The 96,671-nt window shown below is 45.1% G+C and carries 68 protein-coding genes, 2 pseudogenes and 1 riboswitch (1 of these 71 only partly in view); of the genes and pseudogenes, 14 read left to right on the forward strand and 56 right to left on the reverse strand.

Features of this window, described 5'->3' with window-relative positions:
• The 6 genes from AB4Z45_RS19855 to AB4Z45_RS19880 all read right to left on the reverse strand — a co-directional run.
• A protein-coding gene (locus tag AB4Z45_RS19855; protein ID WP_441911049.1) for a beta-L-arabinofuranosidase domain-containing protein crosses the window boundary here: on the reverse strand, nt 1-1,202 show its 5' portion. Its footprint begins 3,181 nt before the window's first position; 1,202 of the gene's 4,383 nt are visible here — the first part of the coding sequence; its start codon is at nt 1,200-1,202; its stop codon lies off the left edge, out of view.
• Between the two features lie 88 nt (nt 1,203-1,290).
• Nucleotides 1,291-1,887: a TlpA family protein disulfide reductase gene (locus AB4Z45_RS19860; protein ID WP_441911051.1), complete on the reverse strand. Its 597-nt coding sequence runs from the start codon at nt 1,885-1,887 to the stop codon at nt 1,291-1,293.
• Nucleotides 1,884-2,897, reverse strand: a complete 1,014-nt coding sequence (locus AB4Z45_RS19865; protein WP_441911052.1) for an S-layer homology domain-containing protein — start codon at nt 2,895-2,897, stop codon at nt 1,884-1,886. Before AB4Z45_RS19865 ends, AB4Z45_RS19860 begins: the two co-directional genes overlap by 4 nt.
• Before the next feature lie 215 nt (nt 2,898-3,112).
• Nucleotides 3,113-3,385, reverse strand: coding sequence for a DUF6171 family protein (locus AB4Z45_RS19870; protein ID WP_441911054.1), 273 nt, complete (start codon nt 3,383-3,385; stop codon nt 3,113-3,115).
• Nucleotides 3,386-3,399: 14 nt separating this feature from the next.
• Nucleotides 3,400-4,893: an alpha-N-arabinofuranosidase gene (locus tag AB4Z45_RS19875; protein ID WP_441911136.1), complete on the reverse strand. Its 1,494-nt coding sequence runs from the start codon at nt 4,891-4,893 to the stop codon at nt 3,400-3,402.
• 180 nt (nt 4,894-5,073) lie between these two features.
• On the reverse strand, nt 5,074-5,862 hold the full coding sequence (locus tag AB4Z45_RS19880; RefSeq protein ID WP_441911055.1) for an alpha/beta hydrolase: 789 nt from the start codon (nt 5,860-5,862) through the stop codon (nt 5,074-5,076).
• 242 nt (nt 5,863-6,104) lie between these two features.
• Between AB4Z45_RS19880 and AB4Z45_RS19885 the strand changes: the two genes are divergently transcribed.
• Nucleotides 6,105-7,085: an aldo/keto reductase gene (locus AB4Z45_RS19885; protein WP_441911056.1), complete on the forward strand. Its 981-nt coding sequence runs from the start codon at nt 6,105-6,107 to the stop codon at nt 7,083-7,085.
• Nucleotides 7,086-7,250: 165 nt separating this feature from the next.
• Complete coding sequence (locus tag AB4Z45_RS19890; protein ID WP_441911057.1) at nt 7,251-7,736, forward strand: C40 family peptidase; 486 nt, start codon at nt 7,251-7,253, stop codon at nt 7,734-7,736.
• A gap of 148 nt (nt 7,737-7,884) precedes the next feature.
• Here AB4Z45_RS19890 and AB4Z45_RS19895 read toward each other — a convergent pair whose 3' ends face one another.
• From AB4Z45_RS19895 to AB4Z45_RS19905, 3 genes are all read right to left on the reverse strand, one after another.
• Nucleotides 7,885-8,745 (reverse strand): alpha/beta fold hydrolase, encoded by an 861-nt coding sequence (locus AB4Z45_RS19895; protein WP_441911137.1) that lies wholly within the window; start codon nt 8,743-8,745, stop codon nt 7,885-7,887.
• A 149-nt stretch (nt 8,746-8,894) separates the two neighbouring features.
• Nucleotides 8,895-13,520, reverse strand: a complete 4,626-nt coding sequence (locus AB4Z45_RS19900) for a LamG-like jellyroll fold domain-containing protein (protein WP_441911058.1) — start codon at nt 13,518-13,520, stop codon at nt 8,895-8,897.
• Nucleotides 13,521-13,903: 383 nt separating this feature from the next.
• Complete coding sequence (locus tag AB4Z45_RS19905; protein WP_441911060.1) at nt 13,904-14,545, reverse strand: ATP-dependent DNA ligase; 642 nt, start codon at nt 14,543-14,545, stop codon at nt 13,904-13,906.
• Between the two features lie 134 nt (nt 14,546-14,679).
• Here AB4Z45_RS19905 and AB4Z45_RS19910 point away from each other — a divergent pair, with 134 nt between their 5' ends.
• Together AB4Z45_RS19910 and fabV are read left to right on the forward strand one after the other, a co-directional pair.
• Complete coding sequence (locus AB4Z45_RS19910) at nt 14,680-14,889, forward strand: alpha/beta-type small acid-soluble spore protein (RefSeq protein ID WP_076266703.1); 210 nt, start codon at nt 14,680-14,682, stop codon at nt 14,887-14,889.
• Between the two features lie 204 nt (nt 14,890-15,093).
• Nucleotides 15,094-16,284 carry an enoyl-ACP reductase FabV gene (fabV, locus tag AB4Z45_RS19915; protein ID WP_441911062.1) on the forward strand — a complete coding sequence of 397 codons (1,191 nt, stop codon included), beginning with the start codon at nt 15,094-15,096 and terminating at the stop codon, nt 16,282-16,284.
• A 33-nt stretch (nt 16,285-16,317) separates the two neighbouring features.
• Here fabV and AB4Z45_RS19920 read toward each other — a convergent pair.
• Together AB4Z45_RS19920 and AB4Z45_RS19925 are read right to left on the reverse strand one after the other, a co-directional pair.
• Nucleotides 16,318-16,509: pseudogene (locus tag AB4Z45_RS19920) on the reverse strand (hypothetical protein); the annotation flags it as partial.
• A 118-nt stretch (nt 16,510-16,627) separates the two neighbouring features.
• A complete protein-coding gene (locus AB4Z45_RS19925; protein WP_054024035.1) occupies nt 16,628-16,828 on the reverse strand; it encodes a cold-shock protein in 201 nt (66 codons plus the stop codon).
• A 279-nt stretch (nt 16,829-17,107) separates the two neighbouring features.
• Between AB4Z45_RS19925 and AB4Z45_RS19930 the strand changes: the two genes are divergently transcribed.
• Nucleotides 17,108-17,872, forward strand: coding sequence for a CAP domain-containing protein (locus tag AB4Z45_RS19930; protein ID WP_441911064.1), 765 nt, complete (start codon nt 17,108-17,110; stop codon nt 17,870-17,872).
• Between the two features lie 86 nt (nt 17,873-17,958).
• Here AB4Z45_RS19930 and hisC read toward each other — a convergent pair whose 3' ends face one another.
• The 14 genes from hisC to AB4Z45_RS20000 all read right to left on the reverse strand — a co-directional run bounded on the left by hisC (nt 17,959) and on the right by AB4Z45_RS20000 (nt 38,491).
• On the reverse strand, nt 17,959-19,068 hold the full coding sequence (gene hisC, locus AB4Z45_RS19935) for a histidinol-phosphate transaminase (RefSeq protein ID WP_441911065.1): 1,110 nt from the start codon (nt 19,066-19,068) through the stop codon (nt 17,959-17,961).
• Nucleotides 19,069-19,267: 199 nt separating this feature from the next.
• On the reverse strand, nt 19,268-21,817 hold the full coding sequence (locus tag AB4Z45_RS19940) for a beta-mannosidase (RefSeq protein ID WP_441911066.1): 2,550 nt from the start codon (nt 21,815-21,817) through the stop codon (nt 19,268-19,270).
• 37 nt (nt 21,818-21,854) lie between these two features.
• A complete protein-coding gene (locus AB4Z45_RS19945; RefSeq protein ID WP_441911067.1) occupies nt 21,855-23,333 on the reverse strand; it encodes a glycosyl hydrolase in 1,479 nt (492 codons plus the stop codon).
• Nucleotides 23,330-24,430, reverse strand: coding sequence for an SGNH/GDSL hydrolase family protein (locus tag AB4Z45_RS19950; protein WP_441911069.1), 1,101 nt, complete (start codon nt 24,428-24,430; stop codon nt 23,330-23,332). Before AB4Z45_RS19950 ends, AB4Z45_RS19945 begins: the two co-directional genes overlap by 4 nt.
• A gap of 55 nt (nt 24,431-24,485) precedes the next feature.
• Entirely contained in the window at nt 24,486-25,520 is a 1,035-nt protein-coding gene (locus tag AB4Z45_RS19955) for a glycosyl hydrolase (RefSeq protein ID WP_441911071.1), read from the reverse strand.
• 61 nt (nt 25,521-25,581) lie between these two features.
• On the reverse strand, nt 25,582-26,586 hold the full coding sequence (locus tag AB4Z45_RS19960; protein WP_441911072.1) for a carbohydrate ABC transporter permease: 1,005 nt from the start codon (nt 26,584-26,586) through the stop codon (nt 25,582-25,584).
• A gap of 26 nt (nt 26,587-26,612) precedes the next feature.
• Nucleotides 26,613-27,512 carry a carbohydrate ABC transporter permease gene (locus tag AB4Z45_RS19965; RefSeq protein ID WP_076266692.1) on the reverse strand — a complete coding sequence of 300 codons (900 nt, stop codon included), beginning with the start codon at nt 27,510-27,512 and terminating at the stop codon, nt 26,613-26,615.
• Nucleotides 27,512-30,088: a DUF5696 domain-containing protein gene (locus AB4Z45_RS19970; protein WP_441911075.1), complete on the reverse strand. Its 2,577-nt coding sequence runs from the start codon at nt 30,086-30,088 to the stop codon at nt 27,512-27,514. Before AB4Z45_RS19970 ends, AB4Z45_RS19965 begins: the two co-directional genes overlap by 1 nt.
• Before the next feature lie 14 nt (nt 30,089-30,102).
• Nucleotides 30,103-30,723: a Yip1 family protein gene (locus AB4Z45_RS19975; RefSeq protein WP_076266690.1), complete on the reverse strand. Its 621-nt coding sequence runs from the start codon at nt 30,721-30,723 to the stop codon at nt 30,103-30,105.
• Nucleotides 30,720-32,219: an NHL repeat-containing protein gene (locus AB4Z45_RS19980; RefSeq protein ID WP_441911077.1), complete on the reverse strand. Its 1,500-nt coding sequence runs from the start codon at nt 32,217-32,219 to the stop codon at nt 30,720-30,722. Before AB4Z45_RS19980 ends, AB4Z45_RS19975 begins: the two co-directional genes overlap by 4 nt.
• 10 nt (nt 32,220-32,229) lie before the next feature.
• Entirely contained in the window at nt 32,230-33,096 is an 867-nt protein-coding gene (locus AB4Z45_RS19985; RefSeq protein ID WP_076266688.1) for a carbohydrate ABC transporter permease, read from the reverse strand.
• Between the two features lie 4 nt (nt 33,097-33,100).
• Complete coding sequence (locus AB4Z45_RS19990) at nt 33,101-34,024, reverse strand: carbohydrate ABC transporter permease (RefSeq protein WP_076266687.1); 924 nt, start codon at nt 34,022-34,024, stop codon at nt 33,101-33,103.
• Nucleotides 34,024-36,927 (reverse strand): extracellular solute-binding protein, encoded by a 2,904-nt coding sequence (locus AB4Z45_RS19995; protein ID WP_441911138.1) that lies wholly within the window; start codon nt 36,925-36,927, stop codon nt 34,024-34,026. The genes AB4Z45_RS19990 and AB4Z45_RS19995 overlap by 1 nt, the downstream gene beginning before the upstream one ends.
• 202 nt (nt 36,928-37,129) lie before the next feature.
• Nucleotides 37,130-38,491: an ABC transporter substrate-binding protein gene (locus AB4Z45_RS20000; RefSeq protein WP_441911079.1), complete on the reverse strand. Its 1,362-nt coding sequence runs from the start codon at nt 38,489-38,491 to the stop codon at nt 37,130-37,132.
• Between the two features lie 518 nt (nt 38,492-39,009).
• Between AB4Z45_RS20000 and AB4Z45_RS20005 the strand changes: the two genes are divergently transcribed.
• Complete coding sequence (locus AB4Z45_RS20005) at nt 39,010-40,014, forward strand: LacI family DNA-binding transcriptional regulator (protein WP_441911081.1); 1,005 nt, start codon at nt 39,010-39,012, stop codon at nt 40,012-40,014.
• Between the two features lie 50 nt (nt 40,015-40,064).
• On the opposite strand, the gene AB4Z45_RS20010 is transcribed toward AB4Z45_RS20005, so the two are convergent.
• From AB4Z45_RS20010 to AB4Z45_RS20020, 3 genes are all read right to left on the reverse strand, one after another.
• Nucleotides 40,065-42,314 (reverse strand): CBM35 domain-containing protein, encoded by a 2,250-nt coding sequence (locus AB4Z45_RS20010; protein WP_441911083.1) that lies wholly within the window; start codon nt 42,312-42,314, stop codon nt 40,065-40,067.
• Nucleotides 42,315-42,427: 113 nt separating this feature from the next.
• Nucleotides 42,428-43,861: a cellulase family glycosylhydrolase gene (locus AB4Z45_RS20015; RefSeq protein ID WP_441911085.1), complete on the reverse strand. Its 1,434-nt coding sequence runs from the start codon at nt 43,859-43,861 to the stop codon at nt 42,428-42,430.
• A 160-nt stretch (nt 43,862-44,021) separates the two neighbouring features.
• Nucleotides 44,022-47,246: a glycosyl hydrolase gene (locus AB4Z45_RS20020; protein WP_441911087.1), complete on the reverse strand. Its 3,225-nt coding sequence runs from the start codon at nt 47,244-47,246 to the stop codon at nt 44,022-44,024.
• A gap of 480 nt (nt 47,247-47,726) precedes the next feature.
• Here AB4Z45_RS20020 and AB4Z45_RS20025 point away from each other — a divergent pair, with 480 nt between their 5' ends.
• Nucleotides 47,727-49,745, forward strand: coding sequence for a serine hydrolase (locus AB4Z45_RS20025; RefSeq protein WP_441911089.1), 2,019 nt, complete (start codon nt 47,727-47,729; stop codon nt 49,743-49,745).
• Between the two features lie 122 nt (nt 49,746-49,867).
• On the opposite strand, the gene AB4Z45_RS20030 is transcribed toward AB4Z45_RS20025, so the two are convergent.
• The 16 genes and pseudogenes from AB4Z45_RS20030 to AB4Z45_RS20105 form a co-directional block, all read right to left on the reverse strand.
• Nucleotides 49,868-50,512: an HNH endonuclease gene (locus AB4Z45_RS20030; protein ID WP_441911091.1), complete on the reverse strand. Its 645-nt coding sequence runs from the start codon at nt 50,510-50,512 to the stop codon at nt 49,868-49,870.
• A 102-nt stretch (nt 50,513-50,614) separates the two neighbouring features.
• Nucleotides 50,615-51,301 carry an ECF transporter S component gene (locus tag AB4Z45_RS20035; RefSeq protein ID WP_441911093.1) on the reverse strand — a complete coding sequence of 229 codons (687 nt, stop codon included), beginning with the start codon at nt 51,299-51,301 and terminating at the stop codon, nt 50,615-50,617.
• Nucleotides 51,289-52,938, reverse strand: a complete 1,650-nt coding sequence (locus AB4Z45_RS20040) for an ABC transporter ATP-binding protein (protein WP_441911095.1) — start codon at nt 52,936-52,938, stop codon at nt 51,289-51,291. Before AB4Z45_RS20040 ends, AB4Z45_RS20035 begins: the two co-directional genes overlap by 13 nt.
• On the reverse strand, nt 52,929-53,798 hold the full coding sequence (locus AB4Z45_RS20045) for an energy-coupling factor transporter transmembrane component T (RefSeq protein ID WP_441911097.1): 870 nt from the start codon (nt 53,796-53,798) through the stop codon (nt 52,929-52,931). Before AB4Z45_RS20045 ends, AB4Z45_RS20040 begins: the two co-directional genes overlap by 10 nt.
• Entirely contained in the window at nt 53,791-54,558 is a 768-nt protein-coding gene (locus AB4Z45_RS20050; RefSeq protein ID WP_441911099.1) for a DUF4430 domain-containing protein, read from the reverse strand. The genes AB4Z45_RS20045 and AB4Z45_RS20050 overlap by 8 nt, the downstream gene beginning before the upstream one ends.
• 176 nt (nt 54,559-54,734) lie before the next feature.
• Nucleotides 54,735-54,935, reverse strand: a riboswitch (cobalamin riboswitch).
• Between the two features lie 14 nt (nt 54,936-54,949).
• Nucleotides 54,950-55,615, reverse strand: a complete 666-nt coding sequence (locus AB4Z45_RS20055; protein ID WP_441881663.1) for an ABC transporter ATP-binding protein — start codon at nt 55,613-55,615, stop codon at nt 54,950-54,952.
• On the reverse strand, nt 55,612-57,267 hold the full coding sequence (locus AB4Z45_RS20060; RefSeq protein ID WP_441911101.1) for an ABC transporter permease: 1,656 nt from the start codon (nt 57,265-57,267) through the stop codon (nt 55,612-55,614). The genes AB4Z45_RS20055 and AB4Z45_RS20060 overlap by 4 nt, the downstream gene beginning before the upstream one ends.
• Before the next feature lie 2 nt (nt 57,268-57,269).
• On the reverse strand, nt 57,270-58,409 hold the full coding sequence (locus AB4Z45_RS20065; protein ID WP_441911102.1) for a Fe(3+) ABC transporter substrate-binding protein: 1,140 nt from the start codon (nt 58,407-58,409) through the stop codon (nt 57,270-57,272).
• A 127-nt stretch (nt 58,410-58,536) separates the two neighbouring features.
• Nucleotides 58,537-59,952 carry an ATP-binding protein gene (locus AB4Z45_RS20070; protein ID WP_441911104.1) on the reverse strand — a complete coding sequence of 472 codons (1,416 nt, stop codon included), beginning with the start codon at nt 59,950-59,952 and terminating at the stop codon, nt 58,537-58,539.
• Nucleotides 59,949-60,626, reverse strand: a complete 678-nt coding sequence (locus tag AB4Z45_RS20075; protein ID WP_441911105.1) for a response regulator transcription factor — start codon at nt 60,624-60,626, stop codon at nt 59,949-59,951. Before AB4Z45_RS20075 ends, AB4Z45_RS20070 begins: the two co-directional genes overlap by 4 nt.
• Before the next feature lie 144 nt (nt 60,627-60,770).
• On the reverse strand, nt 60,771-62,213 hold the full coding sequence (locus tag AB4Z45_RS20080; protein WP_441911139.1) for a DHA2 family efflux MFS transporter permease subunit: 1,443 nt from the start codon (nt 62,211-62,213) through the stop codon (nt 60,771-60,773).
• Nucleotides 62,214-62,270: 57 nt separating this feature from the next.
• Nucleotides 62,271-62,855 carry a TetR/AcrR family transcriptional regulator gene (locus tag AB4Z45_RS20085; RefSeq protein ID WP_441911107.1) on the reverse strand — a complete coding sequence of 195 codons (585 nt, stop codon included), beginning with the start codon at nt 62,853-62,855 and terminating at the stop codon, nt 62,271-62,273.
• Nucleotides 62,856-63,003: 148 nt separating this feature from the next.
• Nucleotides 63,004-63,630, reverse strand: coding sequence for an FMN-dependent NADH-azoreductase (locus tag AB4Z45_RS20090; protein ID WP_441911109.1), 627 nt, complete (start codon nt 63,628-63,630; stop codon nt 63,004-63,006).
• Nucleotides 63,631-63,789: 159 nt separating this feature from the next.
• Nucleotides 63,790-64,449 carry a response regulator gene (locus AB4Z45_RS20095; RefSeq protein WP_076266668.1) on the reverse strand — a complete coding sequence of 220 codons (660 nt, stop codon included), beginning with the start codon at nt 64,447-64,449 and terminating at the stop codon, nt 63,790-63,792.
• 9 nt (nt 64,450-64,458) lie between these two features.
• Complete coding sequence (locus AB4Z45_RS20100; protein ID WP_441911111.1) at nt 64,459-66,111, reverse strand: GAF domain-containing protein; 1,653 nt, start codon at nt 66,109-66,111, stop codon at nt 64,459-64,461.
• Between the two features lie 337 nt (nt 66,112-66,448).
• Nucleotides 66,449-66,586, reverse strand: a pseudogene (locus AB4Z45_RS20105) (MFS transporter); the annotation flags it as partial.
• Between the two features lie 167 nt (nt 66,587-66,753).
• On the opposite strand from AB4Z45_RS20105, the gene AB4Z45_RS20110 reads away from it, so the two are divergent.
• From AB4Z45_RS20110 to AB4Z45_RS20125, 4 genes are all read left to right on the forward strand, one after another.
• Nucleotides 66,754-67,695 (forward strand): ribose-phosphate diphosphokinase, encoded by a 942-nt coding sequence (locus tag AB4Z45_RS20110; RefSeq protein ID WP_076266664.1) that lies wholly within the window; start codon nt 66,754-66,756, stop codon nt 67,693-67,695.
• 152 nt (nt 67,696-67,847) lie between these two features.
• Complete coding sequence (locus AB4Z45_RS20115) at nt 67,848-69,317, forward strand: spore germination protein (RefSeq protein WP_441911113.1); 1,470 nt, start codon at nt 67,848-67,850, stop codon at nt 69,315-69,317.
• Nucleotides 69,318-69,322: 5 nt separating this feature from the next.
• Nucleotides 69,323-70,423, forward strand: a complete 1,101-nt coding sequence (locus AB4Z45_RS20120) for a GerAB/ArcD/ProY family transporter (RefSeq protein WP_441911115.1) — start codon at nt 69,323-69,325, stop codon at nt 70,421-70,423.
• Nucleotides 70,420-71,544, forward strand: coding sequence for a Ger(x)C family spore germination protein (locus AB4Z45_RS20125; RefSeq protein WP_441911117.1), 1,125 nt, complete (start codon nt 70,420-70,422; stop codon nt 71,542-71,544). Before AB4Z45_RS20120 ends, AB4Z45_RS20125 begins: the two co-directional genes overlap by 4 nt.
• A gap of 77 nt (nt 71,545-71,621) precedes the next feature.
• Here AB4Z45_RS20125 and AB4Z45_RS20130 read toward each other — a convergent pair whose 3' ends face one another.
• The 3 genes from AB4Z45_RS20130 to AB4Z45_RS20140 form a co-directional block, all read right to left on the reverse strand.
• Nucleotides 71,622-72,389, reverse strand: a complete 768-nt coding sequence (locus tag AB4Z45_RS20130) for a DUF3891 family protein (protein ID WP_441911118.1) — start codon at nt 72,387-72,389, stop codon at nt 71,622-71,624.
• A 49-nt stretch (nt 72,390-72,438) separates the two neighbouring features.
• Nucleotides 72,439-72,741, reverse strand: coding sequence for a chorismate mutase (locus tag AB4Z45_RS20135; RefSeq protein ID WP_441881708.1), 303 nt, complete (start codon nt 72,739-72,741; stop codon nt 72,439-72,441).
• Between the two features lie 171 nt (nt 72,742-72,912).
• Entirely contained in the window at nt 72,913-74,220 is a 1,308-nt protein-coding gene (locus AB4Z45_RS20140) for a family 4 glycosyl hydrolase (RefSeq protein WP_441911120.1), read from the reverse strand.
• Between the two features lie 68 nt (nt 74,221-74,288).
• Here AB4Z45_RS20140 and AB4Z45_RS20145 point away from each other — a divergent pair, with 68 nt between their 5' ends.
• A complete protein-coding gene (locus AB4Z45_RS20145; protein ID WP_441911121.1) occupies nt 74,289-75,269 on the forward strand; it encodes a helix-turn-helix domain-containing protein in 981 nt (326 codons plus the stop codon).
• On the opposite strand, the gene AB4Z45_RS20150 is transcribed toward AB4Z45_RS20145, so the two are convergent.
• The 9 genes from AB4Z45_RS20150 to AB4Z45_RS20190 form a co-directional block, all read right to left on the reverse strand.
• Entirely contained in the window at nt 75,256-76,872 is a 1,617-nt protein-coding gene (locus tag AB4Z45_RS20150; RefSeq protein ID WP_441911122.1) for a hypothetical protein, read from the reverse strand. The genes AB4Z45_RS20145 and AB4Z45_RS20150 overlap by 14 nt on opposite strands.
• Before the next feature lie 203 nt (nt 76,873-77,075).
• Nucleotides 77,076-78,167 (reverse strand): LLM class flavin-dependent oxidoreductase, encoded by a 1,092-nt coding sequence (locus AB4Z45_RS20155; RefSeq protein ID WP_441911141.1) that lies wholly within the window; start codon nt 78,165-78,167, stop codon nt 77,076-77,078.
• 199 nt (nt 78,168-78,366) lie between these two features.
• Nucleotides 78,367-80,364, reverse strand: coding sequence for a beta-galactosidase (locus AB4Z45_RS20160; protein WP_441911124.1), 1,998 nt, complete (start codon nt 80,362-80,364; stop codon nt 78,367-78,369).
• Nucleotides 80,361-81,188, reverse strand: coding sequence for a carbohydrate ABC transporter permease (locus AB4Z45_RS20165; RefSeq protein WP_076266656.1), 828 nt, complete (start codon nt 81,186-81,188; stop codon nt 80,361-80,363). Before AB4Z45_RS20165 ends, AB4Z45_RS20160 begins: the two co-directional genes overlap by 4 nt.
• A complete protein-coding gene (locus AB4Z45_RS20170) occupies nt 81,185-82,069 on the reverse strand; it encodes a carbohydrate ABC transporter permease (protein ID WP_339203747.1) in 885 nt (294 codons plus the stop codon). Before AB4Z45_RS20170 ends, AB4Z45_RS20165 begins: the two co-directional genes overlap by 4 nt.
• A 187-nt stretch (nt 82,070-82,256) precedes the next feature.
• On the reverse strand, nt 82,257-83,552 hold the full coding sequence (locus AB4Z45_RS20175; RefSeq protein WP_339203749.1) for an ABC transporter substrate-binding protein: 1,296 nt from the start codon (nt 83,550-83,552) through the stop codon (nt 82,257-82,259).
• A 101-nt stretch (nt 83,553-83,653) separates the two neighbouring features.
• The gene (locus tag AB4Z45_RS20180; RefSeq protein WP_441911126.1) at nt 83,654-84,715 is read right to left on the reverse strand and encodes a response regulator transcription factor; all 1,062 of its coding nucleotides are present in this window, start codon (nt 84,713-84,715) and stop codon (nt 83,654-83,656) included.
• A complete protein-coding gene (locus AB4Z45_RS20185) occupies nt 84,708-86,486 on the reverse strand; it encodes a sensor histidine kinase (RefSeq protein ID WP_441911128.1) in 1,779 nt (592 codons plus the stop codon). Before AB4Z45_RS20185 ends, AB4Z45_RS20180 begins: the two co-directional genes overlap by 8 nt.
• A gap of 89 nt (nt 86,487-86,575) precedes the next feature.
• Nucleotides 86,576-87,919 (reverse strand): glycoside hydrolase family 30 protein, encoded by a 1,344-nt coding sequence (locus tag AB4Z45_RS20190; RefSeq protein WP_441911130.1) that lies wholly within the window; start codon nt 87,917-87,919, stop codon nt 86,576-86,578.
• Nucleotides 87,920-88,134: 215 nt separating this feature from the next.
• Here AB4Z45_RS20190 and AB4Z45_RS20195 point away from each other — a divergent pair, with 215 nt between their 5' ends.
• The gene (locus tag AB4Z45_RS20195; RefSeq protein WP_441911132.1) at nt 88,135-94,842 is read left to right on the forward strand and encodes a DUF7507 domain-containing protein; all 6,708 of its coding nucleotides are present in this window, start codon (nt 88,135-88,137) and stop codon (nt 94,840-94,842) included.
• A gap of 23 nt (nt 94,843-94,865) precedes the next feature.
• A complete protein-coding gene (locus tag AB4Z45_RS20200; protein ID WP_441911134.1) occupies nt 94,866-96,518 on the forward strand; it encodes a hypothetical protein in 1,653 nt (550 codons plus the stop codon).
• Nucleotides 96,519-96,671 lie beyond the last annotated feature (153 nt).

Here is a 96,671-nt window from a genome sequence, read left to right on the forward strand (position 1 = left end):
AACGACTCCGCCGGTACGGCATAATCTGTTGCAATAAAATTGTCAAACAGTGGCTCAGACTCATCCGCCCATACCCCAATGCCGCCTGAAGTAAACTTTTGTTCACTGTCATCGGTGTAATCCAAAATGGAATTATGCATATCGTCCACATATATTTTGATGCCATTTCCATAGGTTACGACCTTCAATTGGTAAAACTTGTTCGCAGTGACCGTATCCAGCGCCTTAACGACTTTCAGATCGGTCCACTTATCCGTTAGCCGGCGAAGAACCAAGTTGCCATCATTTCGCAGTCCTGCAAAATAACCTTGGGGCACCTTTCCCTCACCGCTTTGCTTAGTTCGAAACAAAAGTCCTGCTGTACCCGCAGCTAGCGGCAGCTTAATATCGGTCTCCACTGTAAAATCGGTGAACACCGTATCTTTTACGAGCAAAGCCTGATTTGCGCCAGCGTTTACGGTTATCCCGCCCGATTGCAATTTCCACTCGCCTTGAGCAGCATGCCAACTCGGCAATGTGAGCCCATCCGCTGGGGCATCAAATGAATCCGTAAATGCGAGCTCCCCCTTATCATTTGAAAGTTTGAGATTGTCATAGGTCGGCTGGGATTGGTAAAGCCTTACGCCGACCTGACCTTTCGTATAGGTCGTATCCGATTGTTCCAACACCAGCTTATCATCGACATAAAACTTAATTTGCGATCCGGCTACGCTAACTTTAAAGTGATAAACTACATTAGGATTAATCGCTATCGAAGTTCGCTTCAGCTCAGTCCATTTGTTGTCCATACGGCCTAGAAATACGCTGCCCGTTCCTTGGGCGGAAATGCCTGCGTAATAACCTTTCACATTGTCCGCCCCTGGCGCTGCGCTAACCGTTCGGAAAAGCAATCCCGCATCACCGTTTCGACTGGCAAGGCTTATATCTGCCTCCACGGTGCCATCTTGTATTTCGGTTTGCATAACCAAAGCTTTAGATCCCGATCCGCTTTCTCCCGTCATTTTGCCATTTGCCGTTGACCATATTCCATCGATGACCGTCCAATTTTCATTAATGATGGAACGATTGAAATGATCCTCGAAAAAAACCGGCTCTGCTCCAGTCGCAGCTTCTACATGAACTGCTGGCAGAAAGATGCTTACATACATTGAAAAAATGAGCGGAAAAACAATCATTGATTTCAGCCTTGCACTGAACCGCATCAAGCTTCACTCCTCAATCATAGTTCTTGCAATCGCAAGCTCATGCTCAGCTTGCGTTTCAATTCAGCTGCTAGTAGATGATGCAAGCTCACCTCCCCTCCGTTAACATTTCCAGCTTGCTCTCAAACTCCATCGGATCTATCAAATGAAACGTATCCAGTACCGTGCCGTCCGTGTCGATAATAAATGTGGTTGGCAGCGCATGCAGCTCGTATAAATAAGAGGCACGTTTATTGGCATCCAGTAAATTCGTAAACCGCCATTCATTTTCCTCGATGAACGTTTTAATTGCGCTTGCTTGTTTTTCTTCTGATGATAGATTGACGCCATAGAAATCGACCTTATCTTCATATCTCTCATGCAGCTTTTTTAAGGTGGGAGCTTCAACACTGCATGCCTCACACCAGCTCGCCCAAAACTGCAATACAATCGGTTTATCTTCTGCGCCCGCTACGGTGTGGGTTGTTCCGTTCAGATCCTTGAGCGTAAAGGCAGGCGCCTTCACTCCTGAAGTCGCTTTGCGGTGCAAAGCAGCCTCCTGATTCACACTTAATACGCTCTCCAGCGCGGATGCATCCAGCTTATCCCCTGCATTGCCGCTCATTTGATCCGAATTTAATATGAAAAACAAACCCAAGACCGTAGCTGACAAAAAAACGATAATCACTAGAATCGTTTTTTTCATTGCTTTGTGTCAATCAAAGCAAGCAAGAGAGTAACGGCTTCAGCCCGAGTCGCATTAGCGCTTGGTGCAAACTTATTTTCGCCTCTGCCTTTGATGATGCCCGCTTCAGCAGCCATCGCTACAGAAGGCTCCGCCCAAGCTGGAATTTGGCTCCGATCTGCAAACGACGATTTTTTCGCCTGATCAACCTTCCATTCGAGCGCTCTAACGACCATTACCGCAATCTCCGCGCGATTAATTGGCTTGCTAGGGCGGAACGTATTGTCCTCGTACCCTGTTATAATGCCAGCTTTTACTGCAGTACCAACAAAAGCGGAAGCCCAGCTTGGTATGCTGCCTGCATCTTTAAACGATACATCTGCTGCAAGATCAGCCTTCAAATCTAGTGCTCGGACGAGCATCGCTGCAAATTCCGCGCGGGTAACCTGTGCATTTGGTTTGAAGGTTCCGTCCGTATAACCATTAACAAACCCTAGCTGAACAGCCCGCTCAATGGATGCGATTGCCCAGTGTTCCGCAATATCTTTGAATGACAGCGCTGAATTTCCTAGGTTTGCGGTAAGCTTCACATTAGGCTTCAGCGTACTGGAATCGAGGGTGCTTTTTACAAGCTTCGCATCCGTGAGCAATACCTCGGTATCTCCATTTCCTATTGGCTCGAATAGAAAGCTGGATAATACGCTTTTACCATTCTCGCCTGCTTTGTTCCCTATCTTCGTCGCAGCAAACACAATTTGATTGCCTTCGACGATCGGCGATATCGAGAATCCTGCAATGCTGCTGCTGGCACTCTTAAAACGAAGCTTCTTTGCATCAAATGACAGCTTCACCTCATAAGCGTACATATCGGTTAGCTTATCCGCAGTAACGACGATTCTAATATCTTTATCCGATTTCTCCTGGGTGAGTGCGAACACCGGCGTATCCGCTGCAAACGCAAAGCTTGGGAGTGCCATAGCAAGCAATAAAATGATTAAACCAGCCGACATAAAACGCTTACATTTCTTCAATGAAATCGTCCCTTCCATATACATAGAATAGTAATGAGAGATGTGCATAACCATTTAGCAATCCAATCGATAGTTTTATTGTACAAAGATGAATTTGGAATGTATTTGCAATATCAGGTTAAAAGTTATGAATTTCCGCCGTTCCTTTTTAAAAATAAATAGAGCTGCTCTCTATATAGACAGAGAGCAGCTCTAAGATCCTTATTCATATATTTTTATGCATATTTCGACCAGCGGCTATCCCCAGGATTCGGACAAGCACGTTCTTTATATTTGGCGGCAATACGTACGAAACACCCGCATACGATACATGTTGTACCATATTGAAACTTGGGGCAGTTTCTACATTGCTGTAGTCGCTGCTCGTACACATCATCCGGCACACTAATTTCGGACTGGAACATCGGCGCCGCCAAAATCCGATCGATCTGCTCGTCAGTGACAATGTAATCATCACGACAGCCTTTGCACGCATTTTTGCTGCTCATCGCTGGTGGTATCCCTATTCCGAGATCAGCTCTAGCACTGTTACCGACATTGGCGAGAGCTTCGCGCTAATTTTTGATCCATTAACAGTGAAAGCTTGAAATGCGGTTGGCGCAACAGCTTCCGGATTTTCAAACGTGTTGTGCGCATCCTTAATGGAGGCTGTAAGCTCTGTACCCGAAACCTTAAGCCCTGCGCCTGCTAGGCCGCGAAGATCAATCTCCACATCCGCTTCGGACTGATTGTCCAAATTACACAAGCTTACATGAATGCGGCCACTCGCGTCCTTCGAAGCAGATACGGATACTTGCGGAATCTTCTGGTCATTGTGCGCATAATCCTGACTGTCAATCGACGTGGTAAGAAGCGTTGCATCCTGATGCACCTTATACATATCAAAAACGTGATACGTTGGCGTCAGCACCATTTTCTCACCCTCAGTCAAAATGACCGATTGCAGCACATTGATCACCTGAGCAATGTTAGCCATTTGTACCCGGTCACAATGATCGTGGAAAATATGAAGCGTAATTCCAGCAACCAGCGCATCACGAATCGTGTTTTGCTGATATAGGAACCCTGGATTTGTACCCGGCTCCACATCGTACCACGTACCCCATTCATCAACCATAAGGCCAACTCGCTTCTTCGGATCATAACGATCCATAATAGCCGAATGACGTGTAATCAGCTCGTCCATATAAAAGGTTTTCTTTAATGTACCGTACCATTCATCCTCGGAGAAACCTGTTGCTGGACCTTTTTGTGTCCAAAACTCACCCGGAATGGTGTAATAATGCAGCGATATCGCGTCCATCATCCCATGCGCTTCCCGCATGACAACGTCCATCCAGCGGTAATCATCTACGTTTGGACCACAAGCGATCTTATGAATTTTGTTATCGCCATAATTGCGCACATAGGTTTGATATCTGCGATACAGATCCGCATAATATTCAGGACGCATGTTGCCGCCGCAGCCCCAGTTCTCGTTGCCGACGCCAAAATATTTCACGTTCCACGGCTTTTCCCTGCCGTTTTCTGTACGCAGTTCTGCCATTGGCGATACGCCGTCAAATGTCATGTACTCTACCCACTCCGACATTTCCTGAACGGTGCCGCTGCCCACGTTTCCTGATATGTAAGGCTCGCATTCCAGCATTTCACACAGCATCAAAAACTCATGCGTGCCAAAATGATTGTTCTCAACAACACCGCCCCAGTGGGTGTTGATCATCCGCTTGCGCGACTCGCGCGGTCCAATGCCATCCTTCCAATGATATTCGTCCGCGAAGCAGCCGCCCGGCCAACGAAGAACTGGAATTTTCAGCTGCTTAAGCGCTGCGACTACATCATTGCGAATCCCGTTTGTGTTCGGAATAGGAGAATCCTCGCCTACCCATATCCCTTCATAAATACAACGTCCCAAATGCTCAGAGAAATGTCCATAAATATTGCGATTAATCGTACCTGCAGCCAAATCAGCGTTAATGGTTATACGGTTTGCCAAATGAATCGACCTCGCTTCAATATAATAGAATAAATAGACTTTGATAAAAGTTGAATTAATATATTTATTCATCCTTACACTCATACATTAATCCTAACCAAATCATAATGGTAGCGGATACATTTTGCAACCCTTCGAATAAAAAAAAGCTACCAGCCTCTCGGCATGATAGCTTCCTTCTTATTCGTTTTGTTTTGGCAGCCAATCTAAGAACTGCTGGATATGCGTGTCCCAATAGCTCCATTCATGATTGCCTGGGCCTTCAACATAAGTTAAAGGATAATTCGCCTGCTCGCTCGCATTACGGAAGGCGATATTATCATTGTATAGAAAATCCTCCGTACCACAGCACTGATAGAGCAGAGGCTTAGCCGCCGAATCCAGCTTGGCACTCCCCGCTACAAGATGCAGCAAATCATCATCCGTGCCTTTAATTTCTTTATCACCATATATGAGATGGAACAGACGCTTCAGATCAGTCATTTCGCTCCGTTTCACCATATCCGCCATATCCAGCGCGCCGGATAAGCTGCCAGCTGCGGCAAAACGATCCGAATGCCTTAACGCCCATTTGAATGCTCCATAACCGCCCATCGATAAGCCAGCAACAAAATTATCTTCACGGGCATCAGATAGAGGGAAGAAAGAACGAGCAACGGCCGGAAGCTCTTCGGTTAGAAATGTCCAATATTTATTGCCATATGCCATATCCGTATAAAAGCTTTGATGCACATTCGGCATGACAACCGCAAAACCTTGCTCGGCTACATAACGTTCGATAGAAGTTCTGCGCATCCAAATGGTATCATCATCAGATAAGCCATGCAGTAAATATAACGTTTTATGAAGCTTCTGACTGCTGCGATTATTCATACCGATTTGCGATGTCGTCTGCTGCGGCAAAATAACGGTCATCGATGTACTGAGGCCTAGTGCCTCAGAAAAAAAGTTGCAAGTAATGAGTGCCAAACGCTATTCCTCCTATTAATAAATATGCTTTTTTATCCGCTTACTCAAATGATATGTAATACTAGTAATGTAGCATCTATATGAAGCGCTTGCAATCTATCATATGAAACAGTGATGCTTTCATGCCGTATACGCCCTAAGGTTAGTTAGTGAACTTTTTTTCAGTGCTTATATGTACAGAAATAGAAAGGTATAATAGAAATCGTCACAGAGTGAATATAAATTTTGGAGGTTGATTACGAATGAAAATGATGCCCTTAGAGCGTCGTGGAATATCCGACAGCCGTCTTGTGTTAGGCTGTATGGGTTTTGGCGGAAGCTGGGATCTTGCAGACCCGATTACACCTGATCATATCAAGCAAGCAGAGGAAGCGATAGAAGCCGCGCTATCAATCGGCATTACGATGTATGATCATGCGGACATTTACACAAGAGGCAAAGCAGAATCCGTATTCGGTCAAATTCTTAAAAAGCAGCCCAAGCTTCGCGAGCAGCTCGTTATTCAATCCAAAGTAGGCATTCAGCTATCCGATGGCATTTTACCTGGTCGCTTCAATTTCTCGCAAGAGCATATTTTATCGTCTGTCGATGGCATATTGGAGAGGCTTGGCACAGAATACTTGGATGTTTTGCTGCTTCATCGCCCTGATCCGCTTATGGAGCCGGATGAAATTGCAGAAGCTTTTACGAAGCTGAAATTATCCGGCAAGGTCCGCAACTTTGGCGTATCCAATATGAGCCCGGGACAAATTCGTTTCCTGCAGCGCTCGCTGCCTGATCCTATTGTCGTAAATCAGCTGGAGATGAGTCTACTCCGTCATGATTTCATCGATCAAGGTGTGCATGTCAACCAAAAGGCAGGTTTAAAAGACAACTTTGCTGAAGGTCTTATGGAATTGATGCAAATGGAAAATATACAAATTCAAGCATGGGGGCCACTGGCACAGGGGAAATTTTCTGGAAGAGTATCCGAGAACGCAACGGAGTCAGAATTGAAAACAGCTGCTCTCGTACAACAAATAGCTGAAGAAAATGAAACGACACCGGAAGCCATCGTACTAGCTTGGTTAATGAAGCATCCCGCTCGTATTCAGCCTGTAATCGGCACTGTTAATCCTAAGCGGATAGCAGCCTGCAAGGATGCGGTGAAGCAATCGGAACTTATGACGAGAGAGCAATGGTATACGCTTCTAGTAAGCGCAAGAGGCATAAATATGCCTTAATTCGCGGGAATACGCGGATTATTAATATTTTTTCATTTAATTCTCATAATCGCTCATAATCCTTATTATACCTGCCCTTTTGTTCTCATGAGTGAAAATAGCCCTTTTGCGGATGTGTTATAGTCATAATACATAAAACGAAACGCGGAGGGACAACCTGACAGCATGAGAAAATTACACCTACTGAAATCGATTGCCAAAGCAGGCATTTGCAGCGCTATCGTCATATCGGCATTCACAATCGGAACTTTTGCTCCAAAGGCACATGCAGCTACACCTGAGACAATTAATCTTGTTTCCACAGGAAAAGAATTTATCGGCACTCCATATAAATTCGGTGCACCGGCAGGCGTTACATACGCTTTTGACTGTTCATCTTTTACTCAATTTTTGTTCAAAGGACTTGATGTTTCTCTTCCACGCACATCTGTAGCACAAGCTACAGTTGGCGAGAAGGTTCCTAAGGGTTCACTAAGCATGGGCGATCTTGTTTTCTTTAAAACGAATGGCAAGACGATCAGCCATGTCGCTATTTATGCAGGCAACAACAAAATTATCCACAGCGCTACAAGCACTGGCGTTACCGTATCGGACATGACCTCCAGCTACTGGTCCAAAAGTTATGTTACAGCAAGACGCGTCACAAATTAATTTTATAATATAGAACTTGGCTGTTATCGCCCTTTGCGATAGCAGCTTTTTTTCTGTATATCGTGAATCAATCGCTAGCTTCTATAACATTCTTAACCATATGGAGGGGATATGAAACAATTTACTTAAAACGAAATAGAAAACGAAATCACTTTCTTAGAAATTGCAGCGTTAAAACATTTACTATTTCCGCTTGTTCCATCGTTAGTGAATGACTTGCTCCCTCAATTAAATGAGCTTCAAGACCAGGGATCGCTTTTTTCGCATAGGCTAACGCCTTCAAAGCAGGATAAATGACCTCTTTATCTCCAACAAGAAGCAAAGTAGCAACTTTGAAGTTATGAAACTCCTCTAAAGAAAATACGGAAGGCATTACCTGCAAAAGAGGCTTGGCATGGCGATACCCAGCAATGACTTGAGTGCGAAAGATAGGGGTTAACAGCTCCCCCCTGCCCGAGAACCAACGAAAAGCATTGTCGACCCATTTCTCTGATTGAAACAATAACGCAGGATAAACCTTCGCAAAAAACTTATAGCTTATTTTATGGAAGGTACCCGCAGGGGCATAAAGAATGAGCTTGGAAACGCGGTCAGGGTAAGCGATTGAAAAATTAAGCGCTAAGAAGCCGCCCATAGAATGGCCAGCGATGTCTACCTTGTCGAATAGGAGCCCGTTCAACACTTCAAGAAGCCATTGCTGCGCAGCCTGCTTGTTTTTTATTACAGCTGTTGGTTTACTCTTCCCAAAATCGCCCATTACATCAACTGCATACACACAGCGTTCTTGACTCAGCTGCTTTATATTGGGATACCACATTGTACTGCTCATGGTCATTCCATGCAGAAGCAGCAATGGTTGCTTACTCGAATCGCCGAAGCATAACACATGGGTTTCTCCAAAGGATGTTGGGAGGTACAGTGATTTGTATTCCATTTCAAACATGTCCAAGCTTTTCTCATAACAAAGATAATATTCTTTTTCAACCATTTCATCCTTAAAAATTGACATCAAAATGAAGTCACGTCCTTTTCTGCTTTAATGAACAACCATGCTATCTTACATGTATTCAATAAGATGATCATATTTTCCTTTTATGGATGAGATGAATAAATAAAACAGACATGCAGTGCCTTCATTAGGTCTGCATGTCTATCTCATTATTTTTTAACGGCTGCCAATATCGCAATTTCCTCGCTTGAATGCTCTACATCAAGCGCCACGATGCTGCCGAGTGCAAATTCAGCAGCTATTTGCTCTGCCGTCAGCGCTTTACTATAAATTTTCAACTCATCTACTGCGCCTTTAAACGGAGTATCCCAATAGTTTACCCCCACGCCAAATACACCGCTATTATTAGTAAACACATTTGGGAAGCCGGAGCCTGTAAACTTTTCTTTTCCATTAATATACACCTTGGCTGTGCCGTTATTAACGGTAAATGCAATATGCGTCCATTGTCCAATGTTGATTTTCAGCCCTGTACTCGCATCATACCAAGCAGTGCCAGACCAAAGCATCGTGTTGCTGTTGACTGGGCCTCTTGGCACGAAGCTGATCCAGCTTTCATTCGTTCTTGATCCAAAAAATGCTGTCGCAAAGTTGGTCGCCTCCGCAGGATTAAGCCACATGGATACCGAATAAACATTGCCTTCTATTATACCGTCTGGCAGACGAATGCCTGAAGCGCCGTCTAATACAGCCGCCGACCCCAAAATGCCTGTTCCAAACGTAATGCTGCCTCCCGTATTATCTACTCTATTGCCTGTAATCGTACCCGCAGATACACGCCCTAATGAATCCATTAGATTCGATTCAAAAGCATAATAAGCATTTTCACCATCCGTCACATGTACAATATAGGTCGCTGTTCTATGTCCGGCATCATCAGCTGTTGCAGTGATTGTAGTTGTTCCTAGTCCAACCGCTGTTACTTGCCCTGTATCTGCATTCACAGCAGCGATGTTGGAATCGGCTGAAGACCAAGTAATCGACTTATTAGCTGCATTCACTGGTAAAACATTGACTTCAGGCAAATAAGCTGTGCCAATGGATAACGACTTCTCCGCAGCACCAAGCAGAATTTGTGCAGCTAAAACAGAGGCATCAGGCTCGCCAAAAGCCAACCACCCTATTTTCTCTGCATTTAAAGCCACATCGTAAATACGAACCTCATCGATGAGACCTTTATAAGGTGTGTCCCAATAGTTGACCCCTAGTGCAAACAGACCGTGCTTGTCTGTGAACACGTTTGGCATACCTGTACCGGAATATTTCTTAATCCCGTTGATGAATATTTGTGTCTCGCCGTTTTTCACTGTAAATGCAATATGTGTCCACTCATTCAGCTTGATCTGTATGCCTGTAGATGCATCATACCAAGCTTCACCTGACCACAGCATCGTATTATTTTTCGCAAAATCATGCCCTCGTGGCATAAAGCTGATCCAGCTTTGCGGCGTTTGTGCACCGAAGAAAGCTGGAGCAATGTTTGCTGCCTCGGCAGGGTTCAGCCACATCGATACTGTATATTCATTTGTTGAAATTAAGCCTTCCGGTAAAAGAACACCAGACGCGCCGTCAAAGCTAGCCGCCTTTCCTTTGCCCGCCGTTCCGTCTACAAACGAAATTTCTCCGCCTGTACGATCAATTCGGTCGCCCGTGACAGTTGCTGCCGCCGTTATGCCCGTCATTTCTTCAAGATTGCTCTCAAAATTGTACTGAGCGACTAATCCATCTGCTAACGGACTTTCATTATGCTGTTGAACTATAAGTGTGAACGTTTTGGATGCGGATGCGCTGCCTAACGTTATCGTTGCTGTTAATTGTACCGCTGCATCGCCGGAACCTGCGCTTGGCCTTGTTACAGCTCCACTTGCCGTTACGACTGATGTGTTCGAAGACTCCCATGTAATCGGCCAATGGTTTGCAGCTTTTAAGGGAAGGCTGACATCATTAAATACACGGCTTGTATCGCCTAGCGTTAACCTATTAACTGCATTCGCAGCGAGTTCTTGATCAGTTAACGCTTCCAACTGACTTCCCCAAACAGCAGCACCTTTGCCTGACAAAGCGCTAAAAGCCATGACATAAGCATTCGAAGTAGGGTCCCATTGGCGAATGAACACCCCTTTGTATGTCGTTTGAACAGGAACGTCATTTACAAGCTCATCAACTTTCAGGTTCGCATAATAGTCGCCATCTAGTTCCCAAGTTCCGGACACAGCACCTGTAATTTTACCGTCCTGCTCCAGCTTAATGTAAACAGAAGGTTTAATCTCCTTCGTAATCTCTTTGCCGTGGTTAATATAATGATAAGCGCCAACGACATCGCTTTCGGAAATTTTGCCAATCGTCTCACCCGTGTAACGATGCGGAGCGACCACTGGCCAGCCATCTTCGTTCATAAACATCTGATGTACACGAACCTCATGGCCTTCCCCGCGGTAAGGGAAACGACTGTGAAAGATGTTGAACAGCTTACCATTTGTTTCATCGTAGTAAGTCGAGTTATGGCCTGCAGATACATAACCATAGGTAGGGAAGTTCTCTTGTCCATTTAAGTTGCTGAAAATAAAATTGCCAAAGCTCTTCACTCCATACGGTTCAATAGCCGCATCTTTAAAGAATGAGCCCTCTGGACCGTGAGCCTGAATCATATCCTGACCTTCATAATCCACATAAGGCCCATCCGGATTTAAAGAACGAGATATTCGCATATTGTAGCCGCCAACCGAATCTAATCCACCAAATGTCACAAATAAATAATAGTAGCCGCTATTCGGATGATATTGGATGTAAGGCGCTTCAATACGACTATGATTTTGGCCCATCAATCGTTTGCCATAACCTTGATTATCTAATGGAAAACCGGTTTCAGCATTCATCTCTAGAATAAAAATTCCGCCGGAGTATGAGCCATAGACCATCCATAATCGGCCATCCTTATCAAAAAACGTATCGGGATCAACAACATTCGGATGTTTTGTACCGTCATAAGCCGTACCTTCCGCGCTTAATCCTTTGCCTGATTTCAGGAAGATGCCTTTATTCACATATGGCCCTTCGATATTATCCGCAACTGCAACCCCGAGTGCTGAGAGCGGTTGATCTCCTTTGCATGCATTGTAATACATGTAAAACTTTCCATCTGCAAGCTGAATGACATCAGTAGCCCATAGCGTATCCGTTTCTGCCCAGCCGAGCGCCTCAGCCAATTCCTTTTTCACATTGCTTTCAGCACTCTTGAACAGTTTGTTCGTTTCCGTCACGCCTGAATCAATTAACGACCAGCTCATGAGATCATTCGATTTTGCAGCCGCCAAATGCGAGCCAAATACGTAATACGTTTCGTCAACTTTAATAACAGATGGATCGTGAACCGATACATTTTCAAAAGTAGGCGTCGGCATCGGTGTCGAAGTAGGAGTAGGAGTAGGAGTTGTTGTTGGCGCAGGTGTTTCATTTCCACCACCATTACCACCAGAAGCAGGAAATGTCGCTGCCTCTCGCTCGAGCTTAGCCTCATTCTCACTATTGCTTGTCACTTTGCCTTTGCCTGTAACTTTGAGCTTACTGTCAAACAGAATGATAATCTCTTTAATTTCCGCGGCCTCATTCACATGCAAGGCAGCTTTTTGCTCCACTATCATTTTACTTATGATGCCTTTCAGCAATTTAATAGCAGGAAAAGATAATGCAGAAATCTCAACCTTATCAAAGTTTCCATCCAGCTCAATGGTTGCATCCGCTGCTGTATCCTTGTCAATCATTACATTTTTGAAGCCTTCACCAGTTAAACCGTCAGCCTCTTCAAGCTTAACGCCTGAAATGGTAAACACTTGACCAACGGTTGTTGTTCCTTGGGTTACCATTCGCAGCTTGCCATTCTTTTTATCAACATAAATTTGCGCGATATCCGAATCCTTTATTTTAATGCTGTTTTGGCCTCCTCCAAATACCTTCACTACTCCTTTTACTTTGACATTGTCGAGTATGACATCCCCTTCGGCGATGCCTTCGGTTAAGTATAGATCTCCTTCAATAGTTGTATCTTTTAACGTAATATTCGCTGTATTAATGATTATGTTTTTGCTTGAAACATCCGCATATGTGCCCGCTTGATTCAATATCTCTCCAGAAATATTGTTTATTAGCCGCAGCGCCTCAGCTCTTGTAATCTTGTTATTTGGTTTAAATGTTTGATCTTTATACCCTGTTGCGTATCCTTCCATAACGAGCGCGTTCACGGCTTCCTTACTCCATGAAGGCAATGAGCCTAGATCCGTAAGAGCGCTTTCATATTTGGCCGCACTGCTCAACCGAAATACTCTAAATAATATAACGGCAGCCTCTTGACGAGAAATCGAATCGTTGGGACGGATCGTTCCGTCGCTGTAACCGGAAATATATCCTGCCGCAACCGCCTTCTTCACTTCACTGTAGTAAGAGCTGGATGCAGATACATCAGAGAAAACAATCTCTTCCTCATCAACAAAGCGATAAACCCGATTCATCAGAGTCATAAATTCCACTCGACTTATCGCTTGATCTGGCTTAAAATTCCCATCCCCATAACCCTGGATAAGCTGTTTCTCGTACCACTCTGTAAAATCCTTTTCCGCCCAGTGGCCTTGCACATCGGATTTGATTTTGCTTTGGTTTGCACGATCCAAGGTACTCTGAACGGGTTCTGTATTACCTTCAGCAGCCACAATTAATGGTGCAGGTACAAGTAATAAGCAAACAAGAACCAATGCAATCAGTTTGCTAAAATATTTGAGCATCGCATAACTCCCCTTTCGATTGAAAATCATGTTTCATTCATCATAATGGCATCATCAGTAAATCGAACGATACGCTCCCATTCACCTCACATTTTTTATTCCTGCATAACTTTTGACCAACGAATAACAATTAAACTAATCGATTACTAATTTTGTTAACGTTTACATTGTAACGACAAACGCTGTAAATCGTCAATAGAAAATATATAAACGATGTAAGTGAGTTTCACTCCCACTCCCCACTAGTACGGAAGTATCCATTCCTTCGTTTTAGAAATAAACGCAAAAAAATGCCATCAGCTTTTGCCGACAGCATTCATCTCACTCACTATAAAATCATTTATGCATATTCGTTGTTATTAATAAAAATATTAATAATACCTTTACTCAGCAATTGAGGTTTTTTTCTGATCTGAAGCCATCGATAACGATTTATAATTATCATTTATCACCTTTAGCCAGCTCTCCTGACGACCCTCAGCGTAGGTGCTATCCTTGCGCTTGCAGGCAATGCCCTCCAAATCCGATCTTCTTACAAGATCAAAAATAGCTGCACCCTCTCGCTCCACGTACAGCATCTTTTTGAAATAGGCATTATCCTCCAAAATATATTCCAGCAGCCGCTTTCGCTCAAGCAGCGGTTTTTGCCTTAAATCAAGCCCGTTGTAATAAAGAATATCAAATACAAAAAACTGGACCGGCTTCGTCCTTTTGGCTTCACGGATACTCGGTTCCTTCTTCAGCCTGTAACGTTCCTGCAGCGACTCGAACTCAATCGCTCCTGTAAATGGGTTTACATAGGTTACCTCGCCATCTAACAGAACATCCGCCGGCTCCCTCAGCGGTACATTATGTAATTCGGGATACTGCCGCGTAACTTCATTGAAATGCCGAGTATATAAAGCAGCCTTGCTTCCCATAAAGGAGAGCTGCAGGCGGTGTCCATCCAATAGGGGTTCAAATATAAAATCATCATCATCAAAAGGTTTTTCATATTCCGTTAGTAACATGGGTTCCACAAACATTACGGCGCCCCCCTTTCCGTTTAACCATTTTAGCATGATTTCACTTCAAAAATAGGAGGTAAATTTAGGTGAATGATATGAATAAACTCTCACTCGTATCCACATAATAGGTTCAAGAAGGAGGCTGAGAAAAGATGGCAAATCGTACGAATCAACTTCTTATACCGCAAGCCCGTGCAGCTCTAGAGCAGCTTAAATATGAAGTGGCCCAAGAGCTTGGCATTCAACTTCCGCAAGACGGATATTATGGCAATATGACCACTCGCGATATGGGCTCTATCGGCGGATTAATTACACGCCGGCTCGTTCAAATGGCTGAACAACAGCTGTCAGGACGTCGTTAATTTCTACATAAATAAGCGCCAAGAATGCAGAGATGCTTTCTTGGCGCTTATTTATTTGAGAAAAAATAAGAAATTGTGCAAATAAATGCTTTTGTCACGAATGGAGAACTTCCCTTCTTCAATAAAAATCGGTAAAATGGGAGAGAGTTGTCCCGTTACATAACGCATACAAACAAATTCCATTATGGAAAGGAATATTCTAATATGATTATTCAACCAAAAACTCGTGGCTTTATTTGTACGACAGCACATCCTGAGGGCTGCGCACAACAAGTACAGCGTCAAATCGATTACGTAAACGCTCAACCAAGCATTGAAGGCCCGCGCAACGTGCTCGTCATTGGAGCTTCAACAGGTTATGGTCTTGCTTCACGTATCGTTTCTTCTTTCGCTGCTGGCGCTAATACAATTGGCGTTTATTTTGACAAAGCTGCTGAAGGCGCACGCACAGCATCCGCTGGCTGGTACAATTCCGCTGCTTTCGAGGAAGCTGCTGCAACTGCTGGACGCAAATCTTTCAGCATCGTTGGAGATGCTTTCTCTGATGAAATTAAAGCAAAAACAATCGACTTGATCCGTACGGAACTAGGTCAAATTGATCTCGTTGTCTACAGCGTAGCTTCTCCGCGCCGGACGCATCCAAAAACAGGCGAAACGTTCTCTTCCGTTATCAAGCCGCTTGGCGGCACGTATTCGAACAAAACCGTTAACTTCCATAACGGCGATGTAACGCAAGCTACAATCGAGCCGGCAACAGAAGACGAGCTTCGTCAAACGATTGCTGTTATGGGCGGCGAGGACTGGCAGATGTGGATTGACGAGCTTGAGAAAGCTGGAGCACTTGCTGAAGGCGCAACTACAGTTGCTTACTCTTACATTGGACCTGAAATTACACATGCAGTTTATCGTGAAGGTACAATTGGCGCTGCTAAAAATGATCTGGAAGCTACGGCTCACCGCCTTAATGAACAGCTCAGCACAAATGGCGGTCGCGCATTCGTTTCCGTTAACAAAGCGCTCGTTACGCAATCAAGCTCCGCGATTCCAGTGGTGCCGCTTTATATTTCCGCCCTTTATAAAGTGATGAAAGAAAAAGGCATTCATGAGGGCTGCATTGAGCAAATGTATCGTTTATTCTCAGAACGTCTATACGGTAAAGGTGAAACGCTGGTTGATGAAAAAGGCCTAATCCGCGTTGATGATTGGGAGATGAGACCAGAAATCCAAGCTGAGGTTGCCGATGTTTGGGCTAAGCTCTCTACAGAAAATGTTTATGATCTTTCTGATCTTGAAGGTTATCGTCGTGAATTTTTCCAGCTGTTCGGTTTCGAGACAGATGGCATCGATTATGAAGCAGACGTTAATCCAGAAGTAAACATTCCAAATCTTCGCTAATATTTCCGCTGTAAAACCAATTCGAGCGTTTATTCACTCGAGTTGGTTTTTTTGTGTTTGCTGGTGCAAATACATTACTGGTATAGCCACTGCTATAAGGATCATACCCATAAAAGCAGGTGCGGCATGACCAAATGATACATAGATTTGACCTCCTATGATTGACCCAATCATTCTGGCTAAGGCTTGAATAGATTGGCTGCCTCCTTGGATTCTCCCTTCGTCTACATACCTCTACCTTACCAAAAACAAAAACAGAGTGGTAGTCCTGTCCCACCCCGAAAATTTATAATTTATGCATAAAAAAACCCCTTAACCGAAGTTAAGGGGTTTTGATTTGATACTATAGTTTTACAACGTTTTCTGCTTGTGGTCCACGGTTGCCTTGAGTTACGTTGAACTCAACGCGTTGACCTTCGTCAAGTGATTTGAAACCGTCGCCTTGGATTGCGGAGAAATGTACGAATACGTCATTGCCGCCTTCAACTTCGATAAAACCGAAGCCTTTCTCTGCGTTAAACCATTTTACTGTACCTTGTTCCATAATTGATTACCTCCAAAAGTATATTAACATGTTTTTTCCAGAAAAACTAAAAATCACACATTGAAAAAGATATCATCATACAAATGACAACCTTTTCAATATGTGAATTCAAGGTTAAATTTGTTGTTTGTATTGATAATATACCATAGGCATTTGTAATAAGCAAGTCTTCTTTTAAAAAAAGATTAAATCCCTTTTTTCTCCGGGATAACAACAGCTTGGTCAGGAAATTATATATCGGGTAGCAAGCACACTATTCTAACGTTGAGGAGTATGTACATGCGGAAATTTTTCATTTTAGCTTTACTTATTTTAGCTGTAGGCTGTTCGTCAAATCCAAGGATGTCAACCAATAAGCACTCTGCTCTTGGTTACACATCAACCAAAACACCTATTATTACGTCAACTCCACACACAACCCAGGCCTCTTCAATCTCTACACCGATGATGAAGAATCCTACTGTTTCAATGAAGGGCTCGCAGTACAACAACATTCCAGATTGGCTGTTGGGCGATGGAGCAAATGGACTCGTGAATAAGTATCCTTATCCATCTCCGTCTCAGTACCCTGGTCAATACCCAGCTCAACAACCAACGACACAGAATCCAACAACTCAAAACCCGACCACTCAAAATCCAACGACTCAAAATCCAGCGGAGAAAGCTCCTTCTTCCTCTGGACAATATGAACAGCAGGTCCTTCAACTGGTCAATTCTGAACGATCAAAATCAGGGTTGCCTGCACTTAGTATGGATGGATCTTTATCCAAAATGGCATTGGTTAAAGCACAGGATATGATTAACAACAACTACTTTGATCATAATTCACCAACTTATGGTTCTCCCTTCGACATGATGAAACAATTCAATATTACGTACAGTTCTGCTGGTGAAAATATTGCTAAAGGCCAGCCTACTCCTGATCAAGTAATGAAGGATTGGATGAACAGCCCTGGGCACCGCGCAAATATTTTGAAATCCAGTTTCACTAAAATTGGAGTTGGGTATTACCAAGGGGCATGGGTTCAAGAATTTACTGGTTAATCGCATCGATCAAATAAAGAGCAGCCGACGAATTTTCACTCTTTGGCTGCTCTTACTAACATCGCGGCATAATTATTTGCTAAAGACTAAACCGAACCAAGTATTTCGCTTAATGCGGCAATAAACTGATCATTTTCTTCCGGCATACCTATTGAGATACGCACATGGAGCGGCAAGCCCCACGTTTTGCCGTGGCGAACGATAATCCCTTTAGCCATTAAACGCATGTAGATGGACTCCGATTCCGGCCCAAGCTCAGCAAGTACAAAGTTGGTCATACTTTGCGTATATTTGATCCCAAGCTGGTCAAATGAAGCGTACATGCGTTCACATTCCTTGGCAACCAGTGCTTGCGAACTTAAAACATGCTCTTCATCACCGATCGCTGCTGCTGCCGCTGTCTGGGCAAGTGCATTAACATTAAACGGCTCCTTCACTTGAAGAATGCTCTGAATAATTTGCTGAGGGGCAGCCCCATAGCCTACTCGAATTCCTGCAAGGCCGTAAATTTTCGAAAAGGTTTTTAGCACGATGAGCGGGTAGCCTGCTCTTACAAATGCCATTCCATCCGAATACAGCTCCTCCGAAACGTAGTGGCTGTAAGCTGTATCGAGCATAACCATGATACGTTTTGGGATTGTATCGAGGATATATTTCAAATCTTTTTGAGCTACATAAGTACCTGTTGGATTATTTGGAGAACATAGATATATAATTTTGGTACGATCAGTCACTGCAGCAACAATAGCTTCTGCATCATATTGAAAAGCATCATTGAGCGGGACAACGATTGTTTTAGCTCCCATCAGCTGAGCACCAAACTCATATTCACTAAATGTAGGTCCCGGCACAATAATTTCATCACCCGCATCCAAAAAAGCTTCTGCAACAAGCGTGATGAGCTCATCTCCGCCGTTAGTAACAATGACTTGATCTACATGCAAGTCGTAATAATCGGCAATGGTTTTCTTCAATAATTGAGACTGGTTGTCAGGATAACGATGAAGATCAGTCAAGGCGATTTGAATGGCTTCTATCGCTTTTGGAGAAGGTCCTAATGGATTTTCATTAGAGGCCAGCTTAATTACATGCTGCAGGCCATATTCGCTCTGAACCTCCCAAATCGGTTTACCTGGGGAGTAGGGCTTCATCACTTCCAAAGCCTTTCGTGGTTTAACTTCAATTTTCTCGTTCATACATTTCACCCTTACTAAATAAAGTCAAAACCTTTAATACGATAATACATTAATCCTTTCTCGCAGTAAAGAGTTAATGCGAGATAAGATTGCCAAAAAAATGACTATATTCCCGCTTCAGCAGTATCGTATTGTACATTAAGAAAAGGAGGCACCCTTCATAGGTGCCTCCTTTTTATCTGCTTTGTTTCACTTCGTTTTATTTGCCCTCAGCCAAAAAATCGATCATTGAACGAGCTTGTACCTTGCCCGCTGCAATTGGCTTACTTGCTGCTTCTCCACTTTCGCGCAAGCGGAACTCTACGATTTTAGCTACACCCGGTATCAAATCAAAAAAGTTGTCCGTGAACATGCCCTCGTGCTCTGCGGTAATCCATACCTGCTTAGCAAGCACATCCGTCTCCAGCGCGAACGACGTACCGTTGCTGCCTTCAACCTCTGAAATTCGAATAACCGCTGAAGCAAGCTTCTGTTCTTTCGCTTTCACGAAATAATGTTCCTTGCTGTCTATCAGCTTACCGCCTTGGGTCAGCTCTGCATACAATACAACACGGTTTGCTTCGCAGCCTGTCAGCCATTCCAGCTCGTTTATCGAGCTTACAATTGCTGCACTATTTCCTGCTATGGAAACTTGAGTCGTTTCCTGCTTAATTAACACGCCTGCAAAGTCGTATAGCGTTAATCTGAGCTCGCCGTTCAACGATTCCAGCAAATCCGTTACCGCATGAATATTGATAATGCCGTCATCTGTCTTGTCAAAGGACAGCATTGTGTCGGCGAAGCTTCTTTTCGCATAATACTGCATAGCTTTCCATTTTCCGTAATAATCCATGCCTGCCCAAGAAGCTACTGGCCAGCAATCATTCATTTGCCAGTATAACGTTCCCATGCAATATGGCATGCTGCGACGATGCGCCTCAATCGCCATCTTCATCGCTTCTGCTTGCAGCACCTGACTCATATAAAGAAAAGCAGGAAAGTCCTTAGGCTCGCTCATATAAATATCCATGTATTCTTTAATGAGACGGTTGCCGTCGCCATTTTTCTGATGCGCGCGCATTACCTTAGAATCCAGAGCCAAATCCTGCTCCGTTGCGAATTTCATCACCGTATCATACTCAGGGAATGACTGGAAGCCGTATTCACTCATAAAACGGCCGATTTTCAGGTTGTAGTTCTCAAATGGCTCAACTGCGTGCCATACTCCCCAGTAATGAACATCTCCCTCTGTAGATAGCGGATGCGCATGCTGGTTAATGTCCCCCGACAGCGATATAAGCGGTGAGGATGGCCAATATTGTGTTCCTGGCGCATAGGCTTCTACCGCATCAGGTAAAATGTCATGGAAAACTGCCTCGTAGTCCGCCCAAATGACAGCGCGCTGCTCCGATGTATATTCTTTTTTCCAGCCCCAGCCGCCCTTCTCATCAAATTGCGCCCAAGCCGAATCAATCTCGTTATTGCCGCACCACAGCACGATAGAAGGATGATTGCGCAGCCGCTTCACATTCTCTTCTGCTTCCAAGCGAACATTTTCTAGAAAGGCCTCATCGCCAGGATACATGCTGCATGCGAACATAAAGTCCTGCCACACCAAGATGCCGTACTCATCACAAAGCTCATAGAACACCGATTGCTCATATATACCGCCGCCCCATACACGAAGCATGTTCATATTCGATTCCGCAGCTGAAACTATTTCATGTCTATATCGCTCATCTGTTACTTCTGTAATGAAGCTGTCATTAGGGATATGGTTTGCACCTTTCGCAAACACAGGAACGCCATTAAGCTCAAAATAAAACGAGGCTCCTACCTCATCCTTGTCTCGCACCAATCGAATGGAGCGAAGACCAGTACGAACGGACTTTGCAGCTATCAACTCTTCATCCTTGCAAAGCTCTGCTGTAAATGTATATAAATGAGCATCGCCAAGTCCTCTGCTCCACCAAAGCTTCGGATTCTCGATATCAACAGGCAGTTGAATCACATTGATCCCTTGCTTTAAGTGCGCAGCCTGCTCCCAAGTTTGTCCCCCTGCACTTAACTTCACCAAGCCGTTCCATTCATGCTCCGACTCAATTTCCACATCTACCGTTAAGCTAGCTTTCGAAGCATTTACCTGATCCTGCTTCACATATACATCCGTAATTTTGCTGCCCGACCAGCCTTCTAGTCTAGCTTCACGCCAAATACCGCTCGTAACGAATCGCGGACCCCAGTCCCAGCCATAATGATAAGGCGCTTTTCTTGCAAAAATACTTATCTTCTGAGCACCTAGTCCGCCAAGCTCTGATTGATCATTACTAGCTGGTAGATTATAGCCAAGCTTCTCGATCTTCGGCAAATCCTCTCGCACAGGGGAGCGGAATTTAATCAACAATACATTATCTTTGGCATTCACCATAGACGCTACATTTGCTTTCCATGTTCTGAACATATTGTCTGCTGACAATACATGATTGCCATTTACATAAACGTCTGCATACGTATCTAATCCATCGAATACGAGTTCAATAGTTGAGGCATTTAACAATTGATCATTTACGTCGAAATGAGTCTCGTATTCCCAATCTATTTTGTCAATCCATTGCAAATCATGCTCATTTGTTTTATAGAAAGGATCTTTGATGATGCCATTGCGCAGCAAATCCGTATGAACGCAGCCAGGCACGATGGCTTCCATCCATTCTTGCTCCTGACAAGCTTTGAATTTCCAATTACTTAGCACTAGTTGTGTTTCTCTCATTTTGTCCTCCTAAGAATATGTGTCTTCCTATCGCTTGTCATTCTTCTTTATCTACAGCTTTTTTCATGCCAAACAAGTCTGGAAGTTCATCCAGTGTCGTCACATTTGAATGATTATAGATTTTTTTCAAAATCTCTTGGCTGTTATGTTTGCCATCGTTTAAATAATCGCCTTCCCAGGTGACAAACCAGCTCCAATTCGCACCATACGCCTTCATTAAGTCCGGGTCAGGAATGGAACCATTTTCGGTCATTGCAACAAGTTTTTTATTGCTGACTAGAGCGACGAGATTATCAAAATAATTAATGGCTGGAGAATGATCTCCAGGGGCTGGATAACTATCTACACTAACGATATCCACTACGTCATCTCCTGGATACCATTCGGGCTGGACCGAATTCCAGATCCATATGAGATTGTTTAATTCATGCTTATTGACCAGTCGATCGTATACTAGTCGGTAAAGCTGCTTTGCCGGCTCAGGACCCTTTGCTCCCCACCAGAACCACCCGCCTTCTGCTTCATGAAGCGGTCTAAATAACACGGGCACATGGGCATCCTTTAATCTTTGAAGTTGCACGGCAATCGTATCAATATCAGCTAGCAGCAGCTTGTACTCCTCCGATTCGGTGTCACTCAAAGCTTTCTCCAAATCAAAGGTTACCGAATCAGCATAGAACCCCCGCCACCATTCTTTTCCCGGCTCGTCAATTATGCCGGTGGGAGCGTTCCAATGCCATAAGAAGGTTGTAATGCCGCCTTGCTTATGCCAGCCAATTGCTTTTTCCACTTCATACGAGATAGCTCCGTGCGCTGCTCTTGTTTTGGAATAATCGATTAAATCAAACCCGACCATCGCTGGTTTTTTACCGGTAATCTTCTCAATCCAAGAAACATTATCCAGTCCGGTTTGACCCGACAACATCGACTCGCCATAGTTTTCCACCAAATAATTCATTAGTTTTTTGGCTTCTGCAGAAGCATTCCCATTCACTAATTCACCAGAGACCTGATGTTTCGTTTCAGGCTTCGTCTTTTGCAGCTTAATATAGTCGATATCGTAATAACCCCAGCCTCTAGTCAGGCTAATCGTATTCGTGCCCTCTTGTAAAAGCAGCTTCCCTGCCTTGAGCTCCGTAAATTGATCATTTGGCTGTAAAACCAATTCGCCGTGGGGCTGATTATTCAATGAAATGCCAGCTACTTTATTGCCATTTGGCGCCCGGTAGCTGACCCATACATTGTATAATACTGCCTTTGGAGCAACAACCTCAAACGTTAACTGGTCCTGCTCATCCGTAAAGCCAGTAACGAATCCAGAGCCAGAATAGCCCTCCGCTACTTGAGAAACCATAGTACCTTGAAGCAGCCCGGACTCCGCTTCGTATATCAAAAATGGTTCTTCCTTGTTTGAGCTTGGCAGAACAGCCAATACAACAACTAAAACAGCGCCTAGAAGCGCTAAGCTGACAGCAAGCGCACTAATGACAACTCGCCTGCTCCGAAGGGCGGTCACCTGATAATCCCCACTTTCGCGAGTCGGAAATTAGTGCCTGTGCATTCTTGTCGATTGCCATGAATGACTTCAAGCTCGAAGCGGTGAAGGCCGCTCACCCAATCATCTCCGAAAAAGCTTAAGCGATACCACCCATCATCCTGGACCCATGTTGGCCTCTCCCGCTCCATCACTTGCCACTCCCCATCATCTATTCGGTATCGAAACTCAGCTGAGCTTCTTCCGAAGTCAAAGCCAAGAACAAGTCCTCTTCCCTCGAAGGAGAAGGACAACTCTGCTCCAATGGCCGATGTCTCGAGCACTTGATCGATCCACTCCAGGTGAGGCCATCTCCTTATAGCCCAAGAACCTCTCGTATGAATGTGACGAAAAGATAAGTCGAATACATCATCCCAGCATTGTGTATCCAGCGGCTTTGGTATCAAGTATGAAACCTGATCAGCCTCCACCGCGTGATCCGCATACGATAATTCCTTCTGGAGATATGCAATTACACTTTGCCCATAGCTCAAGCTTCCTCTGCTTGTCGGATGAAGACCATCTGGCAGCCATTCTTCAAATCGCAGCTTGCCTTTCTTGACTTCCTCAAAAGCGTACAAACCCATCCATACCGAGCTTAGCTCATAATGCTCTGCTATCCGCTCAAATTCATTAATCGTGTCCGGTACCAAGCCATGTGCAATGGCGCTGTACATATTTTGCGAATACGTGTATACGATGACGATATCGCGCTGGCCATCAGCGAGCAATTGCCTTATTAATCCTTCGCGCGAACGATTGCGCTTCAAGGTTGGCTCGCCTTCATCATTAACTGCATATTCAATAAAAACCAAATCGCAATTCGTATCGATTAAATCGCGTTTGGCGCGGAAAGCAGCTAAATCGCTGCCCGTTGCTCCGATCGCTGCATTTTCAACCGTGATACGCAGTTCCGGGTATTGCTCCGTGAACCAGGCAATGACTGGCTCCGGCCAGTTATGGCGCGGCCTTGCGTCGGTGATCGAGCCTCCAATAAAGCCCATCGTCAAGCGTCCCTCTTGGATTCCGCGCCGCGTTCGATGCAGATTGCTTCGGTGATTCCAAATCGACAAAGTCATAAATGGCGTGCTCCTTGCACAAGTATTAGTCCTTGCGATGAATGGCATCCACCCGCTATTCTCGCAGCTGATAATTTTTCAAATCAGGCAGCTCATCCTTCGTTAACGAGAACGGGTGATTATAAAATTTGATAAGCTGTTCCCTATCTGTAAACTTCTCGGCATATACTCGGTGTCCATCCACTGTATTGTAGACAAAATTGCCATACCACGTGCAATTCCATGCCCATAGTGCATGATCCTGAAGCATAAGATCAGGATCAGGAATCGGTCCATTTTCAGACAAAGCAATAATTTTGTTCATGCTTGTGTAAGCGAGCGCCTTCTCGAAACGATCAAGCTGCGACTCGTAATTTTGCTCAGGAGGATAAATATCTTCTCCAATAATATCGACGTACTCATCGCCCGGATACCAATCCGCATGCTGTCCATTCCATACCCAAATCAAATGGTTCAACTTATGCACGTTCGTCATTCGGTCATACATCAGCTTCCACAATTGAACGCAGGGCTCAGCACCTTTGCTGCCCCACCAGAACCAGCCTCCCGAAGCCTCGTGCAGCGGTCTCCATAATACCGGCACCCCTGCATCCTGCAGCCGTTTCAGCTCGGAGGAAATCGCATCAATATCTCTGATCAGCAGCTTATAATCCTCTGACTCTTGATCATTCAACGCCTTCTGCACATCAAACGTCGTTGCTTTTGTATAGAAACCGCTGCCCCACGTTCGGTCAGGGGCCAAATCAATTAAATCCTTAGGCGCATTCCAGTGCCAGCAAAAAGTTACGATGCCGCCGCTTTGCCACCAATCAATCGCAATATCCGTATCGGAGCATGTGGCCCCGCGCTCTGTGCGCGAGGGCGAATAATTCATGAAATCAAAGCCATAAACAGCTGGGTATTTCCCAGTCACTTCATGCAATATTTCAAGCTCAGGTGTTGATACTACACCGATTTGCTGACCGGTCAATATGCGAGTTCCATAAATGTCGCATAAATAGGTCATCAGCCTTTTCGCATGATCATCTGCATTCGGGTTTATGAGCTTTGGTTCCACTAGGAAACGGGATTGCTGCTTCACATTCAACATTTATGGTTTCTCTCCTTCTTTGACATTTCTTTTTGCATATCCTCACTTAACCTACTGCCTGCTAACCGATAATTCCACTCCGCTCCACACTTTCTACGAAATAACGCTGAACGACTAAGTACAAAATGATTAGCGGTATGATAGCAAGCAAAATACCCGTATCAATAATCATAGCCACATGGTTCGGATCAGCCTTAACGTTACCGCCTCCGGCAGCTACCCCCAGCAGACCTGGAAGCAGCGCATTCGCTTGTGCTGACAATGTCGAAATCTTAATCGGCATAAGTGCGGATTCACTCATGAAAAGCGAAGTGAAAAAGGTATCGTTGTACTGCCAAACGAAGCAGAACAGTACGACGGTTATGATTGGCGGAACGGCGTTCGGCAGCATGATTTTCAAAAATGTTTTCACTCCGCCAGCGCCATCAATCAATGCCGCTTCCTCTATCTCTTTAGGCATTCCTTTAAAAAACTGGCGGAAAATATAAATGAACAGTCCCGCTTTCAATCCGATTGCCGTCGCAGACGTTATAATAGAAGGCCAATACGTATTGAGCAGATTGACTCCTTCCTTGCCCGTCACTAGATGAATGACTCCGAGTATGTCAAAGCTTCTAAAATGAAGATACATCGGAACCATCAACGTGCTTGTCGGAACTAGAATCGTTAATATGACCAGAGCGAACAGCACATTGCTGCCTGGGAAGTTAAAACGGGCGAAGCCGTACCCAGCAAGCGCGCAAGAAGCTGTCGTTAGCAGCGTAGTCACAATAACAAAGACAAGCGTATTTCCTAGGAGAGGAAAGTAGTTTAAAATATCCATCGCCATTTTGATGTTGTCGAGCGTGAAGTGGACAGGCACCATATAAATCGTCGGATTGTAAATATCGACTTTGTCTTTGAAAGCGACAGAAAACTTCATGAGCAGCGGATAAATGATGATGTACGAGATGCCAATAACAAGCGCGTAACGAAAAATGGCGTACAACGTATCGATCGTCTTATTTTTCATTTTCTGCAGCCGATATTTATTATCCTCGTTGCGAACAGCCTGTGAAGCCTCCATATGCAGCTTCCTCCTTTGTTAATCACTCAGTTGTAATGTACTCTTCTCGATAGCAGCACTCCGATAATGACCAAAACAACGCTTATAATCAACGTGTAAACCCAAGACATCGCTGCGCTGAGCCCAAAATTTTGCGTGGTGAATGCCGTCGAGAAAATCATATCCGTAACCGCGCTGCCCGAGAATGAATCAATAATCGTATAGATGACATTGGTCAAAATGAGCGGGCTAACTAATGGAAATGTAATTTTCCAGAACGATTCATAGGCTGTAGCGCCTTCCATCTTAGCCACCTCATACATGGCACCTGGAACGGACTGCAAAGCAGCTAAAAAAATAAGAATTTGCACGCCGGAGCTTGTAATAATCTCATAGATTCTAGTAATCGCCTGAACGATGTAGTCAACGAACGATAGCGGCAAACCTATGTCGCTAAGTATCATGACCATTGACATAATATTATAGGTGGAAGAAGCTTCACCCATTTCACTTACGACCGATGAATCGCCTACTAGATTAATAAGCCCCGCTGTTTCAGCAGCTGAAATCGCATTGGAAGCGAGTATGACCGGAAGGAAAAATATCGCTCTCGCGAGTATTCTGCCACGAAACTTCTGATTAAGCAGCGTAGCTGAGAAAAGGCTGAAAAATAATATCATCGGTACATTCAAAACCATTTCTGAAACGGATTGGGTCAAAATCCGATTGAAGGTAGCATCCACGAACAACGCTTCTTTAAAATTCGCCCAACCAACCGATTCCAATATAAATCCAGTCGGTTCCACCGTCAGCTTGCTGAAGCTGAATTTAATAGATTGGATAAGCGGCGTCGCAAACATAAATATGAAGCCCAGCAGCCATGGGAAAATAAATGCTACGCCTAGAAGTGAGCGCTTGTGCCGCAAAGCTAACTTATATCCATTCATTAACGCTCACCTCCTACCCAATAGTTTTGAGCTTCAACTTTGTTTCCGTTAATGCTGACTTGCTTATCTGTGTAATTGACAATAATCGATTTTCCATTGCTGTATTGCATCTCTACGACACCGTCTTGATGGCGAATATGCTTCACCATTTGAGCGTTTCTCACACCGGAGAGCACGTCATTTGCTTCCTTATACATCGACAGCGCTTGATCATACCAGTCTTTGTAATGGGTAGAGAACAGCTTGTCAAAATGAGTGAATTTCAGTTTGGACGATGGTTCATAGCTCCATGAAAAATGCGGCGCTGAGCCAAGCTCTACCGAACGAAGCAGCTGCTGCTGAATATCCTGCTCATCCTCTAAGTTAATCGCACCGCCGGCATAATCGACATATCCATGAATAACCATTTGATAAAATGGAACTTCCTCATCCGTTAGCACGAAGCCGCTGGATGACGTTGGCACATTTATAAGATGATCTGCGAATGGCCATACATAAGCATTTCCGCCCGTAAGCATCGTTTGATCGACGTGCCCATCCACCTTGCTCAGCTCATCCTCAACGATTTTTTTAGCCGTTTCGCGTTGAATGACTCTGCTCGTACGAAAGTCCGAGCTCAGCACGCTGCCAAGGTCCCGCAGCGATATTCCCCGCATGCCAAGCGAATCATACTTCTTCATAAACGTATCAACGAAGTAGGGAAGCTTTGCCGGCGACAGCAAATAATACGAGCCTAATAGCATATCCATTCGATTAAGCGCTCGGTTATAAGGATAAAGCTCTGCTTCCTCCCGTGTAACGAACCGCGATGCATCAGAGGATGGAACAAAACCTCCATCATCATGATAAATTTGCTGAAAGGCTACATCTGGGAACAACATCCCGCCGGATTGCTCCAGCTGATTCGCTAGCTTAATAAAGCTGGACTTGCTTCCGAGCTCATTGTCCACTTTCAGCTTTACTGGTGTCTGATGATTGACGCCGTTTCCGAACCAGCCTGTGTAACGCATGAGCAATCGATCAATCCCATCTAACTTCAGTTGTTCAGCCATTTGTGAGGCTTGCTCAAAGGAAGTCATGGAAACGACGGAGCTGTACGGTACACCAAGGAATGATTTCCGCTTGTCGACCGTTCCTAGAATATCCAAATAAAATGGAAGCTTTTCATCATCTTTTAATGGCTGAAGCTTGTTTTCAGCTACAAGCCTGTCACGATAAAGCTCAGCCATTCCTGAATAGCTCGCCTTATCGCCAGAGAGAAAGCTGTACCGAATTTGAATGTCGCCTTTATAAATCTCTTCACTCAACAGCTGGATTTCTTGAATCTTTGAGCCTGTGTAAAGCTCAAGCTCATCCTCTCCGCGCAATGAGTAGCTGCTGTGAATATAATTGTAGGAATTTTTTTTACCGCTGATATCAGCAGCGATGCTGGCAACAGCATCACCTTCTTCAATCACCGCAAACCATGCTGCGCTTCCTGCCTTCATCCCAAATACCGGCATTCTAGCACTCTCGCTTACTTGACCGCGGCGGTAGCTATTATCGTTCGGATCAAGGCCATATACTCTTTGTACGTATTGCTCTTCCTTTACCTTGCCGTTGTTAAGATGGATCAAGCTACCTGTTCCATCCGGCACGAACATGTATCCTTCATTGTCCTTATCTGCAGCGCCAAAGAAATTAAGCATCTCGATGCTGCGGATTTGATAGCCTCCGCTTTCTTTGACCTGATTGACTGGAACGGATGCAACCAGTGAACCGCCATCAATGCGGTATTCCAAAGGAATAACGAAGTTTGGTTTGCTCGATTCGCCGCCACCTGCAACGCCATTTTCCTCATTGTCGAAAGCAAGATCCTCATCGGAATAACCAGCCTTGACGAATGCCGCCGTCATTTTGCTCAATACAAGCGGCTTGGAAACCTGCGCATCTAGTCTCTCTAATACTTCCTTATTGTCCGCTTTCGGATAATAGCGCAGTCCCACATATTTGGCCGTCGGCGCATCCAGCTTGGATAGCACCTTCTCTTCCAATCGCACTTTGCTTATATACCTTGGCAAGGCATCCACGCCGATGGACGTATCGCCAATCGTATAGGTGATACGAATGCCGTTCTCAATGCTCTCAGCTGTAAACTGCTTATTTGCGATACTTTCCGTGAAGTTGGTGAACGTATCCAGCGTACCAATTGCATCCCGGAACAGTACCGTCAACTGAGAAGACAATATTTCCTTCTCGAAGCCCGATGCGATAGCATCCTCACTCCGATTGGGCGGATTGCTGTACCAGATTTGGCCTTGCCGTTTATCCCTCACAGCGACCTCTGTCGTTTCGGCGCTGTAGTATAACGATAATTCGGAATTGTCCGCTACAAGCTGCATGCCTGGCACACCTTTTGAAGAATCAGGCATTGCCTTAATTGCGGCTCCAGCTTCCAGCTCAGTTGTCATTTTCATATAAGCGGCTGCTTTAACGGCTTTAGCTCCACGACTGGTGAATAGCAATACGGAGCAGACCAAGATACAAATTGCTGCGGTACAGGCCAGCACCGCAACCAGCTTTTTACGATTTTTCACGGGTGCGGCCTCCTTTACGTACGGAAAATGATTTCACGATAAATATTGATAATAAAATCGATAATTTGCTGCATCATACTCAGCACAAGCGTCCCAAGAAATACGATAATGCCCATTACGATTACCGTCAGCAGCATCGTAATAATCGTTTTAAACGCCGTATATTGATGAACCGTCATCGTACCGACAAATAGAAGCGCTAGAAACCAAATGGTGGATATAGACATGACTAAATAATAAAAAGCCGTTTCTTCCTGTACCATAAACCGGCTCGCAATGGTCATGGGCACATAAAGAATGACCATAGGAACAAGCGCATAACCCGTCGCCATAACAATTTCTTTGAATTTACCTTCGCCATCCATTAAGGTTGTAATCGCCCAGTTGGATATACACCAAAGAAAGAAAGGAAATACAATCGTAACGAGCTGAGTCAGGCTGTTCAAATGACGTGGATCATTATAGTTCACAAGGAAACCTGCAAACTGATTTTGTAAAATAACAGAAACGATGACAAGCAGCAAAATAGCTAATGCGACCTTTACTTTTCCTTTGCCGTCATACTTCATATCCCAGAAGCCGTCAAAAGGATGAACGATTAAATGCAGCGGAAACTTGATGAAATCCTGCTTCATAGCGGTCTGCCCTCCTTAGCGGTTTGCGATGCAAAGTCCGACATTGCAAGCTTCCTCTTTTTCATTCGAGAGCTTACCAGCTTGAACGCAAGCCATGCTGCTGCTAGGACGATCAGCATTGTTAGAAAGGTTCCTGAATGTTCCTTCATTACTTCCCTGCGGTACCTTTTGTAAGCTACGGAATAACTATCGCGGTCCATGCCCAGCTTGAAATACTCGAGCGCTTCTCCGTTCTTCCGCTCCATCAGCAACGATTTGCCAATGCCTATATACGCAATATCGTAGTTGCTGTTTAACCGAAGCACTTCTTGCCAAATCGGTACCGCCAGCTTATCCTCACCGGTGTAATGCAGCTTCACAGCCTCGTTTACACTGGCACCAAATTTCGTTGGCTCAAATACGACGATATTGCTTTTCCCACGATCAAGCACCAGTTGCTTTTCACCCAAATGCTCGACGGCGACCGGTATTTTAAACGTACCGATCTGATTTCCCTTACCGCCATACACATAGAGCAAATCGCCTTCGTCATTGTAGGTAAATACTTTGCCTTGGTTTCCGTCGAGCACGCTGTACATTCCGTTTTCGAGTACCTTCACATCAATCAGCTTGGAAGGACCCACAGCGCGCCTGAACAAAATATCCCCTAACACATCGAAGTAACCGAAGCGCTTCAGCACATCCTCACCTGATGGATTAAGTCTTTTTACTGGTTCCTTGGAGTCAGGATCGATGTTCGTTGCATATACAAATCCTTTGGCATCGATATCGATATTCGAAAACTCGGTTGGTATAAACAGCACCATTTGCGCTTTCTGTGCTTTGGTTGAAAGCAAGCGCCATATGACTTCCGTATAGTCCCGCTGCACTTTGTTTGTCCCTACATATCCGATAAACTGGCCTTTCTCATCAAACTGCATGATGCCTTCGTAGATGCCTTGCGCTACGACATAAACCCGTTTGGCTTTATCTACCGTTACTTTTAACGGAATAAATTTAAAATCACTTGCCAAAACATCAGATTTGGGCTGCTCGATTGTTCGAAGCAATTCACCGTCGCTCGACAACACGACAACTCGCCCGTTGTCCGTATCCGCAACATAAAGCTGCTCATCCTCATCAACGAATAGTCCCGACGGATTTTTAAAACCGATCTTTTCTCCGTCCTTCTCGTACTCGTTAATGATGTTTTTCACTTTCCACTGATCATCTAAAATAACGATTCGGCCATTGCCGCTGTCCACAATGTATATGAGCCCGCTTGCAGACACGACCATATCCTTTGGCTCTAAAAAGTCACCGATGCCGATATCAGCTCCAGATATGGAGAGTTTGGGTACATAAGCCGCTGGTGCTGGAACTGCTTCTTCCCAATAGTTATAGTTGTAGCTCTCATATGGCGTCGACGCTGCAGACGCAGGTAGAGGCGCTGCGGTAATAAACAATAGGGAAGCCGCCGCGATGACGAGAAACCATTTTTTCGCTGACAAGTGCATTCCCCCCCTTTTAATCTTTCATTCCTGAAGTCGCCATCGTTTCAATAATACGGCTTTGCGAGAAAACGAACAGCGTAATCGGAACGCTCATCAGAATGAGTGCTACCGCTGCCGCCGCTCCTGCACGAGCAATACCGCCTGCCACAACTTGATTAGCTGCAAAATGCAGCGATTTAAGCTGTTCGCTGTAAATGAAGCCATTCCCATCGCTGCCCCAAAGAATTTGGAAAAGCAAAATAATTAGCGTCAGCCATGCCGGTTTTACATTGGGCATTACGATGGTCCAGAAAATTCGATATTCGCTTGCTCCATCAATTTTCGCCGCCTCTAACAGCACATCAGGAATTTGCTCCATAAATTGCTTCATTAGATAGAGACCAAGCGAATAAGCAAAAGCTGGAATGATGACTGCCCAATACGTGTCGATCAAGCCTAACCATGACATGATCATATAGTTTGGAATAGCTGTTACGGCTGGCGTAAACATCAAGGATAAAACGACAATGCTGAACATGAAGCTTTTACCTGGAAACTTATGCTTGGCTAGCGGATAAGCAGCTGCCGACGCTAGCAGTACATGTCCAATGATACCCATGCCGGTAATGAAAACTGTGTTGAAAATATATCTTGAAAAAGGAACCCATGAATTGCCTAACAATGCAAATAAATCGATAAAGTTGTTCATGGTCGGGTTTCGAACAAATAATGTCGGAGGAAACATAAATATTTCATCCAACGGTTTAAAGGCATTATTGATCGCATAGATTAGCGGCACGATCATGAACGCACCAAACGCCGTAAGCAAAACAAAAAGCGAGAAGCTGCCCCAGAACGATCGATTTACCCGTTTCCTCGGGATTCGAAAGGAGAAGTTCATGAACTTATTCACCTACCCTGCGAAGAAGTTTTTGAACGATGAGATTCGATCCCACCATAATCATGAATAACACAGAAGCGATGGCAGAAGCGTAACCCATCTCAAAACGGGTAGTACCGAAATCGATTAAGTGAGTAACTATCGTCTCAGCTGCATAGTTGACGCTTGGGAACCCTGCGAGAGCGATCGAAACATCAGCCACTGCAAATGCCGTCGTAATCTGAATGACTGCCCCGAACATCAGCTGCGGCCGCATCGAAGGCAATGTAATGTACCAAAGCTCCTGCCAGCGATTCTTCACGCCATCGACTGCGCCAGCCTCATATAATGTCCGGTCAACGGTTTGCAAACCTGCAATAAAAGCAAGGAAACCCGTTCCAAGACTAAGCCAAAGCTGAACAAGAATGATGATCGGCAAAATGTATTCCTCTTTTTTCAACCATTGAAGCGGCTCCAAGATGATGCCCAGCTTCAATAAAAAACCGTTGGCAATACCATAACGATCGCCGGAGAAAATCATCAGCCATATAAAATACACATTTCCGGATATGGACGGCGCATAAAATACGAGAGTCATTATCGCTCTCAGCTTTGGAGACAGCTCATTAATAATCCATGCAAAAACAAAACACGCGATATAACTAATTGGTCCCGTTATTACAGCGAACAACAGCGTGTTCTTTACGGCAATGAGGAATACATCATCATCTAGAAATAAACGCGTATAGTTCTGCCAGCCGACAAACTTTGGAAACTCCAGCATATTGAAGTACGTAAAGCTAAGCACCACCGACACCAAAACCGGCAGTACTGTAAACACGGCGAACAAAACCATGTAAGGCGCCAGCAATATGTAGGAGTGTTTGTTTGCCTTCACTTCCCGCAGCTTCAGGTTCCACCAATTTTGCACGCTTGACCCTCCCTCCATTATTGCGGCAACCCGAACTCTTTTCGTTTCGTCGTAATTTCATCCTGCATATATTGGACATAGTCCATAATCGATTCGCGCGCCTGCACTTGACCAACTACCGTCTTATAGAAAGCATTAAACAAATGTCGGCCTGTGAAATATCCGCCTGGCACTTCCGGCACCCCTTGTACCCATTCAAATTGCGCCTTCAAGTTTTCGTAATCGGTAACCGGCCATGGCAAGCTGTCGAGTGCCTTGATATTGGCAGTCGGATAACGGGCTGCTGCGCCCATCAAACCTTCCATTTCACGACCAAACACCGTTTGTGTCGCTTCGCTGGTCCACCATTTCATGAACTCCCATGATGCTTCCTTGTCCTTCGCCTTCTTCATCATTACGACAGCGCTGCCTCCGCTTGGCACCTCACGATTAATGGAGCCATCCTTCTGGATGGTTCCCGGAACAGGAGCGAAGCCCCACATGCCGCGAATTTCTGGCGCAAATACAGACAGCTGGTTATAGGTTGTATAATCTGCAATGCCTATTGGCATCTGCCCCGTACGGAAGCGATTGGAGAAATCATATTCCCGTTCTAATTTATAATCGGTATAAAACTCCGTCCATTGCTTGAATGTTTCGATGCCGATGCGTGAATCCAGATCGGATTCTTTGCCATCATTGCGGTATAGCTGTCCGCCATTCTGAAATAATAGTGCCGCATACATCGAGTTTGGCGGTATGTTTTGCCCTTGAACAGCAGCTTGTGCCACAACTGGCAAACCGAATTGCATATGATTTTTACTTAGAACGGCTAGTAAATTAGAAACTTCATCCCAAGTTTGCGGAATTTCCAGATCCAGCTGATCAAGCACATCCTTACGATAAAAGAGCATGTTGAACGTTTGTGTTTCCGGCAACGCATAAACCCCGCCATCATAGCTGTATGGAACAACTGCGCTTGGACGGAAACGTTCCCTGACCTCTTCGAAATCAGCAAACTGTGTCAAATCAGTTGAAGCGTTACGCATCGCAAAGTTAACAGGCAAATCATTTTCAATCTGCATGGCGATGTCGGGACCTTGGCCCGCCAGCGTTGCAGGCAGCAGTGTTCCCATGTTTACCAGCTTCAAGTTGACATTAATGCCGGTAACGGATGTAAAGGTTTCGTCAATCATCGCCTTCATCGTGTTGGCTTGATCCCGTCCGCTTCCGATCCATACGGTAATCGACCTTTGGTCGGCGTCCTCAGAAATATTTCCGATCTGATTGTAATCGGTAAAGAAAGAAGAAATAAAGGTTGCAGATTGATGCTTAAGATTCGCGGCGAAGCCCATTCCTTTTTTAGGGAATTTCTTATCTGGTGAAGCGACATACAGCGCATCGATCTCAAGCGGCTGCTGCCTTGCTTGCTGAACCCAAGTTCCTAGTCCGCCCGTGTTTGTCTTGTAGGCTCCAAGCCTTCTCGGAATGGTATCCGGCTTCTCAACCATCTCATCCAATTGCAGTGACATCGTCTTTAGAAGAGCCTCTTGGTCACTGGATTGTCCTGATAATTTGACGAGCTGCGCGGCAATGGTTTTAAGACGTTCACTTTCTTCTTCAAAAACGTTAAGTATGTTGGGAACTTTTTTCTCAATCTGATAATCACGGTATTCATCGGGCTTTGTTCCCGTAATCATCAATATTTTGCGATACATTTCATTCAAATTATAAAGACTGCTTTCAACCTCTCGAATGAGCGGGGCAAACTCGCCTAGGCTTACCTCAAGCCTGAGTGTATGCTTTCCTTTTTCCAGGCGGTATAAATAAGGAGACTTTCCACCCATCACATCAAGCCGATAGGAGCTCTTATAACGAAACGCAACCTTTTCCATTTCCTTAAAAGGAATTTCGCCGTCAATGGTTAATGTACGAGTCGAATAAATGCCTCTAACGAAGTTTTGCTGCGTTTTAAAGGCAATTTGGTAAAGCCCCGTTTCAGGGACATCAATTTCCCATTCCATCCATTGACCAGGAAGACGAAAGTTCAAGCCGCCAATCGTATTTATTTTTATTTTTGAAGAGCTGTAAGGATATACTGCAGCACTTGAACGCTCGCTTAGCGGATACAAGGTAGGTGAAGACTTTGCTGTGGAAGCCTCGCCTTCAATCGTAATCAATTGGCCGCTCGTTTCCTTCATACCATCTGCTTCATACTGCTTAAGCAACTGTTCATAGGGTAGTGGAGCAGGCTGTTGAAATAGTTTCAATTGTTTAACGACCATCGGTTCCCGTGTAGATTCAAGCGTAATCGTATGTTTGCCCTGCGAAAAATAAAATAAGAAAGGCTCATTCTCGTAACCATCGGAATCTTGAAATGTTTTCTCGCTCCATCTCGGCTTCTCCACTTGCTTTGGTCTGAGATCATTGCCTTGATTGTCCTGTACAACTTGAGCTGCTTGATTATCCCAAATACGGTCAAATTGCAGGAAAGCAGCTTCTCTGAACGGACGTTTTCCGTCAATGAATAAATCCCGTTCAATCGCTGAGCTTTTTCCTTCAATGGGATAATAGAGCAAAGAAAGATTGTAAAGACCCGCATCAGCCACATCAAATGACCATTCCACTTTGCCCGATTCGCCTGTTAACAAGGAAGATCCGTCCATGCCCTCGTAGTTGTTAAGCTTCTCGAACTCAGCACCCTCTATATGGCTGTAATTGATTGCTTCTAATACGATTTCCCGCTCTGGACGGGCTGCCGCCTCATATTGCGAGACATATTCATGATATTTTTGTTCATTATAAGCCGAGATCTGCGTCGATCCGGATTGAACGGACTCCTCCGTCAGCGCATTATCCGAACTGCCGACTGCATGCACCTTAGGCACTGACGGAAGTACCATTAAAACTGCCAAAACAAAAGGGACTAGCTTCCTTGCCATATTGGTTAGCCGCAAATTGCTTATCACCAGAGGTCCTCCTTACATGCATAAACGGTTTCTCCGTCCATAGGCGGGGAAGCTCACGTTTGATGGTGAAATAAAAGCCCATATATCTTCTAGCATTTATTTTCCTCGTTCTCATACAATCGGGGGAAGTCATGAAAGACGTCCCCCGACCTGTACATTAAACCGCTGCCTTCAATTACTTAGAAAGCTTGGCTATGGACGCTTCTGCTTCCGGCTTATACTTCTCAGCAGTCGCAGTCACTGATTGATTATTTACGATAATATCTGTAACGAACTTCCCAGTAGGGAAATCAGGGAAAGCATCATCCAGCAAGATTTGGCCTGTGTTCGTAATATGATCACGCTGCATAGCTACATCTTCCTCGTGATTGTAGAGCCCTTCCAGCCACTCTTGGCTTGGGAATTCTTCCGTTTGAGTAATATCAAATGTTTCTTCGTAAATTTGGTAAACCAATTGCGCGTCTTTTACGCCTTTTGGAATAAATTTAGCCGCTTGTCCAGGGTTCGCATAAGTAACTTCTGGACTTCCTTGTGGCCCATTCGGAATTGGCACAACACCGATATCGAACGTTAATTCACCAATGTTCCACGCCGGTGCTTGGAACATCGCTACATCGCCGTCTTTAAACGTGTTGAATTCTTCATAATTCATTCTGTCGCCTGTTTTAATTTTCATAACGTTCTCAACGTTGTATAGACGGTTAACAAACTCTGCCGCTTCAATCGTTTTTGGATCGGTTAAGCCTTGAACGCCTGCTCCTTCGTCAACGATTTTGCCGCCATTTGCAGCCGTAAAGTTGCGGAAAATATCAATGGACCAGCCTGAGAAGCCATAAACGTCAATTTTTCCGTCATTGTCTGTATCCTTCGTTGCTAGCTTTGCAATTTCCAAAAACTTGTCCCAGTTCCATTGGCCGCCTGCATAAAGCTCTTGAAGATCCGGAAGGCCAAGTTTTTTGAACAAATCGCGATTGTAGTGCATGGCTGTACCGCCTGAACCTGGATTGTCAAATGCATATTCACCGCCAGCTATAGCAGGCGCTTTGGCCATCAAGTTTGCATCGTTGTTGATGTTATTAGCTGAAGTTGTAAACTCGCTGATCGGAAGCAGCTGGCCTTTCAATACAGCCGGCAATGCTGCTTTGTATTCCATTTGAACGATGTCTGCGAAAGGCTCACCTGTCAGGACAGTAGCCGTAAACTTCGGCATGTACTCTTCAAAAGGAACGTTTACGAATTCGATTTTCACATTATATTTTTTTTCGACTTCTTCAATTTTAGCGAGACGCTCTTTCTCGGAAGCCGTTGCTCCTGCTGGTGTCAAATCCCACCATGCAGCTACTTTAATAACGCGTCCACCCATATCGACAGGTTCTGGTGTTGCTGTGGCTTCCTCAGGTGCTGCAGTCGGATCAGTGACAGCGCTTTCTTTTGGAGCGTTATTCGTTCCTTTATTTCCGCCGTTCCCGCCGCTGCAAGCTGTAAGTATGAGCATGAAACATAACACCAAAATGGACAAACCTTGTATTTTTCTCATGACCGAACCTCCCATTTTTACATTCATCAGTTGGTATAAAGTAAAAATCCCCATTTAAAAGCGCTTTCATTCCTAAACTTTGAAAAACCCAACAGCTAACCTCACCGCCTTTTCGTTATTTGATTTCCGTAATTTGTTATTTCGTTTTGCATAACGCAATATAACACCAAAAACAAAACTGGTCAATTGTTTTTTATTTGTTATCTAAGCGCGCTAGTATTTTTAAAAAAATAAGTTAAATTCCGTTTTATCGCTTGTATACMCTTGAAAAAACAGCTATATTTATCTACATAACAAAATAACAAAAAGACAATAATAAAGCATTGAGGTGAATGAACTTCCTAAATAAAACTCTAAATAAAATAATAATGTTTAATATTTTTTAGCAATTAAAAAACAAGTTTAATTGTTAGTAACAATACGGTAAAATAATGACTAGCATTTCTTCACATATAATAAAGGACTTCTTTACATATAGATGGCTTGGCAAACTAACTAATTAAGGTAGGATGAAATTTATGCGCCGGAAGGTAACGATTCAATCAATTGCCGATTATACAGGATTGTCAAAATTCGCAGTATCACGAGGGTTAGCCGGGAAATCGGGGGTTAGTCCACAAACAAGAGAAGTAATATTAAGAGCTGCAGGACAGCTTGGTTATTTTAAGGACGCTCAGACGCCTCCTGTTTCAAGCGAGCTGATGGATACAGAATCACGAAGCTGGTCCGGAACCATTCTAGTGCTTTTCCCAAATGTTCGTTATCAAAATACTGATTCCTTATATTGGGGTCCAATCTTTAACGGCATATCTACAAGGCTGAACCAAAAGGGCATTAACATCCTTACATTAACCGAGCCTACTAACGACTCCATGTTCTCACTTTTAAACCCAGAAGCCATTATGGGCATTATTACTGTAGGCTCTATTTCTACCTCTGTGCTGCTTGATATTAAACGGCTCGGCATTCCTGTCGTGATGGTCGATCATTACGATCCAAACTTTCACTGCGACTCGATTTTTACAGACAACTTGTCCAGCATGAGAGAAATAATGAACGCCGTCATTACAAAAGGGTACAAAAACTATCAATTTTTAGGAAATATTAGAGATGCGCAAAGCTTCTATGAGCGTTTCCTTGGTTTCCGTTCAGCTCTCGAGGACAATGATATTGAACTAAAGCAAATTCCTTCTCTTATGGGACCAGAAATTGAAAACTTTCACGATACATTCAAAGCTGCTATTGAGGAGTATGGTTTACCTGAAGTATTTGTTTGCGCCAATGATATATTTGCCTCTTTTGCGTTAGATACATTAAAAAATATCGGCATGTATATTCCAGAAACGCTCGTTTTTACCGGCTTCGACAATACCCATCCTCAGATTCCTTTTTTGGCTACTGTTAATGTAGATAAGGAGCTGCTGGGCAAACGTGCTGTTGACCAGATGCTATGGAGAATACTCAATGCAACAACGAGCTACGAAAAGACGCTAATTCAAGCTGAGATTATTTTCCGAAATTAAACATGAAAGGAGGATGGCCCTAGCGGTCATCCTCCTTTTGCAGTGTTTTTTTAAGAATCCGTTCGAAATGGCGATGCGGGAAGTCCTGCTTTATTATACAAATTAATCGTCGGTGAATCGCTCCAGCCATATCTTACCGATACTGGTTCAGCAACCTTATCCGATGATACAATGACCGAGTTGCCATCAATTTGGGCATTAGCAGCATAATATCTCTTGTCTTCCCCCGCAATTGCAAAACCAATCAGCTTGCCTGATTTCTCCTCCTGTACAGGTTCAAGTCCAGCCTTTATTCCTGCCATTAAGCCTGAATCAGCATGCTCGAAAAAAAGACGAATGGCCGCTCCTTCCTTCGCCATCGACGTATATATGGGTCCTGAATATTCAATCGTATGGTTGTCAAATTTGCCTAAAGCACACAATGCAGATCGCCAGCCGACATCCTGCTTATTCGTTGGATGGATATCAGCGCTATCTCCTACATCTGTTGTGACAACAAGACATGCGTGGTTATCATCCTGCACCGTTTTGAGCTGAGCTTCGCGTATTTCCGGCAGTCCTTCATTTTTTTGCGCCGGATTAGCTTCGCTTTGAACGGTGCCAAATGCTGAAATTTGAATGATTATAAACGGCAGACGTTCATCCGAAAAAGCTAAGCGCCAATCCTTCATCAGATCAGGCAGCAGCTTGTTATAGCGACGCTCTCCCCAATTGCTTTCACCTTGATACCAGAGCACACCTTTTAATTTGTAAGGCGTAAGGGGCGCAATCATCCCATTAAAAAGAGCGATCGGTGATTTAGCTGTCTCAATCATCACTGCGCCTGTTTTAATCTCATCAGCTGCTGCTGTAAAATCTGGATTGCTTTGCAACATAGGGTAGCTTGTCCATGATTCTGCTTTTGTACCGCCAACAGCTGAGAAGAGAATGCCGATAGGTACATTGGTTTCCTTGTTTATTTTACGGGCAAAAAAATAAGCTACGGCGCTGAAATCCACAGCTGAATCGGATGTCACCTTCTGCCATTTGGTTCCCTTGTCTACCATGGATAGCGGAACAGGACTTGTTGCTTGCGGTATTTTCATAAATCGAATATTGGGATGATTTGCTTGTTTCATTTCCTCTGCCGCATTCATTACAGCGGGCAGCTTAAACTCCATATTGGATTGCCCCGAGCTGAGCCATACATCACCAAACAAAACATCAACGAGCTCAATCCTCTCTGTGCTGCTGCTAACCGTTATTTGATGAGGTCCTCCTGCTGAAAAAACACCCAATTCTATTTTCCAATAGCCATCGGCATCTGTTAACCCAGAAATTGCATGATCATTCATTTGGACGGTTATTTTCGTATTCGGCTCTGCCCAGCCCCATATGGCTGCCTGCTTATCCCTTTGAAGAACCATGTGATCACCGAACATCGGATTCAATAAGGGCTTGCCTATATAGGCAGGTAATGCCTTATAGGATATAACTGCTTCTGCTTCCATTTCTGCTCTGGCATTTAATCCGCGCGCCAGTACCTTGAGCTCATAATCGCCTGCTGCAGGGGGAAGAAAGGTATATTGATGATGTCTGCTAAACTCGTTTAACGGCATCCAATCTCCTTTTTTTTCACGAGCAAAAAAACGATATTCCGCAGAATGGTCAGCACGAGCCGCGACCGTAACCGCAGCATCAGACGGACCTGTGCTTTCACTTTCTAAATGGAGCGCAACACGCGTAACATTGCCGTCAGAACCTCCAATTAATTGAATATAGTCAATGGCAATCCAGCCCCAGCTATTTGAAATATCAAACGTATGCTTTCCTGCGTTCAAATCATATTGTCCGATCACAGCATCCTTCCATACAGCCGTATCCTTAAATGTATATTCAGCAAGCCGTTCTCCATCCAAGGCTATAAAATTCGGCTTATCTCCTCCTGCCGTTTTGTACCGAATTAAAATCATATATGTGCCCTCAGCTTCTATATCCATAAGAAATCTCAAATTATCGCCGCTCGTATCAAAGCCCTCCACGAATTTACCGCCTGATGCACCATCATCCTCTGAGATAGTTAATCCAGTCAGTTCTCCATCCTCTGCCTCTAACGTTAGTGTCGTTCCCAATATCCGATGTTCCTCCCCGGATGCAGCCAATGTCTCCTGTGGCAATACGGTTGGAACAATCCATTCATTTTTAGTTGTTTCTGTATCTGCTTGCTTCATCACAATCACTCCAATTAAAAAAACGATAATAATACCAAATAATATGAGCCACTTCATGTTACGGCTTCGTATAGCCTGCTTATTATGCATCTTCCATCCAACCTTCTACTTATTTACTCTGCATGCTGCAAATAATCATTTCAGACAAGGAAAAGGGCTGGAATCCAGCCCTTTCCCTATCCTTTGAGTACCTATCCATTTCGTTATTGCAGCACAACACTGTCTACATAAACCGAAGTTGATCCACTTGAGTTAGTAGGTGAAATGAACTGAACGCCCACTTCACGCACATCACCCAAATTGGCTACTCCAGATAAGCTGAGTGAAATCGTAGTTGCACCCGATGAATTGATGTTTACCGATCCTGAATCATACCAAGTGTAAGCGGAGCCCGTCTTAATAAACAGCTTCGCCTGCAGGCCGCTGCCAAAGGTTCCCCACGCAGCATGCTTCACTTTAACAGAAACAGAAGATTTGCCGCTGAAATTATTAGCACCCGCATATTGCAAATAATATTGACCGCCGCCTAACGTAACGTCTGCTTTGAGCGAGCTGCTGCCGCTTGCCGCCCATTCCGTTACAGACCAAGGCCCGCCAGCAACGTTTGATGCCGTCCAGCCTTGTGCATTTCCGCCTTCAAAATCGTACAACGTAGAGCTGCTGCTGCTATTAAACACGGAAGCTTTTGTAGAAGTAGCCCAAATGCCATTTGTTCCGTTAATGACAAGATTGCCCCATGTAGTAAGCGTCTGCCAATCACTTGTCGTCATATCCAGCCACGAATTCGCCGAATCATTTCCTGTCCACGACCATGCCATATAACCGATGCCTTTCGCCTGACTTTGGTTCATGACCTCTTGTGCATTAACTTGACTTCCCAAGTTGTTATTGCCGTTGTTGTAGTTATAGCCAAACTCTCCAACCATAACAGCCAACCCTAAATTTTTAATCGCTTGCAGCTCCGTGCCAATCCGAGAAGAATCATTCCATGAGCCGTACATATGAATGGAGAACATGACATTATGATCCGGATCATGAGTGAGGAGCGCGTTGCCATATGCTTTGATTGGTGAAGAATTTTGTCCCCAGCCTGAGGCGTCAACGATAATCGTGTTATGAATTCCAGCATTTCGAATGGTTGAAATAGCCGTCTTGTACGCATCGCGCCAAGCGGTATCCGCAAGATTCCCATCGCCCCATTCATTAGCGATATTAACGAGCACATACTTTTCATTGCTCGTTAAAATCGTTTTAACCGCGCTGCTGGCAAAATAACTAGCCATATTATTTAAAGCAGTTGCGCTGTTAGAGCCTGTTGCGTCATGCAGTTCAACAATGGCAACCATGCCGAGCTGTTTGCAACGATCGATAATTTGCTGCAACCGCGATGCCGAACCGCTTGTCGTCCAGACGATTCTAACAGCGTTCGCTTTTTTCGAACTAATCGTGCTTAGCGCATCATACGCTTGTGTATCAAACCATGCGTGAGCATTATTGACACCTCGAATGACAAAGTTATTCCCGTTTGCATCCTTCAAATTGTTGCCGCTTACATAAAAACCGTTAGCCGCATGAATTTGTTCACTCGAAATAAAAGGCACAACAAGTGCAAGCATAAGAACAAACATAAACGTCATTTTTAATCTCCTGATCATCATAATAACTAAATCCCTCCAACTGTTTTTTTGTGTTGCAGCCCTAGGTTCTTAGTGTTTGATCTGGTTGCCTGTTACTTCAAAGACGTTGACATTATTATGAAAGCCTACCACCCCCTTTCACCTGCTTCCTGCGTTTTCCTTAATCGATAGTCCGCATCAAATTAGAAACCATTTCAGCCGCTTGCTCACGATTCACAACCGACTTTGATGCAGTGGCATCATTGCTTTTGAATGCTGTAATTCCTATAAGCTTGGCGACGCGTTCCAACACTGCTGCCGCATCCTGCTTAGTCATGGCTTCGCGCGGACCAAAACTTCCGTTTTCTTTTCCTTTAATAAGCCCAAGCTTTTGAGCTGTTGAAACAGCCTTGGTATACCAGCCTTCACTCGGAACGTCGTTAAATGTGTTGCTGGCGGTATTGTCATTCAAATCAAACGCTTGAATAATGATTTGAACAAACTCCGCTCTTGTCACAAGGTCAAGAGGCTTAAATAAACCATCGCCTTTTCCCTGTATGATGCTTCTTGCAGCCAAATAATCGATCGCGTCCTGGCTTGCTGCGGATGAGCCTTTATCCTTGAATGACACGTCTGCTGCCGCAGCTGCATATTGACTGAAATGAGTGGGATGAAAAATAACTTTTTTTGTTGTTGCATCGTAATAGCTGTTTTTTACAACCTCAAGCTCGCCGTTTTCTTTGATGTGGTATGTCACGATCGTGTTTGGATTTGCGACTGAGGCTAATGAATAATTCAAAGCCACTTTTAAGGATGCTGCATGAAATGTTGTTATTTTCTTTCCGTCAATGTCAAGATTCAGGCCATAAACCTGTGCGCCGCCAAGCTTAGCTTTGGCAAGATCGCTCATTTGGGATGGATCGACAATAGAGAATGTGAACGTAATCGTTGCAGATGTTCCGCTTAAATGGCTTGATAATTCAGAAAGTGAAATTGTAATCGCAGCAAAACCGATATTCACTTCTAATCGCTCAAGCCCTTTGTCTAAATCTTTAGCTATTTGCTCAGCTGGAATATTGACCTTTACCTCCTTAGCTCCTGCTACTGGAGTTCCGGTAACAAGGATTGTACCCTTTTGAGCTTTGGCGACAGCTGCCTCAAACTCTGCGCTATTAAGCTGAATCGTTTGTTTGTCGCCAGGTCCCGATGCAGGAGGCTGGCTTGTATCTGGATTAGACGGCGTTACAATGGGGTCAGACATAGTAGTTACTTCAAGTTGAGGGCCGCCATCGCTCCAAACTCCATCTCGTGTGGCCGCCTCTACTTTAAACGTATATTTTGTATTCGCTGCAAGTCCGCTAACCTCATAGCTGCTGCTGGAGCCATTCACCTCAGCCAGCTGAATTCCGTTTTTATAGATCGAATAATTAATTATTTCCTGCTCGCTTGATGCACCGCTCCATGACAAGGTGGCGCTCGTTTGTTTGACGTTCGCTGCTTTTAACTCGGCATTTGTCCACACCGGCGCTTTCAGGCCATAGGTTGACAAGTTGCTGGGCAGCTCATCGAGCGTAATGACATATTCATGGTTGAAGACATGAGTAAGATGCTCAGCCGTATTATAAATACCGTTTCTAATAAAATCACCCGTCCATGTGCTGAACCAGCTCCAGTCTGCACCATATAAAGGCAGCAAATCAGGATCTGGAATCGTTCCTGTCTCCGGAAGCGCCACGAGCTTGCGATCCTTGACGACCTCTACTAGACGATCATATTTATTAATATTTGGGCTATAATCGCCTGCTTGGTTGTAAATGTCGGTGCTAATAATATCAACCACATCATCTCCTGGATACCAGTCGGATGACATGGAGTTCCACACCCAAATCAAATTGTTCAATTGATGCTCGTTTGTTAACCGCTCATACATCAATCGATATAGCTGCTTGGCGGATTCTGGTCCTTTGGCGCCCCACCAGAACCAGCCTCCCTCTGCCTCATGCAGCGGTCTCCATAGAACAGGAATATTCGCATCCTGAAGCCTCTTCAGCTGAATGGCAATTACATCGATGTCACTGAGCAGCAGCTTATACTCCTCTGAATCCGGATGACTAAGCGCATACTCAACATCAAACGTTGTGGAGTCGGTGTAGAAGGCTCTCCACCATTCTTTGCCCGGCACATCGATTAAACCGTTTGGCGAATTCCAATGCCAGCAAAGGGATACGATCCCGCCTCTCTCCGCCCATTCCATCATTTTTTCTGTTTCCTCTGACTTCGTACCATGAGCTACCCGAGTAGGAGAATAGTCGATAAGGTCGAAGGAAACCATCGCTGGAAGCTTGCCGGTTTTTTCATAAATCCACTCCGCATCGGATAATTCCTGCTGGCCGGAAATGATGTTCTTGCCGTAGTTATCCACTAAATAATTCATGAGCGCACGCGCTTCCCTTGTTGCATTTGGGTTGATCAACGACTTTGGAACTTGATGCTCTTTGTTCTCGATAGGCATTGGAGTGAGCTTTATATAATCGATGTCATACCAACTCCAATTGGCATCAAAGGATATCGTGTTGTTTCCTGCATTCAAAAAAACCTTCCCTGCCGATATTTCAACAAATTCAGCTGATTCATTAAGATCAACTTCAAACCCAGAAGCCCCGGCTTGATTTTTATTAACGGTTATTAGCGTTTTTTTGAAGCCGTAAGAAGCTCTGTAACCAAAATCCAGCGTATAAAAACCTTCAGCAGGCGCCGATACATCTATCTGAACAGATCCTCCAGGAATAAAAACATAACCGTCGCCGGAATAGCCGTTTCCAGTAGCGCGTATTTCTGCTCCACCCGCCAAAATCCCCGCTTCCGCTTCATATTGGCTGGTATCTGGCACAATAACGGTATCCGCGGATTCAAGCGTAATGTATTCAATGCCATAATAACCCCAGCCTCTTTCAAAACGAATCGTATTGTCGCCTTGCTTGAGCATTATTTTCCCCGCGGAAGCTTCTGATGAAACAGAGCCAGCTTCCGCAATCGCAGGCAGCTCAATCTCCCCGTTGCTCTGACCGTTTACGAGCAGCGACGTTACCTTCCGTCCATAAGGCGAGTAATAACCAATGTTCAGCTTATATAAGCCAGTTGCTGCTGCTTGAACATGAAAGGTTGCAGCTCCAGGATCGCCAGTGAAAAATGAAATGTAACCGTTTCCAATATATTGAATGTCACCTCCTGCAGTTGTAGTTAAAAATTGTGCAGCGCCCTCTACTTCTGCACTAGCTGCTTCATATTTAATAGCAGATGCAGTCGCGTTTACATAAGGGTAGAGAGGAATGGCCCCCATAACAAACATTAGGATCAAAGCATAAAACAAAACCTTGCGTGTTCCCCATCGGTAGTTAAAACCCATTTCATTCGTCACCTCTAATTCATAATGATGAAGCTATGCTTTTGGGACGTGCGCCATGCGATAGTATAATCAGCCCCGCTAGAAAACGCTTTCAAAAATGAATCACCTCCTTTCTACGTTTAGTAAACGTAAGTAGCTAAGTTACTTGAACAGGAGCATCTTGCTGCATGGGTAAATTTACAAGCAGCATTTCGTTATTGAGAAGATAACATAAATAACATTATGTTTGCAATAAAAATAATAAATAACTATATAATAACAATTTTAATTTTGTTATTGTCGAATTTAGCCGTATAAATGCTGCACTTTGTCTCATTTGCTAGCTCAAACGAATAACAATTTTCATAAACCTTGCAAACAAAACCTCTCTTTCGACTAAAGTCTAGGTAACAATTAGACCAATGACTGATTTGATGAAATGGCGAATCCATTAAAGTTAAGAGGAAATAAATTACATATTAATTGAAAGGATGGAAATCAATGATGTTGATGTTTCAAGAAAGAAGGAAAAGCAGGAAAGCTTGGGCACCCGCCCTGCTCGCAGCGGTGATCGCCTTTTCGGCCATCTCATTTCCTGCAAGGAGCGTTGAGGCAGCAGATGCAACTGGCCCCAAGGATGCTAAGGAAGTTGAGGCGTTTGTCGATGAGTTCTTTAAACGTCCAGAGGTTGCGAGCTCGCTAGCTGGTAGTGCAGTGGTAGTGGTGGGCAATGATAAAGTGCTGCTGAACAAAGGTTATGGTTATGCCGATGTGGAGAGCAAGAAACCTGTTGATCCTGATAAAACCATGTTCAGAATAGCTTCCATATCCAAAGTATTTACAGCAACAGCCGTCATGCAGCTCGTAGAAGAAGGCAAAATAGATTTGGATCAGGATGTAAGCTCCTATTTGAAAGGCGTGACGATTCCCAATGAGACCGGCAGCAAACTAACGATGCGACATTTATTGACTCATACAACAGGTTTCGACAAAACAGATGTGTTGACTGCTCCAGATGCGACCCGCAAAGACTATCCTCTCGAACAATATATTAAAGAGAATTTACCTACCATCGTACGTAAGCCGGGAGCGGCTTATCGCTATGATAATTTAGCTTTCAATTATCAAGGATTAATCGTGCAAAATGTGACTGGCAAGCCATTCGAACAAGTCGTTGATGATCAAATATTCCGTCCGCTGCAAATGACAAACAGTGATTTCCGGATGACGGATAAAGTGCTGGCAAACCTTGCTACCGGTTATAACCAATTAAAGGAGCCTTGGCCGCAATACCAGCTCACGCCTACAATAGCGCCAGACGGGGGCATGTTCGCAACAGGCACGGATATGAGCAAATTTATGCTCGCTCAATTAAATGGCGGCAAGCTTGGTGAAAATCGTATTTTACAGGATAATATAGTTAAGGAGATGCAGCGGGTACAGGTTGGCATTCATTCAGAAATTCCGAACATGGCTTTAGGTTTTGAGATGTTTTTCCAAGAACATTTCAATGGCGAGACTGTCATTGGAAAGGGCGGAGATTTGGAGGGCTATCATTCGTGGATGTGGCTGCTGCCTGAACAAAAGGTAGGCGGATTTGTTGTAACGAACAGCGATGCCAGCGATATACGTGAGCAGCTGTTCGCCGCGTTTATGGATCATTATTACCCTAAAGCAGAGAAAGAGCGGCCAGCCATTGCACTTACCAAGGCACAATTAGCACGCTTTGAAGGCAGCTACCAGTATTTGCGCGCCCCGCTCGTTTATTACAAAGTAAAGGCGGAAGATGGTTATTTATCCGTTGCCGGACCCAATAGCATTAGGAAACTAAAACCCGTTGGCGAGCTGCTGTTCCAAGATGAAGATGGAAAACTTGGCGCATTTAAAAAAGATGAAGCTGGCAATATCTCATACTTTTATTATTTACTTATTGATGCTTGGTGTGAACGCATAACCCCATCACCTACCTATTCAGATGTACCGCGCAATCATCCGTATGCCGATGACATTTATACTTTACGTGATTTGGGCGGGGTTTTGAATCCAACGTCTACCCTTTTCGAACCAGAAGGAAAAACGACTCGTGCTCAATTCGCAGCTCAGATTGTACGACTAGCTGGTATTACCAAATCAAACCAACCCTCTAAATTCACGGATTTAAAGGCTCATCCATATGAATCAGAAATTCAAACCTTGCTAGAGATTCACGTATTAAGCGGTACTTCAGCCCAGAGGTTTGAACCAGACCGAACGATCACAAGGGAAGAAGCTGCTGTCATTATCTATCGATTATCACGTTTTCTTGGTTTCCCTCCCATACCAGCGAAGCTGAGCGGCAAGACTTCAGCTTGGGCCGAAGAAGCGGTTCAATTCATTGTTGGAGCTCGTTTATATGGACCAGAAATAAAAATGGCGGATAAAGGTACAGATTTCCGTTCGAGAGATCCGCTGCTCAATAAGGAAGCTGCTGCGATTTTAAACCGTTTCGCTAAATTATTTGCGTCAAGTGCAGGCATCTAATACAAAAAAAGACTGCGTTGTCGCCCTTCATCAAGGCGGACTATGCAGTCTTTTTTTGTATAAACGTTAGTTGTAACGAAAGCAGTACAACGTACGGATCGCTCAATCATTCATTAATGTTTCTAAGGAATAAGCTCATCACCGTTCATAAACGTTTGCAGGTCTTGATCCGCCTTCGATTGGTTGCAAGCATTGCAAGCACAGACGCAATTATCCGGCGTTGTATGCCCGCCCTTAGCACGTGGCAGCATATGATCGATCGTATCCCCTTGCTCCCCGCAAAAATAACAAATGTGATGGTCACGCTCCAAGATGTAGCGCCGGAATTCCTTATTGCTGAACAATCGGCGTATCGTATGGCGATTGACGATAACCGCAGCATGCTCCTTTACCAGCGTTATCGCAAGCTCTGGCTCAATTTCTTGATACCAGCGCCGTCCTTTATCCGTCTTGCCTCTCATCCAAATCGTACCTTGACGCGTAGGCTTTAGTGCTGCCGGATCATTCGGCAGCGTTATGGATGTCATCGGTGGAACCGGGAATGGTTTGCTGGGATGAGCTTTTCTTCGTATTGCTTTATAATCATTAGGTTGAACATCAGGCAATGGAGCTAAAGCCGCTTTCGCCTGCCTGCAAGCTCGGCATGCACCTCGCCTTGCACCAGCGCCGGCTCGTTTGCCCGTTCGCCGCAGAAACTCAGAGAGCGGTTTCGTTTCCTTGCAAATGGCGCATGGTTTGGCAGCAAGAGGTTCTGTATCATCCATCATTTTTTCCGGAGCATATGATTAGCTACGCAGCCGAATTCGTCCCCTCGTGTTTTTATACTATTGTAGCACTAATATAGGTTCGAGGGGAAAATAGCACATAACCTATGATTCCAATAAACCGTATTTCCTCTTGAAGCGCTGCAAAATGGCAATCCAGCTGCTCCCAAACACGGCGAGGAAAAAAACATTGGACAGCGCATGAGCAAGATCAAAATAAAAGCTTTGAATGTAGGCAACAAAAATCAAATTCCAGCTCAGCGCGTCCGGCAATCCGATGATAAACCAAATATTCATAATCCAGCCAAACAAGAAGCCCCATCCAAAACCAAATACGAGCAAGCCGGTCTTTGTTTTGATGAGCCAAGTATGCCGCAGCCACCCCGCACTAGCCCCGATCATCCCCCAGCAAAACATTTGCCACGGCGTCCACGGGCCTTGACCTAGAAAGATATTCGATACGACTGCAGCTATTGCGCCGATAATGAAACCCGATTCAGCTCCAAACACAATGGCAGCAATAATGATGACGAAGGATGTGGGCTGAACGCTTGGCAGCGGCGCAAACGGTACGCGGCTAATGGCCGCAATGGCCGCCAGCACAGCAAGGATAACAATCTCGCGCGCTTCGATCTTCCGTCTCTCAAACCTTGCAAAAAAAGGAATCATCGTGACAAATAGCAGCACGATACTTAGCATTAAATAATGATCATCGGTAATGGCAGAGGATAAGGCCATAGCTGCGATGAACAGTCCAATGCTGGCTAAGAACCAGAGCTTTATTTTGCCCACGTTGCAATCACATCCTCTGTCGTCAGCGCTTCTGGCAGCCATTCCCGCACCGTTCGATTGATGGCTGTTGTGTAAAAATAATTAGTACCAAAAAATTGCGCCGGCTCCGCCTCAGCAGATATTGCTCCATCAAACAGCATCGCGCAGCGCGTTGCATGCACGGCAGCAAATTCAATATCATGCGTGACCATGACTATGGTTTTGCCAGCTTGGCATAACTGCTGCAGCAGCTCCGCTGTTCGCTGCTTGGCTATGGGATCAAGCCCCTTTGTCGGCTCATCCAAGCAAAGAACATCCGGCTCGCCAAGCAGCACTAACGCGAGCGCCGCTCTCTGCTGCTCTCCTCCGCTCAAATCATAAGGATGCTTCGGCAAAATAGAGGAAATCTGCAGAGAATCGACAACCTGAGCTATTTTCCGATCCCGATCATCGAGTTTGGCGTAATCCGCCATTCGCTGAAGCTCCTCTTCAACTGTATCGTAGCTAAAATAAAGCAGTGGATTTTGCGCTAAATAACCAACTTTAATCGATTTATCCCGCTTCAACTTGCCTCGCTGCGGCTTTAATAATCCGGCCATCATTTGCAGCATCGTTGTTTTTCCAGCCCCGTTGCCGCCGAGCACCGCCAAAAACTCATGCTTGTACACGTTAAGCGACAGCTTCTTCAACACCTCTGCACTCGCTTTTTCGTATTTAAACGTTATTTCATCACAAGCAAGCAGCCATTCCTTTTTTTCGAGCTCGCTGCTTTCGTTGTTTCCTGATTGATTTGCGGCTATTGTATGTATCCCGAAAACATTGGAGAGCCACTTCTTCCCTTCACGCACGGTAAGCGGAATTTGATTTGCTTCTGGTAGATTGCCAGCCTTCTGGGCAGATAGAAACAGCTTTGTAACGGAAGGCAGGTATGGCATATCTTTTTGCGCTGCATCAGCACCAACGAGCCGGCATAGCTCCCTCGGCGGCGCGTCGTATTTCACTTTGCCTTCCTCCAGCATAATGATTCGATCTGCAAGTGGAATAACATCCTCCAGCCGATGCTCGCTTATAATAACCGTCATCGACATTTCCTGATTCAGCCGATAAATAAACTGCAGAAAATCTCGCGCCGCTACCGGATCAAGCTGCGAGGTGGGCTCATCTAATAGAAGCAGCTTTGGCTGCAGCAGCAATACTGAAGCAAGATTGATCAGCTGCTTCTGTCCCCCCGATATTTCATGAACGGATTTGTTAATGAGCTCATCCAGCCCAAAGAAATGGCTCATTTCGGCTAGTCTTTTACGCATAACCGCTTGCCCATAACCGACATTTTCCATGGAAAAAGCCAGCTCATGCCAAACCTGATCCATCACAATTTGATTTTCAGGGTTTTGAAATACCATGCCGATCTGTTCAGCCGCTTCGACCGCTGGCAGCTCCTCTAGCAATACACAATTATACTTAATGGTGCCTGAGCGTTTCCCCGTAGGCTGCGTTTCTTTTTTCAAGTGCCGAAGCAGCGTCGTTTTGCCGCAGCCGGATGCTCCACAAAGGACGACAAAATCGCCTGGCTTGATATTTAAAGTGATGTTATCGAGTGCTGCAACCGTTGATTCCGGATAATGGAACGTTAATTGATCAACCTGAATTACTTCCATGACCTTCTCTCCATTTCTTCAAGTACGACTGGTGTTAACAGAAAGGCGCAATAGCAAGCGTATGCAATGCCTTCCCCCCTATGGAACTGCATTGTTTCCAGACGCGGGTAAATAGTAAGCACACCAAAACCTTGCATCCAGCCCCAAATGCATACGAGTGCCATTGCTCCAAGAAACAATAGAACATACCAATCTCTACGATCCATACGATAGATGACATAAGAGCTTCGTTTTGCTGCGCCATACCCTCTAGCTTTCATAGAATCAGCGGTCTGAAGCGATTCCTCCAAGGACCAGGTCAATAGTACACGAACGAGCAGCATGCCGTCCTTGCTCCGTTTTTTCAAGCTGCCTTCGAGAATCGAAACCCCTTTTATTCGTTGAACCGTAGTAATTTGATCCAGTCTCCGCAAGAAAAGCGGTACGAACCGAATCGACATCGAGGTTAGCAGTGCAGTTCGCGGAGCGACTCGTGAAAATAAATACATCCATTTCTCCGTCGTAACAATCTGCTGAAACGATACAAAGGCTAATAAAATGCACAATAAAGAGAGCATCATCGTCACACCATATAAAATAGCTTCCAGCGTGATCGGCTGATCCATAAAATAAAATAAAATATGCCGCCCGCGATGAGAAAACAGCGGGTTGAGAACAGCAACCAAACCGCCCATTAGAACATAATAAGGAAGCAGCTTAAGCAGCCGCTTCCCTTCGCCATGAATGACAATAATAACCGTAATCGCAGCAAGTGACGTCAATAAGAAAACAGGATGAAATAAGAGCATGCCGAATGTAATGACTCCAGCATAATAACTGAAGCTCGTAACCGGATGTACCGAACCGAACGCACTATTCATCGAATTTTGCTCCTATATCCTCGCCAAGATCAGTCGTGTACAACCATTCAATAACATCGCCTTCATTAACCTTGTAAACCCCAGCGCCCTTGTTAGGAAACTCACCGTTTACTCGGTACATCCAGCCGCTCTTCGCGCCCAAATCGAATTCGTAAATATTGTCGATGCCTTCGATATAAGCACCGCCTTTAACACCTCTGTATTCCATTTGTATTTTGTTTTTTCTCGTAATTTTCTTCAATACATCAAGAACGGTATCATCCTTCTTGAACTCTACGACTGTTGGAGCAAGCACCGTTCCCGTATCCTTGTCCGCGACAATTGAAATCGTAACCGTCTGCACAGGATTCGGCGTTGCAACAGGCGTGACGGGCTTTGTCGTAGTCGTACCATCTGTTTTGTTTGGTTTCGCAGAAGCAGTAGGCTTCGTTTTTGGATCATCCAATTTCGGCTCATTTGTCTGCTTCGGCTTCGGGGAAGGCGTAACTTGCTTATCGCCAGCGTTGTCAGTTGCCTTCGCTTGATCTTTATCTTCGCTAGGCAACTGCGTTGCCTCTGCCGTTTCTGATGCTGAAGTACTCGTTGGCTGCTCATCAGCGGCTTTCTCCGCTTCTTTTCCCACTTGTCCTTCGTTGCTGGTTTGCACTTGATTGGTATTGGAATTAACGTTTTGTGCCGGACTGGCACAGCCAGCTAATAAACCAATAAACAGCCATAGGATGATTAAGCTTGGTAACCATTTCTTGCAAATCTTTGCCATCGTCTGTTTTCTACTCCTTTTTGTCTCATTCACACAAACCTTAACAATAAAAAAAAGACCCCCTTCTATTAGGGGATCTGCATGTCGAATGTAAGAATAGCAACCGTATATAACTAAAATATATGATGCGTCCTGCAAAACGATTACGCCTCCACATTCTTTACCCCCGAAGAATGAGAAACAAAATAAAAAAGGCAGGTTTCCTGGCTCGTGCGTCAACGCGATTCTCACACCTTCCCATCCTTGAATCGGACAGTGGCATTTGCAGAGAATCACTCTTCACATACAGTGGCGGGACCGCGCCGGCATTGAACCGGACTTCCCTATTAAGCAAACAAAAGCATGCTTTTGTTTGCACCTTCTCTATTCAATTATGCGATTATTTAATCAATCATATCGGGATTGCTGGGGTTTGTCTATATGGGATTTGAATGATTCGATCGCAAATAGCAGCTGCATCCTCTTGATCATGGGTGACGAACATACACGTAATTTGGGCTTTGTGAAGCAAACGCTTCAGCTCCTCCCGAATGCTTTGCTTTAAGTGAGAATCCAAACTGCTAAATGGCTCATCCATCAACAGCATCAAGGGAGACGGGGCAAGCGCACGAGCAAAAGCAACACGCTGCTGCTGACCTCCGCTAAGCTCATGCGGATAACGCTTGACGAAATCATTTAACTGTATCAGCTCCAGCATTTCATCCAGCCGTTTGAATCTATCTTTTCTTGATAATCGATGTAAACCAAATAATATATTTTGACCGACAGTCAGATGAGGAAACAATGCATAATCCTGAAACACCATGCCTATGCCGCGCTGCTCAGGCTGAATAAACTGCTGATCATCTACTAAAACCCTGCCGCCAGCGGCAATACGTCCCGAGGCAGGAATCTCAAGCCCGGCAATAATCCGCAGCAGCGTGCTTTTCCCGCAACCGCTTTGACCAAGCACTCCAACAACTTCACCCTTCTGCATTTGCATCGTAAAGTTTTCTAATACACTCTTTTTCCCATTATCATAGCTAAAAGAAACGTTAGTCAGCTCAAAAAAGTTCATCTGGATTTCTTCTCTCCCAACCAATGATAAACAAAAACAGTTGCCATTCCCACCGTGATTATGAATAAAGACGGTACCGAAGCTTGATGAATTTGCTCATCGCTTGCATATTGATAGGCTTTTGTCGCTAGCGTCTCAAAATTAAACGGGCGCAGCAGCAGCGTCAGCGGCAGCTCCTTCATAATTTCCATAAAGGTAAGTAGGAAGCCTGCTAATATGGATCCTTTTATTAATGGCAAGTCCACTTTGAAGAAAGTCGCAGTCATACCTATGCCGAGCGTTCTGGAAGCTTCAGAATAACGATTGCCTATTTTATCAAATCCCGCTTCCACCGCATTAAATCCTACACCAAGGAAGCGGATTACATAGGCGAAAATAAGCATCACGAGCGACATGCTGAGCACGAGCTTGCTCGATCCAAAACCTAACCATGAATAGACGCCGCTTAATTGATGGTCTAGGGAAATAAACAAAGCAAGCACGCCAATGGACAAAACAGCACCCGGGATAGAGTAGCCCATTAAAATTAGCTTCGTTGCTGCAAGCGGCAAAAGCGATCGATTCAGGCTGCGGCTTACATTTGCGACAATAACAGCAAGCAGCATTAACACGGTAATCGCAACAATGGAAACCAAAAGCGTGTTTGAGACGAGCTGCGCAAATTTGCTGTTCAATACATCTTGATATGTCCATGTCGCCCATACGAGGAGCTGAACTACTGGAATAGCGAACGAAAGGGCAAATATAACCGTGCTCACAAAAATAGCAGCAGCTGTCCCTAAATAGGATAACTTCCTTCGTTTAAGCGGATTAAGCTTGCTTGTCGCGGAATGATACATTTTTCGCCTGCGAAGCAGTCTCTCCATAATAAACAAACCAATGATAGCGCTCATTAGGAGTGCAGATAATTTTAGGGCAGAATCAACATCGTACATACCAAACCATGTTTTGAAAATTGTTGCAGTAAACGAAGCAATGCCAAAATGTTTTGTTACTCCAAAATCATTCAGTACCTCAAATGCGACGAGGCTGGCTCCGCCGATAATTGCACCCTGCGACAAAGGCAATACGATTCGAAAAAAGATATGAAGCTGCCCTTTGCCGAGCAATCTTGCGTTTTCTATGAAAGCTGCGCTTTGCTTCTCCATAAAGGTTTTGGTCATCAAATAAATGTAAGGAAACAAAAACATTGAAAATATGAAAATAGCGCCTTTCATGGACAATATATCAAAATAAGCTTGATTAGGGGTTACGCCGAGCGTATTTCGCATAAAAACTTGTATGCTGCCCGTATAGCTCAGCATAGAACCGTAAGTATAAGCTGCAATATATGGTGGGATTGCCAGTGGCAGCAAAAATGCAAAGTGAAAAAACTTCCGCATCGGGAAATCATAGGCTGCAACAAGCCATGCAAGCGACACGCCGATGATAACGGAGAAAAACACCGTTCCTACGACAAGATAGAAAGATTGAACGACTGAATCAAACAGCATATACTCTTTGATTTGCTGCCAGTTTTCATTCGGTTTGTCAAACAAACCGAAAAAAATATAAAGAGACGGAATAAGGGCCATGATGGCCCCTATTACGCTCAATATAACCCAGCCGTTCAATATTCTCTTTAAATTTCGCAAAGAGATGGAAGCCATCATTATTATTTCCAGCCTGCCTTAGCCAGAAGCTCGACAGCTTTTTTGTTATGATCGCCCAGCTTGGAGAAATCCAGCTTCTGTGTTTTAAAGTCACCCCAGCCCTTTAACAACTCAGGCTTTTCTGCAGCAGCATTTACAGGAAATTCGAAGCTTCCTTGCGTTAACAGCGTTTGCCCATCCTTGCCTGTCATGAATTCGATCAGTTTAACAGCGTTATCTTTATTCTTAGCATGCTTAGTAAAGCCTACGCCGCTGATGTTAAGATGTGTGCCTGTCGTTTCTTGGTTCGGGAAGAATACGCCAATTTTCTCTGCAACCTTAACCTCTTCCGCATCCTTCGAATTCAGCATTTGCCCAACGTAATAAGTATTCATAATCGCAACATCACCTAGACCAGCAACGACCGCTTTCGCTTGGTCACGATCTCCGCCTTCAGGATCACGAGCAAAGTTTGCTACAATCCCCTTCGCCCATTCTTCAGCTTTTTGCTCTCCATTTAGTTCGATGAATGAAGCAAGCAGCGATTGATTATAAAGGCTGGCAGACGAGCGCGCCAATACTTTCCCTTTCCATGCAGCACTAGCAAGATCTTCATAGGTGGATAGCTGCTCCGACTTTACACGATCTTTGGCATAAACGATAACGCGTGCACGGGTTGCAATGCCAACCCAATTGTTTTCGTTATCCCGCAGCTCTGCGGGTACATTGCTATCAACCGTTGTGGATTGTATCGGTTGAAGCACTTCATTTTGCTTCGCATAATTTAGAACGCCGCCATCTACTGTAATGAACAGATCTGCTTCTGAGCTTTCTCCTTCTCGCTTCAAGCGTTCAACGAGCTCTTCTGCTGTACCTTTAATTTCATTGACTTTAATGCCTGTTTCTTTCGTAAAGGCATCAAACAACTGGCTGTCAACATCATAGTGTCTTGCTGTAAACACGTTTACCACTTGCTCTTTGCTGTTATTCTTACTCGTATCATTACTTCCACCAGCTGCTTCAGTCGTTGCTGGGCTCGCCTCTGGCGATGGCGAAGAAGCATTCGTCTTATCGTTTCCTGCATTATTCGCTCCACAACCTGCTAATACGAGCACTGTCAGCATCGTTAACAATACGACACTTACGATATAATTCTTTTTCATCTTTGTCATACCTCTCGTTCCCACTTTTAATTTGATAATGAAAATCATTACCACAAACTCAACAGTTCCTATTGTAACCGACTAAAATGAGAAAATGCTGTGAAAATAAAAAAAAGCTACCCGACATTCATTTTCGGGTAGCTCGTTTAAAAACAGCCGAAACCGTTGTACCTTGATGAAGTTTACTTTCAATAAGCAAACTACCGTCATATCGTTGCACCAAACGGTTCGCAATCGCCAGCCCGAGTCCATGACCGCCGCTTGTGCCGCTCCTCGAACGGTCTGCGCGGTAAAAACGATTCATAACGAGCGGTAAATCCTGATCAGATATGCCAACGCCAAAATCTGTGACTTGAATGACAGCATCCGTTTCCCCTAACAAGCAGCATAGCTCTATCTTTCGGCTTTCTCCCGAATAGTTGACTGCATTATCAAGTAAGATGAGCATAATTTGCTCCAGATGCTGCTCAGACACAAATAGATTTACGTCTGACAAAAGACTCAAATCAGCATGAAAAGTGAACTCCGGATGAAGCACCTCTATATTTCTAATAAGCTGTTCCATCTTCTGCTTCGAATGGCTGCTCATCTCATTCCCGTAAGCCGGCTCTTTCTCCGCACGAGACAATGCGAGCAGTTCCTGTACAAGTCCTTTCAGACGAGCAATTTCCTGCGACGAAGCATGCAAAGACTCTTCCAGAACTGCAGGGTCATCCTTTCCCCAGCGCTGCAGCAGTGCGAGATGACCTTCAATAATGGCGATTGGGGTTCTGAGCTCATGAGAAGCATCCTCTACAAATTGTTTCTGTTGCCCGAACGATCGCTCAAGCTGATCCATCATTTCATTAAACAGCTTCATGAGCGTTGCAATTTCATCATTTTTATTTTCGTTTAGCTGAACCCTTTCTTGTAAACCCTTCTGCTTTACGCCGGTCATGGCAACATTCATCGCTTGAAGCGGCTTTAGCAGCTGACGCGCCAGCAATCCTCCGCCGATGCCGCTTATAATAATGGCACCGACACAGCAAATTAACATAATTCGAAAAAAAGCTGAACTAAGCTTCTCAAAATCCTCGATGTTTTTCACAATTTCGATTGTTCCATTAAACGAGAAGATCGTTAAGGGGCTGCGCATAAGCAGCAGGTTTTGGTCAAGAAACCACGACCCTTTGGCAGCTAAACTCGAAGAAGGATAAGCACTTAACCACTGCTCTGTTAGATTATCGGAGACAATCATGATCGGTGCTCCATCTTCATCAAGCACGCGTATTAGCTGATTTTTACCATTTACTTTTTCAAGAAAGCTACGTATTGAAGTCAGCTCCGATTCGTCGAAAGTGAACTCCTTTTCTAACAAATAGTTTAATACTTCCCGCATATCTTCCTGTGTAGCCGTCTCTGCTTGTTTCTTCATCCACTTCTCTACAAACATATATTGAACGGCATTGTACGCAGCAAATAAAAGAAATAACAGCAGCGCCGACCATAATGTCAGCTTCCACTTGATCGGTATTCGTGAGAAACTTACGCGCAAATTATTCATTTTTTCATCACATACCCAATACCGCGCAGCGTTTGAATGCAGCTCGTTCCTCCGGGGACATCTATCTTATTGCGCAAATATCTCACATATACATCAACAACATTCGTATCGACAGCCGCATCGTAACCCCATACGGTATCAAGCAGCGTTTCCCGTGAGAAGACACGGTTCGGATTTTGCATGAAAGCAAGCAGCAATCCGTATTCCCGCTTAGTCAACTCTATGATTTGTTCGCCTCTGCTGACGATTCTAGCGTCTAAATCAACACTTAACTCGCCAGAAGACAAAATGGAACGCTGATCTGATGCAATCATATCCTGTCGCCTAAATACAACGCGAAGCCGTGCAAGCAGCTCTTCAATCGCAAACGGTTTCGGGATATAATCGTCCGCCCCGCTGTCAAGGCCAGACACTCGGTCCGTAACGCTGTCTCTCGCTGTCAGCATAAGAATAGGTGTTGCTTTTGATTCGCGAATACGCCTGCAAACCTCAAGTCCGTCCATGCCAGGCAGCATAAGATCCAATAAAATAACATCCCATTCTTCTCGCAAGGCGCGCTCTAGACCACTATTGCCATCATAAGAAACAACTGTCTCAAACGATTCATGACGCAACTCAAGCTCAATAAAACGCGCTAAATTTCTTTCGTCCTCAATAAGTAAAATCTTTTTCATGGATTGACCCGCCTTTAGTATTGCAAATGCTTGTCTGCAGCATATTTTCAATCATTGTAATTGATAATTGTTCTCACCGTCAATCATTCTATCAAAAAAGAGACAGTCCATGTTGCCATAGACTGCCTCTAGTATTCAAATCTATTATTTCTGTTTGCTTACATGAACCCGTTTAATGAAGAAAGCAACGATCAAACCGATAATCGCAACAATCATAGCGAAAATAAATGCATTCTGAATTCCTGCTGTCAACGCAAGCGGAGCATTGGCTGGATCTGTTGGATCAGCCACATCCTTCATAAAGCCGGTCATTCCTGCGGTCATAATACTTACTGCAACTGCGGTACCGATAGCGCCAGCGACCTGTTGCAGTGTATTCATAATCGCCGTACCATCCGGGTACAACTCGCGCGGCAGCTGGTTGAGCCCGTTTGTTTGTGCAGGCATCCATACCATCGAAATACCGATCATCAAGCATGAATGAAGGACAATAATTAATGTAATCGTTGATGCTGTCGTTATGCCTGAGAAGAACCATAGCGCAGCGGCAACGATGACAAGACCTGGAATAACAAGCCACTTAGGACCAAACTTATCGAACAGGCTGCCCATAATGGGAGACATAATTCCGTTAATAAGACCGCCTGGCAGCATAATGAGGCCAGCTGTCAGTGCACTAAGACCAAGTCCACTGATCAAATACATAGGCAGAACGAGCATAGAAGATAAAATAACCATCATACAAATAAATACCATTAATGTTCCTACAACAAACATCGGATGCTTAAACGCCCGTAAGTTCATCATTGGCTGCTTCATCGTCAATTGACGAACAGCGAAAATCGCAAGGGACAAAATACCAACGATCATGGTCGCAATCACTTTTGTACTGCCCCAGCCGCCTTCACCTTCACCCGCGCTGCTAAAGGCAAACACGATGCCCCCGAACCCTAGCGTTGAGAATACGAGAGAAAAAATATCAATTTTCGGTTTTGTTATGGTAGAAACATTTTGCATATACATAATCCCGAATAATAGTGCAATGACTAGGAACGGAAGCGACAACCAGAAAATCCAGTGCCAGCTTAAGTTTTCAATCAAGAGTCCTGCAATCGTCGGGCCTACAGCAGGAGCAACCATAATAACAAGCCCAATTACACCCATTGCCGCTCCCCGCTTCTCAGCCGGGAAAATAATAAGAATTGTGTTAAACATAAGCGGCAGCAAAAGCGCCGTTCCGACTGCTTGGATAATACGCGCAGCCATAAGAACTTCAAAGCTTGGTGCGAGCGCCGCAACCAATGTTCCTAGTACGGAGAAACTAAGTGCTGCTATGAATAGCTGCCTTGTCGAGAACCATTGAAGCAGCAGCCCCGATACGGGAACCAATATGCCCAGCGTCAGCAAGTATCCCGTCGTCAACCACTGTACCGTTGGCGCCGTAATATCAAAGACGCGAATTAAATCGCTTAGTGCTACATTTAATGCCGTTTCACTAAACATTCCGATAAAGCCGCTTAATAATAATGAAATCATAATGGGGATTACTTTATATTTTTGCCCCGTATTTTGTTGCGATTCTGTCATTGTTGCTTGCAAGCCTTCCACTCTCCTATTATCTATCTAGCATTTATTCATGACTTCTCATAGAGAAGGACATTTATTAATGATATACGGCAAACATTTCGCTGCGGATAACAACGGCTGCTTGTCCCGATTCGTCAGCGTTAGAATGAGCGCACCTTCCAATAAGGAAACGGTGACGACGCCAACCTCATCTGCTCTAGTCTCTTCCATTCCAAGCTGAACCAGCCTCTCGGAAATCACGTTCTGCCATGCTGCAAATACACCTTGTCCAGCTGCTCTCAGCTTCTCGCTAATCGATGAGGTTTCGACTGCCATCCAGAAGCTAAACGGCATATAACCCTCATAATCAAACTTCTCTGCGTCATCAGCCATATCAAATACAAAAGCCTGAACGGCTTCAGCAGGGTCCTCATAATCGGCAAATTTCTTTCTCCATTTCTCAATCACAAGCTCCTTCGTGCAGTTAATGCATTCCAGCGCAAGCTCTTCTTTGCCGTTTGGAAAATAATAATAGAGAGATCCCTTCGGACAATCACTTTCTTTAATAATTTGGCTTAATCCCGTCGCATGATAGCCCTGCGTAAAAAAAAGCCTAGCTGCCGTATCAAGTATGGCATGCCTTGTATTATGTTTTTCCGACATTGATTCACTCCTCGATTATAACGATCGGTCTATATAATGAAAACATTGATCCGCTTATCAAGTCAACCTTTTTTTATATCCAGCGATCTTGCACCCAAAAAAAAGGCAGCCGAAATTATCCGGCTGCCTTCGCATTTAAACGGTTGATTTAGAAACGAGCAGCTGATGCTGCTGCTTCCTCAAGACCTTTTGCTACAATAGCTTCTGCTTGGTCAGGAAGTTGGTTGTGGCCTTCAATGATGATGCTCTCTAGGTTAGTCACACCGTAGAAGCCCATTACTGTGCGGATAAAGTTATGTGCCATTTCAACCGAAGCTGCAGGGCCTTCGGAATAAATGCCGCCGCGAGCAGTAAGCAATACGACTTTTTTATCGGTGATTAGACCAACTGGGCCTTCAGCTGTATATTTGAACGTTTTGCCAGCTTGTGAAAGGTAGTCGATGTAAGTGTGCAATACTGCAGGAACAGTGAAGTTCCAAAGCGGGAATGCGAAAACCACTTTATCCGCTGCAAGAAATTGATTCATATATTTGYCCGAAACAGCTACAGCTGCTTGCTCTTCAGGTGTAAGGTCATAACCGCGAGCTGCTTTGAAGTTGCCGTTAATCATATCAGCGTTCATGTAAGGCAAGTTTTCATTGAACAAATCAAGCTCAACCACTGTGTCTTCTGGATGGCTGGCTTTGTAGCTGTCTAGAAAAGATTGATATAGCTTAACGCTGACTGCCTGTTCGATTCCGCGATCGTTTGCTTTAATAAATAATACTGTACTCATTGTATATTTCCCTCCAAGATGTTTGTTTACTTTTTGTAAGTACCTTAATTGTATATAGTTTTAGAGCAACAATCATCGGTAAATAGACCGAAAAATCGACATAAAAAAACCGCCAAAGGCGGAGAGCTAGTCTTACGACTATAGTCTTACGTCAGCGTGTTATTCAGGTTCTCGCATTAACTGCACCGCGTATAACGCAGCTTGCGTTCGGTCCGTTAAATCCAACTTGCTTAAAATGCTGCTCACATGCGTTTTGACTGTTTTCTCTGCTACAGTGAGCGAGTGAGCAATATCTTTATTGCTCATTCCTTTGGTAAGCAATTGCAGCACCTCCAGCTCTCTCGGAGTCAATATTTCACTTAACTCACGAATAGGCAGCCCTTTCACCGAACTAATCTGCGGCGATACTTGAGCGAGTAACGCACTCGCTATATCCGGATGCAGCTGAATATTTCCTTTATAGGCGCTGCGAATCGCTTCTGCAAGCTGATCAGGCTCTACATCCTTCAGCATATACCCAGCAGCTCCGGATTGTAGAGCAGGCACGATATGACTGCGATCCGAGAAGCTGGTGAGCACAAGCACTTTAATATCCGGATTTTGCCTAGCGATTAAATTGCTCGCTTCGATCCCGTCCATAACCGGCATGTTCAGATCCATCAGTATGATATCAGGCTTAAGTTCAGCAGCTTTTTCTACCGCCTCCTTGCCGTTATTCGCTTCACCCACCAGCTCAAAATCAGGCTGCATGCTTAGAAAAAAAGAAATTCCCTTCAACACAATTTGATGATCATCAACGAGCAATATTTTTATCGTCAAAACAGTTCCTCATTCCTCTTCCCACATTTCCATTTCCGTTGCAATCGGTATAACAGCTGTCACCATTGTAGGCTGCCCTTTTCCGCCCGCTATCGTTAGCTCTCCGCCAAGCGTTTCTGCACGTTCCCGCATCGTTAGCATTCCCATGGTCAGTTTTCCTTTACGCTTCTCTTGCGAAAAACCGCGGCCTCGATCCAAAATTTCCAAGCAGGCGCGAGACTCTGTTTTGATGAGCCGCACATAAACGGTATTCGTATCTGCATGTTTCCTTACATTATTAAGCGCCTCTTGTCCGATTCTCCAAAGGGCTTCTTCAATCGCACGCGGAAGCTCGCGAACACCCTCCACCTTCTCATACACGGTTAAATCCATGCTCTTGCCATATTGCTTAAGCGCAGTAATCAACCCATGCTCAAGACCTGCCGGCCGCAGCTGCCATATCAGCGTTCTCATTTCCTTCAGCGCTTCCTGTGACAGCTGTCTTATTTCTTGCAATGATCGTTCCACGACAGGTTCTTTGCCTGCCAGCACCGTCTCGGCGCCCTTCGCTAGAAAGGATAAAGAGAAAACCTTTTGAATAACCGAATCATGCAAATCTCTAGCCATTCGATTTCGCTCTTCCATGCGCGCGAGCTCGCGCCGCTGCTCATATACCCGCAAATTTTCTACGCTTAACGTGAAATGATCCCCAAGCGAATACATGAAGTCCTCTAAGTAATCATCAAACTGCTTGCCTAACTGGCTGCTTACAAACAGAACGCCAATAGGGCGGCTGCGAATGCGAAGCGGTATTGCGACTGCTGATGAGAACGGTGGTATCCCTATGGATGATAAAGACGAGCAGGAATTGCTGTCGCATTCGGACTGTTTGACAAGACGATTCTCATGAAACGCTTTGCTCACCATCCCGCCTTGATCGATGGCAAGTGAAAGCCACTCTTTTCGGACATGATTGTCTGTATAATGTGCGCGAAGCGATAATTGCTCTTGTTCATACATAAATAACGATACATGCTGCCAGTTGAACGTATCGCCTATATGGCTCACCGCTTGCAGCGGCAGATGGTTTATATCTTGTATGGCATTTATTTTCTGAATAACATCACCAAGCTTTGCATAATGAATCGCATGCTGCTCCTGCACCTGATACAGGCGGATTCGCTTAATCGCCGTCCCGATCTGATAAGCGACGGCTTGCAGAAGTGCAAGCTCCTCCTCAGTAAAACGATCCTTGCCAGCTTCAGCAACATTTAACAACCCGAATTGATCCGTTCCTGCTCTTAGCGGAACCGTCGCATGATGAGTAACACCTTCATTATCACCAAGCTTGTTCGTGATGGCATATGTAATTCTTGAGCATTCTATAATATTTACCGCTTGATCCAGCTTGTTTTGCTTAAAGCTTTCAATGCACCAGCAAACCTCGCCGCACATGACCGCCTGATTGTTTGCCGCCAATCCTTGAGGCAAATTATGTGTAGCCGCACAAAGGTTTTCACTTTTATTGTCAATCATAAATATCCAGCCCGTAGTAAAACCTGTAACCTGAAGCAGCTTGGCAAGCACATCATTCAGCATTTGATCCATGTCGTTTGTGCTGTTAAGTGTCTCTGCTATCTCCTTCAATGCGACCAGCTCATAAGCTCTTTTTTCTCTGGACATGCTTCCACTTCCTTCTAAGCACACATTATACACCTTCCTGAACAGCAAAAAAAAGAGCCGATCCAAAGCAGCTTGCACTGCTTAAGCTGGATGGCAGGCTCTTTGGATTAGCGCTTTCGAAACGGCTTTTTGATCAAAAGAATATAACAGGCTACAGCACCCAGCTCTGTAATGGCTATCCAAATCCCCATAGGGAGCGCATTTGCGCTGCCGCCAAGCCCTACGAGCGGTGAAATAATGCCCCCAAATGTGAAGGATAATAACCCGAGCAATGCAGATGCGCTACCCGTGAGCCGGCAATGTATGCAAACATAGCAGCCATAACAAGGCCCTGCGCCAGCGCCGGCAAATACATGTCAAGGGACAACGGCCCAAACGCGGAGAGCGATCCAAGCAAGAGGATCAGCCAAAGCCGTTTAATGCCAGCGGATTGATTTTGAGCTTGGATTTTTTTCTGAGCAAGCAAGTAGGGCATCTCCTTCTGTGGCACTTTTTCCTTGATCCACTTTATCACCTTTCATTATTTGTTCCAATAGAAAAGTCGTTTCATCAAATATTTGTCCTCTTTTGTTTTGTTTGTTATGATTGAGCTAATAATGTCGTTTAACGTAGCATCTTGTAGCTACCATTTAGGAGGATCACATGCAAAAGATTAAAATTTTCTCCGGCACTTCGAACCAGAAGTTGGCTGAGGAGTTATGTAAAGAACTTGAGCTCCCGCTAGGCAATGTTGCAATATCAAGGCATCAAAGCGGTGAGATTCATGTTTCATACGGAGAACCTATTCGTACTTGTGACGTATTCATCGTCCAATCACTTTCCCATCCCGTAAATGAGCATTTAATCGAAACTCTCGTCATGATAGACGCTGCCAAACGAGCATCAGCGAAAACCATTAATATCGTTATGCCATACTATGGTTATGCACGTCAGGAAAGAAAATCGGCACCGCGAGAGCCCATCTCCGCTAAGATGGTAGCCGATGTATTGACTACCGTTGGAGCAAACCGAATCATCACCGTCGATTTGCATGCTGATCCGATTCAAGGCTTCTTCGATATTCCAGTCGATCATTTAACGGCGCTTGATTTGATCATTGATTATTTGCGAAGCAAAAACATCAAAAACCCTGTTGTCGTATCGCCAGATGCGGGCCGAGCTACAACAGCCGAGAAACTTGCCGGCTTGCTGGACTGTCCATTTGCGATCATGATCAAAAATCGTCCCGCTCATAATCAGTCTGAAATCACGCATATCATCGGTGATGTTGAAGACATGACACCAATTATTATTGAAGACTTAATTGATACAGGCAGCACAATTGTAAACGTCGTAGAGGCGCTTAAGAAAAAAGGTGCGCATGATTCCTACATATGTGCAACGCATGGCCTGTTCTCAGCCAATGCGCTTGAGAAGCTGGATCATCCGAACATCCGCGAAGTCGTTATTACAGATACGATCAGTATCGGTCAAGAGCATTCGAGTAAATTTGTCGTACTGCCGATGTCCCCGCTCCTTGCAACCGCCATTAAAATCATTACCGAAGGCGGCTCGATTGCAACGTTGTTTAAATCAGGCTCATAGGCCGTTAGTAAAGCAAAATAACATATAACATCAATTGTACCCCCTTGCTCTTTCGCAAGGGGGTATTTATTTTGCATGCGTATAGCTATGGTAAACCGTGGCAAAATAGGTGTATCAATCAAGACGGCAGCGAGGATGGGAGGACGCAAACAATGGATCAAACAGAACCTATCAGCTCAGACCTGACAGTAAACATAGAACGTATAAGAGAAATTTTTTCTGATACAAGCGATTTAGTCATAAGGAATCTAACGATCAAGCAAACAACTGAGCAAGCAGCACTCATCTACATCGATGGGCTGACAGATGGAGCAGCAATTAATAGTGATGTCCTTCGTCCCTTGCAGCTAGATTCGAGCGGGGGAAAACCCGGTGATGAGTTAATGATGACCATTGGACAAATCGTACCCGAAACGGATTGGTACCAAATTGAGATAGCAATACTGCACGGTAAATCCATATTATTCGTGAGCGGCAGAGAGGCGGCCTATGTGCTTGGCACAAGCGGCTGGCCGCAGCGGTCAATTGAAGATCCACAAATGGAAGCCTCCTTAAAAGGCGCCCATCAAGGCTTTGTCGAAACCAGTGGCCAAAATATCGCTATGATAAGACGTTATATCCCGAATCGCGAATTAAAAATGAAACGGCTGATTGTCGGTCGGCGCGGCCAGACCTCCGTAACGATTATTTATCTGGAGGATGTAATGAATCCTCAATTGTTAAACGATCTTAAAGATCGCATTCAAAAGATTGACGTAGATGTCATTTTAAACACGGGTGAGCTGGCAGAGCTGATCGAGGATAATCCCTACTCACTCTTCCCGCAATTCGTTCTTACTGAGCGGCCAGATTCTGCAGCATCGCAAATTTTGCAAGGAAGATGTGTCGTTGTCGTTGACCGCTCGCCAAGCGTACTCGTTGCTCCAGTCAGCTTCTACTCTTATTTCCAAAGTATCGACGATTATAGTACTCGTTGGTCCATTGCAACCTTTTTGAGGCTGCTGCGAATGTTTGCATTTATTACTGCTACATTTTTGCCTGCCTTTTATATCGCAGTTGTTTCCTTCCATATCGAGATCATTCCAATGAAGCTGCTGCTCACCCTAGGAGAATCACGTGGACAAGTACCGTTTCCACCTTTTGTGGAGGCCATTCTAATGGAAATCACTTTGGAAATGCTCCGTGAAGCTGGCGTCCGGCTGCCTGCCCCCGTTGGCCAGACCGTTGGCATCGTTGGGGGTATTGTGCTTGGACAAGCTGTCGTTCAAGCTGGCTTAATAAGCAATGTTATGGTTATTGTTGTAGCATTTACGGCCATTTCTTCATTTATTTTGCCAAACTACGATATGGTTGCAGCCGTTCGCTTAATTCGTTTCATGCTCATGATTTTATCCTCACTGTTCGGGTTTGTTGGGATTATTGTTGGTTTGATGACGATGATCGCTCATTTATTAACGCTTAAATCGCTAGGCATGCCATATGGAAGCCCACTGGCTCCGCTCCGTTTCTCAGATTTGAAGGACACCCTAATTCGAGCGCCATTATGGCTGATGGAAAAGAGACCAAAAAACGCGCTCCCGCTTCAAGAAAAACGTCAAACAAACACTCGGAAGGAGGATTGAGCACATTGACGAACACCGAAGGTAATACGATAACTTCGATGCAATTTATTTTTATTATTTCCGGTATTCAGATTAGTGTTGCCGTCCTTTCCTTGCCGAGGAAATTAGCAGAAATAGCAGGAACGGATGGCTGGATTTCCATTCTAATTGGTTATGCCATCAGTCTTCTATGCGGGTATATCATTATTATGGTGATGAGACATTGTTCTGATAAACCTTTAATTGATGCGCTGCCTGCAATGATGGGGAAATGGCTTGCCAAAGGATTTACCCTATTGTTGGCCATGTTTTTCCTTTCTCTGATGTATGACGGTCTTGTGCGCACCATCCTGATTATTAAAATTTGGCTGATGCCAAACACACAGTCCTACATCCTCATGATTCTGCTGTTAATACCCGCTTATAAAATCGCTATAAACGGTCCTCGCATCTTAGGACGATATGCAGAGCTAGTTGCTGTCATATCATGCTGGTTGCCCTTTGTTTATCTATTTACCCTGAAATATGCTCATTGGCTCAATTTACTGCCTATATTAAAAGTAGGTTGGCTGCCCGTCCTGTCGGCGGTGAAAGCAACGATTTATCCGAACCTGGGGCTAGCTGCCGTTTTTATATTTTATCCTTATTTAGTTAAGAAGGATAAAGCTGCTTCTTCACTATTTATATCCAATACGATTACCCTATCTGTACATCTATTTATTACAATCATATGCTTCATTTACTTCAGTCCCCATGAAATCACACTTTATAATGATCCAATCATCAGTATTCTCAAAACAATTGAATTTCGCTTTATTGAACGGATTGAGGTGCCTTTCATCGCGTTTTATTTGTTCGTCTTCTCACTCGTTTGGATTCCGTCTATGTATATCGTCTCTTTTTGCATAAGCAAGGTTTTCGTGCTAAGCAACCATCGTATCCCATTACGTATCTTGTGCATTATTCTTGCGATAGCTACTTTTATTCACATTCCCTCATTCAAGCAAAGCGATCAAATTGAATTATGGCTTACTTGGTTTGGTTTTGGGATGGAATATATACTCCCTAGTCTACTGCTGATATATATGGTCATTTACAAACGAATACATCGGAGGGCTGATCTATGAAGCTGCGACTCTTTTTTGTATGTTGCTTGTTCATTACGATTTGCCTTACTGCATCCGCCTGCGGGGATCAGCTGTATTTAGAAAATGCGGCAACACCGCTTGCTCTTGGCATGGATTTGGATAAAAATGATAAATTCCATTTTTATTCATCCGCTCCCGTTTTCAGCAAAAACATAAAGAAAAAGAGTCAAGAAACGTCAGGAATCGCTAACTCGCTTCGGCAATCCAAAGCGATTCAAGACTCGCAATCAAGCGGCTCCATCCAAGGGAGAAATTACCAAGTAATCCTCCTAGGCAGACATTTTCTAAGTTACGAGGACTGGTTTCCGATGCTTGATGTGTTGTTTCGCGACGCAAGAAACACGGTAACCGACCGTGTTATTGCTGTTGATGGCTCTTTAGAGGAGGTATTTTCATTAAATCCTCCTGATCAGCCGCTGCTTCCTATTCTGCTCCGGGGCATGGTCGACACCAAATCGATAAAATCGGAAACCTATGCGACGACCGCCCAAGAATTTCACAGGCAGTTTTATGACAAAGGCTTGACGCCTTACATTGCTGAGGTGAAGATCGTCAATAATCAGGTTAGGCTGAAAGGCTCCGCTTTGCTGAATCAGAAAGGCAAATATGAGATTTCTTTAGGCCCTCAAGAAACGATTCTGTTAAGTATTTTGCAGAAGCAGGCTTCACCGGGCTTCAGTTTGTCCTACCCAATTCCTGGTGAGCCAGTACACAAACCATTTGAAACGAATATTTTAAGCCTGACTGGCGCCAAAGTAAAAACAAAAATCAAAACTTCCTATGAAAACAATAAATTTAAGTTTGACATCCTCGTGAAGACTAGGGTTGGCCTCTCCGAGCATCTTTTCCCTTTCAATGTGGAAAAGGATGATACAAAGCTTGAAAAACAGATTGCTGTTCTCATGCAGGAACAATTTATGAGCATTATCGGGAAACTGCAAAAACATAAAATCGATCCGATTGGGCTTGGGGTGTATGCAAGAGCAAAAGAATACAAGGAATTTTGCAAGGTAGAGGATCATTGGAGTGAAGCATTTGCGAATGCTGAAGTGCGTGTAAAAGTGGATTTAGAAATAGCTTCGATGGGGCCAGTTAAGTAAGTATCGAGGGATTAATAAAGAAGGATACCGGCAAATATGCGGTATCCTTCCTTCCTTCATTCAATCATTGATTAGTTCTATGGCGCTTGCTGAAAACGAATCTTATGCTCAAGCAGCTCTGCACGCTGATAAGCTTCTGCGATCCCATAAACAGCTATGTCCGCCTTGCTTACTTCTTTATAAGATAATGAAGTCTTCACCTCATGTTTGAAAGGGAATGGATGCAATTGGATCGTCGTTTCATCCTTCCAATCCGCTATCAATGAGGTTTGCCCCGTACGATCGAACCAATAGGGAAACCCATCAGCAAACCATTCATATTGATTTCGAGGCGTTCCCGGCTGCTCCATACATACAAACAGCGACAGCTCATCACAAAGCAGCAGCGCTTTCGCATGAAGCTGAAGCAGGCTAACGTCCAGCTGCAGTCGCTCGATGATCGCGCTTTGCCTTGCAAATTCACGTTCTACAAACGTAATCGTATCCTCATTTCTGAACCTTTCAGCAAGCGTCGTATACAAAATACTGCCAAGCAAAGCGGCGTATTCGCTCGTTTTCTGAACATGATCCAAGCCTTTAGAATAGAAGAAAAAGCGGATGTTGCCTGGAAAATCGCGGAACGAAAACGGCATATTTGCTGCATCATTCCAAAGCGGAATACGGTCCAAATCAATCCAGCTGCTGTCATGCTCATATGCTGCGTAAGCCAATTCATCTTTTCGTTCCTCACTATGAAATAACTGGCTCTGCCAGGCAGAAACAAGATCTCCGGATATTCTCGCATGATCATGCTGAGCGATCAATATGAATGCGTCTTCCTTCTCGTATAAAATCATCGTTTCCATCCCTTTCTTCATCACACAATAGTTGATTAATATTGTTTTTATATATCAGCTAATCACGATTGTTCAGCGCATAAACCTGCTCAATTTCCTTATGCCGTGAAATAACAACATCCATTAAGCATCTATAAATCGAAGCTGCTGTCTCTGGATTCAAATCATGGCTGCTCGCAAGTTTCTTTATTTTATCAAATTGTTTGGCTTCACGGCTCAGGTCTTGTGCAGCGAGATGATTTGCTGCTTTGTACATACCCACTTCTTCCGTTAATTGAAACCTCCTTGCAAGCAAGGAAATAATGTCGTGATCGATTTGATCGATCGCTTGTCTTAATTCATCTAGTCTAGAAACTTCCATGCGTCTCTCCCTTAAATCTTTTTCCTATAATTGTACCATCTCCATCATCTAGCGGCTATGTACATTCGCATTTATCGGATGTATGCCCCAGAACAATAAAAAGAAGAGCCGCCTTATTTCTAAGAAGCAGCTCTCCTGTGAACATTTCTATCGTTCTATTTCGCGAAGACATTACGAATGAAACTGTGGCAGTAAATCAGCATGGCTTTCGAGCATCTGCTCCAAAGCTTGATAAGCAGCCTCTTTATTTTCAATAGCCGGATCGGCGTCTATCGCTTTCTTCGCAATAGAGACATTGCCCGTCACTGCTGCTTCAACGACAAGCTCATGAACATCCGAAATCGCGCGGCACAATTGAAGCAGCGGCTCTGGGAATGCTGGAACCTCTACCGGATGAATCATGCCGCCTGATACGGTCACTGGTATTTCTACGATTCGATCCGAAGGAATACCCGGTATTGCGCCATCATTCTTAACGTTCAAAATATCAATCTGAAGGTCGCTGCCCGTATACAACGCTTGAGCTAGCGCAACGGGATGCTCCCAGCTGCCATGATCAAATAAACGATCATAATGCATTTTGCCTGCGCCAATCTGCTTCAGCTCTTCCAAGCGTCTGCTGCGTTCTTCGAGCGACCCATGATATGGAGGTGCTGTTGTGTAATGAATGTCCTCTTGATAAGGAAGATATTCCGCATGATGATCAACGTGTCCAGCCGCGACTGCACCATACTCGCGCAGCCATCGCTTAGTGATACGAAGCTCGCGCTTCGTCCCTTCATCTTGATCAGACCAGTTCTCCTCTTCAATATATTGGATAAGCTTAGGCAGAAGGTCCTCACCCGTGCGGCTATCTTTTATTTCCATCACCCATGCAAAGTGATTAAGTCCAGCAGTTACGATAGATACCTCAGAGGCCGATTTGCCGAGCAGCTTTGGCAGGAATGTGTAGCCCTCAGCACCAAGGTACGCAATATTGCAAAATCCAGCTATGCGAATCGATGAATAACGTGCTGCTGCCGTTACGACACGAGGCATTGGATTCGTCACATCCAGAATCCACGCCTGCGGGCACAGCTCCTCCATATCACGGCAAATATCCATAATCAGCGTAATGGACCTGAATGCATTCATTAAGCCCCCCATGCCTCCACATTCCCTTGCTTGATCTGCCATCCCTAGTGCCTGCAATATATCAAAATCGATTTGCCAACGGTGTGCACCTTGAACCGAGGCGGATACGATAACAAAGTCCGCACCTATTAGCGCTTCTCTTCTGTTTACCGTTGCAGTCGCAAGCATGTCTACCTCTAACTGCCTTGCTATTTCTCTTGCAGCTGCTGCCATCCCTTCAGCCGCATTCAGATTTGGATCAACAAGGACAAGCTCACAGCCTGCAAGCCTCTCCTTTACGATAATATCTTCGAGTACCGTTGGTGCAAATACGAAGCTTCCTCCACCTATCAATACAATTTTCACGATAGTCTCATTCCTCTCGGTTGTATTTTGGATTGCTATTGCTCAGCGGTAAGAGAGATAATAAAGGTATGAATAATTCCGTTTACAAAGGAGCTATGATGAGCAATCTGAGTCCTGCCCTCAACCAATCATTTCCTAATTATAAAGAACAGCTTATCCTATACGGCATGCGTACGTTCGAATCCGGCCAAGGCCCTGTATGCGATTTACATCTGCATCATCGGATGCTGGAGATCAATATTGTCCTAACAGGCGATCAAATCGCTCGTATTGGAAATGAAAGCTTCACGCAGCATGAAGGTGATATTATTCTCATTCCCCCCATGAAGCTCCATGACTTTATTGTTCCCGAGCAGCAGACGATGCATGGTTTTGTCATTCATTTGCAAAACGTGGACAGCAAGCTGCTCTACGCCTTTCGAGCTTGCGGTGAGTATTTATTTGCGAGAGATCATCCGCTCAATGAACGCCTGAATCCGCTGCTAAAAGCACTTATTTCATGCTTGCAGCAGAATCCTTCTGCTCACCGCGTCTTTATGCTTTGTAATGAAATGCTTGTGCATTTGGAGGAGTTCGTGCAGAGCGAAGCCTTACTCTCCATCAATGAACCAAATGAGCAGCCGCTTGCTGATCGGATCGCGAGGGAAATTGAGGCGCTCATCAGCACTTTTAATGAGCTCGGTACAGATTCCTCAACGAGCAACTGGCTTGAAACCATCGCAGCCAAGACAGGCATTAGCCGCAGACATGCCGGCCGTTTGTTTCAACAAGCGTACGGCATGTCGCCGCGTCAATATTTATCGATCATTAGACAGCAGGAGGCGATGCATATGCTTGTCATGCGAAACATACCGCTTGAAGAGATCGCATTCCGAATCGGATTCGAGAATGTGCAAAGCTTTATTAGGCAGTTCGCCAAATGGACAGGATTAACGCCTGGCGCATATCGGAGACAGCATAAATCAACGATAAGCTATTTGACGCCGCTTGAGGTGGAACCTCATGCTGGTTATTTATCCAGCCACGTTCCTTCTGCTACCTCAGAATAATTTCAGGACGCTCATTCAATTGTACGCCGCGTTCAGCATACCAATTGAAATGCCTCTCCTCTCCGGCTATCTGCCAACGGGACGGGCAGCGATCATCAAGCCAGTCCAGCGGTTCAGCCGGCTGCAGCGGTTTAGATGCTCGTTCGAACGCTTTGCGTATCGCTGCTTCCTGTTCCGCGCCAACCGCCTTTGGATCTGCGGAAATGAACAGCGGTGTGCCGCTTTCAGACAATAGCTCCAGCCACTGCTTGTTTAATTGCCAAGGGACATCGTCGGTCAAGCCAACGCAATCCGCATCAGCCGCAAAAAAAGTGTCATGCTGCGGCATGCGGAAAGCAAGCGTGTTGACACCCATTTTACGTGTACGCTCCCATTCCTTACCGCTCGTATCGTCACCGGTCCGCTGAATTTCAACCAAGCCCGCTGCTAAGTGCCCTACTGTATTGCAGCCAATAATTAAACTGTCCGCTGAAGCTTCTGCAATCTTCTTATACAAAGCGACAATAATTTCCGCCGTCGTCTTCGTGCGATCAGCAAAAGCTAAACCATGATCACTCATCGATGCGCCCATTTCAAAGCCCCATTTGGCAAAAATATCGAAAGTGGAAAAATCATGCTTAATCAGTTCATAACCCCAATCATGCAGCTTGCGAATTTCATTGCCCACATAGTCAAGCACATCAGGAACGCTTGGGTCCAAATAGATGCTGCCCGCATTGTGGCCACCATATCTTCTCCAATGATTTGGCACACTGTTTGCGACTAATAGCGGTCTGCACCATATGCCAGGACGAACCCCGATTCCTTTCATATCGCTGGCCAGCTTCTGCATATCAGAAAACTGATAATTAGGTTCCCAAGGCCCACCATTGCAGCTGCCCCCGCCGCTGCAGAGCTGCCAACCGTCATCAATGACCATAAACGGACGGTTATCGACCGAAGAAGACCAATCTGACACGCGCTCCGAATCAGCGATTATCTCTGCTGTCGAGCTATTCCCATAGGCATAATACCAGTTGTTTCCCCCATACACAGGCTGAGAAGGCAGAATCGGCTGCTTGCACATCATTCTGCAAAAAGCCGTTGCCGCACCGAATGCCGATTCTCCTTCCGCACCTTCTCTCGTTACAATGACCGCAGCCTCGAGCGTTCGATCACCAAGCAGCACTCCCGCTTCACCGCAGCGGACATCAAGCGTCAGGCTGATTCCACCTGCATCCGCTTGCCAATAACAAAAGGAGCTTGTACCGGTCTCTACGCCATAACCATGCGTGCGTCCCCCTTTTGACAACAGGAAATACCAAGGCATTTCACGCTCAGCAACTAACCCCCGCCATTCCAAATCACCGTAACCTCGTTCCCATTGATCCCCCAGAACACGAATGCCCCCGCTGTCCAGTTCTCGAAGCCATCTCAGGTGAAGCCGCCTAACTGGCGTCTGGCCTGCACTTAATCGAACGGCCATACGATTAGCCATCGTTTCAAATGAAATGACGGTTTCGCCTGCATACCATTCTCGTGAACGGAATGACGCGCGAACCCATCCCTCTTCCCACTCCATTTCAACTTTGTCCGGATTGGTTAATAGATCTAAAAACTCCATCGTGAGCGCCTCCCGTATTAGAACATCATTCTATAAAACCGAGTATAGTATTCACTGCCAGCAATTTGAATAACGAAATGAGTCGTATCACGAATAAATAATGAACCAAATGGGACATCCAATAACATAAAAAAAGACTGCCGCCGCCACATCATGGCTTTGAACAGTCTTCTTATTCACTATTAATCTAACTTAGCAATCTTTTATTTGCTCAGTTCTCTGCGTACAACTGGCGCAACCTTCGTCGCCAGCAGCTCAATGGAAGCCGCTACCTTTGAGAACGGAATGCCGCCAATATCAAACTGAGCCATGAAGCGCTGATGACCGAATAGCTCATGCTGCGCCAATATTTTCTCAACAAGCAGATCCGGGCTGCCTACAGCCAGCGCATTGATTGGACTTGCCAATTGTTCGAATTGCTCGCGTGCCATCGACTCGCCCCTCTGCTTGCCTCCCATGAACTGGCTTACATAATGAGCATAATAAGGATAATATTCATCCTTCGCTTGCTCAGTCGAGTTGGCAATATAACCATGGCTTGTTATCGCTACTTTTAAATTTTCTTGTTTATAGCCTGCGCGAACACCAGCAGCACGATATACGTCTACAAGCGGTTTAAATCGAGCTGGATCTCCGCCAAGGATGGCAAGGGCCATTCCTAGGCCATGGCTTCCTGCGAGCTCCGCGCTCTGAGGCGTACCGCCGACACCGACCCATACGGGCAGCTGCGCCTGCTCTGGACGAGGTGCAATCTCAGCATTCAGCAGCGGCGTTCTATATTTTCCATTCCAAGTGATATGCTCGGTTTCATTTAATGCAAGCAGAAGATTAAGCTTCTCCTGAAAGAGCTCCTTATAGCTCTCAAGCTCATACCCAAACAATGAAAATGATTCTATATACGCTCCGCGTCCCGCAATAATTTCCGCGCGTCCATCCGAGAGCAAATCGAGTGTGGCGAAATCCTCAAATACTCGAACTGGATCTGAGGTTCCAAGCACTGTCGTTGCGCTAGTTAACCGAATCCGCTTCGTCGCTTGTGCGATTGCAGCAAGCAGAACAGGTGGAGATGTAACAGCGAAGTCCAAGCGATGATGCTCACCTACTCCAAATACATCAATGCCCGCCTCATCTGCAAGCTTGGCAGCTGCGACGATTTCCTTCAAACGCTCTCTCACATTCGGCGATACTCTACTGATAGGATCAGTACTTATATCACCTAATGTGTAAATGCCAAATTCGAACACATCTGCTCGTTCCTTTGAAGGCTGAGCAACTTGTTGTATTTTCTCGTTGATGTCAAACACCGCTTTCCTTTATTTATATCCAAGGCAAGAGTACATATTTTGTTCGCCGACCCAGTTACTTTACGTAAGTAATGATACATAAGTTATTAAGTTGCGTCAAGATCAAGAGCATGAGGCCCGCCTAGATCTCTTACAAAGTACAAAAGAACCTTCAAAATCACAGTAAAAGTGATCGGAAGGTTCCTACTATTTAGGCTGATATGATGAGAAAGCCCCATGGTGCGAGCTCCAGCTGTTGTCCACTTGTAACTTTACTACCATTCAACAGCTCAGTACCGTCCTGATGCTGGTAGTCAAATGTAACGGCATCATTTGAGTAGTTGAAATAATATCGTATATGCTTTCCGCTAGTATTCAAGCCCGATTTCACGATGATTGGAAAAACAAGCTCTTGCTCTGCGCCCCAAAGACCTGCATTCTTCAAAGCCCCGCAAAGCACACGTCTTACAACAGCAGGGCCAGGCAAGCATCCTATATAGGTAGCCGTTCCTTTTCCATAGTTATTTCTTGTAATCGCCGCATATTCACCCCACTGCGCATGATCATAATAAGCCAGCACTTCAGCGGTTGTTGGCGTGATGAGCTCCATCCATGCTTCAACCTCTTTTGCCTCGTTACTGCGATCGATCAGTGCCCCTTTTAACCCAACATGATTTGGCGTTACGAACATGCTATAGGATATGCCGCAAGCTGCTTGTATGATACCGGGCTGCTGTGAAGTACGTACCTTAACGACCTCGTCGGCGAAGCCGCTTTTGAACGTATAAACCACATGTCCACCGCTTCGTACGAATTCATTTAATCGCTCCAAAGTCTCTGAAGGGGCAGCGTAAAGCGCTGGTACGACAATCATCTTGTATTTATCCAAATGGGTGCAGATAGGCTGAATAAAATCGACCTCGACGTTAAGCTTATACAATTCGTCATAAAGTGCGCGAACGACATCATTATAGGTTTTGCCATCGGGAAGCTTGAACCATTCCATAGCAGATAAAGCCTCGTTGCTGACCATTACAGCCACTTGATTGTTTTTGCGGAGGCTGGCAAGGTCCTCGCTCAGCCTAGCAAAATCAGCACCGATCGTTTTGGCTTCGTTATAAACAGGATTAGGCTGAAAATCATGGCTGAGCAGCCCCTTCCAATACGTTTCGAACGAATTGTGAATCGAATGCCAGTGCCAATACGCGACCATATTGGCGCCGGAAGCAAGGTGGCTGAACGCCTGCAAGCGCAATTGCCCGGGATATGGCGTCCAATGCGGAAAGGCCTGTGCCTGCGTTTCGAGCACTAAGTAATTATCGTTTTTGAGCGAACGTGTCATGTCGCCGCCAAATGAGATTTCGATGCCGGTTAAATCATCCTGCGAAGGATGATAAATATCGACGCCCGCAATGTCAAAAGGCTCCGAAGCAGCAAAGTGATCAACGGAAGGCTGAACGCCAAATGAGTAGCCTCGCCATTCAAAATCAAAGTTTTGAGTTACAAATTGTCCCGGCTGCTTATATTCGTTCACGATAGAGACCTGCCATGCCAAAAACTCATTTACCAGCTTCCGCTGAAACTTCGCGAACTCCGCGCCTAAGCTGCCATTGATTGTGCCGACAACGGAAGGAAACTCCTCCCAGCTGTTGATGCGATTGCTCCAATAATCAAGCCCAAACAGCTGATTAACGACGTCCAGCGTTTCATAAGTATCCCTCATATATTTGACGAACTGCAGCTGGACATTTGGTCCCGCCGTATCATAATGTTTCGTTTCATTATCCGTCTGATAGCCAATCACGGCTGGATGTGTATTTACGCGGCTAATGAGCTTGCGGATGATTCGCTCTGAATAGAAAAGATAAGCAGCATTCGTAATATCCATAATTTGGCGAGCGCCGTATTTTCCCGGTCCGCGAGGGGTTACAGCAAGTACATCCGGGTGCTCCTTGACCATCCAAGCAGGCACGGCATAGGTTGGTGTGCCAACAATGACTGCGATGCCGGCTTTGTGCATCGCATCCAGCACTCTGTCTACGGATGAGAAGTCGAATACGCCGTTTTGCGGCTCATGTGTGCTCCATGTCGATTCCGCGATTCGAACCACGTTTATGCCTGCTTCCTTCATCATCCGAATATCCTCATCTAATCGCTCATAAGGCATATATTCGTCATAATAAGCGACGCCATATAACAGTTTATTCATCCTTTAACAGCCCCCTCGGCAATCCCATGCATAATAAACTTTTGGAAGAAGGAGTAAATAATAATGACTGGAATCGCAGTCAGTACAAGCGCCGCCAAAATAAGCGACCATTCTTTGTTGTACTCACCGAACAGCGTATTTGTCGATAAGATAAGCGTGTAATTGCTTACGTCCGTCAGCATGAGAAGCGGCAGCAGGAAATCATTCCAGATCCAGAGGAAATCTAAAATCGCTATCGTCACCGTAATCGGCACAAGCAGCGGGAAAATAATTTTAAAGAACGTTTGATATTCATTGCAGCCATCAATTTGCGCCGCCTCCTCCAGCTCCTTAGGTATAGATTTCACGAAGCCATGATACAGAAAGATCGCCATATTGACGCCGAGTCCAATATATATGATTGCAAGCCCATACGTACTGCCTTGAACAGACAAGGCTTTGGCCATTCTAGTCAATGGAATCATAATCGAATGAAACGGCACAAGCATGGAAGCGATAAACAGGAAAAAAATCAAATTGCTTATCTTTCCGCTCGTACGTGACAGCTTGTAGCCAGCAAGCGATGCGCAAAAGACGATGCCGCCGATGCCGAGCACCGAAATAATGATCGAGTTGAGTGTGCTGCCCAGCAGATTGATTTGATGAAAAGCATTTACATAATTATCGAATTGAATCTTCGATGGCAGCGAGACGAACGACTTGAACATCTCACCTTGTGTCTTAAACGAGTTAATAACCGCCAAGTAAATCGGGAAAAAAGAGATCGCAGCCCCAATCGACAGGAAAATAGTAATAAGGAGGGAGGTTGATTTATTCTGTCTCATGCTTCCACCTCTCTTTTCTTCATGACACGAATTTGGATAAAAGTGAAAATGAGAATGATCACGAATAGAATGACCGATTTTGCGCTGGCATAACCATATCGGAAGTTGTTTGAGAAGGCTTCCTCGTAAATGTTCATCGTAATAACCTGCGTGCTTCGTCCTGGTCCTCCGCCAGTCAAGCCATAAACAACCTCGAACACTTTAAACGCGCCGTTTAGCGTAAGGAAGAAACAGATCGTAATCGCATGTGAAATCATTGGCAAGGTCACATTGCGAAACGTTTGGAAAGCGGTAGCTCCATCGATAACAGCTGCTTCCTTCAAGCTTTGAGGCACACCTTGCAGTCCTGCCAAATAAATGATCATCATGTAGCCGACGCCGTTCCAGAGGGATACGGTGAGAATCGAGAAGAAACTTACTTTTGGATCACCGATCCAAGCTTGGTCCAGAAACGTAAGCGCTGTCTTTTCTGCCAGCTGAGGAAGCACCTGCGCGAATACAAATGTCCACATAAATGCGCTGATAATCGTGCTTATCATGTTGGGCATGAAGAAAATGGTACGGAAGAAACCTTTGCTTTTGCGGCGTGATTCAATAAATACAGCCAGCAGCAGTGCAAATACATTTTGCAGCACAACCATGAACAGCACATACTTCAAGGTGAACAATAACGAACCGACAAAATCGGGATCGTCTCTAAGCGCTTCAATAAAGTTGCCCATTCCAATAAAGTCATAGTCACGATTCAAGCCATTCCAATCCGTGAAGCTGTAAAACATTCCGCCGAGCGTTGGAATCAGCAGGAAGATCGCGTACAAAATAAAAGCGGGCGCGACAAACGTAAATAATGAGATGTATTTTTTGTAGCTCTTGATCGGCACAGTATCCGCCCCTCTCCTATGTGTCTTTACTGAGCAAAAACGTCTTCGGCGTCCTTTAGACGCTGAGCAGCTTTGACGGTGAAATATAAGATAAGCATGAGAAAATGATATACTTTCTTATATTTTAAAATCGGGATGAAGCGAAGCAGAATCTCCTTGTCTCCCCTTCATCCCGAGCATGTGTGGTTTATTTATTTACCTTGTTGTACGATTTCCAAGCTTTATCAAGTGCTTTGAGGACATCATCCTGCGATAATTGACCGGCATAATACGCTTGCAGCCCTTTGCCCACTTCATCCTTCACGGATTGAGGAATAGCTGGGTCTTGATAAGACTTGCCTTCTTTCACATAAGCTGTTGCATCATTAACCCATGGATAGCTCTCATACGTATGCACGGTGGAGATTGGGTTGAATTTAAGCGCTTGGAAGAAAGCATTTGAAGCAGTATCATCCAGAATATAGTTGATGAAATCCAGCGCGACTTCCTTGTTTTTTGTGCTCTTAGAAACAGCTAGAGAAGTCGAAGCGCTTAGGTTAATAAGAGTCGCATCTGGATTGTCATTGATTGGCAGCGGTGCTACACCAAAATCAAGATCCGGATTGGATTTAAGAATCGTTTCTGCATACCACGGCCCTTGCAGCCACATTGCGCCTTTGCCTGCCGCAAACGCTGCTGCGCCATCATCGCCGCCCACTTCTGTCGCTTTTTCCGTTCCGTTCGCATTAATAAGATCAAAGATGTCGAACATTGCTTTTAGCTCTGTAAAGGAGCCTTCATCCTTATTCATCCGTTCGATGAAGTCAGCGTCCTCCGTATTGATAAGTGCGCCTGCTGCGAGCGGCAGCACTAGCTGTGGAATCCAAGCTTCTTTATATGAGAGCACAAAAGGCGTTACCTTATTCGCTTTCAGCTTCTCGACAACCGCTTTCATTTCTGTCAGCGTTTTTGGAGGGGTAATGCCAAGATCCGTAAAGATCTTTTTGTTGTACAAGTAGCCCCATGACAATGTTTCCAGAGGTACGGCTACGACTTTACCATCTGTCGTTGTTACCGAAGGTTTAACGCTGTCCAGCAGCTTGCCGACAAAAGGCTGATCGGATAAATCCTCTAAGTAACCTGCTTTGTAGTAAGAAGGAATTTCGTTAATGGCATGAAGCGCGAAAATATCAGGTGCATCGTTGGAGGCAAGCCGCGTCTTCAAAATTTGTGCCGCATTATCGGCTGTCGGCATTTCGAGCTGCACCGACACGTCGATGTTTTTCTCCGCTTTTTCTTTGGCTACGAAGTCGGCAATATATTTATCGTAATGCTCTTTAAAACGAGGCTGAGCAATGAACATTTTCAGCTTTACGCTCTTGGCTTCACCGCCGCCGCTTGCTGCCCCATCTGTGCTGCCAGCATTATTTGTATTGCTGCCGCAGCCAGCTAACAGTGTTGTCGCGAGCATCGTAACGAGTAAGCCTTTAACTATTTTTTTCATCTCATTTGACCTCCCAGAAGCTTGTTTTGTTTACGCTTTCATTGTATCTAAAAAATGAAAGCGTTTAATTGGACAGAATTAGACTCTTTCGTTGGACATTTTTAAACCTCGCTGCTCTTCCTCATCTCACCTGGCGCGATGCCAAAATGCTTCTTGAACACACGATAAAAATAGGTGATATCCTCGTAGCCCGCCATTTCCGCAATTGCTTTAATGGGAATGCTCTCATCCATCAGCCACTCTTTTGCCTTCACCATGCGCAGGTGCAGCATATAATCCGTGACATTGCGTCCATATTCCTGCTTGAACACCTTGCTCAAATATTCCTTGCTCACAAAAAAAGCTCTAGCGAGCTGCTCCAGCGTAACCGGCTCCGTATAATGTTTCTCCATATACAGTCTGACTTCATCCAAATTTAATTTGTTTTTAAATTTGCGCTGCTGAATAAGCTGCTCCAGTGTAGTCACATAATGATAGGTAAGAAAAGCAGCTGTATTCTCGCCTGACTGGGTGATCTCATGCCCATACGGCGCATGCAGCGAGTCGCTGTCTTGTGAATTAGCATTCATTAATTCCTTAAGCAGCAGAAGCAGCTCTTGTACGACCTGCTCCAGCATGACCGCTTTCGTAATGCCGCTCTGCTCGAGCTCCTTCATCATTTGATCTAGCGTTGTCTTAACGCCATCTGTATTCAGCTCATTGAAACGCAGCTTTAAAAGCTTCTTATACGATGCCAATGTATACGAAATATCAAGATCAAGTGATAATGTTCCACGCTCCATTTGAGCAGCTTCAAGCCCGCTTTTGCAATTTTGCAGCGCCGTATTAAGCTCTTTCGGATCAACTGGCTTAAGCAGATAATCCATCGCCTTAAAGCGAAGCGCATGTTTCGCATATTGAAAATCATCATACCCGCTGACGACAATCGTCTTGATCGCTGGAAACTGGTCATTAAGCTGCTGCAGCAGCGCAGCGCCATCTGTTCCGGGCATCCGCATGTCAGTAATGACAATATGAGGCTTCAAAACCTCCATCATTCGAAGCGCTTCCGTACCGTCCTCTGCTTCTCCTACAATTTCCATGCCCAGGCTTTCCCATTCTCCGAACGCTTTTATGATGTCTCTTGCCCAGCTCTCATCATCCACAATGTATACTTTAAGCATGCTGATCTCCCCCTGCTATTGGAATCGAGACGGTGACCGTCGTTCCCGCTCCTAACTCGCTTTCAATCGTAATCCCATAGTCTGGGCCAAAATGCATTTGAATGCGGGACGCTACATTTTGAATGCCGATCCGATTGCCGTGCGTCCAAACTTGTCCGCTATGTTGATGAAGCCGCTTTTGCAGGTCGGCAAGCTTATCCTCGCGTATGCCGACGCCATTGTCACGGATTCGAATTCGAACCTTATCATGCTCACGCGCTACGCTCACGCTAAGCTCCCAATGACCTGATTTATTTTCTAGACCATGGAAAAAAGCATTTTCAACAATCGGCTGAAGCGTCAGCTTCGGAATGGGAGAAAGCATCATGGACTCGTCCATTTCCGTGTGATAGGTAAGCTTGGAGTAAAAACGCTGCTTCTGGATAAGCATATAATTGTTTAAATGATCGATTTCTGCTTTTAAGGAGGCGAGATCGTTGGGATCGCGAATGACATATCGAAACATATCGCTAAGCGACCGAATGATTTCGTAGCTCTCCGCAGGTTTTTTCGTAAAGAGCATACTGCCGATCATTTGAAGTGTATTTTGCAAAAAATGCGGATTGATTTGCGCTTGGAGCGCTTTAAGCTCCGCGGTTTTTTTCTCCAGATTGATGCTGTATTCCGTTTTAATATGCTCTCTTATGCGGTATGACATGTTGTAAAGCTTCGTTTCAAGCAAGCCGATCTCATCTACGCGGTTGCTTTGAGGCAGCTCTGTTTCCTTGATGATGCCAAGGCCCTGCATCGATCTTGCGAGCGTAACAATTGGCGTTGCCGTCCGCCAGGCTAACAAAATAGCAATCAAAATCGACAGCACGATAGAAATTGCGCCTACGATAAGGCCAAATCGCATCGTCGACTGCGCGCTCTTATTAATAAAGCTGGTCGGGATAATCGTAATCAGCTTTAAGCCGACAGGATCAATCGTGTTATAGAAGACGTACTCCTTCGACATGCGGAAATAACCTTGATCCGCTGTTGCTTCCTTGATCCGCACCATAATGTTATCCGATGGGCGCTCTCCGAAACGTTGATAAAGCACATTTCCGTCTTCGCTCGCGATCAGAACCTGGTGATCCTTGCCGCGGCCTATCAAATCGAGCGTCTGATCAAGCATCGACCAGCGAATTTTAAGCGAGATACCGCCAAGCTTCTCCCGATTCTCAAAACGGTTAATGCTCCGAATCAATTGAAAGTGACCTTCATCCCCATTATTGGATTGAATAAGAAAATCTTTATTTTCCTCAAATAACTGCTTATAAGGAGAAGGGATAGCAGGCGAGGTTTCCAAATCATATTGATTTCCGCTTATGGTAAACAGTTTCCGCGGCTCTTTCAAAAACAGCTCGACGCCGATGACATGATTTCCTGCGGAATAAAACAAATTGCTCAGTGTATCCATAATATTTTTTTGAGCGGCAAATTGGTTAATGAGCAGCGACCCCTCTGTGCTTGCCAAATAATCACTAAGATGAGGGCTGATGAGTACGGAATAAACGAGATTGTTCAATTGCGAGAACTGCTCGCCCAAATAGACGCCAGTCCACTTCATATTCGATAAATTCGTTCCGATAACTTCCGCTTCCATCGACTTTCGGTTGTTTTCGGCGGCCAAGGCAGTAACGGCTATAATCGGAATAACGGATAAAAAAATCATCGTAAAAATCAGTTTATTCCGAATACTGCGACGGAAGGGTTCTGTCAGTAAACGGATTAGCTTGGCCAACATTTGCTCTCTCGCCTCCCGCTTCTCTTCTAGCTATTGTGTGCAAAAAACTAACGCCCCATCGATTGCTGGCGTTAGTTTATATGCTTTCATCATCCACATGGAATGACAATTGTATGAAAGGATTCGGGTTCCAGCTCAAGCAGCTGGAGTTTGGAGCCGATGGACAAACGCAGCTCCCTTTTTTCCTTGAACGGATTCGTTAAGACGATGATGCGTGTGCCGTCCGGCTTCTCGAAAGCAATCGCATTGCCTGACCATGGACCTTTCAGCCCTATTCTTCTATCATCAGGCGAAGTGAAATGGGCAAAATGCTTCATCACATAATACTCGGGATTACGAATGGCAAGCTGCTTTTCCTTGTCTACGGTCAGCATCGTATTTTGCTCCCAGCCCCATGTGCTGCGGCCTTTTGGTTCCAGCACCATGTTCCAGTAAATATAAGCGTTCACGCCATTCGTAAAATAATGATGATAGAGATTAAATACATATCTTGCATAGAACCAACTGTTTTCACCGTCACCGCATTCATTTTCCGTTTGCATATAACGAAGCTCAGGATAGCTTTGAACGGTACGCTGCAAAGCATGCTTGCCTGCCCATTGATAGCCTACGCCCTTCACATATTTATAAGCTTCAGGGTCGCTTAGCACCGTATTGGCATATGCATCAAAATCAGTTGCCTTCTTCTTCAGCCATTCATCCCATGCCTCCGGCGCATTAATTGTGCCCAGCCATATTTCTGTATCGAGTCCGTGCCTCTCGAAGGCAGGTCCCAAATAATCACGTATAAATTCACGAAGCTGCTCGCCTGTCCATACGCAGGAAGGAAACTTCTGATCTGCAACCACCTCATTTTGAACATGAACCTGGTGAATCGTAATGCCTTCTGCCTTGTATGCCTCAACAAACTTTACGAAATAGAGCGCATACGCTTCTAAAATTTCTTTCTCCCAGCGCAGCGTGCCGTAATTGTACGCCTTCGGAAATTTCATCCAGGTCGGAGGGCTCCACGGAGAGGCAAACAGCTTCAATTCAGGATTGAGTTTTAGCGCTTCCTTAATATAAGGAATCAAATGTTGCTGATCACGGGCAATGGAGAAATGCTCCATACTTAAGTCTCCGTCTGTTTCGTTTAAGCTATACCATTCCAGTGCATAATCGCTAGCGCCAATCGGAAGCCTGCAAATACTGAATTTATGCTCGCCTTCGGGATGAAAGAGCGCATGCATCACTTGACTGCGTTCTTCCTCCGGCAGATGCTGCAGAGCAGCATAACCAAGCTCGTTAAAGCAGCCTCCAAACCCTTCTAACCGTTGAAAGCTCTCACCTGAGAATGTCAGATTAGTGTTTCCATTACCAGCTTCCTCTATCGTTTTATTGAACCATCGCTTGGTTTCCGTGCTTGCAAACCATTGTATCTGTTTCTCTCTCATCACCGCAAACCTCACTTTTTGAAAGCGTTTTTATCATTATATCTTGTAAATGAAAGCGTTTAATTGGACGAAATTAGACTCTATTCTTGGACGATATTAAACCAACGCAACAAAGCGCACAAACTATATTTTAAGAAGACAAACAAAATAGTGGCTAAAGTCTCATAAACTAAGCAATACATTCATATTTACAAGAAAATTAGCTTTTGAAGGGGGTGAATACGATACCTCTGGTCGTCCGATCAACATTAAACGCAACCGGCGCCATTACATTTACGGGGAATACGCTGGGTCTCAGCCGCTCAGATGTTGCTGGAACCCCTGGTACTTCCGATAGTATAGGCGCTTTCAGCACTACGAATACAGCAGCTCGGTACGGCACGTACCCGCTTGGAACGACGAGCAACTATTTGGAAAATAGTTCTGCCGCCGCTCTCGTTCTCCCCACTGGAAGCACTGTTCTTTATGCAGAACTTATTTGGGGCGGCACTTATGTCAATGGAACCGTTAATCTAACCGCAGCCATTAACAATCCCGTTACATTCATTACACCGCTTGGAACCTCAAGCATCACTCCTGACGCAGCAACAAGCAATACGTTCGATTTTGGGGGAGGCGCACTTGGCTATACTCGTTCAGCCAATGTCACCTCGCTTGTGCTGGCGGCAGGCGCGGGGACCTATATAACAGGCGGCGTAGTCGGAACGATTGTTATTCCCGGCGATTCAACTGCTAACCATGCTGGCTGGACCCTCGCCGTCATTTTTCAGAATCCTTCACTTCCGTTTCGCAACATGTCGCTGCGGGTTGGAGCTATTTTGGTTCAAAGCACTTCGGCAGCGGTCAATACGACAATAACCGGGTTTGCCACGCCGATCTCGGGAGCCTTAGGCGGCAGGGCCTTGTTTAGCGCTCAGGAAGGAGATGCAAACCGAACAGGCGATCAAGCGTTGTTCGGCCCGACGGCAGCTAGCTTGGTAGCTCTATCTGGCACGAACAATTTCGCGAACAATTTTTTCGCCTCACAAATTAACAATGATTCCGGCGCATTAAACACAACCGGAACTTTCGGGGACCGCAATCAAACAAATGGTACACCCGGCACGAACATCATTGGCGGTCGACAGGGCTGGGATATTACGAATGTTGATATTTCCGCTAGGCTGACGAACAACCAGAGCTCAGCCGTTTTGTCGCTTACAACATCTGGTGATGCTTATGTATTAAACGCAAATGCCATCCAAGTCAATATTAATGCGCCCGTTATCAATGTAACGCTAAGCGAGAATGCAACAGGACCTACCATCGGCGACATCATCACCTTTACGGTCACGGTCAGCAACTCAGGGACAGCAAACGCAGCCAGTATCGTCTTAACCGATACATTGCCTGCTGGCGTTACGTTCGTACCAGGCAGCGTCGTTGTTGGCGGCGTCTCGAAACCGACATTCGACATAAGAACCGGAGCGCCGCTAGGCTCATTAAACCTGGCAACCTCCATCACCGTTACCTATCAAGCTACCGTAACCTCCTTGCCAACCACCGCTCAGCTTTCAAGCACAGCTAATGCCGCCTTTACGTTTCAAAGCATAGCAGGCGGTCCCAATATTACAGGCGTTATTCCTTCAAATACTGTCACTATACCTGTTTATGCCCCTAATTTATCTATTGTAAAAAGTGCGAACACGCAGAACGCAACGGTTGGTGATCAAGTAGTCTACACACTGCTCGTAGCGAATGCCGGCAGTTCAGCAGCCATTGTCACTCTGACAGACAACATACCTGCGGGAACATCATTTATACCGAATAGCTTCCGTGTCAACGGAGTCGTTGTAGCAGGTGCGAATCCATCTGCGGGAGTAGCCATTGGAACGATTGCAGCTGGGGGATCATCGACGGTCACGTTTCAAGTGCAAGTAAATGTTTTGCCTTCGCCACCTCAGCTTGTGAATCAGGGATCAGCCACCTATACGTATCAACTACCTGATGGAAGAATCTTTCCCGGCTCATTAGCTTCCAACACGATAACGGTTCCTGTTAGACTTCCAAATGTAGTGGTCACGAAGAGCGCTAACTTAACCGACATCGCTGTAGGTGAAACATTAACCTATACCTTAGTCGTCACGAACAGCGGCATCGAATCCGTCACCAATGTCACATTGGGAGACACCATTCCTGTTGGAGCGGAATTCACCTCTGGAAGCGTAATTGTAGCTGGCGTATCCAAACCAACAGCAAATCCCGCGAGCGGCATCAGTTTAGGAACCATTGCGTCAAGCAGCTCTGTCACCGTTACTTTTGCAATTCGCGCGACTGCTATTCCTAGCTCAGGTACATTTGTTAATCAGGCTTCGGTATCCTACAGCTCTGGCGTTTTCACAGGTCTCTCACTATCTGGCAGCGTGACAACGCCTGTATATCAACCCATCATCAGCATTACAAAAAACGGTACGCCTACGAACGCTACTGTTGGAGGAACAATAACCTATTCATTCAGCGTAAAAAACAGTGGGAATATTGCTGCCCAAGTGACCTTAACGGATAATATCCCAACCGGCTCATCCTTTGTGCCAAACAGTGTCACCGTTAATGGAACAGCACTTCCCGGCAGCAGTCCCGTTACAGGCATTTCACTTGGAGCTATGCCTCCTTCCGGCGTATCAAGCGTCTCATTTCAAATCTTGTTAAGCTCGCTTCCGTCGCCGCCAACTTTAGTCAATCAAGCCTCAGGCTTATATACCTATCAGTTGCCTAGCGGCAGAAGCTTAAGTGGGAGCAGCAGCTCCAATACGATCACGCTCACTGCCCAAGCACCAAATGTCACAATTACCAAAGCTGTCAACGCTACCGCAGCTGCTGTAGGTGACATTTTGACATTTACGATTGTAGCTGTAAATAACAGTGTCGTACCTGTTACAAATGTCAACATCTCCGACACGTTGACTAGCAGCGCAGCTTTCATTGCAGGAAGCGCAACAATTAACGGGATCGCAACAGCTGCAAACCCGAATGTCGGCATTTCTATCGGCACCATTAATCCATCTGCCAGCGTTACTATCGTATTTCAGGCACAGGTAACATCGCTGCCCGATCCCGCTGTCATATCTAATCGCGCGGCCATCAGCTATACATCAGGTTCATTTACAGCATCTTCGTTATCCGAAACGATTCAAATTCCGGTGTACCAGCCCATCATATCTATTGTTAAGCTTGCAAGCACTCAAAATGCAACGATAGGCGACACTTATACTTATACATTAAGAGTCCAAAACAGCGGCAATATTGGCGCTACAGTAAACGTAACGGATAATATCCCAGCCGGCGCTGTTTTCGATACAAACAGCGTGCTCATAAATTCAGTACCCTTTCCCGGATTAAATCCTGTAACAGGGATACCCATCGGAAATGTACTGCCTGGGAGCATGACAGAAATCAGCTTTGTCGTGACGGTTGCAACACTGCCTTCACCTCAATTTCTCGTCAACCAAGCAGGTGCAACCTACAATTACTCACTGCCGGACGGTCGTCAATTAAATGGTGCATCGGCTTCTAATACCGTCTCAATACCTGTGTCACTGCCCAACGTAACTTTAGTGAAATCTGCAGCACCTACTTCCGTCGTTGTGGGCGATACCTTCACCTATACCTCCATTGTAACCAACAACGGTATTGCTCCTGTTAACCATGTCGTAGTTAACGATCCTTTAGCCGATAATATTGCCTTTATTAGCAATAGTGTGTTCATTAACGGCACTCCCCGGGCGGATTCAGCTCCATCCACCGGTATCCCAATCGGTACCCTCGCCCCTGGCGGTTCGGCTACCGTAACTTTTGAGGTGAGAGTAACGATGGCAGTCCCAACGCAAATAACGAATCAATCAACCGTAAGTTTTACATCAGGTGCATTCTCAGCTTCATCCTCGTCTAATACGACAACAACTCCTGTAACTCAGCCGCAAATATCTTTGCAATTAAGCGCGAATACAAGCAATGCTACGCTTGGAGACACCGTTACCTATACCGTTCTAGTAAGCAATACTGGGAATCTTGCAGGAATACTCACGTTAACGGATGCACTTCCTACTGGAACAACGTTTGCGCCAAACAGCGTCGTCGTTGGCGGCGTTCCGCATCCTGGAGAATCGCCTGTAACCGGCATTAGCGTGGGAAGCGTTTTGCCTGGTGTACCGATAACCGTCACCTATTCGACAGTAATTACAACACTTCCAAACCCGCAGGTCCTTGTGAATCAAGCCATAGGAGCTTATACATTTACACCGCCAGATGGCAGGCTTCTGAATGGCTCCACACAATCAAACGTATTGTCTGTTCCCGTTTCTGCACCTAACGTTGCGGTCGTCAAAAGCACAACGACGGTCGATGTTGCGCTTGGAGACATCATTACTTATTCAGTTGTCGTAACAAACAGCGGCATTGAATCGATCAATAATGTTGTACTTACAGATCCTGTACCGGACGGAGCAACATACGTTGCCGGCAGCTTGACGATAAATGGCAATCCTGCGCCTGGTGTGCCTGCATCGGGAATTGCCCTTGGATTAATCCCTTCATCCAATACGGTAACCGTGTCGTTCAAGCTCAGCGTTACTTCTATTCCAGTCTCCGGGCAAATCGGAAACCAAGCAAATATTACCTTTACATCCGGTGTATTCTCGGGCATGACGATGTCCAACGTCGTTAATACCCCTGTCTATCAGCCCGTAATCTCACTCATTAAAAGTGCAAATTCTATTAACGCCACACTTGGGGACACCGTCAGCTACCGAATCGACGTCAGCAATACAGGAAATTATGCTGGGAATGTAATATTGACTGACAATATCCCGCTCGGTGCAATCTTTGAGCCCAACAGTGTTCTAGTGGGAGGGCAGCCTCAGCCAGGTGCCGACCCTGTAACAGGCATCAACATTGGCGCTGTTGCTCCTAATGCAACCGTGTCCATTACCTTCTCTGTCATCATCGATTCCCTGCCGAATCCGCAGCAGCTTTCAAACCAAGCTCTTGCAAGCTTTGCATTTGTTCTGCCAAGCGGACGCCCGCTTAGCGGCAGCGCAAGCTCCAACACCGTCGTAATTTCTGTATCTGCACCTAATGTCAGTGTTGTCAAAAGCACAACTTCAACAGCCGTAGCAATTGGCGATATCGTCACCTATTCTATAAACATTCTCAATAGCGGCATCGAAGCGGTAAATAATATTATTTTTACAGACCCATTGCCGGTCGGAAGTGCTTTAGTTCCAGGCAGCGTATTGGTAGACGGGGTGCCAAGACCAACGGCCAATCCCGCAACCGGTGTAGCTATAGGGACGATCGTACAAGGCAATACCGTTGTAGTATCCTTCAACGTATCCGTCATTTCTTTACCCGCTTCTGGACAGCTTAGCAATCGTTCATCTGTCAGCTTTACATCAGGTGTATTCTCGGGCGTCACTTTCTCGAACACAGTAATCATTCCTGTCTATCAGCCGATACTAAGAGGAACCAAAAGTGGAAACACCAGCAATGCGACGATTGGCGACACCGTTGTCTATACGATTGCAATTCAAAATACCGGAAATTATCCCGGTATCGTTACCTTAACGGATACGATTCCAGCTGGCACAAGTCTTGTCCAGAACAGCGTCATCGTTAATGGCCAGCTCGTGCCAGGTGCAGATCCGGCAGCAGGAATATCGCTTGGCAGCGTCACAACTACGGCAAATGTCACTTTTTCGGTAGTCATCAATGCGCTTCCGCAAAATCAGCAGCTTGTGAACCAAGCGTCCGCAACCTACAGCTTCTCGCTGCCAGACGGCCGCACCTTAGGCGGCTCATTCATTACAAACGCCTTGTCCATTCCTGTATCTGCACCTAATGTTGCCGTTGTAAAGAGCACCACTGTTACCGATGCGGTCGTAGGAGACACGATAACCTATCGAATTGCGATTACGAACAACGGGATTGAGAATATCAATAATGTGCTGGTAGTCGATCCCTTGTCCCCTGGATCATCCTTTCAGGCAGGAAGCGTCTTAATCGATGGTGTTTCTAAACCAGCAGCTAACCCGTCCCTTGGCATCTTAGTCGGGTTGATCGCGCCTAGCGTTACCGTGTTGGTTGATTTCAGCGTACTAATAGCGTCGCTTTCAGATTCCGGCACGCTCAGCAATAGAGCTACCGTAAGCTTTACTTCGGGTGCTTTTTCAGGAAATACATTTTCCAATACGCTCGTTACACCGATTTATCAGCCAATTCTTGCACTTGGCAAATCTGCCGATACCGCAAATGCGACTGTCGGAGACACAGTAACTTATTCACTAACCATCACGAATACGGGCAATATTGCCGTGCAGGCTTCCGTATTCGATACGATTCCAACTGGTGCCGCCTTTGTTCCAAATAGTGTACTAATCAATGGTGTTCCGCAGCCTGGCGCTAATCCGGCGACTGGTGTTCCCGTTGGCACCGTCTCGCCTGGCGCATCCGTTAGCATCCTGATTTCACTGCAGGTAACCGTAGATGCACTTCCTTCACCGCAGCTGCTCGTGAACCAAGCAACAGCCAACTTCTCCTACGTACCGCCGGATGGCCGTGTGCTGACCGGAACTATTTTATCGAATGTATTGTCCATTCCTGTGTCTTCTCCAAATGTGTCTGTCGTGAAGAGCGCATCTTCCGTTGATGCTGTTGTAGGCGATACCATTACCTATACCATAACGGTGTCCAACAATGGCATTGAATCCGTCAATAACGTCATACTCATCGACCCTACCCCAGCAGGCACAACGTTTACGGCAGGCAGTGTCACTGTAGATGGTTCACCGCGGCCAACAGCTAATCCCAATAATGGCATTACCATTGGCACCATTGCTGCTGGAGGCAGCTCAACGGTTAGATTCAATGTGCTGGTTGTTACACTATGAGCCCGCTTCCTGGCGGTAATCCAATGGTTCAAAATCAATCGCTTGTTCAGTTTGCCTCAGGAAGCGCAGAGCTGGTGACCTACTCCAACACGGTCAATACCGCATTAATAGGGACTCGTATCGTACTCGAGAAAAAAGCCTATGAAAGCGAGGTTTCTCTTGGCAGTACGATAACCTACAATATCACGGCGACAAACACAGGAAACACAGCCGGCAGCGTCATACTTACCGACAAGCTGCCGGAAGGAACTTCATTTGTCGCAAACAGCGTAATTTTGAACGGTACACCCATGCCTGGCGCTAACCCAAGCAACGGTATTGCAATTGGAGATATGATGCCGCAAACGCAAGCTCAAATCATATTTCAACTCATTGTCGTTTCCATTCCAAGCAGCCTTCAGCTAGTTAACCAAGCGCAGGCAGATGCCGAATTTCGAACAGCAGAAGGGCGAATTGTCACGAGTATTACCAACTCGAACACGCTCGTTACACCTGTTAATGAGGTATCGCTATCTGCTCGACTTAACGCAAGCACCGAACAAACCTTTGTCTCAGAGCATGTAACCTATGAACTTACGATTGTTAATGACGGCAATCTTAGTCTCCGAGAGGCAGTCGCTTCCTTCGATCTGCCTCTCGGCATCCTTTTTGTGCCCGGCAGCGTGACAATCAATGCAGTTATTTCACCAAGCGCTGATCCGAATGCAGGTATCCCGTTCGGCACTATTAGACCACAATCAACCATCGTTATCACCTATCGCGCGCAAACGACGGAGGATGCAGCCTCTACATCTATCAGCAAAGCGATCGTTCGTTATCAAGTTTCCGGCACGCCGGATTATACGCATTCAAATGAGGTCGCCGTTATCCTTATCCAGCCCGAGATCAGCGTTAATAAGCAAGTAGATCAGCTTGTTGCTGTCCCAGGTGATGTCTTGCATTACTCGATCTACATTGATAATGCCAGTAATGTTGCCGTTGATGCCGTGATGGATGACGCTTTGCCTGCTGGTACAGTCTTTGTACCAAATAGCCTGAAGTTAAATAACCATTCGATGCCAGGCGTGTTTATTGAAGATGGCATTAATCTCGGTACGCTGCTCGGGCAATCACAAAACATGATAACCTTTGATGCCCAAATCCCTTTACAACTTGCCACTGTTGCACCATTAACGAACACTGCATCGGTTGTCTACACTTTTCGGCTCTCAGATGGAAGAGTAGTTAGCAATTCCGCGATCTCAAATACTGCAATAACAGAAGTGGCTGCTCCTATCATTCAGCTTACAGCAAAGATCACTCCGCCTATTGTGGAGTATGGCGATACAATAACCATCGTTTCAACGCTTATGAATAATGGAAACTTGCCAGCTTTCGTTTCATTTACAAGCGAGTTTCCATTTGGCGTGGATTTATTGCCAAAAACGTTCCGTGTGGATGGAGCTCGACTTAGCCCCATTGATTATGACGGCACTCAAACATGGCAGCTTGGGAATGTACTACCCAGAGCAACACTTGAAATCATTTATTCTGCTATCGTTACTGACGCAATCGTTTCTGATGAAATCGCAGGTTATGTCAAAGCGAAATTTTCCTATGAGGTAAGCGGGCAAAGCTACACTGGCGAGACCCTATCCAATTCATTAGTCGTTGCTGTGATTGGGGATGACGAGTGAAACAAAGAAACAAATAAGGGGCTGTCTCAAAAGTCATTTTGCGATTTTTTGAGCACTACTTAGAACTTATTTTCATCGAGAAAAAGGACCTCAAGCTCCACTATACAGTGGAATTTGAAGTCCTTTCATTTGAAAACGGGGATGTTTCCCTGA

This window comes from Paenibacillus sp. MCAF9, from assembly GCF_052114265.1.
Lineage (GTDB): Bacteria > Bacillota > Bacilli > Paenibacillales > Paenibacillaceae > Pristimantibacillus.

Coding starts and splice junctions, on each gene's coding strand:
- AB4Z45_RS20075 (WP_441911105.1), bottom strand. CDS start 60,626: ATGAAAAAGATTTTACTTATTGAGGACGAAAGAAATTTAGCGCGTTTT.
- AB4Z45_RS20100 (WP_441911111.1), bottom strand. CDS start 66,111: ATGTCCAGAGAAAAAAGAGCTTATGAGCTGGTCGCATTGAAGGAGATA.
- AB4Z45_RS20110 (WP_076266664.1), top strand. CDS start 66,754: ATGCAAAAGATTAAAATTTTCTCCGGCACTTCGAACCAGAAGTTGGCT.
- AB4Z45_RS20135 (WP_441881708.1), bottom strand. CDS start 72,741: ATGGAAGTTTCTAGACTAGATGAATTAAGACAAGCGATCGATCAAATC.
- AB4Z45_RS19965 (WP_076266692.1), bottom strand. CDS start 27,512: ATGAATGGATATAAGTTAGCTTTGCGGCACAAGCGCTCACTTCTAGGC.
- AB4Z45_RS19860 (WP_441911051.1), bottom strand. CDS start 1,887: ATGAAAAAAACGATTCTAGTGATTATCGTTTTTTTGTCAGCTACGGTC.
- AB4Z45_RS19905 (WP_441911060.1), bottom strand. CDS start 14,545: ATGTTTGTGGAACCCATGTTACTAACGGAATATGAAAAACCTTTTGAT.
- AB4Z45_RS20065 (WP_441911102.1), bottom strand. CDS start 58,409: ATGAAAAAGAATTATATCGTAAGTGTCGTATTGTTAACGATGCTGACA.
- AB4Z45_RS20005 (WP_441911081.1), top strand. CDS start 39,010: ATGCGCCGGAAGGTAACGATTCAATCAATTGCCGATTATACAGGATTG.
- AB4Z45_RS19955 (WP_441911071.1), bottom strand. CDS start 25,520: ATGTTGAATGTGAAGCAGCAATCCCGTTTCCTAGTGGAACCAAAGCTC.
- AB4Z45_RS20185 (WP_441911128.1), bottom strand. CDS start 86,486: ATGTTGGCCAAGCTAATCCGTTTACTGACAGAACCCTTCCGTCGCAGT.
- AB4Z45_RS20125 (WP_441911117.1), top strand. CDS start 70,420: ATGAAGCTGCGACTCTTTTTTGTATGTTGCTTGTTCATTACGATTTGC.
- AB4Z45_RS20010 (WP_441911083.1), bottom strand. CDS start 42,314: ATGCATAATAAGCAGGCTATACGAAGCCGTAACATGAAGTGGCTCATA.
- AB4Z45_RS19995 (WP_441911138.1), bottom strand. CDS start 36,927: ATGGCAAGGAAGCTAGTCCCTTTTGTTTTGGCAGTTTTAATGGTACTT.
- AB4Z45_RS20200 (WP_441911134.1), top strand. CDS start 94,866: ATGGTTCAAAATCAATCGCTTGTTCAGTTTGCCTCAGGAAGCGCAGAG.
- AB4Z45_RS19950 (WP_441911069.1), bottom strand. CDS start 24,430: ATGACTTTGTCGATTTGGAATCACCGAAGCAATCTGCATCGAACGCGG.
- AB4Z45_RS19980 (WP_441911077.1), bottom strand. CDS start 32,219: ATGCACTTGTCAGCGAAAAAATGGTTTCTCGTCATCGCGGCGGCTTCC.
- AB4Z45_RS19895 (WP_441911137.1), bottom strand. CDS start 8,745: ATGTCAATTTTTAAGGATGAAATGGTTGAAAAAGAATATTATCTTTGT.
- AB4Z45_RS20050 (WP_441911099.1), bottom strand. CDS start 54,558: ATGGCAAAGATTTGCAAGAAATGGTTACCAAGCTTAATCATCCTATGG.
- AB4Z45_RS20115 (WP_441911113.1), top strand. CDS start 67,848: ATGGATCAAACAGAACCTATCAGCTCAGACCTGACAGTAAACATAGAA.
- AB4Z45_RS20060 (WP_441911101.1), bottom strand. CDS start 57,267: ATGATGGCTTCCATCTCTTTGCGAAATTTAAAGAGAATATTGAACGGC.
- AB4Z45_RS20055 (WP_441881663.1), bottom strand. CDS start 55,615: ATGAACTTTTTTGAGCTGACTAACGTTTCTTTTAGCTATGATAATGGG.
- AB4Z45_RS19925 (WP_054024035.1), bottom strand. CDS start 16,828: ATGGAACAAGGTACAGTAAAATGGTTTAACGCAGAGAAAGGCTTCGGT.
- AB4Z45_RS19885 (WP_441911056.1), top strand. CDS start 6,105: ATGAAAATGATGCCCTTAGAGCGTCGTGGAATATCCGACAGCCGTCTT.
- AB4Z45_RS19985 (WP_076266688.1), bottom strand. CDS start 33,096: ATGAACTTCTCCTTTCGAATCCCGAGGAAACGGGTAAATCGATCGTTC.
- AB4Z45_RS20190 (WP_441911130.1), bottom strand. CDS start 87,919: ATGAGAGAGAAACAGATACAATGGTTTGCAAGCACGGAAACCAAGCGA.
- AB4Z45_RS20025 (WP_441911089.1), top strand. CDS start 47,727: ATGATGTTGATGTTTCAAGAAAGAAGGAAAAGCAGGAAAGCTTGGGCA.
- AB4Z45_RS20145 (WP_441911121.1), top strand. CDS start 74,289: ATGAATAATTCCGTTTACAAAGGAGCTATGATGAGCAATCTGAGTCCT.
- AB4Z45_RS19990 (WP_076266687.1), bottom strand. CDS start 34,024: ATGGAGGGAGGGTCAAGCGTGCAAAATTGGTGGAACCTGAAGCTGCGG.
- AB4Z45_RS20030 (WP_441911091.1), bottom strand. CDS start 50,512: ATGATGGATGATACAGAACCTCTTGCTGCCAAACCATGCGCCATTTGC.
- AB4Z45_RS20020 (WP_441911087.1), bottom strand. CDS start 47,246: ATGGGTTTTAACTACCGATGGGGAACACGCAAGGTTTTGTTTTATGCT.
- AB4Z45_RS20160 (WP_441911124.1), bottom strand. CDS start 80,364: ATGAATAAACTGTTATATGGCGTCGCTTATTATGACGAATATATGCCT.
- AB4Z45_RS20130 (WP_441911118.1), bottom strand. CDS start 72,389: ATGGAAACGATGATTTTATACGAGAAGGAAGACGCATTCATATTGATC.
- AB4Z45_RS20080 (WP_441911139.1), bottom strand. CDS start 62,213: ATGACAGAATCGCAACAAAATACGGGGCAAAAATATAAAGTAATCCCC.
- AB4Z45_RS20180 (WP_441911126.1), bottom strand. CDS start 84,715: ATGCTTAAAGTATACATTGTGGATGATGAGAGCTGGGCAAGAGACATC.
- AB4Z45_RS20175 (WP_339203749.1), bottom strand. CDS start 83,552: ATGAAAAAAATAGTTAAAGGCTTACTCGTTACGATGCTCGCGACAACA.
- AB4Z45_RS19940 (WP_441911066.1), bottom strand. CDS start 21,817: ATGAGAGAAACACAACTAGTGCTAAGTAATTGGAAATTCAAAGCTTGT.
- AB4Z45_RS19900 (WP_441911058.1), bottom strand. CDS start 13,520: ATGCTCAAATATTTTAGCAAACTGATTGCATTGGTTCTTGTTTGCTTA.
- AB4Z45_RS20085 (WP_441911107.1), bottom strand. CDS start 62,855: ATGTCGGAAAAACATAATACAAGGCATGCCATACTTGATACGGCAGCT.
- AB4Z45_RS19910 (WP_076266703.1), top strand. CDS start 14,680: ATGGCAAATCGTACGAATCAACTTCTTATACCGCAAGCCCGTGCAGCT.
- AB4Z45_RS20165 (WP_076266656.1), bottom strand. CDS start 81,188: ATGAGACAGAATAAATCAACCTCCCTCCTTATTACTATTTTCCTGTCG.
- fabV (WP_441911062.1), top strand. CDS start 15,094: ATGATTATTCAACCAAAAACTCGTGGCTTTATTTGTACGACAGCACAT.
- AB4Z45_RS20070 (WP_441911104.1), bottom strand. CDS start 59,952: ATGAATAATTTGCGCGTAAGTTTCTCACGAATACCGATCAAGTGGAAG.
- AB4Z45_RS19890 (WP_441911057.1), top strand. CDS start 7,251: ATGAGAAAATTACACCTACTGAAATCGATTGCCAAAGCAGGCATTTGC.
- AB4Z45_RS19975 (WP_076266690.1), bottom strand. CDS start 30,723: ATGAAGCAGGATTTCATCAAGTTTCCGCTGCATTTAATCGTTCATCCT.
- AB4Z45_RS19960 (WP_441911072.1), bottom strand. CDS start 26,586: ATGGAGGCTTCACAGGCTGTTCGCAACGAGGATAATAAATATCGGCTG.
- AB4Z45_RS20150 (WP_441911122.1), bottom strand. CDS start 76,872: ATGGAGTTTTTAGATCTATTAACCAATCCGGACAAAGTTGAAATGGAG.
- AB4Z45_RS20000 (WP_441911079.1), bottom strand. CDS start 38,491: ATGAGAAAAATACAAGGTTTGTCCATTTTGGTGTTATGTTTCATGCTC.
- AB4Z45_RS20015 (WP_441911085.1), bottom strand. CDS start 43,861: ATGACGTTTATGTTTGTTCTTATGCTTGCACTTGTTGTGCCTTTTATT.
- AB4Z45_RS19930 (WP_441911064.1), top strand. CDS start 17,108: ATGCGGAAATTTTTCATTTTAGCTTTACTTATTTTAGCTGTAGGCTGT.
- AB4Z45_RS20045 (WP_441911097.1), bottom strand. CDS start 53,798: ATGAATAGTGCGTTCGGTTCGGTACATCCGGTTACGAGCTTCAGTTAT.
- AB4Z45_RS19870 (WP_441911054.1), bottom strand. CDS start 3,385: ATGAGCAGCAAAAATGCGTGCAAAGGCTGTCGTGATGATTACATTGTC.
- hisC (WP_441911065.1), bottom strand. CDS start 19,068: ATGAACGAGAAAATTGAAGTTAAACCACGAAAGGCTTTGGAAGTGATG.
- AB4Z45_RS20040 (WP_441911095.1), bottom strand. CDS start 52,938: ATGGAAGTAATTCAGGTTGATCAATTAACGTTCCATTATCCGGAATCA.